The organism is Thermococcus marinus (assembly GCF_055389025.1).
This window is the reverse complement of sequence record NZ_AP042417.1, coordinates 1,852,060-1,960,408: the sequence shown is the minus strand read 5'-3', so window position 1 is coordinate 1,960,408 and position 108,349 is coordinate 1,852,060. Positions and strand designations below refer to the sequence as shown.

At 53.7% G+C, this 108,349-nt stretch carries 128 protein-coding genes and 2 pseudogenes (2 of these 130 running past the window's edge); 72 read left to right on the top strand and 58 right to left on the bottom strand.

Features of this window, described 5'->3' with window-relative positions; translation table 11 throughout:
• A protein-coding gene (locus ACZ5ER_RS10930; protein ID WP_050001834.1) for a coiled-coil domain-containing protein crosses the window boundary here: on the top strand, positions 1-631 show its 3' portion. The gene continues 416 nt to the left of window position 1, outside the view; 631 of the gene's 1,047 nt are visible here — the last part of the coding sequence; the start codon falls outside the window, past its left edge; its stop codon occupies positions 629-631.
• On the opposite strand, the gene ACZ5ER_RS10925 is transcribed toward ACZ5ER_RS10930, so the two are convergent.
• Entirely contained in the window at positions 599-1,348 is a 750-nt protein-coding gene (locus ACZ5ER_RS10925) for a PH0542 domain-containing protein (RefSeq protein WP_050001833.1), read from the bottom strand. The two genes, ACZ5ER_RS10930 and ACZ5ER_RS10925, sit on opposite strands and share 33 nt — an antisense overlap.
• Before the next feature lie 71 nt (positions 1,349-1,419).
• Here ACZ5ER_RS10925 and ACZ5ER_RS10920 point away from each other — a divergent pair, with 71 nt between their 5' ends.
• A complete protein-coding gene (locus ACZ5ER_RS10920; RefSeq protein WP_464934459.1) occupies positions 1,420-2,691 on the top strand; it encodes an outer membrane protein assembly factor BamB family protein in 1,272 nt (423 codons plus the stop codon).
• Here the strand turns inward: ACZ5ER_RS10920 and ACZ5ER_RS10915 are convergent.
• From ACZ5ER_RS10915 to ACZ5ER_RS10870, 10 genes are read right to left on the bottom strand one after another with little or no spacing between them, the layout of a single operon-like run.
• Positions 2,684-3,709, bottom strand: coding sequence for a CheF family chemotaxis protein (locus ACZ5ER_RS10915; protein ID WP_050001831.1), 1,026 nt, complete (start codon positions 3,707-3,709; stop codon positions 2,684-2,686). The two genes, ACZ5ER_RS10920 and ACZ5ER_RS10915, sit on opposite strands and share 8 nt — an antisense overlap.
• An 18-nt stretch (positions 3,710-3,727) precedes the next feature.
• Positions 3,728-4,468 (bottom strand): hypothetical protein, encoded by a 741-nt coding sequence (locus ACZ5ER_RS10910; RefSeq protein WP_050001830.1) that lies wholly within the window; start codon positions 4,466-4,468, stop codon positions 3,728-3,730.
• Positions 4,469-4,527: 59 nt separating this feature from the next.
• The gene (locus tag ACZ5ER_RS10905) at positions 4,528-6,771 is read right to left on the bottom strand and encodes a methyl-accepting chemotaxis protein (protein ID WP_464934458.1); all 2,244 of its coding nucleotides are present in this window, start codon (positions 6,769-6,771) and stop codon (positions 4,528-4,530) included.
• A 46-nt stretch (positions 6,772-6,817) separates the two neighbouring features.
• Positions 6,818-7,309, bottom strand: coding sequence for a chemotaxis protein CheD (locus ACZ5ER_RS10900; RefSeq protein WP_464934457.1), 492 nt, complete (start codon positions 7,307-7,309; stop codon positions 6,818-6,820).
• 3 nt (positions 7,310-7,312) lie between these two features.
• The gene (locus tag ACZ5ER_RS10895; protein ID WP_081947253.1) at positions 7,313-8,083 is read right to left on the bottom strand and encodes a chemotaxis protein CheC; all 771 of its coding nucleotides are present in this window, start codon (positions 8,081-8,083) and stop codon (positions 7,313-7,315) included.
• Positions 8,080-8,712 (bottom strand): chemotaxis protein CheC, encoded by a 633-nt coding sequence (locus tag ACZ5ER_RS10890; RefSeq protein ID WP_050003894.1) that lies wholly within the window; start codon positions 8,710-8,712, stop codon positions 8,080-8,082. The genes ACZ5ER_RS10895 and ACZ5ER_RS10890 overlap by 4 nt, the downstream gene beginning before the upstream one ends.
• The gene (locus ACZ5ER_RS10885) at positions 8,702-11,059 is read right to left on the bottom strand and encodes a chemotaxis protein CheW (protein ID WP_464935216.1); all 2,358 of its coding nucleotides are present in this window, start codon (positions 11,057-11,059) and stop codon (positions 8,702-8,704) included. The genes ACZ5ER_RS10890 and ACZ5ER_RS10885 overlap by 11 nt, the downstream gene beginning before the upstream one ends.
• Positions 11,034-12,143 (bottom strand): protein-glutamate methylesterase/protein-glutamine glutaminase, encoded by a 1,110-nt coding sequence (locus ACZ5ER_RS10880; RefSeq protein ID WP_050003892.1) that lies wholly within the window; start codon positions 12,141-12,143, stop codon positions 11,034-11,036. Before ACZ5ER_RS10880 ends, ACZ5ER_RS10885 begins: the two co-directional genes overlap by 26 nt.
• Before the next feature lie 11 nt (positions 12,144-12,154).
• On the bottom strand, positions 12,155-12,517 hold the full coding sequence (locus tag ACZ5ER_RS10875) for a response regulator (RefSeq protein WP_050003891.1): 363 nt from the start codon (positions 12,515-12,517) through the stop codon (positions 12,155-12,157).
• Positions 12,492-13,355 (bottom strand): CheR family methyltransferase, encoded by an 864-nt coding sequence (locus tag ACZ5ER_RS10870; protein ID WP_050003890.1) that lies wholly within the window; start codon positions 13,353-13,355, stop codon positions 12,492-12,494. Before ACZ5ER_RS10870 ends, ACZ5ER_RS10875 begins: the two co-directional genes overlap by 26 nt.
• Positions 13,356-13,601: 246 nt before the next feature.
• Between ACZ5ER_RS10870 and ACZ5ER_RS10865 the strand changes: the two genes are divergently transcribed.
• Positions 13,602-14,810, top strand: coding sequence for a methyl-accepting chemotaxis protein (locus ACZ5ER_RS10865; protein ID WP_464934456.1), 1,209 nt, complete (start codon positions 13,602-13,604; stop codon positions 14,808-14,810).
• Positions 14,811-14,814: 4 nt separating this feature from the next.
• Positions 14,815-15,255 carry a chemotaxis protein CheW gene (locus ACZ5ER_RS10860; protein ID WP_050003889.1) on the top strand — a complete coding sequence of 147 codons (441 nt, stop codon included), beginning with the start codon at positions 14,815-14,817 and terminating at the stop codon, positions 15,253-15,255.
• Here the strand turns inward: ACZ5ER_RS10860 and ACZ5ER_RS10855 are convergent.
• Entirely contained in the window at positions 15,252-16,301 is a 1,050-nt protein-coding gene (locus ACZ5ER_RS10855) for a hypothetical protein (protein ID WP_050003888.1), read from the bottom strand. The genes ACZ5ER_RS10860 and ACZ5ER_RS10855 overlap by 4 nt on opposite strands.
• 289 nt (positions 16,302-16,590) lie before the next feature.
• Here ACZ5ER_RS10855 and ACZ5ER_RS10850 point away from each other — a divergent pair, with 289 nt between their 5' ends.
• The 15 genes from ACZ5ER_RS10850 to ACZ5ER_RS10780 all read left to right on the top strand — a co-directional run bounded on the left by ACZ5ER_RS10850 (position 16,591) and on the right by ACZ5ER_RS10780 (position 29,547).
• Positions 16,591-16,920, top strand: coding sequence for a helix-turn-helix domain-containing protein (locus ACZ5ER_RS10850; protein WP_050003887.1), 330 nt, complete (start codon positions 16,591-16,593; stop codon positions 16,918-16,920).
• A gap of 9 nt (positions 16,921-16,929) precedes the next feature.
• Complete coding sequence (locus ACZ5ER_RS10845) at positions 16,930-17,892, top strand: class I SAM-dependent methyltransferase (RefSeq protein WP_464934455.1); 963 nt, start codon at positions 16,930-16,932, stop codon at positions 17,890-17,892.
• A gap of 139 nt (positions 17,893-18,031) precedes the next feature.
• On the top strand, positions 18,032-18,691 hold the full coding sequence (locus tag ACZ5ER_RS10840) for a flagellin (protein WP_464934454.1): 660 nt from the start codon (positions 18,032-18,034) through the stop codon (positions 18,689-18,691).
• Between the two features lie 14 nt (positions 18,692-18,705).
• Positions 18,706-19,407: a flagellin gene (locus ACZ5ER_RS10835; RefSeq protein ID WP_050003885.1), complete on the top strand. Its 702-nt coding sequence runs from the start codon at positions 18,706-18,708 to the stop codon at positions 19,405-19,407.
• Positions 19,408-19,464: 57 nt separating this feature from the next.
• Complete coding sequence (locus tag ACZ5ER_RS10830) at positions 19,465-20,130, top strand: flagellin (RefSeq protein ID WP_050003884.1); 666 nt, start codon at positions 19,465-19,467, stop codon at positions 20,128-20,130.
• 10 nt (positions 20,131-20,140) lie between these two features.
• Positions 20,141-20,929, top strand: a complete 789-nt coding sequence (locus tag ACZ5ER_RS10825) for a flagellin (protein WP_464934453.1) — start codon at positions 20,141-20,143, stop codon at positions 20,927-20,929.
• A 12-nt stretch (positions 20,930-20,941) separates the two neighbouring features.
• A complete protein-coding gene (locus tag ACZ5ER_RS10820) occupies positions 20,942-21,418 on the top strand; it encodes a flagella accessory protein C (RefSeq protein WP_464934452.1) in 477 nt (158 codons plus the stop codon).
• Between the two features lie 3 nt (positions 21,419-21,421).
• Positions 21,422-22,807, top strand: coding sequence for a FlaD/FlaE family flagellar protein (locus ACZ5ER_RS10815; protein ID WP_464934451.1), 1,386 nt, complete (start codon positions 21,422-21,424; stop codon positions 22,805-22,807).
• A 30-nt stretch (positions 22,808-22,837) separates the two neighbouring features.
• Positions 22,838-23,374, top strand: coding sequence for a flagella (locus ACZ5ER_RS10810; protein WP_464934450.1), 537 nt, complete (start codon positions 22,838-22,840; stop codon positions 23,372-23,374).
• A complete protein-coding gene (arlG, locus tag ACZ5ER_RS10805) occupies positions 23,374-23,847 on the top strand; it encodes an archaellum stator protein ArlG (RefSeq protein ID WP_050003879.1) in 474 nt (157 codons plus the stop codon). Before ACZ5ER_RS10810 ends, arlG begins: the two co-directional genes overlap by 1 nt.
• 33 nt (positions 23,848-23,880) lie before the next feature.
• Positions 23,881-24,579: an archaellum protein ArlH gene (arlH, locus tag ACZ5ER_RS10800; protein WP_050003878.1), complete on the top strand. Its 699-nt coding sequence runs from the start codon at positions 23,881-23,883 to the stop codon at positions 24,577-24,579.
• Position 24,580: 1 nt separating this feature from the next.
• Entirely contained in the window at positions 24,581-26,221 is a 1,641-nt protein-coding gene (locus ACZ5ER_RS10795) for a type II/IV secretion system ATPase subunit (protein WP_050003877.1), read from the top strand.
• 10 nt (positions 26,222-26,231) lie between these two features.
• Positions 26,232-27,971, top strand: a complete 1,740-nt coding sequence (gene flaJ, locus ACZ5ER_RS10790; RefSeq protein ID WP_464935215.1) for an archaellar assembly protein FlaJ — start codon at positions 26,232-26,234, stop codon at positions 27,969-27,971.
• A 262-nt stretch (positions 27,972-28,233) separates the two neighbouring features.
• Entirely contained in the window at positions 28,234-28,884 is a 651-nt protein-coding gene (locus ACZ5ER_RS10785) for a protein-L-isoaspartate(D-aspartate) O-methyltransferase (RefSeq protein ID WP_050003874.1), read from the top strand.
• Positions 28,885-28,923: 39 nt separating this feature from the next.
• Positions 28,924-29,547 (top strand): HAD-IB family phosphatase, encoded by a 624-nt coding sequence (locus ACZ5ER_RS10780; protein ID WP_050003873.1) that lies wholly within the window; start codon positions 28,924-28,926, stop codon positions 29,545-29,547.
• Positions 29,548-29,682: 135 nt separating this feature from the next.
• On the opposite strand, the gene ACZ5ER_RS10775 is transcribed toward ACZ5ER_RS10780, so the two are convergent.
• Complete coding sequence (locus tag ACZ5ER_RS10775) at positions 29,683-30,900, bottom strand: A24 family peptidase C-terminal domain-containing protein (RefSeq protein WP_464934449.1); 1,218 nt, start codon at positions 30,898-30,900, stop codon at positions 29,683-29,685.
• 9 nt (positions 30,901-30,909) lie between these two features.
• Positions 30,910-31,074: a class III signal peptide-containing protein gene (locus tag ACZ5ER_RS10770; protein WP_081947251.1), complete on the bottom strand. Its 165-nt coding sequence runs from the start codon at positions 31,072-31,074 to the stop codon at positions 30,910-30,912.
• A gap of 69 nt (positions 31,075-31,143) precedes the next feature.
• Here ACZ5ER_RS10770 and ACZ5ER_RS10765 point away from each other — a divergent pair, with 69 nt between their 5' ends.
• The gene (locus tag ACZ5ER_RS10765) at positions 31,144-31,482 is read left to right on the top strand and encodes an ASCH domain-containing protein (RefSeq protein WP_050003871.1); all 339 of its coding nucleotides are present in this window, start codon (positions 31,144-31,146) and stop codon (positions 31,480-31,482) included.
• Positions 31,479-32,048 (top strand): ASCH domain-containing protein, encoded by a 570-nt coding sequence (locus tag ACZ5ER_RS10760; protein ID WP_050003870.1) that lies wholly within the window; start codon positions 31,479-31,481, stop codon positions 32,046-32,048. The genes ACZ5ER_RS10765 and ACZ5ER_RS10760 overlap by 4 nt, the downstream gene beginning before the upstream one ends.
• On the opposite strand, the gene ACZ5ER_RS10755 is transcribed toward ACZ5ER_RS10760, so the two are convergent.
• Positions 32,029-32,310, bottom strand: coding sequence for a hypothetical protein (locus ACZ5ER_RS10755; protein WP_144244863.1), 282 nt, complete (start codon positions 32,308-32,310; stop codon positions 32,029-32,031). The two genes, ACZ5ER_RS10760 and ACZ5ER_RS10755, sit on opposite strands and share 20 nt — an antisense overlap.
• A gap of 150 nt (positions 32,311-32,460) precedes the next feature.
• Here ACZ5ER_RS10755 and ACZ5ER_RS10750 point away from each other — a divergent pair, with 150 nt between their 5' ends.
• A complete protein-coding gene (locus ACZ5ER_RS10750; RefSeq protein ID WP_464935214.1) occupies positions 32,461-33,162 on the top strand; it encodes a TIGR02253 family HAD-type hydrolase in 702 nt (233 codons plus the stop codon).
• Between the two features lie 494 nt (positions 33,163-33,656).
• Here ACZ5ER_RS10750 and pgsA read toward each other — a convergent pair whose 3' ends face one another.
• The 3 genes from pgsA to ACZ5ER_RS10735 are packed head-to-tail and all read right to left on the bottom strand — an operon-like array spanning position 33,657 to position 36,374.
• Positions 33,657-34,226 carry an archaetidylinositol phosphate synthase gene (pgsA, locus tag ACZ5ER_RS10745; protein WP_050003868.1) on the bottom strand — a complete coding sequence of 190 codons (570 nt, stop codon included), beginning with the start codon at positions 34,224-34,226 and terminating at the stop codon, positions 33,657-33,659.
• A 13-nt stretch (positions 34,227-34,239) separates the two neighbouring features.
• On the bottom strand, positions 34,240-34,773 hold the full coding sequence (locus tag ACZ5ER_RS10740) for a tRNA (cytidine(56)-2'-O)-methyltransferase (RefSeq protein ID WP_464934448.1): 534 nt from the start codon (positions 34,771-34,773) through the stop codon (positions 34,240-34,242).
• The gene (locus tag ACZ5ER_RS10735; RefSeq protein WP_464934447.1) at positions 34,770-36,374 is read right to left on the bottom strand and encodes a transglutaminase domain-containing protein; all 1,605 of its coding nucleotides are present in this window, start codon (positions 36,372-36,374) and stop codon (positions 34,770-34,772) included. Before ACZ5ER_RS10735 ends, ACZ5ER_RS10740 begins: the two co-directional genes overlap by 4 nt.
• Before the next feature lie 49 nt (positions 36,375-36,423).
• Here ACZ5ER_RS10735 and ACZ5ER_RS10730 point away from each other — a divergent pair, with 49 nt between their 5' ends.
• The 11 genes from ACZ5ER_RS10730 (at position 36,424) to ACZ5ER_RS10680 (ending at position 43,806) form a co-directional block, all read left to right on the top strand.
• On the top strand, positions 36,424-37,194 hold the full coding sequence (locus ACZ5ER_RS10730; protein WP_464935213.1) for an SAM hydrolase/SAM-dependent halogenase family protein: 771 nt from the start codon (positions 36,424-36,426) through the stop codon (positions 37,192-37,194).
• Positions 37,195-37,238: 44 nt separating this feature from the next.
• Positions 37,239-37,439: a hypothetical protein gene (locus ACZ5ER_RS10725; protein WP_050003864.1), complete on the top strand. Its 201-nt coding sequence runs from the start codon at positions 37,239-37,241 to the stop codon at positions 37,437-37,439.
• A 49-nt stretch (positions 37,440-37,488) separates the two neighbouring features.
• Positions 37,489-37,896 (top strand): type II toxin-antitoxin system VapC family toxin, encoded by a 408-nt coding sequence (locus ACZ5ER_RS10720; RefSeq protein ID WP_265100828.1) that lies wholly within the window; start codon positions 37,489-37,491, stop codon positions 37,894-37,896.
• 15 nt (positions 37,897-37,911) lie between these two features.
• Positions 37,912-38,478 carry a nicotinamide-nucleotide adenylyltransferase gene (locus ACZ5ER_RS10715; protein WP_464934446.1) on the top strand — a complete coding sequence of 189 codons (567 nt, stop codon included), beginning with the start codon at positions 37,912-37,914 and terminating at the stop codon, positions 38,476-38,478.
• 135 nt (positions 38,479-38,613) lie between these two features.
• Complete coding sequence (locus ACZ5ER_RS10710; RefSeq protein WP_158506650.1) at positions 38,614-38,751, top strand: hypothetical protein; 138 nt, start codon at positions 38,614-38,616, stop codon at positions 38,749-38,751.
• Entirely contained in the window at positions 38,696-40,096 is a 1,401-nt protein-coding gene (locus ACZ5ER_RS10705; RefSeq protein ID WP_158506649.1) for a radical SAM/SPASM domain-containing protein, read from the top strand. Before ACZ5ER_RS10710 ends, ACZ5ER_RS10705 begins: the two co-directional genes overlap by 56 nt.
• A gap of 63 nt (positions 40,097-40,159) precedes the next feature.
• On the top strand, positions 40,160-41,320 hold the full coding sequence (locus ACZ5ER_RS10700) for an MFS transporter (RefSeq protein WP_158506648.1): 1,161 nt from the start codon (positions 40,160-40,162) through the stop codon (positions 41,318-41,320).
• 22 nt (positions 41,321-41,342) lie between these two features.
• The gene (locus ACZ5ER_RS10695; RefSeq protein ID WP_464934445.1) at positions 41,343-42,011 is read left to right on the top strand and encodes a hypothetical protein; all 669 of its coding nucleotides are present in this window, start codon (positions 41,343-41,345) and stop codon (positions 42,009-42,011) included.
• Between the two features lie 94 nt (positions 42,012-42,105).
• Entirely contained in the window at positions 42,106-42,774 is a 669-nt protein-coding gene (locus ACZ5ER_RS10690; protein WP_050003858.1) for a hypothetical protein, read from the top strand.
• Positions 42,775-42,783: 9 nt separating this feature from the next.
• Positions 42,784-43,671 carry an ABC transporter ATP-binding protein gene (locus ACZ5ER_RS10685; RefSeq protein ID WP_227738728.1) on the top strand — a complete coding sequence of 296 codons (888 nt, stop codon included), beginning with the start codon at positions 42,784-42,786 and terminating at the stop codon, positions 43,669-43,671.
• Between the two features lie 3 nt (positions 43,672-43,674).
• Complete coding sequence (locus ACZ5ER_RS10680; RefSeq protein ID WP_265100827.1) at positions 43,675-43,806, top strand: hypothetical protein; 132 nt, start codon at positions 43,675-43,677, stop codon at positions 43,804-43,806.
• 14 nt (positions 43,807-43,820) lie between these two features.
• Here ACZ5ER_RS10680 and ACZ5ER_RS10675 read toward each other — a convergent pair whose 3' ends face one another.
• The 3 genes from ACZ5ER_RS10675 to ACZ5ER_RS10665 are packed head-to-tail and all read right to left on the bottom strand — an operon-like array spanning position 43,821 to position 45,637.
• Positions 43,821-44,195, bottom strand: coding sequence for a toxin-antitoxin system TumE family protein (locus ACZ5ER_RS10675; protein WP_464935212.1), 375 nt, complete (start codon positions 44,193-44,195; stop codon positions 43,821-43,823).
• Positions 44,170-44,448, bottom strand: coding sequence for a hypothetical protein (locus ACZ5ER_RS10670; RefSeq protein WP_227738727.1), 279 nt, complete (start codon positions 44,446-44,448; stop codon positions 44,170-44,172). The genes ACZ5ER_RS10675 and ACZ5ER_RS10670 overlap by 26 nt, the downstream gene beginning before the upstream one ends.
• Before the next feature lie 7 nt (positions 44,449-44,455).
• The gene (locus tag ACZ5ER_RS10665; RefSeq protein ID WP_464934444.1) at positions 44,456-45,637 is read right to left on the bottom strand and encodes an MFS transporter; all 1,182 of its coding nucleotides are present in this window, start codon (positions 45,635-45,637) and stop codon (positions 44,456-44,458) included.
• 160 nt (positions 45,638-45,797) lie between these two features.
• Here ACZ5ER_RS10665 and ACZ5ER_RS10660 point away from each other — a divergent pair, with 160 nt between their 5' ends.
• The gene (locus ACZ5ER_RS10660) at positions 45,798-46,916 is read left to right on the top strand and encodes a beta-galactosidase (protein WP_464934443.1); all 1,119 of its coding nucleotides are present in this window, start codon (positions 45,798-45,800) and stop codon (positions 46,914-46,916) included.
• Positions 46,917-46,946: 30 nt separating this feature from the next.
• On the opposite strand, the gene ACZ5ER_RS10655 is transcribed toward ACZ5ER_RS10660, so the two are convergent.
• The 4 genes from ACZ5ER_RS10655 to ACZ5ER_RS10640 form a co-directional block, all read right to left on the bottom strand.
• A complete protein-coding gene (locus tag ACZ5ER_RS10655) occupies positions 46,947-47,759 on the bottom strand; it encodes a GNAT family N-acetyltransferase (protein ID WP_464934442.1) in 813 nt (270 codons plus the stop codon).
• A gap of 73 nt (positions 47,760-47,832) precedes the next feature.
• A complete protein-coding gene (locus tag ACZ5ER_RS10650; protein WP_464934441.1) occupies positions 47,833-48,366 on the bottom strand; it encodes a hypothetical protein in 534 nt (177 codons plus the stop codon).
• Positions 48,367-48,378: 12 nt separating this feature from the next.
• Entirely contained in the window at positions 48,379-49,470 is a 1,092-nt protein-coding gene (locus tag ACZ5ER_RS10645) for a hypothetical protein (protein WP_464934440.1), read from the bottom strand.
• 154 nt (positions 49,471-49,624) lie between these two features.
• Positions 49,625-50,797 (bottom strand): MFS transporter, encoded by a 1,173-nt coding sequence (locus ACZ5ER_RS10640; protein WP_464934439.1) that lies wholly within the window; start codon positions 50,795-50,797, stop codon positions 49,625-49,627.
• A gap of 61 nt (positions 50,798-50,858) precedes the next feature.
• On the opposite strand from ACZ5ER_RS10640, the gene ACZ5ER_RS10635 reads away from it, so the two are divergent.
• From ACZ5ER_RS10635 to ACZ5ER_RS10600, 8 genes and pseudogenes are all read left to right on the top strand, one after another.
• On the top strand, positions 50,859-51,452 hold the full coding sequence (locus tag ACZ5ER_RS10635; RefSeq protein ID WP_464934438.1) for a class I SAM-dependent methyltransferase: 594 nt from the start codon (positions 50,859-50,861) through the stop codon (positions 51,450-51,452).
• A 301-nt stretch (positions 51,453-51,753) separates the two neighbouring features.
• Entirely contained in the window at positions 51,754-52,254 is a 501-nt protein-coding gene (locus tag ACZ5ER_RS10630) for a hypothetical protein (RefSeq protein ID WP_464935211.1), read from the top strand.
• Positions 52,255-52,567: 313 nt separating this feature from the next.
• Positions 52,568-53,009 (top strand): annotated as a pseudogene (locus ACZ5ER_RS10625) (hypothetical protein).
• A 66-nt stretch (positions 53,010-53,075) separates the two neighbouring features.
• Entirely contained in the window at positions 53,076-54,065 is a 990-nt protein-coding gene (locus tag ACZ5ER_RS10620) for a hypothetical protein (protein WP_464934437.1), read from the top strand.
• Positions 54,062-55,774: a hypothetical protein gene (locus ACZ5ER_RS10615; protein ID WP_464934436.1), complete on the top strand. Its 1,713-nt coding sequence runs from the start codon at positions 54,062-54,064 to the stop codon at positions 55,772-55,774. The genes ACZ5ER_RS10620 and ACZ5ER_RS10615 overlap by 4 nt, the downstream gene beginning before the upstream one ends.
• 101 nt (positions 55,775-55,875) lie before the next feature.
• Positions 55,876-56,319: an ArsR family transcriptional regulator gene (locus ACZ5ER_RS10610; RefSeq protein ID WP_464934435.1), complete on the top strand. Its 444-nt coding sequence runs from the start codon at positions 55,876-55,878 to the stop codon at positions 56,317-56,319.
• Between the two features lie 10 nt (positions 56,320-56,329).
• Entirely contained in the window at positions 56,330-56,827 is a 498-nt protein-coding gene (locus ACZ5ER_RS10605; protein ID WP_464934434.1) for a hypothetical protein, read from the top strand.
• Positions 56,824-57,036 (top strand): hypothetical protein, encoded by a 213-nt coding sequence (locus ACZ5ER_RS10600; protein WP_464934433.1) that lies wholly within the window; start codon positions 56,824-56,826, stop codon positions 57,034-57,036. Before ACZ5ER_RS10605 ends, ACZ5ER_RS10600 begins: the two co-directional genes overlap by 4 nt.
• 344 nt (positions 57,037-57,380) lie before the next feature.
• Here ACZ5ER_RS10600 and ACZ5ER_RS10595 read toward each other — a convergent pair whose 3' ends face one another.
• The 9 genes from ACZ5ER_RS10595 to ACZ5ER_RS10555 all read right to left on the bottom strand — a co-directional run bounded on the left by ACZ5ER_RS10595 (position 57,381) and on the right by ACZ5ER_RS10555 (position 63,970).
• Positions 57,381-57,653, bottom strand: coding sequence for a class I SAM-dependent methyltransferase (locus ACZ5ER_RS10595; protein WP_050003847.1), 273 nt, complete (start codon positions 57,651-57,653; stop codon positions 57,381-57,383).
• A 122-nt stretch (positions 57,654-57,775) separates the two neighbouring features.
• Positions 57,776-58,423, bottom strand: coding sequence for a tetratricopeptide repeat protein (locus tag ACZ5ER_RS10590; protein ID WP_464934432.1), 648 nt, complete (start codon positions 58,421-58,423; stop codon positions 57,776-57,778).
• A gap of 392 nt (positions 58,424-58,815) precedes the next feature.
• A complete protein-coding gene (locus tag ACZ5ER_RS10585; RefSeq protein ID WP_464934431.1) occupies positions 58,816-59,067 on the bottom strand; it encodes a hypothetical protein in 252 nt (83 codons plus the stop codon).
• 126 nt (positions 59,068-59,193) lie between these two features.
• Positions 59,194-59,961, bottom strand: a complete 768-nt coding sequence (locus ACZ5ER_RS10580; protein WP_464934430.1) for a M1 aminopeptidase family protein — start codon at positions 59,959-59,961, stop codon at positions 59,194-59,196.
• A complete protein-coding gene (locus ACZ5ER_RS10575; RefSeq protein ID WP_464934429.1) occupies positions 59,954-60,490 on the bottom strand; it encodes a GNAT family N-acetyltransferase in 537 nt (178 codons plus the stop codon). The genes ACZ5ER_RS10580 and ACZ5ER_RS10575 overlap by 8 nt, the downstream gene beginning before the upstream one ends.
• A gap of 9 nt (positions 60,491-60,499) precedes the next feature.
• Positions 60,500-61,171: a hypothetical protein gene (locus ACZ5ER_RS10570; RefSeq protein ID WP_464934428.1), complete on the bottom strand. Its 672-nt coding sequence runs from the start codon at positions 61,169-61,171 to the stop codon at positions 60,500-60,502.
• 21 nt (positions 61,172-61,192) lie between these two features.
• Positions 61,193-62,119, bottom strand: a complete 927-nt coding sequence (locus tag ACZ5ER_RS10565) for a hypothetical protein (RefSeq protein ID WP_464934427.1) — start codon at positions 62,117-62,119, stop codon at positions 61,193-61,195.
• Positions 62,116-63,129, bottom strand: coding sequence for an AAA family ATPase (locus ACZ5ER_RS10560; RefSeq protein ID WP_464934426.1), 1,014 nt, complete (start codon positions 63,127-63,129; stop codon positions 62,116-62,118). The genes ACZ5ER_RS10565 and ACZ5ER_RS10560 overlap by 4 nt, the downstream gene beginning before the upstream one ends.
• Positions 63,130-63,247: 118 nt before the next feature.
• Positions 63,248-63,970: a class I SAM-dependent methyltransferase gene (locus tag ACZ5ER_RS10555; RefSeq protein WP_464934425.1), complete on the bottom strand. Its 723-nt coding sequence runs from the start codon at positions 63,968-63,970 to the stop codon at positions 63,248-63,250.
• Between the two features lie 70 nt (positions 63,971-64,040).
• Between ACZ5ER_RS10555 and ACZ5ER_RS10550 the strand changes: the two genes are divergently transcribed.
• The 13 genes from ACZ5ER_RS10550 to trpA all read left to right on the top strand — a co-directional run bounded on the left by ACZ5ER_RS10550 (position 64,041) and on the right by trpA (position 74,862).
• Complete coding sequence (locus tag ACZ5ER_RS10550; protein WP_464934424.1) at positions 64,041-65,369, top strand: metallopeptidase TldD-related protein; 1,329 nt, start codon at positions 64,041-64,043, stop codon at positions 65,367-65,369.
• Entirely contained in the window at positions 65,370-66,575 is a 1,206-nt protein-coding gene (locus tag ACZ5ER_RS10545) for a TldD/PmbA family protein (RefSeq protein WP_464934423.1), read from the top strand.
• Positions 66,572-66,904 (top strand): hypothetical protein, encoded by a 333-nt coding sequence (locus ACZ5ER_RS10540; RefSeq protein ID WP_464934422.1) that lies wholly within the window; start codon positions 66,572-66,574, stop codon positions 66,902-66,904. The genes ACZ5ER_RS10545 and ACZ5ER_RS10540 overlap by 4 nt, the downstream gene beginning before the upstream one ends.
• Entirely contained in the window at positions 66,901-67,509 is a 609-nt protein-coding gene (locus tag ACZ5ER_RS10535; RefSeq protein WP_464934421.1) for a class I SAM-dependent methyltransferase, read from the top strand. The genes ACZ5ER_RS10540 and ACZ5ER_RS10535 overlap by 4 nt, the downstream gene beginning before the upstream one ends.
• A complete protein-coding gene (locus ACZ5ER_RS10530) occupies positions 67,506-68,171 on the top strand; it encodes a carbon-nitrogen hydrolase family protein (RefSeq protein ID WP_464934420.1) in 666 nt (221 codons plus the stop codon). Before ACZ5ER_RS10535 ends, ACZ5ER_RS10530 begins: the two co-directional genes overlap by 4 nt.
• A gap of 52 nt (positions 68,172-68,223) precedes the next feature.
• Positions 68,224-68,673, top strand: a complete 450-nt coding sequence (locus ACZ5ER_RS10525) for a protein-tyrosine phosphatase family protein (protein WP_464934419.1) — start codon at positions 68,224-68,226, stop codon at positions 68,671-68,673.
• Between the two features lie 158 nt (positions 68,674-68,831).
• Positions 68,832-69,518 carry an indole-3-glycerol phosphate synthase TrpC gene (gene trpC, locus ACZ5ER_RS10520; RefSeq protein WP_464934418.1) on the top strand — a complete coding sequence of 229 codons (687 nt, stop codon included), beginning with the start codon at positions 68,832-68,834 and terminating at the stop codon, positions 69,516-69,518.
• Complete coding sequence (trpD, locus tag ACZ5ER_RS10515) at positions 69,515-70,495, top strand: anthranilate phosphoribosyltransferase (protein WP_464934417.1); 981 nt, start codon at positions 69,515-69,517, stop codon at positions 70,493-70,495. Before trpC ends, trpD begins: the two co-directional genes overlap by 4 nt.
• The gene (locus ACZ5ER_RS10510) at positions 70,477-71,778 is read left to right on the top strand and encodes an anthranilate synthase component I (protein WP_464934416.1); all 1,302 of its coding nucleotides are present in this window, start codon (positions 70,477-70,479) and stop codon (positions 71,776-71,778) included. Before trpD ends, ACZ5ER_RS10510 begins: the two co-directional genes overlap by 19 nt.
• Complete coding sequence (locus ACZ5ER_RS10505) at positions 71,775-72,347, top strand: aminodeoxychorismate/anthranilate synthase component II (protein ID WP_464934415.1); 573 nt, start codon at positions 71,775-71,777, stop codon at positions 72,345-72,347. Before ACZ5ER_RS10510 ends, ACZ5ER_RS10505 begins: the two co-directional genes overlap by 4 nt.
• On the top strand, positions 72,347-72,973 hold the full coding sequence (locus ACZ5ER_RS10500; protein WP_464935210.1) for a phosphoribosylanthranilate isomerase: 627 nt from the start codon (positions 72,347-72,349) through the stop codon (positions 72,971-72,973). The genes ACZ5ER_RS10505 and ACZ5ER_RS10500 overlap by 1 nt, the downstream gene beginning before the upstream one ends.
• Positions 72,960-74,123: a tryptophan synthase subunit beta gene (trpB, locus tag ACZ5ER_RS10495; protein WP_464934414.1), complete on the top strand. Its 1,164-nt coding sequence runs from the start codon at positions 72,960-72,962 to the stop codon at positions 74,121-74,123. Before ACZ5ER_RS10500 ends, trpB begins: the two co-directional genes overlap by 14 nt.
• Positions 74,116-74,862 carry a tryptophan synthase subunit alpha gene (trpA, locus tag ACZ5ER_RS10490; RefSeq protein ID WP_464935209.1) on the top strand — a complete coding sequence of 249 codons (747 nt, stop codon included), beginning with the start codon at positions 74,116-74,118 and terminating at the stop codon, positions 74,860-74,862. The genes trpB and trpA overlap by 8 nt, the downstream gene beginning before the upstream one ends.
• On the opposite strand, the gene ACZ5ER_RS10485 is transcribed toward trpA, so the two are convergent.
• The 14 genes from ACZ5ER_RS10485 to ACZ5ER_RS10420 are packed head-to-tail and all read right to left on the bottom strand — an operon-like array spanning position 74,851 to position 85,205.
• Positions 74,851-75,288, bottom strand: coding sequence for a hypothetical protein (locus ACZ5ER_RS10485; protein ID WP_464934413.1), 438 nt, complete (start codon positions 75,286-75,288; stop codon positions 74,851-74,853). The two genes, trpA and ACZ5ER_RS10485, sit on opposite strands and share 12 nt — an antisense overlap.
• On the bottom strand, positions 75,285-75,614 hold the full coding sequence (locus tag ACZ5ER_RS10480; protein WP_464934412.1) for a hypothetical protein: 330 nt from the start codon (positions 75,612-75,614) through the stop codon (positions 75,285-75,287). The genes ACZ5ER_RS10485 and ACZ5ER_RS10480 overlap by 4 nt, the downstream gene beginning before the upstream one ends.
• Entirely contained in the window at positions 75,557-76,633 is a 1,077-nt protein-coding gene (locus tag ACZ5ER_RS10475) for a pyridoxal phosphate-dependent aminotransferase (protein WP_464934411.1), read from the bottom strand. Before ACZ5ER_RS10475 ends, ACZ5ER_RS10480 begins: the two co-directional genes overlap by 58 nt.
• The gene (locus tag ACZ5ER_RS10470; RefSeq protein WP_464934410.1) at positions 76,590-76,898 is read right to left on the bottom strand and encodes a chorismate mutase; all 309 of its coding nucleotides are present in this window, start codon (positions 76,896-76,898) and stop codon (positions 76,590-76,592) included. The genes ACZ5ER_RS10475 and ACZ5ER_RS10470 overlap by 44 nt, the downstream gene beginning before the upstream one ends.
• A 36-nt stretch (positions 76,899-76,934) precedes the next feature.
• Positions 76,935-78,005: a chorismate synthase gene (gene aroC / locus ACZ5ER_RS10465; RefSeq protein ID WP_464934409.1), complete on the bottom strand. Its 1,071-nt coding sequence runs from the start codon at positions 78,003-78,005 to the stop codon at positions 76,935-76,937.
• Entirely contained in the window at positions 78,002-79,198 is a 1,197-nt protein-coding gene (gene aroA, locus ACZ5ER_RS10460) for a 3-phosphoshikimate 1-carboxyvinyltransferase (RefSeq protein WP_464934408.1), read from the bottom strand. The genes aroC and aroA overlap by 4 nt, the downstream gene beginning before the upstream one ends.
• A gap of 4 nt (positions 79,199-79,202) precedes the next feature.
• Complete coding sequence (locus ACZ5ER_RS10455; RefSeq protein ID WP_464934407.1) at positions 79,203-80,024, bottom strand: shikimate kinase; 822 nt, start codon at positions 80,022-80,024, stop codon at positions 79,203-79,205.
• Positions 79,999-80,817, bottom strand: coding sequence for a shikimate dehydrogenase (locus tag ACZ5ER_RS10450; protein ID WP_464934406.1), 819 nt, complete (start codon positions 80,815-80,817; stop codon positions 79,999-80,001). Before ACZ5ER_RS10450 ends, ACZ5ER_RS10455 begins: the two co-directional genes overlap by 26 nt.
• A complete protein-coding gene (locus tag ACZ5ER_RS10445; RefSeq protein ID WP_464934405.1) occupies positions 80,807-81,448 on the bottom strand; it encodes a 3-dehydroquinate dehydratase in 642 nt (213 codons plus the stop codon). The genes ACZ5ER_RS10450 and ACZ5ER_RS10445 overlap by 11 nt, the downstream gene beginning before the upstream one ends.
• Positions 81,445-82,428: a 3-dehydroquinate synthase gene (aroB, locus tag ACZ5ER_RS10440; protein WP_464934404.1), complete on the bottom strand. Its 984-nt coding sequence runs from the start codon at positions 82,426-82,428 to the stop codon at positions 81,445-81,447. Before aroB ends, ACZ5ER_RS10445 begins: the two co-directional genes overlap by 4 nt.
• Complete coding sequence (aroF, locus tag ACZ5ER_RS10435) at positions 82,416-83,324, bottom strand: 3-deoxy-7-phosphoheptulonate synthase (RefSeq protein ID WP_464934403.1); 909 nt, start codon at positions 83,322-83,324, stop codon at positions 82,416-82,418. The genes aroB and aroF overlap by 13 nt, the downstream gene beginning before the upstream one ends.
• The gene (locus tag ACZ5ER_RS10430; protein WP_464934402.1) at positions 83,325-84,242 is read right to left on the bottom strand and encodes a transketolase family protein; all 918 of its coding nucleotides are present in this window, start codon (positions 84,240-84,242) and stop codon (positions 83,325-83,327) included.
• Entirely contained in the window at positions 84,239-84,898 is a 660-nt protein-coding gene (locus tag ACZ5ER_RS10425; RefSeq protein ID WP_464934401.1) for a thiamine pyrophosphate-dependent enzyme, read from the bottom strand. Before ACZ5ER_RS10425 ends, ACZ5ER_RS10430 begins: the two co-directional genes overlap by 4 nt.
• The gene (locus tag ACZ5ER_RS10420; protein ID WP_464935208.1) at positions 84,891-85,205 is read right to left on the bottom strand and encodes a hypothetical protein; all 315 of its coding nucleotides are present in this window, start codon (positions 85,203-85,205) and stop codon (positions 84,891-84,893) included. Before ACZ5ER_RS10420 ends, ACZ5ER_RS10425 begins: the two co-directional genes overlap by 8 nt.
• A gap of 245 nt (positions 85,206-85,450) precedes the next feature.
• Between ACZ5ER_RS10420 and proC the strand changes: the two are divergent.
• A pseudogene (gene proC / locus ACZ5ER_RS10415) lies at positions 85,451-86,227 on the top strand (pyrroline-5-carboxylate reductase).
• Here the strand turns inward: proC and ACZ5ER_RS10410 are convergent.
• Positions 86,224-86,787, bottom strand: coding sequence for a nitroreductase family protein (locus ACZ5ER_RS10410; protein ID WP_464934400.1), 564 nt, complete (start codon positions 86,785-86,787; stop codon positions 86,224-86,226). The pseudogene proC and the gene ACZ5ER_RS10410 overlap by 4 nt on opposite strands.
• Positions 86,788-86,969: 182 nt before the next feature.
• On the opposite strand from ACZ5ER_RS10410, the gene ACZ5ER_RS10405 reads away from it, so the two are divergent.
• The 5 genes from ACZ5ER_RS10405 to ACZ5ER_RS10385 all read left to right on the top strand — a co-directional run bounded on the left by ACZ5ER_RS10405 (position 86,970) and on the right by ACZ5ER_RS10385 (position 89,903).
• Positions 86,970-87,593, top strand: a complete 624-nt coding sequence (locus tag ACZ5ER_RS10405) for a hypothetical protein (protein WP_050003832.1) — start codon at positions 86,970-86,972, stop codon at positions 87,591-87,593.
• A gap of 148 nt (positions 87,594-87,741) precedes the next feature.
• Positions 87,742-88,086 carry a PDDEXK family nuclease gene (locus ACZ5ER_RS10400; protein WP_050003831.1) on the top strand — a complete coding sequence of 115 codons (345 nt, stop codon included), beginning with the start codon at positions 87,742-87,744 and terminating at the stop codon, positions 88,084-88,086.
• A gap of 39 nt (positions 88,087-88,125) precedes the next feature.
• A complete protein-coding gene (locus tag ACZ5ER_RS10395) occupies positions 88,126-88,920 on the top strand; it encodes a hypothetical protein (protein WP_050003830.1) in 795 nt (264 codons plus the stop codon).
• Positions 88,910-89,767, top strand: a complete 858-nt coding sequence (locus tag ACZ5ER_RS10390) for a hypothetical protein (RefSeq protein WP_174412701.1) — start codon at positions 88,910-88,912, stop codon at positions 89,765-89,767. The genes ACZ5ER_RS10395 and ACZ5ER_RS10390 overlap by 11 nt, the downstream gene beginning before the upstream one ends.
• Positions 89,742-89,903 (top strand): hypothetical protein, encoded by a 162-nt coding sequence (locus ACZ5ER_RS10385; protein WP_464934399.1) that lies wholly within the window; start codon positions 89,742-89,744, stop codon positions 89,901-89,903. The genes ACZ5ER_RS10390 and ACZ5ER_RS10385 overlap by 26 nt, the downstream gene beginning before the upstream one ends.
• Here ACZ5ER_RS10385 and ACZ5ER_RS10380 read toward each other — a convergent pair.
• Complete coding sequence (locus ACZ5ER_RS10380; RefSeq protein WP_464935206.1) at positions 89,900-90,649, bottom strand: MBL fold metallo-hydrolase; 750 nt, start codon at positions 90,647-90,649, stop codon at positions 89,900-89,902. The genes ACZ5ER_RS10385 and ACZ5ER_RS10380 overlap by 4 nt on opposite strands.
• 64 nt (positions 90,650-90,713) lie before the next feature.
• Between ACZ5ER_RS10380 and ACZ5ER_RS10375 the strand changes: the two genes are divergently transcribed.
• Together ACZ5ER_RS10375 and ACZ5ER_RS10370 are read left to right on the top strand one after the other, a co-directional pair.
• The gene (locus tag ACZ5ER_RS10375) at positions 90,714-91,175 is read left to right on the top strand and encodes a DUF5615 family PIN-like protein (protein WP_464934398.1); all 462 of its coding nucleotides are present in this window, start codon (positions 90,714-90,716) and stop codon (positions 91,173-91,175) included.
• A 32-nt stretch (positions 91,176-91,207) separates the two neighbouring features.
• On the top strand, positions 91,208-91,924 hold the full coding sequence (locus ACZ5ER_RS10370; RefSeq protein ID WP_464934397.1) for a 6-hydroxymethylpterin diphosphokinase MptE-like protein: 717 nt from the start codon (positions 91,208-91,210) through the stop codon (positions 91,922-91,924).
• Between the two features lies 1 nt (position 91,925).
• On the opposite strand, the gene ACZ5ER_RS10365 is transcribed toward ACZ5ER_RS10370, so the two are convergent.
• Positions 91,926-92,753 (bottom strand): hypothetical protein, encoded by an 828-nt coding sequence (locus ACZ5ER_RS10365; RefSeq protein ID WP_464934396.1) that lies wholly within the window; start codon positions 92,751-92,753, stop codon positions 91,926-91,928.
• 218 nt (positions 92,754-92,971) lie between these two features.
• On the opposite strand from ACZ5ER_RS10365, the gene ACZ5ER_RS10360 reads away from it, so the two are divergent.
• Together ACZ5ER_RS10360 and mobB are read left to right on the top strand one after the other, a co-directional pair.
• The gene (locus tag ACZ5ER_RS10360) at positions 92,972-93,193 is read left to right on the top strand and encodes an LSm family protein (RefSeq protein WP_081947248.1); all 222 of its coding nucleotides are present in this window, start codon (positions 92,972-92,974) and stop codon (positions 93,191-93,193) included.
• Positions 93,194-93,202: 9 nt separating this feature from the next.
• A complete protein-coding gene (mobB, locus tag ACZ5ER_RS10355) occupies positions 93,203-93,937 on the top strand; it encodes a molybdopterin-guanine dinucleotide biosynthesis protein B (RefSeq protein WP_050003824.1) in 735 nt (244 codons plus the stop codon).
• Here mobB and ACZ5ER_RS10350 read toward each other — a convergent pair.
• Positions 93,924-94,460, bottom strand: a complete 537-nt coding sequence (locus ACZ5ER_RS10350; RefSeq protein ID WP_081947247.1) for a M67 family metallopeptidase — start codon at positions 94,458-94,460, stop codon at positions 93,924-93,926. The genes mobB and ACZ5ER_RS10350 overlap by 14 nt on opposite strands.
• A 64-nt stretch (positions 94,461-94,524) precedes the next feature.
• Between ACZ5ER_RS10350 and ACZ5ER_RS10345 the strand changes: the two genes are divergently transcribed.
• Both ACZ5ER_RS10345 and ACZ5ER_RS10340 read left to right on the top strand, forming a co-directional pair.
• A complete protein-coding gene (locus ACZ5ER_RS10345; RefSeq protein ID WP_169741395.1) occupies positions 94,525-94,674 on the top strand; it encodes a hypothetical protein in 150 nt (49 codons plus the stop codon).
• Positions 94,675-94,857: 183 nt separating this feature from the next.
• Positions 94,858-95,007, top strand: coding sequence for a hypothetical protein (locus ACZ5ER_RS10340; protein ID WP_169741394.1), 150 nt, complete (start codon positions 94,858-94,860; stop codon positions 95,005-95,007).
• Positions 95,008-95,016: 9 nt separating this feature from the next.
• On the opposite strand, the gene ACZ5ER_RS10335 is transcribed toward ACZ5ER_RS10340, so the two are convergent.
• The 5 genes from ACZ5ER_RS10335 to ACZ5ER_RS10315 all read right to left on the bottom strand — a co-directional run bounded on the left by ACZ5ER_RS10335 (position 95,017) and on the right by ACZ5ER_RS10315 (position 99,661).
• Entirely contained in the window at positions 95,017-95,262 is a 246-nt protein-coding gene (locus ACZ5ER_RS10335) for a hypothetical protein (RefSeq protein ID WP_464934395.1), read from the bottom strand.
• Positions 95,263-95,322: 60 nt separating this feature from the next.
• Positions 95,323-97,713 carry a CDC48 family AAA ATPase gene (locus ACZ5ER_RS10330; RefSeq protein ID WP_464934394.1) on the bottom strand — a complete coding sequence of 797 codons (2,391 nt, stop codon included), beginning with the start codon at positions 97,711-97,713 and terminating at the stop codon, positions 95,323-95,325.
• A 193-nt stretch (positions 97,714-97,906) separates the two neighbouring features.
• On the bottom strand, positions 97,907-98,392 hold the full coding sequence (locus ACZ5ER_RS10325) for an Hsp20/alpha crystallin family protein (RefSeq protein WP_050003821.1): 486 nt from the start codon (positions 98,390-98,392) through the stop codon (positions 97,907-97,909).
• A 93-nt stretch (positions 98,393-98,485) separates the two neighbouring features.
• A complete protein-coding gene (locus ACZ5ER_RS10320; protein WP_464934393.1) occupies positions 98,486-99,343 on the bottom strand; it encodes an MBL fold metallo-hydrolase in 858 nt (285 codons plus the stop codon).
• A gap of 30 nt (positions 99,344-99,373) precedes the next feature.
• Positions 99,374-99,661 (bottom strand): hypothetical protein, encoded by a 288-nt coding sequence (locus tag ACZ5ER_RS10315; RefSeq protein WP_050003819.1) that lies wholly within the window; start codon positions 99,659-99,661, stop codon positions 99,374-99,376.
• Between the two features lie 225 nt (positions 99,662-99,886).
• Here ACZ5ER_RS10315 and ACZ5ER_RS10310 point away from each other — a divergent pair, with 225 nt between their 5' ends.
• The 5 genes from ACZ5ER_RS10310 (at position 99,887) to ACZ5ER_RS10290 (ending at position 106,461) form a co-directional block, all read left to right on the top strand.
• A complete protein-coding gene (locus ACZ5ER_RS10310; protein ID WP_050003818.1) occupies positions 99,887-101,575 on the top strand; it encodes an acyl-CoA mutase large subunit family protein in 1,689 nt (562 codons plus the stop codon).
• A gap of 110 nt (positions 101,576-101,685) precedes the next feature.
• A complete protein-coding gene (locus ACZ5ER_RS10305; RefSeq protein WP_464934392.1) occupies positions 101,686-102,618 on the top strand; it encodes an ABC transporter ATP-binding protein in 933 nt (310 codons plus the stop codon).
• Complete coding sequence (locus ACZ5ER_RS10300) at positions 102,615-103,403, top strand: ABC transporter permease (protein WP_464934391.1); 789 nt, start codon at positions 102,615-102,617, stop codon at positions 103,401-103,403. Before ACZ5ER_RS10305 ends, ACZ5ER_RS10300 begins: the two co-directional genes overlap by 4 nt.
• 4 nt (positions 103,404-103,407) lie before the next feature.
• Entirely contained in the window at positions 103,408-105,561 is a 2,154-nt protein-coding gene (locus tag ACZ5ER_RS10295; protein WP_464934390.1) for a hypothetical protein, read from the top strand.
• Between the two features lie 288 nt (positions 105,562-105,849).
• Complete coding sequence (locus tag ACZ5ER_RS10290; protein ID WP_050003814.1) at positions 105,850-106,461, top strand: hypothetical protein; 612 nt, start codon at positions 105,850-105,852, stop codon at positions 106,459-106,461.
• Here the strand turns inward: ACZ5ER_RS10290 and ACZ5ER_RS10285 are convergent, their stop codons facing one another.
• A protein-coding gene (locus ACZ5ER_RS10285; RefSeq protein ID WP_464934389.1) for a restriction endonuclease crosses the window boundary here: on the bottom strand, positions 106,462-108,349 show its 3' portion. 236 nt of this gene lie beyond the right edge of the window; only the last 1,888 of its 2,124 coding nucleotides appear in the window; the start codon falls outside the window, past its right edge; it ends in the stop codon at positions 106,462-106,464.

Here is a 108,349-nt window from a genome sequence, read left to right as displayed (position 1 = left end):
GCTCTTTAAACGTGTTGAGGAGACCTATGGGAAGAAGGCCGATGAGCACCTCAGAAAGCTCGTGGAGGAGCGGGTTGAGGAGCTGAGGGAAGAGCTTAAACGTGAGGTTCTCGGTGTAAGTGTTGACCTTGCTAAGGCCCTTAGGGAGCTTCAGGAGCACTACGAGAAGCTCGTTGAGGAGAACGTCCGGCTGAAAGGCCTGGCGCGGGAAAATGAGGAACTGAAGAAGGAGCTCGTTGGGAAGGGGCGTGAGCTTGAGGAGTTGAAGAAACGCCTGGCAATGTACCAGGAGATGGCCAAGAGGGTAGATGTTCTGAGCGAAAAGATTGGGAAGTACGAAGAGAAGCTTAAGGAGATTCGCGTTGTTGAGAAGGAACTCGTTTCATTGACTGGTGCCAAGGACGCCATCTCTGCGATTGAAATTATAAAGAACCAGTTTGTTCCCAAGTCCAGGGTTGAGAAAACCCTCAAGGAAATCAAGACTGCCCTCGAAGAGGCCGAGGCCCTTAAGGACGAGAACGAGCGTCTGAGGAAGGAGAATGAAAAGCTCAGGCAGGCCCTCAAGACCCTCCTCCAGGAGAAGCTCGATGAGGAGGAGTTAGGTCTCTCTTTCGAGGAGAATGAGTCTTGAAATCCCTTCCTTGACTTTTCTCTGTACCAGCCCGCTTCTATCGTCCTTTATCTCCTCGAGTTTTGACAGCACTATCTTCCTCAGCTTCTCGTTGGCTTCGCCGAGCGCTACCAGAGTCTCAACGGCACTCGCCCTCACGAGTTCGTTCTTGTCTTTGAGCAGCATGAACAGCTTGGGCAGGAACGGTGTTACGTACTTTATCCCCTTATTGCTCAGCGCGAGGATGAAGTTTAGCGCCGCGAGTTTATCCGAGGTCTCCTTTGACGTCAGCATGAAGCTTATGTCCCTGAGCACGTTGCCCAAAAGGCTCGGTCTGACCCTGAGTATCTCTTCGAGGACGTAGGTGGCGTTTACTTTTATCTTTGGGTCTCCGACGCGGTAGTTGGCAAAGATAACGGGGGTCACCTTCGCGACCTTTTCTGGGGCTATCTCCGCGAGCACTCCAAAAGCCCTCGCTATCTCCTGCGTAAGGGGCACCGCCTCACTTCTCCTGAGCATCACCATGAGCTTGGTTATCAGCGAGTCATGGAGCTCCGGCATGTCCCTCATGGCCTCTATGACGACGCGAAGGGCGTTCTTCTGGACTGTCCACAGGTCGTCGTCGAGGAGTTCAACGACTTTTTTGAGGAACTCTTTGTCGACGGTCGCTCGCACTATGACGTCCTGGATGCCCTCCCCAGTCGCCAGTGCCTCTCTCAGGTTGAACTCTTCGTCCATTGTTTCTCCACCGTAAAAAATACTGCAAAGGTTTATATAAGCTTTTCACCACTTCTTTAAGGGGATTAGCAATGAAACGGGGAGTTCCAGCGATTTTAGTAACTTTGGTGGCGTTTCTCCTGCTTGGAAATGTCTCAGCGGCTCCAAGACCGGTGCTGTGGGAGGGGACGGCCTGTGAGGACATAGCCTACCAGAAGAGCATAGAAGCCGCCGCGATGACGGAGGACAGGGTCTACGCGGCCTGCTCTTACAGGCAGGTGGTCAATTCCACCGGTCTTATCCAGGTATACTACCTCGGTATCCTTTCCGCGTTCTCGGCCAACGGGACTGAGCTTTGGCAGAACTCTTCCGGATATACGGTCAAGCTTGCTCCTCTCGATGACGGTGTGCTGGCAGGGAGCTTTGGTGCCCTCCTCAAGTTCGACAGGGACGGGCGCATTGTGGGGTCTTACAACGTCCTAAACAAGCTTTATGACTTCGTGGTCTCTGATGGTATGGTGTACATAGCTGACGGGGACTTTTTCCTGTCCGGGGGCTCCACCTCGTACCGGGGCCACGTTTATGCCGTAAAACTTGGTGGGAACCTTACCGGCATCTGGAACGTCACGTTCAACGATATGATTACTCGTGTCAGAGTTGCTGATGGCATCATATACGCCAGTTCCGGTTTTCCCTCGGGTTATGCTGGAGGCTACCAGTTCGGTTCGCTCTACGGGGTTTCCCCGGAAGGAAAGTCCCTCTGGAACCTCAGCATCGGGCACTGGGTAAGGGACCTGGAAGTCTGGAAGGGCAACGCCGTCCTTGGGACTGGGTGGGACGGCTCGAAAGGCAACTTTTACGTTGTCTCTCCCGCCGGGAAAGTGCTCCTCAACGAGAGCCTCTTTTACACCGAGGACATAGTTGTGGTCGGCGACACCGCATACGTTGGCGGCTACGACGGCAGGAACGGGACGCTGGTCGCCCTGGAGCTTCCCTCGGGGGAGGTTCGGTGGGAAGTAAAGTTCCCGTACCGCGTCAAGGCTCTGGCCTATGCCGATGGAGTTCTGCTCGCGGGTACCGGTAAGTTTGAGAGCAGGGCAGAGAACGGGACAACTTACGTTTACAGCATCGGCGAGCTGTACGCTCTCAGTCCTGAGGGGAAGGTTCTCAGAAAGCTCCCCAATACAGGATACGTCAGGAGCATAGCGGTAAAGGACGGCAGAGCGGTAATCGGAACCGCGAGCTCAAGGTTCTATGTGGTCGATGTAAACGCTTTGAAAGGAGGCCAGAAGAGCTCAATATGCGGGCCGGGTTTCGTGGTTCTACTCGCCATTGCGGTGCTGTTTGTAAGGAGGCTCACATAGAAACGAGGCCGTATTCGATTAGCTTGTTCACTATTTTTCTTCCCTCTCTTGTTAGGTCAACAACCTTTCTTATCATGACTATCTTGAGGAGGCCTTTGTCTATCATTCTGTCGTAGATTTCCTCGATTTCCCTCTCGCTGAGGCCGAGGAACTGGTGGACCTCAAGCGGGTTGAGGCCTGAGTAGAGCGCCATGAGGATTTGCTTCTCGATTTCGTCGAGGCTCTCAAGCTCCTTCAGCTCCTTCTCCATGACCTCCTGGAACTCTGCCTGGAGCGTCGGGAACTCCTTAGAGACCTTCATGATGAACTCAAAGTAGCCGGGTATGTACTTGAGCAGGTAGCGCAGGACGAAGAGCCTCGTCTTCTTTTCGGGGATGTACAGGTACGATGTCACGGTCTCGTCTATGTAGAAGTGCTTTATCTTCCAGGCCTGGATTTTCTTGCCGTCCATCTCGACCTCTTCTATATCCATGTCCTCCACGTCGGAGAATATCGGTATGGGCCTCATATCGGGGTCTAGCACCACTATGTTCCTTTCGGTTCTGCCCTTTTTGGCGGACTTGACGGAAACTATGCGGAGCGTGCCGTCCTGCCACTTTGACTCCATGTTGAGCGCGCCACCCTTAACTCTGGCCAGCTGTATTTTTACCGGCTTTCCGTTTATTAGAACTTCGAAAATCGTGTGGACGAACTCCTTAAACTTGTCCTCATCGTATATCAACAGGTTGTCCCCGATAGTTAGAATAACCATAAGGTCTCCCCTGCCGGGGACATAAAATTTCAATCCAAAGTGCTCCCTCTCGGGGTTTAGCTTGTATCCATCGGGGACGTTGGTTGCAAGGTCGCTCAGGGTTGATAGAGGGAAGTTATCTTCACCCACCACCTCCCCCATACGAAGATACCTAAGAATAAGCCTATCGTGCTGAATAACCCCAATAGCATCGCGCCAGTTGATACGGTTTGAGCCCTTCCACGATGAGACGATGGCCACCTTTACCCTGGTCTCAGTTACTGCCATGGTTCACCCCTTCCGTCCTCAGGTAATTGCCCGGTACTCCTCGAGTTGCTTTTCGAGCTTTTCAACCTTTGCGCGGAGCTTCTCACACTCCTGTGAGAGCTTAACTTCCAGCGGAGTTACGGCGGGGTTTTCACCCCTGCTCTGTATGAGCTCATCGAGTATCCCTACGGCATTGTTGATACTGCTGGTAATCCTTATAAGGGCTTCTTCAGGCGGGAGCTCAACCGCAGTCTTTCCGTCCTTGCTCTTGACCTTAACAGGGAGCTTTGTCCTTGCGACGTACGATATCACCTGGTTGAGCTTCTCCCTGTCCTTCTGGCTCGGGAAGCGTGCCAACCAGAGCCTCTTGAACTCTTCGAGCTCGGCGAGCACCTTCATCAGGAAAGCGTTGTACTCGTCCTCGCTTATGTAGCCGAGGGCGTATCCCCTCGCGACGTCGAGGAGCATCAGCAGCCTCTCCTTCTTGTGCCTGGCCTCGTCAATGACGCGCTGGACTTTCTCGTCAATGACCTGGCGGAGCTTCCTGATGAGCTCATCCTCGTTGACGCCTGAGACGCTCATCTGCTTCTTTTCTTCTCTGGGGGAGACTACTGGCTCCTCTCTCTTGGGGGCAGGGCTTTCGCTCTTGAGCTCCCTCTCAATCAGCGCCGCGTACAGCTCTCCCATCTGGTTGTTTATGGCGTTTGTGATGATGTACGCTGTAACCACCATGCCGAGCAACATCACGATTGCTATGACGGCAATTGTCATCACGTCCATGTTTTCACCTCCTTACGGGAACCTCACGGGGAAATGGAAAGATAGAACGAAAACGAAAGTCACAGTTTGAATTTGCTGATGATTTCTCTGAGTTGTTTGACGATGTTTTTGAGGTCGTCTGCAGCCCTCTGGAGTTCTTCGGTAGCGGCAGTCTGCTCCTCCACAGCGGAACTAACCTCCTCGGCACTGGCAGTTGTTTCTTCAGCACTGGCAGCCAAGTTCTCCAAAGCCCTAAGAGCCTTCTCAACCTCCTCCTGAGTCCTAACAATCTGCTCCTTCACCTCACCCATCCTACCACTAGCATCCTGCAACAAATCAGCAATATTCGCCAAGTAAGTTATAGTCTCCTTCAACGTGTCCGCACTTTCACTCACCACCGAAACACCCTTCTGAGTACTCTCCACAGCATCATGAATCTCACTGGTTATCTGGTCAATGATACTCTTGATGTTGTCTGCGGCCTGCTTGCTCTCCTCGGCAAGCTTCCTAATCTCCTGGGCAACCACTGCAAAACCCCTGCCAGCCTCACCAGCACGAGCAGCCTCAATAGCAGCGTTCAAAGCAAGCAGATTCGTCTGCTCGGCAATGTTGGTAATCACATTCGTAATCTCCTCAATACTCCTGCTCATCTCAGCAACCTTGCTAACGGCGTTCTCAATCCTGCCCATCATCTCCTGAATGCTTTCAATTTGTTTGGCTGAGACTTCGCTTTTCTCCCTGCCCTCATTGGCGATGTTGACGACTTCATTTACAGCACCTTCAAACTCGTCCATTGCCCTGACGCTCTCAGCGCTCGTCTCTGCCACGAAGCGCATTCCCTCGGTAATCTCGTTAATGTGCTCCTGCTGGCGCTGGGCTTCAATGCTGACCTGCTGGACGGCTTCATTAACCTGGTTGATTGCCTCCGTAACGTCTGAGGCAATTCTTGCAAGAACGTTGGCGCGCTCTTCGAGAGTGTCGGTGATGCTGACGACCTGCCCAATGAGTTCTTTGAGTTTGTGAGTGGTGTTCTTCAGGTCTTCGAGGATTTCTTTGAGTTCGCCCTTGGCTTCCATGGTGAGGCCGTTGCTCAAGTCGCCCTCGGCGAGACGCTCAAGCTTGCCAGCTATAGCGTCGAGGGTTCCGACGAGGTCTTTGCCTACCGCTTCAAAGGCCTTTATGAGGGCTCCAATCTCATCATCCTCAATGTAGTGAATCTGCTGGAGCTTCCTGCGCACCTCACTCAACCTACCCTCGGCCAAAGCCTGAGCAACCTCCCTAAGACCCTCAAGCGGCCTGAGAGAGTCGGAGAGAACTTTGTAAACTCCCACGGCAACACCGACGGCTATCAGCACTATAATGCCCGTGAACTTGGCGGCTTCACGCTTTGTGGCTTCTTGGAAGCTTACCACGAAGTCTATGATCGCCCCTGCCATCTCCCGCTCCGGAACCTTGGCGAAGACGTACCAGCCAGTGCTGGGTATCTTCACCCCCGCTGCGACCGCTGTAGCGCCATTCCACGTGTACACAACGACGTCCTCTTCCTTGCCGCTGCGCACTATGTCCGCTATGGGTTTAAGGGATTCCTCTTTAAACACATTGAGCTTCATTATGTAGTCGTGGTTCGGGTGCATGTAGGTCATTCCGTCAGGGCCCACGACGTAGGCGTATCCTGTCTCACCTATTTTGACTGTGTCAACCTTCTCTGTGAGCGTGTCTATGAAGACGTCAAGCCCAACGACTCCGACGAGCTTGCCGTTGTAGTAAACAGGTATGGTATACGTTACCACCCACTTTCCGGTGGAAGCGTCCTGGTAGGGCTCGCTCCACGTCGGCCCGTTCTTTGCTACGGCCTCTTGGTACCACGGTCTCACGCGCGGGTCGTAGCCCTCCGGAAGCTCCTGTTCTGGGTAGATGAACATGTTGCCGTTGACGTCGCCGAAGTAGACGGCGCTTATCTTTGGTTCCGCCTTGGCGATTACTGTAAAGTGTTCCTGTATGATTTCGTTGAGGGTATCTTCGTACCCCGGGCTTCCGAACTCATAGCCCTCGCTTTTCAGGTCTTCCAGGGAGATTACTGTCAGCTCCTGCGTGGCTCTCCCCAATGCTTCCACCTCGTTAAAGAACGCCTCGAACTCGCCCGCGAGTGCTTCGGCTTTTGCCTGGACTGCATCTTTTGCCTGGTCTTCAATTATGGGTGCCATGCCGTCTTGTATGGACACGACTACTTGGTTGCCAGCGTACAGTATCATTCCTCCCCCCATTGCCGTCAAGAGGGCCAGTCCGAGTACAACAACTACAAGGATTTTCTTCTTAAACTCCATGGTGCATCATCCCCCGTTCTGGGTTTTCTGTGACGCGTCTTTCTGATTAGTAAATAGCCTCAATGACCTTTCCATTTGAGACCTTTCTCATTCTAACCTTGCCCGTTGAAAGGTCGAGGTAAATCGTCCTTCCGCCCTTTCCGCCCGTGTCTTCTGCGACCAGCCGTATGCCGTACTTTTTGAGCTCTCTCTTTGCAACCTCAACGTTCCTCTTCCCTATCATTAGCTTCTCCGTTGTCACGTTGCTGAACATGTGAGCGCCCCCGAAGAGCTTTGCCTCGGCCCGCCTTATGCTTCCACCGAGCTTCTGAATGTCCCTGATGAGTAACTGGAGGCCGGTATCAACGTACTTTGCGGGGTTGCCCTTGTTGCCGTAGTAACTTGACTCGGGCAGGAGGGCGTGGAGCAGGCCGCCGACCTTTGTCAGGCGGTCGTAGATTGTTATGCCCACACAGCTACCTAACCCGTAGGTGCTGATTATCCCCTCCTTCTTGCCGACGGCGTAGTCGCCGATACCGACTTTTATCTCGGCGGGCAAGTCTCAACCCTCGGTCTCTTCGTTGATTTGAGGTGTTTCAGCTGTCTCTTCTGCAGTTTCGTTCGTTGTGTCCTGTGGGGGTGTGTCCATGATTGCCTCCGTCTCACCTTTCCTTTCTGTCCCAGCGCTCTCGCTGGGTTCCTCTTCGAGTTTGGCGTCCTTTACCTGCGCTTCAAGCTTGCTCACGAGCTTGTCAAACGCTTCCTTGGTGGGCACGAGGTAGAACAGGCTCTCTATTCCGGTGTCTCTCTGGTAGAAGCGGGCCTTGAACATTATGACCTCGTTGACGTCTCTTAGCTCTGGCCTAGCCAGCTCTTTCTCGACGTCGTAGAGGCTTTCGGCCGGCTTTGGCGGGCTCAGCGATACAGGCTCCTCGATAAGCTTCGCGAGTATGTCGGTGTAAACTGAAATCAGTATGTTTCCTACCTCCATTATCGCTGAGCGTCCCATCTCATCAATGCCCTCGTCCCCGGGATCCATTCCAAGGAGGGACATGACGAGGGCCCTGGCGCTCTCCTTTGGGAACTGGAGTATGGTCAGGCCGCTCATCCCCTCGGTTATGTCAAACATAACGACGAAGCTGTTGCCTATCCCCCTGCTCGCGAGCATTGCCAGAAACTTTGCCCTTGGAAGAACTTGCACGGTGGGTGGTTCCATATCTATCTCGCCTATCATGTTAGAAAGTGCGGTGAGGGCGTTGCTTATCGCTATGTTGGACGCTTCCTTAAATATGTCTTGATACCACTCCGAAAACCAGTCCTTGTGTTCGGTCATGCGAATCCCCCCAACAGGGTCTCAACGACCTTTTTCATCGAGGCGGGGTGCGGGATAATCGTGAAGTGCTCCTTGAACTCGACTCCTTCTATCGTTATATCCGTGCCGAGGAGTATCGTGTAGTCGCAGTACTGGCCGACATCTGCGAGGGCAAAGTCAAGTATCGCGGGAGTGAAGTCAATCGCTATATCCGGCGGGGTCTGGTTGATTTCCGTCCCAAGAAACTCGCTGAGCGCGTTGGCGAAAGCGGAAATTAAAATGTTTCCCATCTCCATAACGGCCGATGCAACCATGTCGTCGAACTCCGTCGTTGTTCCAAGCTCCTGTCCCATCATGAGGTCGAATATTCTCAGCGCGTCCTCGAAGTCAAGGAAAAAGAAGGCGTGACCCTCAAAGCCACCGCTGAGCTGGATGTAAACTGCCACCTTGACGTCTTCTCCCACCTTCTCCGGAACCGACTTGATGGACGTCACTTCAATCCCCGGGACGGTGATGTCTACTGTCAGTCCCGTCATCTCGCTGAGTGCATCCGCTGCCCTTGAGGCCCCTATGTTGAACGTCTCGACCAGCGCGCTCTTGGCGAACTCGTCGAGGTTCTTTATGTATTCCTCGTAGTTCTCAGATTCCACCGCTTTCACCTCCAAGGAGACCGTTAATCTCGATAATCAGCACGACGCTGCCGTCACCGAGTATGGTAGCGCCCGCAAATCCGCTGATGTGTGAGAGAAGCTTGCCGAGGCTCTTGATAACGATGTCCTTCTTGTGGAGGAGCTCATCAACTCCTATCGCGACCTTCTGGGCACCGAGGTCAACAACCAGAGCCGGGAACTCGTTGAGCTCAGGCACCGGCAGGCCGAAGAGCTCGTGGAGCATAATGACCGGTATAATCTCTCCACGGAGAACAATGACTTCCTTTCCGCCGATGCTCTTGAGGTTCTCGCGCTTTATCTCGATGCTCTCGAGGATGTTGTTTATCGGAACCGCGTAGATCTCGTCCTGCACCTTGATGAGGAGGGCCTGGATGATGGCCATGCTCACCGGCAGTTTGAGTATGAAGGTCGTTCCCTTTCCGACCTCGCTTTTGACAGAGATTGTGCCGTTGAGGCTCTTGACGACCTCCTTAACAACGTCCATGCCGACTCCTCTTCCAGAAACGTCGGTAACCTGCTCCTTGGTGCTGAAGCCCGGCAGGAAGATCAGATTTATGGCCTCTTCATCGCTCATTTCGGCTGCCCTCTCTGGAGTGATAAGTCCCTTCTCAATTGCCTTCTTCTTGACCTTCTCCGGGTCTATTCCCCTTCCATCGTCCCTGACGATTATCTCGACGTGGCTCCTCTCGCGCTTGGCTATTAACTCAACCCGTCCTGCCCTTGGCTTGCCGAGCTTTACACGCTCCTCCGGGGGCTCAATACCGTGGTCTATGGCGTTCCTGAGAAGGTGGACGAGAACGTCGCCGAGCTTGTCGAGTATCGTCCTGTCAACCTCAATGTCGGCGCCCTCAACGATGAACTCGACTTCCTTGCCCATCTTCCTCGCGAGCTCGCGGACCATCCTCGGGAACTTGTTGAAGACCTCTGCAACCGGTGTGAGGCGCATCTCCATTATCTCGTCCTGTAGCTCGGTGAGCAGCCTTGAGAGCGTTGAAAGGGTCTCCAGGAGCTCTCTGTCACCGAGCCTCTCAGCTATCTGCTCAAGCCGTCCCTTGGTGATGACGAGCTCACCGACGAGGTTCATCAGCCTGTCGAGGTGGCTGACGTCCACTTTGATTATCTTGGAAATCTTCACCTTCGGAGTCTTTATCGGGCCCTTTGCTGTCTTTTTCTCCTTCTTTTCGGCTTTTGTCTCCTTCTTTTCCTCCTTCTTTTCGGGCTTGGGCTGGGCCTGGGCCGGGGCCTCTTCCCCAATCTCCCTAACGTCGGCGCTCTCGACGTCCGGGTGCTTGGTGACTATCTTGGCTATGTCTTCCTTCTTGAGGTTCGTCCTCAGAATGACCCTGAAATAGTAACCATCAATCAGCTCGCCGTTTTGAATTTCAATCTCGTTGGGCTCGGTCTTCTCTATGATGCCTACTTTCTGAAGGTCCTGGAGGACGAGGTAAGAGCGAACTCCCTTGAGCGGTGCGTCTTTCTGGAGGTAAACCGTGACCTCGTATCTCTTTTCTCCTCCCTCACCCTTTTCGCCCTCTCCACTCGCAACGGTCTTGCCGCCGAGCGTCTGGATCTCAACCTTCTCAACCTCGGGATGCCGAGAAACGACTGTTTTAATCTTCTCCGGGTCCTCTTCGGTCTCAATCACGAACTCAAGCACATCAACGTCGGCCTTTCCGTCCTCAATTATTTTCCTCTCGGGGTTAGTTTCTAGGACAATCCCGAGCTCTTCAAGGTCTGAAAGAATTAAAAAAGCCCTGACCCCGCGCAGGGGGGCGCCCTTCTCGAAGTAAACCTTCACGAGGTAGCGGTTGCCGGCGGGGGGAGTTTCTGGTGCCTCAGCTCCCTCCGCTTCTCCCTCTTCGGGGGCTTTCTCCTCTTTCTCCGCTTTTTCCTCTTCCTTCTTCCCGCCGCCTGCTCCCGCCTGGTCGAAGAACTTCTGGGCCTTCTCGAAGAGCGAATCAACGTCGAAGTCGCCCTCCTCCCCGGTCTCCTCGATGTTGTCAACCATGGCCTCGATGATGTCGAGGAATTCGAGGAGGACGTCTATAAGTTCGGGAGTTGGCTCAATCTTACCGCTCCTGACGAGGTCGAAGAGGTTCTCCATCTTGTGGGCCACTTCGCTGAGCTTCATGAAGCCCATAGTCGCGGCCGTACCCTTTAGAGTATGAGCATCACGGAAAATCTGGTCTATCATTGCCTTCTTCTCTTCCTCGCTGCCGCCTTCCTTGACTATCTTCTCCAGCGTGAGTATGGCGTTGCTGAGGCTGTCTATCCTGTCCCTCGCATCGGCGAGGAACTCATCAAGGTACTGGGAGATGTCCTCCACCGCCACCACCCCTCTTTATCTTGTTCACTGCCATCACAACGGTGTCTGCGATTTTATCGAGCGGGACGATGTAGTCAACCATGCCGGTCTCGGCGGCCGCCTTTGGCATTCCGTAGATTATCGAGGTCTCCTTGTCCTGCGCGATGGTGATTCCTCCCTTCTTCTTGATGGCTACTATTCCCTGGGCCCCATCGCGTCCCATCCCGGTCATGACAACGCCGACGGTTCTCCGACCAAAGACCTCTGCGGCGGTAATCATCATCGGGTCGGCCGCGGGCCTTACGCCGTGTATCTTCGGCTTCTTGTTGAGGGTTATCACGGGCTTTCCGCGCCTCAGCTCGACCTCCATGTGGTAGTCGCCGGGCGCTACGTAGCCCCAGTCCTCCTCGATGGGTTCGCCGTCCTCAGCCTCCTTCACGTTGAGCTTGCTGACGCTGTCGAGCCTCTTGGCGAAGGACTTTGTGAAGCCTGGTGGCATGTGCTGGACGAGCAGGATTGCCGCGCCGAGGTGCTCTGGGAACTTGGGGAAAACCTTGAGGAGGGACTGCGGCCCGCCGGTCGAGGCGGCCATTGCAACCGCAATCCTCGCGGGGACACCTTTCCGTTTGACCTTGCTCTTCTGGGCCCTCAGCAGTCTCGTTCTCCTGAGCTCCAGGAACCTCCTCGGGACCTTTGCCGCCTCCTTGATTTTCGCGATTATCTCGTCCTTCATCTCCTTCATGCTGAGGGAAATGGAAGAGCTGGGCTTGGGAATGAAGTCAATCGCCCCGTACTCGAGGGCCTTTATCGTCGCCTCGGCTCCCTCCTGCGTGAGTGCGCTCACCATGATTACCGGCGTCGGGCTCTGCTTCATTATAACCCTGAGGGCGTCGAGGCCGTTCATTCGGGGCATCTCAATGTCGAGCGTTACCACGTCCGGCTTGTGGAGCTTGACCATGTTTATGGCTTCGATTCCATCACGGGCTTCGCAGCAAACTTCAAGCTCGGGGTCGGAGTTGATTATATCCCTGAGTATCTTGCGCATGAATGCCGAGTCATCAACGACGAGTACCCTAATCTTTTTCTTGGGTGAGCTCAGGGGCATCATCACTCACCCTAACTTGAGAGTACGCGGTTGATTTCTTCAAGCACCTTCGGGGCCTGGAAGGGCTTGACGATGTATCCAGAGGCGCCGGCCTTGAGGGCTTCCATGACCTTGCTCTCCTGTCCGACGGCGGTAATCATGATTATCTTGGCGTTGGGGTCGATTTTTTTAATCTCCCTGACGGCAGTTATTCCGTCCATCTCCGGCATGACTATGTCCATCGTTACCACGTCGGGCTTGAGCTCCTGGTATTTCTGAACGGCCTCCTTTCCGTTGCCCGCTTCCCCAACAACCTGGTGGCCGCCCTGGGTCAGTATCTTCTTCAGGAGCATGCGCATAAACGCCGCATCATCTACCACCAAAACTCTGGCCATGCTTCTTCACCTCCAGGTTCTTGCGATAGATCCTCGCGACGAGGTCATACAATTTGAACAGTTTTGCCGCGTTTCCGAGTATGGTCTCGGTTTTACCAAGAATCAGGAAACCGTGGTCTTCGAGCGAATTATACAGCCTGGCGAATATCTCTTCTTGGGCCTCCCTCTTGACGTAAATCAGCACGTTGCGGATGAATATGACGTCGAACCCGGTCGGGTACCTTGAACTGAAGAGGTTGAACTGCTGGAACTTTACCAGCCTTCTAATCTTCGGTGAGACGCGGTAGCGTTCATCACTTACCCTCGTGAAGTACTTCGGTATCATGTGCCTCGGAACCTGCTTCTCGACGACGTCAACTGGATATTCACCGCGCATCGCGACTGCGAGGGCTTCCCTGTCTATGTCCGTCGCCAGTATCTGCACCCTGAAGCCTCCAAGGTCTTCGCCGAGGGCCTCGTAGAGGGTCATCGCTATCGAATACGGCTCCTGGCCGGTGGAGCAGGCCGCGCTCCATATCCTGAGCGACGAGCTGTGCTGCTCCTTTTTTATCTTCACGAGCTCGGGTATGACTTTCTTCTCAAAGGTCTTCCAGACTACAGGATCGCGGAAAAATTCGGTGACGTTTATAGCCACAGTCAGGAGCAGTTCGTCGAGCTCCTTCTTGTTCGTCTTTATCAGGCGGTAATACTCCATGAAGTTCGTAATCCCCAGCTTTCTCATCCTCGCGCGGATTCTCCTCATTAGGTATGAGTCCTTGTAGGCGTCACTGCTAACCCTGAGGTGTCGAAAGAGTTCCTCCTTAATCTTCAGATAGCCGGGGTCCCGGTAGTCCATCATACGACCCACTCACCTTGTTGAATTTCCGGGTGGGGCGTAAGCCCATTGTGGACTCGCCGAAGTCTCATACAGTTCTATGGGCGTTCTCTCATAAAAAGCCTTTAGTGTAGATGGTTGTGTAGGTGCATACGCAGGTTGTTACGAACCAACTTATTATTATGATAACTCGTAGCCTTGGTTATCACATACATACGAAAGTCTTTTATCTCTGAAGTGACAATAACTACCAGTCAAGGGGGTGTGCTCATGGGCAGGTCAGTGACGATTGCATCAGTGGTGCTGGTTCCAGTGGCTACACTAGCAGGTTCTGCGGTTTCTCCAGCGGTGGGTGCAGTGGTGGGCATCGGTACGGCATTGGGTGTGGGTCTCTATCTGAGTTCCGCCTCCAAAAAAGAGGATTTTTTAGGAATCCTTGAAAAGCTCCTGGAAGGAGATAATACTCCCCTTCAGAACCTCGACCAGGAGACCGCTTCTCGCCTTCTCCGTATAGTTGAAAAGGCCAGGTCGAAGAAGGAAGTCCGGATTGAGAAAGTCAGTGTCCCCGGTGAGGTTCAGGGGGCACTCGAAGAACTTAAAAAAGCCGACGAGAGAGTTTCTTCTCTTCTAAGGAGCTCTGACTTTGAAGTGTCTCTTGATTCCGCTGAACTCCTCAACCTAATCCAGGAGGAGCGCTCCCGCGTTGCGGAGCTGGGTGACTACATTCAGACCCTCACGGCCGGCATCGAGGAGATGAACACTCAGGCCCAGGCTTTGACGGACTACGCCCTTGAGACTGCCAACATGGCCGAGAAGGGCAAGCAGATTTCCGACAACGTGGCTTTGAACGTGGCGAGCATCAACGAGGTCAACCAGGACATGGAGAGGGCCCTCTCGCTCCTTGTCGAGCACTCAAAGAGAATCGGTGAGATAGTTGAAGTAATAGGGAACATCGCGGAGCAGACCAACCTTCTGGCCCTCAACGCGGCAATAGAGGCCGCTAGGAGCGGTGAGCATGGGAGGGGCTTTGCCGTTGTTGCCGAGAACATCCGCGAACTGGCCGACCAGTCCAAAAAGTCAACGGACCAGATTGCCGAACTGATTAGAAACATGCAGGAAAGCATTGACAAGGTCGTCGGCTCGATAAAGAAGGAATTTACCGTTACCGAGGAGATAAAGGACGCCGTCCAGGAGCTCATCGCGGCCTTCGATGACATAGCGAGGCGTGCCAACGAGACCGCCAACATGATAAAGGAGCTCTCCGACAGCATAGAGGGACAGGCTCAGTCCGTTCAGATGTTGATGGACACCCTGGACAATGTTTACAAGGTTCAGGAAGACCTCTCGACGGAGATTGGCGGCTTCACGAATTTTGTCGCCGACGTCCAGACCCGGCTGGAGGAAATTAGAAAGGGTCTTAAGGAGCTTGCCGAATCAGTTTCGCGTTCACGTGAACTCCTTGAACGGGTTAGGGGGTGATACTTTGGGGGAGGTTCAGGTAGTTGCCTTCATGGTCGGCAACGAGGAGTTCTGCCTCGATATATCCAAGGTCAGGGAAATTAAGGAAATGATGCCCATAACACGCGTTCCAAACGCTCCCGACTTCGTGGAGGGCGTCATAAACCTGCGTGGCCAGATTACCACCGTTGTGAACCTCAAGAAGCTCCTCGGCTACTATGACATAGATGAGGACCTGTCCAAGAAGAAGATTATCATCGCCGAGGTGAAGGACGAGGTAGTTGGCATAATCGTTGACGCGGTCTCGGACGTAATAACGCTCACGGACGAGCAGATAGAACAGCCTCCCAAAACGCTCGCCAGCAGGGTGGACATACGCTACATAAAGGGCATTGCCAAGATAAACGACGGAGAAAGGCTTCTCATAATGATTGACCTAGACAAGCTCCTTGGTGACGAGTTTTAAAGCAGGTTGAGATCCTTTAGAATCTTCTCAATATCGTCTTTCTTCTCTTCTTCGGGTTCTCTCTCAACGGTCCCAAGTTTGAGCATCAGCTTTTGCACTTGTTCTTCCAGTCTCCTGAGCTCCTCGAACTGGTAGCGCAGCTTCTCATAGAACTCCTTTTCAACGGGTGTTACTGGAACGGGCTCTCCCAGCATTTCTGCAATCCTGTCGATTTCCCCTGCCAACTCGTATGTTATTCTGTGTATCTCAATGAAGCTCTTTTCAGGCGAGAGTTCTTTGTCCCCTCGTTTCATGGGGAGTTCCAGCCTCTTGGTCTTTATTATGACCTCGTTGAACCTTGAGTAGACGTTTTCATCTGGAACGGAGACGATAGCCAGCTTCCTAAGGTTTTTGAGGAGTTCGACGAGGTTCTCTCTAAGTTCATTGAACTCACCCTGCCCCTTCCCCGTTAGGACGTAGACCTTCGCTATGTCCCTGAGGGAAAGAAGCGCACGCTTGGCCTCAAGGAGGCCCTCCCGGAGCTTCTCGGGCTGGAGGGTTATTGCGGCCTTGATGACCTCAAGGAACTCCTCAACTTCTTCGTTTTTCCGCCTCTCAATGACATCTTCCAGGTGCTCTATTTCTTCTTCGAGTTCCCTGATTATCTCTTCCTTGAGTTCTTCCTTTATCAGCTCTCTGCTCTCTTCAACTTCTTTTTCGAGCTCTTCAACTTTTCTTTCGAGCTTTTCGAGGCCGTTCTTAACGCTTCCAATCTCGAAGTCAAGCTTGGTCTCAAACTTTTTGAGCTCCTTTAGGGATTTTTCAAGAAGAGCAAGTTTTTCCTTTATCCCGTTCAGCTCGGGGATTTGGGAGGGACCATGCCCAGAACCCTTAAGCTCAGAAATTTTCTTCTCAAAGGTGGAGCGGAATCCTGTGAGGTTCTCTTCGAGCTCCGAGAGGTTCTCCTTGAGCTCAAAGTACCTCGCGAGAACCTTGTTCGTGATATCTCTGACGTAAAGAACAAGAGCCACTGCAACTACTGCAGTAACTGCGATTGCTTCCCACATGATTACCACCCGGAGCCCATGGATTAATTTGAATAGTTCATGTTTTAAACCTTTTTTGGGGGGCCGCTTTAGATTTTTTCCAGAATACTGATGGTTGTCCTACTGTTCCATTTTTATCGAAGCGTTGTGATATCGTCCAATTCAACGAGACTTCCCTTGTATGTGGGGCATTCTCCATACGAAAACGTTATATATTCTCTAACCACTAACACCAATACGGGACCTACATAGCCAGCTACATCAAGTTCAGAGGGTACAATCAGTCCAGAAGGCCTTGGAGGTGGAGAAAATGAACTCGGTGGTGATGGACCCTCAGGTGCTCAGGTCGTTGCACCGCAGTGACCTCAGGAAGAAGATACTGATGTACCTGAACGAGATATACCCGTCCGCGACTTACCTGTCTGAGATTGCAAGGGTCGTCGGTTCTGATCCCTCAAACGTCAGGGGGGCCCTCGTTGGACTCGGCAACCGTTACAACGGTGAAAGCTCCCTCGTGCATCTCGGACTCGTTGAGGAGATAGCCAGCAACGGTTTCAAGTACTACCGCCTCACAGAGTACGGCAAGAAGGTCGTTGAATACCTTAAGGAGTACTATGCTTATTACAGGCGGTTCCTGTGAGGTGGGGTAATGGAAATAGGGCGTGCCGTTGAGGCCATCGACGCCAACATAGATCACATGGTCAGGACTGCGGTACTCCAGATTGTTGCCCTCGGCATGAAGCACGGCATATTTTCCCTCCTTACAGAGGAACCTACCCTCCAGGAGCTACTAGACAACATCGGCCTGCCAAACAGGGCCCTGCTTGTGAAGTTCGTCCACACACTTCGGGACCTCGGTATTGTTGAGGTTCATGGAGGCAGGCTTGTCCTTAGTGATTTTTCGTACATCCTCAACTTATCCCCGGACACCTGTTCCACTCTACTTCCTGACTGGATGTCCATCCACGAGGAGATTTACAGGATGGTAGACTACGCCTTCATAACTCCCAAACATCCTCACATTCTCATGGACTTCGATAAGGACGCTGACTTCTGGGACATGAGGATGAGGACTTCCTTTGCTCAGACTTATCGAGAGGTTATGGCCAGTGTGGCGGGCATAGGTCCTGGCTCTGCGGTACTAGACATTGGCTGTGGCTCTGTCTCCCCTGAGTTCTTTGGTAGCATCGTTGGCTACGACGGCTTTTACCTTGGCATCGACTACTCCTCTGCACTCCTTGAAATAGCCCGCTCAAGGGTGGAGAGCAAGGGTCTTCCCGTATATCTCAAGGAGCTTGATGCAAGGCTCATACGCCCCGTCAATAAATACGATGCAGTTTTAATAAGCTTCGTCCTTGAGTACATACCGGACAGGGAGAAAGTTCTCAAAAACGCCTTTGAGACTCTGGAAGTGGAGGGAAAACTGGTTATAGTCGAGCCTTTCAGGGACGCCTTTAAGGACATCTCTGCCCTGGAGTTTTTTGAAGCATTAAACAGGGATTTCGTGGGCTTTCCAACTGCGGAGGAAATAATAAATGCCCTCAGAAAGCTTGAGTTTCAATTCAAGGCAGAACACCCCGGGAGAAGCGTTCTTGTAATTGAAAAGCTCTGATGAGATATTGTGGTCTATTTTTGTTCCTCGCACCTACATATGCACCTACACAACCACCTACACTACTAAAAACAAAAAAGGGATTTATATTCTCCCGGCGTAACCTTCACTGCAGATAACCCCAGGGGGTGCATGGAGAATGAAGGCCAGGACCAGGAGAGGTGCGGTTGGTATTGGGACCTTGATTGTGTTCATTGCTATGGTGCTGGTGGCTGCAGTGGCTGCTGCAGTGCTCATCAACACGAGCGGCTTCCTCCAGCAGAAGGCTTCCAGCACCGGCAGGGAAACCACCAACGAAGTTGCCAGCGGCATACAGGTCGAGAAGGTCGTCGGTAAGACCGACACTGACAAGAAGTACGTCCAGTACCTTGCCATTTACGTTAGCCCGAACGCCGGATCAGCCGGCATAGACCTCAAGAACACCAAGGTTATCCTCAGCAACGGAACCGTCCAGGCTGTTCTTAGCTACGACACCGATGCGTATACTAAGGGGGTTGTTTCCAACATCTTCGACACAAGCCTTGGCGCGTGGACAAACCTGACCAGCAAGACCACCAACTTTGGTCTCATCGTCCTCCAGGACGCTGACGATTCTGTTAAGGCCAACTACCCGACCCTCAACAAGGGCGACCTCGTCGTCCTCACCGTCCAGGTTGGCAACAATGGTGTCTTTGGCGCCAACGGTATCGAGCCCAGGACCAAGATAATCGGCAAGGTCGTTCCCGAGTTTGGTGCTCCGGGTGTCATCGAGTTCACAACCCCAAGCACCTATACGGATGAAGTTATGACCCTGCAGTGAAGGGGTGAGGGGTGATGTTCGTTAGGAAGCTGAAGAAGAGGGGTGCGGTTGGTATTGGGACCTTGATTGTGTTCATTGCTATGGTGCTGGTGGCTGCAGTGGCTGCTGCAGTGCTCATCAACACGAGCGGCTTCCTCCAGCAGAAGGCTTCCAGCACCGGCAGGGAAACCACCAACGAAGTTGCCAGCGGCATACAGGTAACTGCCGTCTACGGCTTCGCACCATACGATGACAGTTCTGGAACCTACAAGAACATAACTAGGCTTGCCATTTACGTTAGCCCGAACGCCGGATCAGCCGGCATAGACCTCAAGAACACCAAGATACTGCTCTCAAATGGTGAAGTCGAGGCTGCCCTCGCCTATGACCCGGACACAATATCCAACGCTTACACAAACGCCTCAGTCAGCGACATCTTCAATGAGACTATCGGAAGCGGAAATGAGCTCTTCAACTGGAGCGAGCTCAACGCTACTCACTTCGGTATCATCGTCCTCCAGGACGCCGATGACTCCGTTAAGGAGAGCTACCCGACCCTCAACAAGGGCGACCTCGTCGTCCTCGCCGTTAACGTCGAGAAGGTCTTCAGCACTACAAGCGGTATCCCGCCGAGGACCAAGATAACCGGCGAAGTCGTCCCCGAGTTTGGTGCTCCGGGTGTCATCGAGTTCACAACCCCAAGCACCTACACTTCCAGCACTATGGAGCTCCAGTGAAGCTTAGAGCTTCTTTGGTTTTTCTTTCGTTTTTGATCACTTTCAGGAGGTGGTACTATGCGTAGGGGAGCAATAGGCATTGGCACGCTCATCGTCTTCATTGCAATGGTTCTCGTTGCGGCAGTGGCGGCAGGCGTTATCATAGGCACCGCCGGCTACCTTGAGCAGAAGGCTCAGGCGGCCGGGAGGCAGACCACCCAGGAGGTAGCGAGCGGAATCAAAGTCATCAACATCTACGGCTACGTTAATACCACCCCCCCGAGCAAGGGGGCGATAAGCAAGATGGCCGTGCTCGTGGCGCCCAACTCGGGTAGCGAGGGCATTGACATGAGCAACGTGAAGGTCGTCCTCAGCGACGGTGTCAAGCTCGTGGTCTACAACTACAGCGGGATCCTCTACACCGGGGTCATAGACGACCTATTCAATGGTACCAACATCACAAAACAGGTTTGGAACAACACCAACCTCACTAACACGACGTTTGCAATAGCGGTAATCCACGACGGGGGCAGCAAGATGGACACTAGGCACCCGAACCTTGAGTGGGGTGACATGGTGGCGTTGCTCATGAAGACGACTATCTTCGAGACCGAGGACGGCACAAAAGGCATCGGCCCAGCCACCAAGATGGTCGGCAAGGTCATTCCCGAGGTCGGGGCGGCCGGTGTTATAGACTTCACGACCCCGGCAACGTTTAACTACAACGTGATGGTGCTCCAGTGAGGTGGTTACCGTGAGGAGGGGTGCGATTGGTATTGGCACGCTCATCGTCTTCATCGCGATGGTGCTGGTGGCGGCGGTGGCCGCTGGGGTGCTCATAAGCACCAGCGGCTACCTCCAGCAGAAGGCCATGGCCACAGGGAGGCAGACCACCCAGGAGGTAGCGAGCGGAATCAAAGTCATCAACATCTACGGCTACACTCCGGCAGACCCGCCTGGGAGCGGCAACATAACCAGGATGGTCATCTACGTTTCGCCAAACGCTGGCTCTGGAGGAATAGACCTCGCCCACGTTAAGGTTGTCCTCAGCAACGGCAAGCAGATGGCGGTTTACAGGTACGAGATTAACGAGACCAACTACTTCCTCTACTCCGGTGACGTCAGCAACGTGTTCCCGGACGTTGGGGAGAGCAACAATGGTGTCCTTACCTCTGCTCCAACTGACTACACAGAACTTACGGGTACAAACAACACCGTCGAGAACCTCTGGAAGAACCTCTACTACGCTATGACCAATGACGATAAGATGCTCTTTGGCATCATCGTCGTTGCTGATGCCGACCAGAGCCTCAGCGGGAGCTGGCAGCACCCCAGCCTCAGCTGGGGCGACATCGCAGGCATAGCAATCTGGACGATACCCTTTGATGATAATGCCAACGAAGACAACGGTTACCAGGACGGCTACGGCATCGGCCCCGGCACCAAGGTTACCGGCAAGGTGATACCAGAGAATGGGGCCGGTGGCGTCATAGACTTCACGACTCCCAGCACGTACACTACCAACCTGATGGAGCTCCAGTGAGGGGGTGGGACGATGGCACTAGACTTCCTTTCATCTTTGTTCAAGAAGAAAAAAGAAGAGGAGCCCACCCCCCAATCCGAGCCCATTGGGCTTGAGGAGCTGGAAGAAGAAGTCGAAAGCAGGCAGGAAAACGAGCAGATTATGCAGATAATGGAGAGACTGAACGAGATTGAGAACGAGGTTCCAAGGATAAAGATAAGCGTTGACACGCTGAAGAAGCAGATACAGGAACTCCGCGACGACATCGATAGGCTCGACAAGACCATCAAGGACGTCATGATGCTCTACGAGGTCATCAGCCAGGAGATAAATCCATTCAAGGAGCAGATGGGGCAGGAGAACCCGCTCAGCAGCGAGATTCAGGAAATCAAGAGAGAACTGGAAGACTTAAAGCTCGAAATTGCACAGATAAAGAATGACCTTAAGGTGATAGCCGGCTACGGCGTTGACCTTGATTCGATAATCTATGAGGTGCTCGCGGAGGTGTGATGCATGGAGATGACAAGGCTCGTCACAGAGGCAGACATCAACGCCAAGCTCGCTGAGCTCAAGGGTAAGGTTCCCAGCGTCGTCATTAACGAGCTCCGGGAGAAGCTGATAGCGAGAAAGGAGAACCTCACCTATGAGCAGCTTGAGAAGATAGTCCAGAAGGTCCTTGAGACCTACGGCAACCAAGTGACCAAGTATGAACAGCTCAGTAAGCGCGTTGACGAGCTTGGTAAAAGGCTGACCGACCTCAGCATGCAGCTCAGCAGGCTCGTCGAGACCCTTGAAACCGCCAAGTTTGACGTCCATGAGAAGAAGGCCGAGAAGGTCTCCCAGAAGGTTGAGGAAGTCCACGAGAAGATTGAGAAGCTTGAGGACATCCTTGAAGGGGAAGAAGAGAAAGAAGAAGTTTCCCCAGAGCTCATTGAAAAGCTTGAGGAGCTCCACAAGAAAGTTGACGAGCTCACCGAGAAAGTTGAGGAGAAGACCGCAAGTGAAAAGCTCGAAGAGGCCCAGCAGAAGCTTGAAGAGCTCCGCGCGAAGATTGAAGCAGGTGAAGCGGTCAGCGAAGAGGAGCTCGCGGCTGCTGAGCAGGCGGTTGCCGAGGCTCAGGCAGAGCTCGCAGAAGAGAAAGCCAGGGAAGCAGAGGAGGCGAAGATTCCTGAGGTCGAGGCTGAGACCATAGAGATGCCAGCGGAAGAAGTGGAGGAAATTCCTGCGGAAGTCTCTGAGGGGGTTGAAGCTCCCGGCGAGGAACTTGAGGTCGTTGAGGGGGCTCCTGAGGCCCCTGAAGTGGAAGAGGCTGAAGAAGCCGGGGGAATTGAAGAAATTGGGGTGGAAGCCCCTGCGAAGGGGACTGAGGAAGTCGTGGGGCTTCCCTCTGAAGAAGCCGGTGAAGTTTTAGTTGAAGAAGTTCCTGCTCATGAAGAAGTTATTGAAGAAAAGGAGGAAGGTGGTGTTGGTATGGCTGAAAAGCTCCAGATTCCCGAGGACATCGCAAGCCTTCTCTTTGAAGAGGAGCCCAAGAAGGCCAGGCTTGAAAAGCTTCCTGAGGACATCGTTTCCACCATGATAGCGCTCAAGTGGCTCGGGTTCCTTATTGACAGGGTCGGCATTCAGAACCTTGAGAGGGTGCTTGAGTTCTACTACGAGATCGGCTGGATAAGCGAGGAAGTCCTCAACCAGCTGCTCCGCTACGCCAAGGGCACCAGGCCTCACCACAGGGATCCCGAGTGGAAGCCCGCCGAGAAGCTCACCGTCCAGGACCACCTCATAAGCCTGCTCTTCATCGAGAGGCTGAGGGGCCTCAAGATAAACAGGAACGTCCTTGACAAGCTGGAAAGGGAAATCAAGATGCTAGAAAAGACGCTGGACGAGTTTTACGGCATTTGAGGGCATCAACAACAGGGTGGGGGGATTGCAATGGGCTTCAGCGTTTCAGCGAGTGCAGCGATAATCTTTATTTCATTTTTAATGGTTGCAGTGACCCTTTACAACGCATGGGACAATGTCTACGCTGAAGTTCAGGCTGCCCAGGAGGATTGGTATAATCTCAAGCTTTCCCAGCTCAACACCCTGTCCTCCTTGGATATACAGAAAAGTAGTGTGAGTACTGGAACTGGTAGTAGTGGGGACTACTATAATCTCACACTTGCAATTCAGAGCAACGGAGTTACCCTCTATGTTCCCCACTGGAGCGGGACGTATGATGGAAAGCTGGTCACACTTTACAACGTTGATGATGATAACGTTGGTTTCCTTTCCAACGATTATACCTATCTCCTCCCTGGAGATTCCGTCCAGTTGAACGTTACCTACATACCCCTCAATGAGACTCGGCACACGCTCAACGTGGTCTTTGGCAATGGGTGTTGGGTTCGCTTCAGCTGGTATTATAACACCACGGACAATGCGGTGTATGTGAATACCTCAAGAGGTTGCCCAACGGAGGTGAGCTAATGGGAGCAGGGGGGCCAGCGAGCGAACTAATAATGTTCATTGTGGCAGTGCTCGTCGCGGGAAGCGTGGCGGGGGGATTGGCCTATGTTACCAACGACATAGCCGGGGGCATCACCGACAGGGGGGCAATGCTGGCCGACAGCCTCAGGACGGACTTTGCGATAATAAACGACCCGCAGAACATTCCCGTGAGTGGGACCGGGCCCTACACGTATACGTTTTACATTAAAAACATCGGAAAGATGAAGATTCCCTTCACGAGCGACGCGGTTCAGGTGTTCATAGATGGAACGTTAATCCCACCTGCAAACCTGACCTTTACAGATGTCGATGGAAACCCGATAACGAGCCTTAATCCCTACGAGGTCGGCCAAATACAGGTTACCCTTGGCACCGCGCTCTCTGCTGAAACGCACAGGATAGTAGTAGTGCTTGAAAACGGCAAGAAGAGAAGCCTGATATTTGAGATTTAATCTCCTGAAATAATGGCCCAGCGGGTGATTACGTTGGTCGAGGAACTGCTCAAGATAGATCTCAAGGGCGATGAGCTCCACCGGCGCCTTGGCGGGGGAATCCCCGCAGGGACTATAATGCTAGTCGAGGGGGATAGGGGTAGTGGTAAGTCTATCTTTGTCCAGAGGCTTCTCTACGGGTTTCTCATGAACGGCTACACCGCCAGCTACATCTCCAGCCAGTACACGACGGTTGAGTACATAAAGCAGATGGAGTCCCTGGGCTATAGTGTAATCCCTTTTCTAATCAGGAAGAAGCTCATATTCGTGTCCCTTTATCCCCTGCTTACGGGAGTGAGTGAAAAGAGAAAGTTCCTCAGCAGGCTTTTTGGCGAACCCCGTCTCTGGGAGCCCGACGTTATGATAATCGACTCATTCTCATCGCTCCTTTCGAGGGAGCAGGATCCCTCTGCAGTTAGGGACTTCCTCCTCTACGTGAAGAAGATGGCCTCCCTTGATAAAGTGATTATACTCACCGCAAACACCGAGGAGATTGATAGGGACTCCCTGTTTATCCTCGAAGAGGCCGCCACCATGCTCATAAGGCTGAGCGTCAAGGTCTTCGGTGGGGACTTGAAAAACTCGGCGACGATAGTCAAGTACAACAACGCTAAGGGAATTTTCCAGAAGATTATACCCTTCCGTGTGGAGCCGAAGGTTGGCCTGATAGTAGAAATAGCGGCGGTGGTGTGACATGGCCCAGGTCTTCAGTGATACCCTTGAAGAGGCAATGGCGAGGAACCCCCACCTGCGCAAGTACATCGACCAGTTTAGGAAGAAGTACGGTAAGGTGCCTGAGTTCCACGCCCAGCTCAGCAGGGACATGAAGGACATACCCTATCCCAATATAATCTATCCCGTAGGAGACCCTATATTTATCCACATCTATGGCGACCCCGCCACCGCCGAGAAGCGCTACATCGTAATTGAGCCCAGAATTGAGAGCAAAGAGGAAGAGGAGAAGTACAATAAGATCAGGGACAAAATCCTTGAGCTGGCCCCGACGAGGGACATCCCTGAAGACCAGGAAGAATTCGAAAGGTTCCTCGATGCCCTCTTTGATGAGGCCGTTCTCAGCTTAGTCAAGTCCGGCAAAGGCGGTTTGATGGGGAGGGGTCAGAGGTTTTTAGTGACCAAAGATGAGATGGAGAAGTTCCGCTACCTCATAAAGAGGGACATCATCGGTATCGGGCCGCTGGAGCCCATAGCCAGGGATCCGTACATTGAGGATATCCACATCATCGGTGCGAACAACGTGTCCCTCGTCCACAAGATATTCGAGATGATGCAGACCAACATAACGTTCGGTGACGACGTCAAGCTCGCCGACTACTTCAAGAACATTGCGGAGCGTATTGGAAGGCCCGTCAGCGACAGGAACCCGATAGTTGACGGTGCACTTCCGGACGGCTCCCGTATAAACATCATCTACTCACCGGACATCTCCATCAAGGGACCGAGTGCCACAATCCGTAAGTTCTCGGCTACTCCGATAAGCATTACCCAGCTGATAGCTTGGGGCACGCTGAGTGCAGAGGTCGCCGCTTACCTCTGGATAGCCCTTGAGTACGGTATGAGTGTCTTCGTCTGTGGTGAGACTGCGTCCGGTAAAACCACCCTCCTTAACGCAATCATCCCGTTCATCAAGCCGAACTCAAAGATATACACTGCCGAGGACACCCCTGAGGTTCAGGTTCCGCACCCAGTGTGGCAGCGCCTTATAACCCGTGAGCGCGGCCCGGAGGAGAGCAGGGTCACGCTGTTTGACCTGCTGAAGGCGGCCCTCCGTTCGAGGCCGAACTACATCATCGTCGGTGAGATTCGTGGTGCCGAGGGTGCCATCGCGTTCCAAGCAATGCAGACTGGCCACCCCGTCATGAGCACCTTCCACGCGGGTGACATTAAGAAGATGATACAGCGTTTCACCGGCCACCCCATAAACGTCCCCATAACCTTCATTGACAACCTCAACATAGCGGTCTTCCAGCAGGCGGTTTACATCAAGGGTAAGTTCCTGAGGAGGACCGTCAGCGTCGTCGAGATTGAGGGATACTACGAGGAGCTTGGCGGTGTCGCGACGAGGAACGTCTTCGAGTGGGATCCGGTGGCGGACAAGCACATCTTTAGAGGTTTCAACAACTCGTACATCCTCGAAAGGAAGATAGCCGAGATTGCCGGTTACGAAGACCCGAAGGATATCTACAACGAGCTCTTCCTGCGCGCGAGGATTCTGCAGAGGATGGTCGAGCTGGGCATAACGAACTACTGGGACGTCTACAAGGAGATTAAGGCCTTCTACCTCAAGGGTCTCGAAGGCTTAAGCTTCAGGGTCTGAGGTGGTGCCGATGGCCAGCGACAACATCAACATTTTCACCAAGGCCGACCTAAACATGGAGACTTACATCAGGAAAATACTCCTGCCTTACCTGGGACTTTCAGCGGTTCTCTTCATTGCGATAGGTGTCCTGTCAAGACTTTTGCCTATTCCAGATGCCTTGAGAGTGTTGATGTTCCTAATCCCTGTTATACTACTTATCTACGCTGCTGTTTACCCATACGTGGTGGCTGATTCGAAGAAGATTTCAATAAACTCCAGAATGCCCTTTTTTATTACATACTTTGCCGTTCTCTCTACGAGCGAGATGGGTCGTTCGGACTTAATCAAGGTGCTTTCCCAGGACCCCAAGCTCGGTGCGATAGCGAGCGAGCTGAAGAAAGTCCACACGATTGTCAATAGGCTCCACCTTTCGATGCCCGAAGCGTTCCGCTTCCTCGCGAGGAGGACTCCAAGTCAGATGTTCTCCGATTTTCTCGACAGGCTGGCGTACTCCCTTGACAGTGGTGTTGACTTAAAGGAGTACCTCTTCCAGGAGCAGCAGACCGTTATGGATGACTATCAGACCTTCTACGAGGGTGCCCTTTACGACCTTGATATCTTCAAAGAAATTTACGAGTCAATTATCATATCGGTCGTGTTCATAGCGTCTTTCGTCATTATAGGCCCTATAATCACGGGCATGGACATAGGCAAGATGGGCCTTTATGCCGTTGCCTTAATCCTTGCCGCTGAGGTTGGAATACTACTTGTCATCAAGTTCAGGATGCCCGAAGACCCGATATGGGCCGAAAGCAGGGGGGTATATGACCCGCGCAGGGAGAAGATAAAGAGGGCGGCGATATACTCTGCCATGGGTGTTGTTATCACTGCTCTCGTTTACTTGGTTCTGATACGTCCGCGTTTTGCCCTCCCGGCACCCTTCGCTCTGGCCCTAACACTGACTCCCCTATACTACCTCGGCCACGTGGTAGATAAAGAGGAGAAGTCCATATTCCGAAAAGACGAAAACTTCCCCGCCTTCATTAGAAGCCTGAGCTCTTCCCTCGCGGCCAGCGGTGCTTCTCTTGTACTGGTTCTAAAGTACCTGAGCGCCCATGACTTCGGTTCGCTCACGGAGGACATCCAGGCACTCTACAGGAGGCTTGCGGTTCGCGTTGACAGGGACAGGGCGTGGGACTTCTTTATCACTGGAACCGGGAGCTGGCTTATTGGCATATTCTCGGAGATATTCAGGGAGAGCCTCAGAATGGGTGCGGAGCCTGATTATGTTGGCATTGTCATCAGCAGAAACTTTGAGAGGCTCGTCCGCCTCAGGAGGAAGAGGCAGCAGAGCGTAGCGAGCTTTATAGGAATAATCTACGGTCTGACTGGGGCATTTGCATTCGCCCTCGCGGCGTCTTTCCAAGTGGCCGTCTCGATAAGCCAGCTCTTTTCCCAGATGAACATGGAACTCGCCAACCAGTACATCGGTGACATTATCCATGTAATCCCTCCTTCGGGCATAACGTTCCTTATGTACATGATGCTCACCATGATGGTTCTCCACTCCCTCCTGTCAAGTGTCGTAATCAAGCTCGCCGACGGCGGGCACATCCTTGGCTCTGCGAGGTACTTTGTCATACTCGCTTGGATATTCGCGGTTGGAATGTACCTCGGCCAGACCCTCATGGAAAAGATGATGGGTCTCGGTGGGGGGAGTGCTGAGATAGTTGCATATCTCCTGACTCTCGCGGGGGCAATTCTATGAAATAAACTTGTTATTGCTTTGTTTGTTCTGTTGTTCTGTTTTATTTGTTGAGGCTCATTGCTTACGGGGCGTATCCGGCTTTTTCTCGCTCCATGCATCGTTTACAGTAAAAACTCCCTGACGTTTCCTATACTGCAAAGGCGCTCTGGTTTGGTGTTGGGTTTGCGCTCGGTGCTGGTGTAATCATAGCGATAGCCTGGTATCTGGCCAGAAAGTCGTGAGCCTTTTATTCCCTTTTTCCAAAGACTAAACGGGGGTTCCTATGAACCTCGATGAGCTGTGGGGGAGAACTGTTGAGAACCTTGTCCGCGAGGGCATTATAAAGAGCGAGGCCGTTAAGCGGGCCTTTCTCAAGTACCCGCGCTACCTCTTCGTTGAGGGGAAATACCGGAAATACGCCCACTTAGACGAGCCCCTACCGATACCTGCCGGGCAGACCATAAGTGCCCCCCACATGGTCGCGATAATGCTCGAACTCGCCGACTTAAAGCCTGGAATGAACGTCCTCGAAGTTGGCACGGGTAGCGGCTGGAACGCCGCCCTTATATCTGAGCTCGTGAAGACCGACGTCTACACCATCGAGAGGATTCCCGAGCTGGTCGAGTTCGCGAGGAGAAACCTTGAGTGCGCCGGGGTTAAGAACGTCCACGTGATTCCCGGCGACGGGAGCATGGGCTTCTCCCCGAAGGCCCCATACGACAGGATAATCGTGACCGCTGGAGCCCCTGACATACCGAGGCCCCTTGTGGAACAGCTCAAGCCCGGTGGAAAGCTCATAATTCCCGTTGGGAGCTACCACCTGTGGCAGGACCTTCTTGAGGTTATCAAGCTCGAAGACGGTTCGATTAAGGTAAAGAACCACGGGGGCGTTGCCTTCGTGCCCCTCATCGGGGAACACGGCTGGAGGGAGTAGGCTTTTAAGCTTCCTTTCTGCCTCTTTTCAGGTGGTAAGATGGTCAGGCTCATAGCTTTTGACGTCGAGGGGACACTTGTAAAGGCGCGCTCAAGCTGGGTCGAGCTCCACAAGAAGTTCGGCACGTGGGAGAAGGGAAAGGAGTACGCGGAGCTCTTCTTTGCAGGAAAGATTGACTACGCCGAGTGGGCTGAGCTCGATGCTTCACTCTGGATTGGGCGAAAAAAGGGAGAAATCCTTGAGTGGGCCGATTCGGTGGAGTACAACGACTACGCCTTCGAGCTCGTGGAGTTCCTGCGCGAAAACGGCTTTAAGGTAGTCCTCCTTTCGAGCGGGCTGATGTGCCTCGCCGGCAGAGTGGCGAGAGAACTTAAGGCAGACTACGTCTACGCAAACGAGCTAATATTCGAGAACGGCAGGGTCGCCGGCGTCATCCCAAGGGTAGACTTTGAGGGGAAGGGCGCGATACTCAGAAGGCTCAAGGAGGAGCTCAAACCTGAACTGACGATAGCGGTCGGCGACGGCTTCAACGACCTCAGCATGTTCCGCGAGGCGGACGTGGCGATAGCGATAAACCCGCACGAGGGCGTTGAGGGCGACCACGTCGTTGAGAGCCTGAGGGAAGTGCGGGAAATAATTGAAGGACTGATAGGGGGTCGGTGAAGGGCGTGCTCCTCACCGCTCGGCAAAGCAAAAGCTCGTCATCCCCCTGTCGGCCCGGCCGGAACCCCCGGTTCACGATTCCCCAGGGAGGGCGGGCGCCGGGCCGGTGGAAAATTGGAAAAAGGCCTTAAAACTTTAGAGGCCCATGAGCTTGAGCTCAAGCCACCAGAACAGGTCGCCGATGAAGTAGCTTATCAGGAAGCCGAGGAATATCGCCGGCGCGAAGGGCATCGCTTTCTTCCTCAGGAACTTGTTCTCCAGCTTTCCTTCCTCCACGAGCCTCTTAAGCTCTTCAATTTGCTCCCTCGTCAGTCCCTCGGCGCTCGGTGAGGCGATGACCTTTTCATAGCTCGGATTGAGGATTGAAATGTCCGCCCTCAGGAGCGCGACCTTGAGCCTCTCGAAGGGGTCTGTCCTGTCGCGTCCGATTTCCCCGTCCTTCTCGAAGATGGTTTCTCCCAGTATGTCCCACTCCCTGAGCTCCTCGACCGGAACCTCCTCGATGAGGACGTTCCTCCTTATGAACTTGACGAGGGCAATGAACACCTTGAAGGCGTAGAGGAACGCGAGGAGCCTCAGGAATGCCACGAGGGCGCTTTCGGGCGAGAGGTAAATGAGGTACACCAAAACGAGGGCGCCAGCAATGTCTCCCGCTCTTCCAAGCTTTCCGAAGATGGTTATGAGTGCTATCGTGAGGAGCCAGCTGAGGACTGGGTTAATCTGAAGGCCGAGCCCGACCATTAGTATTGTCCTGATTCCCAGGGCCCCCATAATCCAGAGGGAGGCCCTCAGAGTGGTGCCCGCGCCTGAGACGAATATCTCTCTGAGCTCTGAGAAGCTCCTTTTCACGAGTATAACGCCCAGTGCGTAGATGAAAATGAAGGGGAACACGGCGATGAGCCCGTTGAGGAGGATTGCCACAGCGTAGAGGGGGTAGCTGGTGTAGTATGGTGCAGTGACTTTGGCAGTGTCAGGAGGGTACGGCAGGAGCGCCGAGAAACCGGCCAGAATGAGCGCGTCACCGCTCGCCCAGGCCCCTATGTAGAACAGGAGCAGACCCAGGGCCAGGCCCACGAACAGGGATATTATGCCTGAGAGCGCGACCGGAATGTTGCCCTCGCTGAGCCCCCTGTAGAGGTAGTAGATGATTCCAATCTCAACGGCGGGAATTGGTAGCTTGACGACCCAGTCCGGCAAGGGCACTTCTTCGTCGTCTTCTTCCCACCCAAGGAGCTTTCCGATGAGCATCAATATGACTGAGACGTGGTTGTCAAAGATAAAGCCCGTCTTCAGGTCTGTATAAGAGGTCACCAAACCCATAGCTAGCCCTGCTAGAAGCGGAATCAGCTCCATGCTTTCACCTCACAGGTTTTCAAGGATTTCCTTTCTGACGTCCTTGATGTATGTGGTAATGTCCCTGTTGAGGTTCTTAACCGAGTCCAGGACTACCTTTGCCGCTATCGAAACGAGCACGAGAACCGCCGCGAGCATGAACAGGTATTCCAGTGCAGTCTGGGCCCTTCTCATGGTTCACTCCCGATAAGGTTACGTCCCAAAGCCTTTAAAAGTTTCCCCGAATTTTCTCCGGGAGCGAAAATGAAGGTTTACAGACTGTTCGTTCGAGACGAGTACCTCGACTTCATAAAGTCGGGGGAAAAGCGGATAGAGGTTCGTGTGGCATACCCTCAGCTCAGGAAAATTCAGCCCGGGGACAAGATAATCTTCAACGATTCAATTCCCGCGGTGGTTACTGGAGTCAAGCGCTACGAGACTTTTAGGCAGGTGCTCCGCGAGGAGCCGATAAAGAAAATCTTCCCTGACGAGCCGAGCTTTGAGAGGGCCGTTAAGAGGTTCCACAACCTCTACCCCAAGTGGAAGGAGAACCGCTACGGGGTCATAGCCATAAAGTTCAAGCTCGTCGGTGAGGGGAGATGAAGCACCTCGAATTCGACGGGCGTTACGCGGACGCTATACTGAAGGGTAAGAAGAGGGCCACCGTAAGGCTGGGCAGAAGGCCGAGCCTGAAGGAAGGGGACGTCGTGCTGATACACGCCGGCGGCTACGCCCTGGGGAAGGCGGTAGTAGAGAAGGTCGAGACCAAGACCGTGAAGGAGCTCACCGATGAAGACGCCTTCCTCGACGGCTTTTCGAGCAGGGAGGAGCTTATAAGGGCGTTGAGGGAGCACTACAAGTACGTCAACGACGACTCAAAGGCCCACGTCGTGGTCTTCCGTCTCGTGGAGAAGTTCGACAAACCGGTGATGAGCTCGGACTACGCCTACGAGGGCAACCTGCCGGTGGAGATAGCGGAGAAGGCCCTGAAGTACCTCGATTTGCCTAAGGAGGACAGAAAGCTCATAGAACTGTTCCTCAAGACTGGTAGTCTCAGGAAGGCCGCCTATCGGCTCGGCGGACTGAACAAGCGCTACCTGATAAGGGACGCACTGAGAAGGGCCTACGAGGAACTGAAAAAGAAGGGAATCATGGGGCCGAAGCTTTAACGCTCTCTAAGAGTGTTATCGTTTCCTTTCCCTCGACATCTCTTTTGATGGCTGAGAGTTTAATGGGCATGAGCTTGAAGGTGTTTCTCCTAATAAGGTGCCTGAGAGCCCTTTCAAACTCCTCAAGCTCCTTCTCGCTGGTAAAGTCCACCTTGGCTATGAAGTCATACTCCCCGTAGAGCCACTGCCCGCTGACGGGGAGCTTTTCAAGAACCTCGTCCCTGACGCCCCAGACAAGGAGTATTGCCTCGATACTTCCCACCCCATCAAGAAGAGTGCAATCCTGCGATAAAAGCCTTTCTCAACTTCTTCCGTCAAATTTCCAACTATTCGAAAAATTTTCGCAGACGGTTCGTCTCTCCGGCGGGAACCGTTTTAACGGCTGGCTTCAAAGGAATTAACGGTGGTGACCGTGAAGGCCGTCTTCTTCGACTTTGTCGGGACGCTGATAACGAAAAAGGGTGAAAACGTCACTCACCAGAACATTGTGAAGGAAGTCCTCAGGAGGGCAGGCCGGGAAGACCTCGACTACCTGAAGGTCTGGGAGGAGTACGAGAAAGAGAGCTCCGCCCTCTTCAAAGAGCTCGCCGGCAAGCCCTACGTCAAAATCAGGGACGTTGATACCGATGCCATGCGCAGGGTTGCCGGGCGCTACGGCTTTGAAGTTCCCGAGGACTTCTGGGAGATAAGCATCGCGATGCATGAGAAGTACGGGGAGCTCTTTCCCGATGCCGTTGAGACCCTAAAGGCCCTCAAAGACCTCGGCCTCCACGTGGGAATCATAACCGACTCCGACAACGACTACATAGAGGCCCACCTGAAGGCTCTCGGCATCTATGACCTCTTTGACTCGATAACCACGAGTGAGGAGGCCGGCTACTACAAGCCCCACCCCAGGCCGTTCCAGCTGGCCCTTGAAAAGGCCGGGGTCGAGGCGGGCGAGGCTTTGTACGTTGGAGACAACCCTGCCAAGGACTGCGTCGGGGCAAAAAACGTTGGTATGGTGAGCGTCCTTCTTGACCCGAAGGCCGAGAAGATGGAGCTCTGGAGCAACTGCGACTTCGTCGTTTCAAAGCTGGGTGACGTCATTGAAATCGTGAAGGGCCTAATCTGACCTCCTCCCTGCCGTTCACGGCGAGGGTTCCAACGGTTTAACCTCTCGCCATTGATGGGGAGGTTTGCGGGCTCATAATCTACTCCCGTTGCCGGTTTCGGTTCAGCCCGCGGGCCGGGTCTTCGGCCCGTTACCCCTACCGCGCAGAGCGGTTTGGGGTTATGGTTTAGAGGCCACCGTTCAGAGTTTTCAACCGCTCGAAGGCGGTTTTTGAAGAGACGCCTAACGGCGTCTTCCTCCCACCGTAGGGAGGACACAGTGAAACCCCTCATCTCATCGGGTTGTTCTTTGATGGCCTTTTCAGGGTCTTATTACATTGCAAGAGTTCAAAAAGGTTTCTATTCGAATGCCGAATTTTAGAATCTCTGCATCCCCACCCTAAAGGGCGAGGCTTTCACGAGGTAAAAATGATGGAGAAACGGGGTCGGTAACGGCAGGGCTCTTCATCGGAACCTCAGATAGCGAAATTCTCGTCATTCCCCTTTTCCACTTCTTCACTTAAGCCTCTGGTATGCGGCGTAAAACCTCTGGAAGACCGTTATCCAGGCGAGTATTCCCACGAGGTAGACGCCGTACTTTGCGTATTCAACCCCAATGAACGAGAAGGCCATCAGTATTATCAGCCTCTCTGCCCTCTCGGCTATGCCGACGGCGAGCTTTCCTGAGCCAGCTAACTCGGCCCTGCAGCGCTCGTAGCTCACGAGATAGCTCCCAATGAGGGTCAAAAACGCCACGCGCCAGTCCACGAGGCTTCCCAGGGCTATCCCGAACAGCACAGCCCCGTCGCTTATCCTGTCGAACGTCGAGTCAAGGAAGGCACCGAAGCGGCTCGTCTTTCCAGTGAGCCTCGCAAGAGTGCCGTCAAGGGCGTCAACGAGGGAGCCTATGAGGAGAACCAAAGCGGCCAGTCTCGGCTCGCGGAGGGAATAGAGATAGGCCGAGAGCAGGCTGAGAATGAGGCCGAGAACCGTCACGGTGTTCGGCGTGAGCCCGGCCTTTGCGAGGGGTTTAACTATTGCCTCAAGATAGCCCCTGACGTTCTCGCGGTACTTGTTGAGAACCATCTCCACCGCCTCTTTACTCAAGCTGGACGACCTTCTTCCCCCTCTCCTGCGGAATGATTTTGAGCTTCGCCCCCTCGAACTCCTTCCTGAGGCCCTCACCGTCGAGGAGCCTGTCGAGGAAAACCGCCAGCGCCGCCACCTCGCTGTGGGGCTGGTTGCCAACTGCCACGTTGTAGTGGGCCAGCTCATAAACGTCTCTCGGAACCTTCTCGGCGCCGACCACGACGAGGATGTTCTTTCCGGCCTTCAGCTCTTCCTTCAGCTTCGGCATCGCGTCGTCAACGTGGATTCCGTACATCGTGAGGTGGACGATTACACCCTTCTCGCGCCACTCCTTCAGGATTTTCTTCCAGCCCGGGTCGAACTCTATCTCGAAGGGGCCTCCCCACCTCTTAACGACGTCCTCAACGCTCTCCCTTACGTGCTCGTCCTCTTCCGCCGCTATGATTATTTTGTCAGCCCCAAAGGCCCTCGCCGTCAGGGCCACGTGAGTGGTAATCCTCTTATCCCTCTCTGGCCTGTGGCCGAGTCTTAGCACTACTATCATGGCACCTCACCGATGAAGATTTTCCAGTAGTACGTGAAGTCCTCGCGCCAGGGCAGGTCATGGTAGAACTCGTAGAGGGCTTTTATGTTTTTCTGGATTTTGTCTACCTCCCATTCCGTTAGTACGTAGTTCAGGCTGGCATCGTTCGGTGCCGCTGCGAAGAGGAAGAGCGCGTAAATCCTCTCCTGCCCATTGAGGCCGTTCAGGATGCGGTCAAACTTGGAGCGGAGGGAGGGCCGAACTCGGTCTGTTATTACCTTCGTGAGCCTCTCCTCAAGGTCAGCCGTGAACTGGCTGGTAATGTCAACGTGTCCGTGGGAACCCTCCTCGTACTTAAGCGCCACGAGGCGTTGACCTTCCCTAGTCGCGAGCTGGTAAACCCTTGGGAAGTAGGGGCTGGCAAGGTATTCGTCCAGGGTTCCGATAAATCCGTGGCGGAAGTCGACCACGTACCAGCCGTCGCTGGTGTAGAACTCCGTGATTGGGCGGGAGGTGCAGTCGGTGCCGTCGTACATGCTCACGACTCTCGCTGGGACGTTTATTGACCTGAGCATCGCGGTTATCAGAACCTGAGCTTCGTGCGGGCTTATTGAATCCTGCCTGAGGAGCTCCTTCGGGTTGAGCGTTCTCGTTGTCCCCGTGAAGTTGTAGGTGGTTCTAATCCATTTATAGAGCTCAAGGGCCGCATGGTATTCCGAGCTCGCGTCTCCCACTATCGAGAGGGTAGCGGGTCTAAACGCCGTCGCGTTGAATATGGAAGTCGAGTTGTACTTCTCTTCCCAGTACCTGTCAACGATGTGTCCGCTGGAAGTCCATGAGTACTCCTCCCCGTAGGCCTCCATTAGCTGGTCGAGCGTCGCTTCCCACGGCTTCCAGATGACGTGAACCCTGAAGCTCTTTGCCATGCTCTTTTCCGCAGTCCCGATGCGGTACTGAATGAGAACCGAGACGAAGCCCTCGCGGTAGGCATAGGGTGCCTTGAAGGTGTAGCTGAGGGTTACGCTTTCCCTCGGCGGAATGAGTGCCGGGGGAGTTGGGGCGCTGAGCATCTTCATGCCCGGCAGGGGCGCGAAGCTTACCTTGAGAAGCTCGATGCTCTGGTCGTGTTCGTTGGTCACCGTGATGTTCACGGGTATGTTCTCTCCGCCCCTGACGAATTCGGGTGCACTGACGTCTATCTTGAGCTTGACAGGGACGTTTTCTTCTTTGGAAACGGCGATCTTGAACTGGCCGTAAAAGCCAGTCCAGGTTCTTTTGAGTTCGTCTTTCAGCTCAAGGGATACCTGAAGGGGGTACACCCCAGGCTTAGGGGGTGCGCGGACTATCCACACGAGCTGGACGGCTTCCCTGACCTTCAGGACGGGTGGGAACCTAGGCTCCTGGACGATGTAGAAGTTGTCGTTGCCGAGTATCAGCGTTGCCCCGACAAGGCCGACCTTTCCGGTGTTGTTGATGGTCACGATTATGTGGAACGTCCCTCCCGGTGGCACGTTGGTCTTATCAATGGAGAATGTGACCTTGGCGGGCGGCTTCACGAGACAGCCAGATGCGAGCACGATGAGTGCAATTGCCAGAAAGACCCCCACTCTCCTCACGTTCATCTCCAAACCCTTTAAAGCCTGGACCGTTAATAAGCTTTAGGTGGTGGCGATGATAACGCTGACGACGGACTTCGGCCTGAGGGGCCCCTACGTCGGCGAGATGAAGGTGGCGATGCTAAGGATTAACCCGGACGCGAGGCTCGTTGACGTGACCCACGCGGTTACGAGGCACTCGGTAATCGAGGGCTCCTTCGTTATGGAGCAGGTGGTTAAGTACTCCCCCCAGGGGACGGTTCACGTCGGAGTCATAGACCCCGGCGTCGGCACCGAGAGGAGGGCGGTTGTGATCGAGGGCGACCAGTGGCTCGTCGTTCCGGACAACGGTCTGGCAACGCTCCCGCTTAAGCACCTAAACGCAAAGCGTGCCTGGGAGATAGACCTTGAGCGGATAAAGCGCTTCACTGGCTGGAGAATAAGCTCTACCTTCCACGGCAGGGACGTTTTTGGGCCGGCCGGAGCGCTCATTGACAAAGGGGTTCACCCCGAAGAGTTTGCCAATGAAGTCCCGCTCGACTCCCTCGTTAAGCTTGACATCGAGCCGAGGAGAGAAGGCGACCTCTGGTCGCTCAAAGTAATCTACATAGACGACTTCGGCAACGTCATACTCAACCTTGAGGACTACGAAAGGCCGAAAGCCGTTGAACTGCCTGATTTCGGGCTTAAAATCCCTTACCTCAACACCTACGGCCAGGTGGGGTCCGGCGAGCTTTTGGCCCTGCCCGGAAGCCACGACTACCTTGAGATTGCCGTGAACCAGGGGAACGCGGGCGAGAAACTCGGCCTGAAGGTCGGGGATGTTGTCAGGGTGAAGCTGGTTTAGAAAGTGTTTTGAAGAGACGGAACGAACTTTTAGCGGGTGGGAAAATGGGAGAAATAACCCTCCGTGTTCGAGTTCCCGACGGTATGGAAAAGCTGTTTGAGAGGGAGGTCATGGCAATAATTAAGACACTGAAGGGGAGGAGAGAGAAGCCAAGGGTTACCCTGGACGATGTTTTTGGCATCGTCAAGAGTGAGAAGAGCGCTAAGGAGCTGAGGTTGGAGGCCTATGAGGAGCTCTTTGGTTGATTCCTCCGTTATTATTGAGGCTTTAAAGGGCAACCCAACGGCAAAGCGATTGATCCAGTCGCTCGAAAGCGATCCGAAGTTTATAAACCCCATAATCTTCAGTGAAGTCCTGTTCGTTTTTCTGAAGCTCGTTACTGGAAAGAGTTACCTAACACTTAGGGGCAATCCCAAGGAAATTGAAAAACACAGGGATAAGCTTGAGAAAGTTTATCTCTATCTCAAGGACAATTTTTCCGAGCTTCCCCTCACGGAAGAGATAGAGGAGAGGGCGTTTGAATTTATTCTGAACTACGGCATGCTTCCCAACGATGCCCTAATCCTTTCAACGGCGAAGTTTTATGGAGTGACACTCGTAACCCTTGACGAGGACTTTTTGTATCCTGCCCGTTCTGAGAAAGTGGAGGCCATAACTGGTGATTCGTTCGCTGAAACTGAACGAACCATTCAAAAGGATTGAACGAGGTGATTAACAATGGTCAAACGCGGTCTCTTCGTTGGCCGTTTCCAGCCTGTCCATAACGGGCATCTGAAGGCGCTTGAATTCGTCTTTTTGCAGGTTGATGAGGTCATCATAGGAATCGGAAGCGCCCAGGCAAGCCACACGCTCAAGAACCCCTTCACGACGAGCGAGAGAATGGAGATGCTCATAAGGGCCCTTGACGAGGCGGAGTTCCCCAAGAAGCGCTACTATTTGATTCCCCTCCCGGACATAAACTTCAACGCCATCTGGGCCACCTACGTGGTGAGCATGGTTCCGCGCTTCGACGTCGTCTTTACCGGGAACTCTCTGGTCGCTCAGCTTTTCCGCGAGAAGGGCTACGAGGTCATCGTCCAGCCGATGTTCAGGAAGGACATCCTCTCGGCGACCGAGATAAGGAAGCGCATGGTCGAGGGGCAGCCCTGGGAGGAGCTCGTGCCCAAGAGCGTGGCCGAGTTCATCCGGGAGATAAAGGGCTGCGAAAGGATAAAGATGCTCGCAACCAACCTTGAGAAGAACGAGAAGGAGCTCCAGGCGCCGATAAGGATTCCGGAGTTTTAGACGCTTCTAGTAACTTTCTTTTTCATACCTTTTTCTCTTTGGTTTTAAACCTTTAGTTGATAATTGTTGCTTTTAAAAAATTTTTAAGTTTACCTGCAGTTTTATATTGTTGAACATAACTTTGGAGGTGATGTTATGGAGCCCGAAGTAAATGAATCTACATATGTGGTGGGAGTCCTGGAAAAAGTTGCAAAAGTTGGGGCATGTGGACACTACAATGAGGATGCTGGAACATTTCTCCAGCTCCCACAGATTCATATTGAAAAAAGTTGAGAGGGGGATTTATATGAAACTTTCTTCCATTTTTTCTATGCCAAATGAAGAATTTATCAAATATCTTGATGGGTTATTATTAAGAAAAGAAAATAATGGGGGTTTACTGTTCCTGCCCAAACTAAAAGCTCCCGTTGTTGTTACAGACAAGGGGTTAGAAATAGCTGGCTATATAAAGGAGCATCTCATTACGTATGGTAACTTAGATTATAGTGCTCTTGTGAACACATTGGAGTATAAAGGGATTTCTAACTGGGAACTGGATTCCTTTCTTAATGCAATTAAATTGGCACTTGGAGAGTATGGAAAGTACGTGGTTAGTATAAATCCAAACAAAACCTTTTCCTCCAAGAACTATCCAAAAATAGGGGATCCAAAAATCAGCTCTATTATACCTCGCCCTAAATCTCCAATACGTTTGGTGTGGGAGATAACTAAAAATTGTAACTTCTCTTGCAATTTCTGCTATGTATATGGTGACAAAAATGTGGGAAAGGACCTCTCATTTGACGAGATGTGCAATATAATAAAGCAGGCTAGCGACATGGAGGTATTTTACTTTGTTTTGCTTGGTGGTGAGCCCCTTCTTAGAAAGGAGTTTTATAGTATAATTAGAGAAATCCGAGAATATGATATGTACTCTACTGTAATAACTAACGGTTACTTGATAAAGCAACAGTTAGCTGCATTGAAACTAATGCCTCCGATGCCCGTGGTAGTAAGTTTACATGGTAATCCAATGGATTATGCGAAATACATGAACTTAGACGATTTGAGTATTGCTAAAAGAATATTTAATCAAATTGTTGAGAACATCAGGCTATTGAGGAGTGAGAATATTGAAGTGCATATCAAATCTGTTGTTAGTACAATCAATATTCAAAATCTATGGGATCATTTAGTTCTTCTGGATTCATTGGGTGTTTCGCACGTAACCCTACTTCATTACCTTCCAATTGGGAAAGGGGCCATTAATAATAAACCTGCACTTTTGACCCCAAAAATGTTAGTTCAGTTTTTTGAAATCGTGGATAAAGCAAATAGAGAGTTGGATGTATCCGTGGACTATCGTCCGTTTATCTCCATATATGCTCCTGCTCTAACACCAGAATTTAATTATGATAACTGCCCTACTGGAACTATGGACTTGAGAATTAGATATGATGGAAAGGTAATCCAGTGTAGTGGTGTTAGGGATATTTTCCTCGGAGATCTTAGACAAGAGCCTCTAAAACGTATCTGGGAAGACGCCTTAAATAGGAGGGATTTAACTAAATGTCCCTTTGTATCGGGCAGGTTTCCACTAGAGCTTCCAGAATACTCATACCACTTGCTTGAAGAGTGAGGGGGTGTTTCTATTCCCTTTCCTCCCCATCTTTCCAAATCGCTGAACTCAATCTCTATGAAAATGATTCTGGTTAGCGTTGTTATCTTTTACAGCAGAAACATCATAACGCCTGTTCTCACAGTTTACTTCAAGGATGCCCTTGGTCTGAGCTATTCACAGGTTGGCTACCTGTATTCGCTCTATCTTCTCGTCATGTTTGCAACCGACGTTTTTACAGGCGGAATTGCCGACAGGTACGGAAGAAGGAAAACCCTCGCCATCGGTCTGCTCCTTTACGGCCTCAGCATGGCACTCATAGGTGCTTTCCGTAACTTCTTCGTATGTGCTCCAGCCTATGCCCTTGCCGCTCTTGGTTCTTCCTTCATCTCGGGGACCCTTCAGGCTTGGTACTTCACAGAGGTCAAAACCCGGGGTTTGGAAAGGAATGAGGCCAAGAAGGCCTACGGTTTGTTGAGGTCGATAAACAGTGCGAATTCACTCCTGATAGGTATTATCACTGCCACAATCGTTGCTCTCACAGGGATGAGGAGTGTTTTCTACGCCGCGGCCGTCCTGAACTTTCTCGGGGCCCTTCTTGCGGTTCTCCTTCTTAACGAAAACTACGGAGATAAGGGGAAGAGTATCCTGTCAATAGTTGGGGAGGGTATTTCCTTCATTATCCACACTCACATTCTGCGCTACCTTTTTATCGCGGATATGCTCTTTACATTCCCTCACTTACACTTCATATACGTGTGGCAACTATACTTTACCAACGTTCTTAACCTCAAAGTGGAAACTCTTGGCTTGCTCTACTCCCTGAAATCCGTGATGGGCATATTGGCAGGATTTCTGATTTTGTGGGTTGGAAAGGGTAAGAAGGAATCCCACGCTCCGCTGTTTAGGGTTTCTCTTTCATTGATGTTCCTCTCCTATCTGCTGTTCGCTGGAATGCACGCCAAAATTATAGGTGTCTTGGCACTGGCTCTATACTCCCTCGGAGAGGCGATTTACTTCACCGGTTACACTCTCTTAATCAATGATGTCATTCCAAACGAGTACCGCAGTACAATAATCTCGACGAGGATGAGCGCCTCCGCTTTGGTTGGCGCCTTGTTCTACGCTCTAATTGGCAGATTGGTGAATTTTTCTGGACTCGTCGGAAGTTTTGCCCTTATGATACCTGTGTTTGCTCTCCTTGGCCTCATTTACATATGGGTTTTTAGAATGGTGAGCACTTAACTTAATATTCGGAGGCAAAGAAATGAAGCTAACCTTCACCCAGCTCCGCGAAGAAGTAAAGTACACCGCGAAGCACATTGGGCTTAACCTGATTTCCATCCCCTGGGTAACGGCGACAATCTACTGGTTGTCCGGCTGGTTTCCCGTTTCGAGCGGGACAATCGTCGGCCTATTCAGCATTTCACTCGCCATAATGTTCCCGCTCTTCTTCAGCGGGGCAGTTTTCCGGGAGAAGCTCCTGGGCATTCACGAACTCCTCCTCTCGCTTCCGTTCCCTCCCACGCGCCTCTTTATTCTCAAAACGCTTGCCGGATTCGTCATTGAAGTTATTGGAGTTCTCTTGGGAAGCTTCGTCGGACTGCTCCTTGCTTGGCACAGCGGAGTCCACGTTCCGTTGACCATCATGCTCTCCGGACTGCTGATTTCGAGGCCCCTGCTCTTCACCTTCACTTTCTTCGTGATTCTAACAACGCTTCTCTTCCAGTCCGCGTGGTTCAACGCCGTGAAGGTTGCAGTGGGTTTTGTGGCGTTCATCGTTCCCCTATACGTCCCGCGATACTTCGGAAACGTTCTGTCTTTGAAGCTCGCTCTGGTCATGTCTCTAATCCTTTCGGCGGGGATTTCTATTATTTCTATCTTAATCGTGAGGTCTCTGGGTGACGGCCTCGTAGAGAGAATGGTGCTGATGTGAGGTGGTTCCATGATAGTCTTTGAGAAAAGGCGGGGATGGAAAGAACCCCATTTGGGCTCCTGTCCAATACGGGAAAACCCCTGGGGGTGGAAAAATGGGATTAACATGGACTCAACTTCCTGAGGAGATTAAATACACAGCGAAGCAGTTCGGATTCTACCTCATCGGGATTCCCTCTGTGGTAGCGGTTGTTTACATGTTCGCGAGCTGGACCCCCCTTCCGAGCGATGCAATCGTCGGAACGTCGAGCTTCTCCATTGCCGTCCTGATTTCCCTTTTCCTAGGTGGTTCGGTTGCCAAAGAGAAGCTCCTTGGAATCCACGAGGTGCTCCTCAGCCTTCCATTCGATCCGGTTAAGTTTATCTCCATGAGAGCCCTCGCGAGCTTCATTATTGGAATCGCGGGAATTGCAGTTGGAAGTGTCGCGGGATGGTTCATAGCCCTCCACGTGGGCACTCCAATATCATTAACAACGGTGTCCATCGGGATTCTAATCTCAGTCCCGGCGCTCTTCAGCTTCACGTTCCTCATAATCCTGATAACACTCCTCTTTCAGTCAAAGTACCTCGACGTGGCAAAGCTCATAATTTTCTTCACGGCATACTTTGGGCCCGCGTGCATTCCCAAATACTTTGGAGTTGGCTTCTCATTGGAGATTGCACTTGTGTTATCGCTCCTGATGTCCATGGGCGCACTTGCAGTCTCCTACTTGATTATTCACCCCCTCGGAGAAAGACTCGCCGAGAAAATGGTGCTCGTCTGAGGTGATTGCATGATTGTCCTCGAAAACGTAAGGAAGAGCATAGCCGGGAAGGAAGTCCTCCGCGGGATAAGCTTAACCGTAAAGCCGGGTGAGATCCACGCATACCTGGGCCACAACGGGGCAGGCAAGACAACGACCTTTCGGCTGATTCTCGGTCTTCTCGTCCCGGACTCCGGTAGGGTGGAAGTCCTCGGCGTTGATCCTCTCAAGAACCCTGAAATAAGGGGGAGAATTGGTTACCTGCCCGAGTACGACCTCCTCTACCCCAATCTCTCAGTGCGAGACAACCTCAGGCGCTACGCCCTGCTGAAGGGAGTTTATGACGAGAGGGGGCTGAGGGAGCTCCTTGAGTTTTTTGAGCTCGAAGAATACACAGACAAAAAGGTTTCCTCGCTCTCCAGTGGGACGCAGAGGAGGGTAGCAATGGCGAGGGCCTTTCTCGGAAGCCCAGAAGTCTTAATCCTCGACGAGCCCACGAGGGGCCTCGACCCGGAGTGGAGGCTTAAGTTCAAGCGGTTCCTGAAAGAGTATGCGAGGAAGAATGACGCCTCCATCGTTTTCTCGACGCACATCCTCAGCGACGTCGATGAGGTCTGCGACACCGTGACGGTAATCCACGAGGGACGGGCTCTCTTCTCCGGAAACCTTGAGGAATTCCGGAGGAGCGCACCAACGGAAGAGGCCGTCCTCGTGAATGTGGCCGATGTTGAGAGGGCCATCGCGGTTCTCCGGGAGAAGGGCTATTCCCCGGAGGTCGTGAGGGGTTACATAGCCCTGAAGAACGCCGAGCCATCGGAGATAAACGCCCTCCTTGTGAGGGCGGGCCTGAAGGTTGAGGAGGTCAAGAGAAAGGAGCCGAGCCTTGAGGAGGTCTACGCGATGCTCTACGAGGGGTGATTTGTGGTGCGTCCCTGGGAAGTCGCCCTCGGAAAGTTCCTCAAGCCCTGGGAAGAAAACGAGGTCGTTGAGGCGGCTTTGCTCACGGGAACTCGGAACCGAGAACGCCGAGGCTTTGATAACTCATGTCCTTGAGAAGATGGGCGGTTTCAACATAGATGGCTGGAGGCTGAGGACGAGGGTTTAATTTTCTCCTCAATAATTCCCAGGATGTCTTCAAGAGAGATTTCTTTTGAAGGCTGTACGTTGTCCTTGGAGCCAACGTGCTTGTGATGTGGAAACGTTTCGATGCCCCTGTGATGCGGTGCGTTGTCCCATCTGATTATCAGGTTCCCGTTTCTCTGCCATTGGAATGAGTAGTTGTACTCCTCCTCTGACACGAATTCCCTGATATGAAGAGCGCTCCCATCTACCAGAACCGCCTTGATTTTCAGAAAATAAAAACTCTCCCCCTCCTTGTAGTCAAGGATTTCGTAGCTTTTGACCACCGGGCTACCATCAAGCAATTCTAACTCTCTCAGCATGTTCAATCTCCTTGAGCCTCTTTTTAAGCTCCTCAAATTTTCTGACGTAAGCCTTCCACTCGATGTAGTCGTCCCAGGCTACAAAGGACTCTTCTGAATCCTTGAGTTTCTCCTCAAACTCTCTCAGTGTCATCCCGTACTTTCTCTCAAATGCCCTGATTCTCTCTCGTATGGGGGCAAGCTCCGAAATTATCCTCAGCTTCTCATAGATTAGGAGATCCCTCTTTGACACAATGATTTCACTCATCTTCATCACACTCTTACTTCATCCTTTTCTGATAAATATCTTTCCTCGCCAGCACCCAGAACATCGCCCCGGCAATCAAAAACAGCACCAGACTTGCACCATAAGGCAACGTCGCGTGAATGCTTGCTAAAGCTCCGGCTATGGCTGGCGTAAATACGCCGAGGAGCTTCCGGTAGCTCGATATCACCGCGTGGAACTCGCTGGCCTTCTCTTTCGGGATTAACTTGAACATCCAGGAGCGGTAGAAGGGGAACCAGAGCGTGCTCCCGAAGTCACCGAGAGCATAAACAGCCAGCGCCACCCAGAAAGGCGGGGAGAGCGCCATGACCAGAGCATAGAAGGCGTTGATGAACATGCCGAGGCCGATGGCCTGGAATCCTTTCTCTTTTGGAACCCTCTCGCTGGCGTAGGTTCCTATTATCGAGGCAATGCTGGTGGCGCAGGCTATCAGCGTCACCTCGAAGACTGTCTTATGAAGCACGAAGATGACGTAGTTAATCAGCACGATTTCAGGAGCTAAGGACCAGGCGAGCGTCAGCAACGCCTCAAAGGCAAGGAGGAGCTTGAACTCACCGGCCTTGAACGTGAAGCCCTTCTGACTGATGCGCTCCTCCCTGCCGACCGAGGGCAGGAAGAACCATATGTAGGCCACCGTGACGGCCGAGAAGAGGCCGAAGAATATGAACGCCCAGCGGTAGCTCTCCGGCCCTGGATAGACGTAGCCGAGGAGGTAGCCCATAATCGGAAAAGTAATCAGTCTCGATATCTCGGGCAGACGGAGGTGCCAGGCGAAGATTTCCTCGTATTTGTCCTCTGGGTAGATTACCTGCTCGTAGGCGCGGTAGAGGGGATAGAGAACGGCGGAGAGCTTCTCGATTGCTCTCCCTGCAAAGAGCATGAGTGGGGCAACCGCACCCTTTGCGAGGCCGTACAAAACGTAGGCGATGCCGTCGAGTATGTCTATCGCGATGAGGCCCTTCTTGATGTCCCAGCGGTTGAACAGCCTGCCGAAGAGGTAAGTTAGCGGAATTGCGGCGATGTTGACTGCTGTAAAGAACGCCCCAACTTCCAAAATTGAATAGCCGGTTTCCATGAGGTAGAGCGGGAAGAGTGTCCAGACTATCAGGCCGGGAGCGATGAGCGTGTGGTAGAGCATGTATGCCCTGGCTTCCCTCGGAATCTCACTCCAGCGCATCTGAAGCCCCGTTCATATTACAACTGGAGTCTTTAAACGTTTCTCAGACACTTGGCGTAAACCAGCACCGCTCGCCCTCTCATGAAGACTGCGGGCTTGCTAAACGCACTCACCGGCTTAATTTCTCAAGAAGCTTTAAATGGAGTTCCCCCAAGTTCGGATGGCGGTCAACGTGCTGAGAAAACTGCTCCCACTCACGACATTTTTCATCGTCCTTTTGGTTATCTTCGCGCTGCTGTTCGTCAATCAAACCCCTAACCTTCCGCCCTGCGAGGGCAACGCCACCTATACCCTCGCTCCAGGTGCCAACGGCTCCCTCGGTGTCCTGATAGTCTACATGGATCCGGGCATAAGCCACGAGAGGGCGGAAGCCGTTTTTGACGCGGCAAAGAAGGTGGGTACGAAGTGGGTGAGGATAGGCTTTATCTGGGCGCTGGCCGAGCCCTTACCAGGGGAGTACAACTTCACCGAGTTCGACTGGATAATCAACGCTGCACTCCAGAGAAACCTCTCCGTGCTTCCCGTCGTGATGTTCACGCCTAAATGGGCCTCGGGAAAACCGGACGCGAAGGACTACTACCTCTACCCGCCGGCGAAGGACGAATACCTCCACGATTTTGCAAAGGCCCTGGCCATGCACTATCGCGGGAGGGTAACCCACTGGGAGCTCTGGAACGAGCCTGACATGAGGGGTTTCCTCAAAGATCCTGACGGGGACGGCTCGACCGCCGATGACTACGCGGAGATGCTGGCCCACTTCTACGGTGGTATAAAGGCCGGAGACCCGGATGCAAAGGTCGTCCTCGGGGGGCTTGCCAATTCGAAGGTCGAGCCCTCCTGCGAGAAGGACTATCTCCGGAAGCTCCTGAGCGACCCGGACTTTCCAGCGTGGCAGAACTTCGACGTGGTGAACATCCACACGAACTTCCTGAGCCCCGAGGATATAATTCAGGAAATCCGGGAGACCCGGGCGATTCTACATGAATTCGGCCTCGAAAAGCCCCTCTGGATAACGGAGACGAGCTACACTCCCGTCAAAAGGTTCCAGATTCTGCCGTGCTATCGGGGAGAGGAGGGGTTTGACCGCTACGTGCACGACGCGCTCGTGGTCGAGCTGAACGAAGGCGCCGAGGTGGTTTTCTGGGCGGCCCTCCATGACTACGGGCCCGACAGGCCGGAGAGCGACCCATACAAGTACTCAGGGCTCTACACCTACGACCTTGAGCCGAAAAAGGCGGTGGAAGTGTTTAGAGAGTTGAGCGAGGAGCTGGGCAGATAGGGTGTTTCAATAGCCTTTCCTAACCACCTCTCAAATCAACTTCTTCCTAAACACCAGAACGTTCGGCTCCTCCGTTTCGTCCCACAGAAACAGCCCGAGCCTTTTAATGCCGGGTAGGAGAGGTTTAACACCGCTCGGGAGCATTACCTTGAACTCCTCGCTCCCCCTCTCGCGGGCCACCCACGCCATAGCAGGAAGCATCGCCTTGAGAGTTGCCAGGCCGACGTCGAGGGGCGTGAAGGTCGTCCCCTTCTTTGAGACGAGGAAGCGGAGACCGTTGAGGTCGTAGAAGTCCGCGTTTTTCCTAATCCACTCCAGCGCCTCCTCGCTTCTCTTCACGAAGCGCCAGCCGACTGGGATTGTGCCGAGCGTCAGGTCTTCCATTCCCGGCTCAATTTTTTCTGGCTCTTCCGGTTCAAAGTCCCCCACTTTGGCCCCGAAGTTGAAGAACTTGGCCTTGATGTGGAAGCCCGTTTTCTGCGCCATCGAGATGGTGTGTTTGTTAAGGAAGTCAGTCGTGAACTCAAGGGCTTCAATTTTCCTTTCCCTCGCGAGCCTCTCACCGAGTTCGAGCAGAAAGCCGTGGAGCATCTTTCCATAGCCCCTGCCCCTGTAGCCGGGGTGAACCCTGAGGCCTTCCATCCAGCCGACCTTCCCGGGGAGAAAAGTCAGCTTCGCCGTGCCGATGACCTTTCCGTCCAGCTCAAGCACGTAGAAGTTTCCATCTTCAAGCCACTCGTCGAAGACCCTCGCGAGGTAGTCCTCGCCGTCCCAGGTGAGCCTCGCTATCTCCTCGATGAACGGCCTGTCCTCAGGTCTTGCCTCGCGGATGAGCATGAACATCACCATGAGAGGGTTGGAGAAACCTTTTAAGGTTCTTTCGTCATTACGAGTGGTGATGTTAATATTGCCAATTTTAACTTACCTCAACTTCAATCACATCCCAGCTCTTCCAGCCTTTCTCTCCAAAGGCAACTATGTAGAGATAATAGGTCCCTGCTTTTTGAGGTGCTATCCCAACCTGAAACTCCAAAGTTTCGTTGGGCTTTAACCAGAACTTCTGTGGGGTAATTTTGACGGTCAACCCTTCAACCTTCGAGAGTTTTCCAGCCATGTAGCTCCACGAGTCCTTTGGAGTCTTCGGACCGAGGTACACCTTCAGCGTCAAGTTCCCGTCGTAGTAGCATGTGGCCTCTCCTACTTGGTACTCCTTTCCGGTGATGTTCCCTTTTACCTCGGCTTGCTCTCCCGCGTGAACGACAATCTTCCTTTTGCTCAGTTTAATTAACTTGGTATTGAACTCTCCATACGCCGGGTGCATGCATTTTTGCATTGATGTGTTATCATTTGAAGTCTTTTCGGGCATAGACAAGTTTCTGCCTACTATTGCCACCCCAATAACCGCTAAAAATAACAAAAGTAAAAGTACGAGAGCATTAGACTTCTTCATGGGTATCCCCCCTTAATTCGGAGTCAAAAGCCGTATACCCGTTTCGCCGTAGTAGTAATGTATCTCCACATCAAGACCACCACCCACAACTTGTTGAGCTGTTTGATCTACTACGGGTTTCCAATCTGGGTAAAACTCTCCATTGGAGTTATAAGTCTGTATTCTGTAAAAATATGTATCCCCGGGGAGGTCTTTTTTATCTGTAATATAATATCCTTCCAAGGCTACGAACACAGCATCTCCAAATGGACCAAATATGTCTGTGTAGAGGGTTGTACATTTGCTTGTTGTTTCATCACATGTCTCAATCGACCACATTGTCTCAATCGACCACATCGCAAGGTTTTCATGCCAGTCCATTATTCCATGAATTGTATCGCCAACAGTCACATCTATTGGGGTGCTATAGAAGTAATCCCCATTGCTACCATACCAAGAAGCAATTGTCCATTTTGGTGCTCCCCTTCTGTTCCACTCCAGCACTGGCTGTATAATGGCACTCCCATCGCTAGGCTCTATTGCGGGGAACAGGAAGATAACGCTTGATGTAGTAGACGGTGAGCTAGGGACGTCCCAATATGCAGAGAAGTATGTGATCTCGGATACCGACCAGTCATTAGCTTGCTCTATCCATCCATTGAAGTCGGGTACTAATACCTGATTCCCATTTTTTAGTGTTTTTTGTTTGTTTTTATTTATAATAGTCAAAATGGTCTCTCCGTTATAGATCACTTCTATCGTCCCTGTTTTGTGGCGTATATGCGCTCCTGAAGGCACTTGGTATACATGAGTTACCGGAACTTCTCCTCTCGTAGGAATATGTATTCTTTGGACATTATAATCGTCTACACTCACGATCAATTTATGTGCCTTATTGTATATTAATGTTCTTCCGTTTTCATGGATTATATATGTCCCATATGGGATTGAGTATCTATTCCCTTTGTACTCCAGAATTTTCAAAACTTTGTATTGTTGTCCTTTCTTTTCATTTGCTGCCGCACTTCCAAAAGAACTCAAAATCAGCAAACTAAGTAACAAAACACTTAACAACTTCCATCGCATTGGCATCACCATAGAGGTTTTTCGTAATATTGTGTACATTCAAGCTATTTAAATATTTCTACTTTATATACGTAAAATCACTCAAAAAAAAAGAGTAACTAGCAATACCCTGCGTTTCTAAAAATAGCTGAGATTAAAGTAGTGTAACTTTGAAGAGTAAGCTAAAGACTGGTGATTATTCAACAATTCGGAGTTATCTCATTCGGATCATGTAGACAACTACATAAAACAGAGCTATCCCCACACATGCCACTCCGGCCGCGAGGAGTGAGGCCATTAAAATCGCTATTCCATTCTCGACCAGCCACGCAAAGGTCAGCTGGGACAGCGGAATCACCAGCGTCGCGAGGGCGTCAAAGATGCCCCTGACGGTTCCGAGGCTCTCAAGGGGGATGAACTTCTGCATCAGGCTGTCGAACGAGACGTTGAGGAGCTCCCAGCCGAAACCAATGATGAAACCCGCCGGAAAGAGCGCTACCACCGCAGGAACGCCGACGATGAGGAGCGCGGTGCTCTGGAGGAGCATTCCAATTATCAGGGGCCTCCTGAGGCCGATTTCCCTCCTCTCTGCAAAAAGGGCCAAGAGCGCGACGGCAGCGAGGCTTCCAACGGTTGTGAGCGACTGCAGGAGACCGTAGATGAACTCTCCGTTACCCAGCTCCCTCAGGGAAGCAAAAACGAAGACCCTGAAGGAACTCACCGCAAAGTTGAAGATGAGCACGGAGGCAATGACTCCGAGAACGAGCCGTTTGTCAGTGATTGTCCTATTGTCCGGTTTCTCTAGCTGAATTCCCTCGCTCTTTTCTCTTCTCACCTCGACGTTCAGGTAGGGGAGGAGCGTGAGTGCCCCTATGAAAAGGAGAACCGCGTCGAGGAACATTGCCCTTATTCCGAAGCGATACGCTAAAAATCCGGCCAGCGGAAACGCCACGAGTGAGACACCGTTCCCTACAGTTGCCAGCGTCGCGTTCAGTCCCTGAAGCTCACTCTCGTCAAGGGTCATCGACGCTACCAGCGAAAACCCGCAGTAGCGGTGCAGTATGTCGAGGGCAGAGATTCCCGAGACGATGAGGTAGAACGCCCAGATGTTGGAGGACAGCGGCACGATAAGAACCGCCAGTAGGGCCTGAAGGATGAGCGCGAGAAAGGCGAGCCTCACTTTTTTGGTCGTCCTGTCGAGAGTCCTGCCGAGGAGTGGGGGGAGGAGGACCCACGGTAGGTGGGTGAAGAGCGCAAAGCCGCCGATGCTCAGTAGCGAGCCGGTGGTATCCAGCAGGCTCCAGGGTAGGGCGACGCTCTCGATGGCGTCCCCAACGATTCTAAGGGATGATGTGAGGACGTGCAAGCGGTAGAGGGCTTGTTTCATGAGAGCAAATTCTGAGAAGAGTTTAAAAGAATTATGAAGCAAATTTCATGCGGCGTTCAGGATGGAGAAGTGGGACTTCGACGGCTGGGCCGAGAGCTACGACGAGGACGTGAAAGCAGACGACTGGATACACAGGGGTTATGAGGAGGTTCTCAGGCTCGTTGCGGAGAAGGCGAAGGGCGTTGTGGTTGATATAGGCTGCGGTACCGGGAATATTCTGGAGTTTGCTAAGTGCGAAGAGTACATCGGCGTTGAGCCTTCAGCCGGCATGAGGGCGAAGTTTTTGGGGAAGCACGGCTTTGAGCCTCTGAACGGCCACTTCCTAGCAATCCCTCTGCCCGATGGGAGGGTCGACACCGTGATAACGACCTACGCGTTCCACCACGTGCCCGATGAAGAGAAGGAAGACGCGATAAAGGAGATGCTTCGGGTTCTGAAACCTGGCGGGAGAATCATAATAGCGGATGTGATGTTCGAGTCGGAGGAGGAAAAAAGGCGCATCGGCGAGATGGACGGCATAACCGAGGAGATAGAGGACGAGTACTTTGCCACGGTTGATGCGCTGAGAAAAATCTGCACGAAGCTGGGGCTGGAGTGCCGGTTCCAAAGGGTCAACCGCTACGTGTGGGTTGGGGAGATGAAAAGGGCCACCTGATGGCCCATGCATTTTTCAATTAAAAGGCGTTCAAATGGCTCTGTTTCTGAAATCCACGGCATCCTTGAGCGTCCACTCCCTCACAATCCCCGGGCTGTCACGGCTCACTTTCTTCCAGAACTTCAAACACTCGCAGTCAAACATTGGCATCACCAGTTAATAGTAGTGTGCTCAAAGTAGAACTAACAACCGGTCAAAAGGGAACAGATATTGTTTTGAATTGGTGGAGCCCCGTATCGTGGGTGTCTCTGTAACTGAGAAACCTTTTAAAGAGTCTTCGCAATTACACCCGGTGGTGTTAATGAAACATGTCACATCCCTGATACTTGTCCTGCTCTTAATCGTTTCGGGCTCCTTTGGCTACGCATACCACCAGAAGAGCACCGAGGCAGAAGACGCCAAAAGCGGCCTTCTTTCTGTTTCGAACGTTGCCCTCTTCTGCCTCACGGATATGGACGCCCTCGTGACTATGGTCGAGAACAACGTGAGCGACTCTGTAATTAGAGAGAGGGTGAGCCGTTACACCTTCTGCGCCCTCATGCTCAGTGAAGCCTCAGCGTCCCTCTATGATGCTACCGGAGAGAAGATCTACTGGGACGTTCACGTCGCTTCTACAAACCTCGCCGACTTCTTCAACCATGTGAGAAACCAGTACTCCTGGGAGGACATCGAGAGGAATGCAGACCTCTTTGAAGAACTTGGCGAGGCAATTTTTCAGGTGTACGATGCACTGGGAAAGGGTAACTTAACTGAAACTCAGACCGAGCGGCTGCTCAACCTGACGGAAAGCCTCTCATGGTAGATTCCCTAATTCTCTTTTCTTCAAAAAGTGCTCACCCCTGACTGGAGCTTCGTCCTGGTTTCCAGCTGGCTTAGACTTACCACGGCATTCAATCTCATGCCCAGTAGATGCAAATGCAACTTAGTAATCCACGATTAGTGCAATGCCCTCAATACACTAAGGACATTTAAGATGCTCCTCATATTTCGGAAAGATCTATATTCTTAACTTTAATATTTATCAATAACTAAGAGTTAGCTGATACTGTCAGGATAAGCAGTGAAGCGTTAGGTTTAAGTTACTGACAATACTTCAGAAAAAGAAGGGGTAAACGATGAGGGCTGAAACCGTTATTTCCTGGGTGGTCTCAGCCTTAAAACCTTTTCTCAGTTACAGGCAAGTAGGGGGAATCCTCGGAATCAGTCACACGAGACTCTGGGAGACAGTCCAAAAACTCGCAAAAACAATTTACAAGCCAAACTCCTCGCAGTCAAAAAACAGAGGAAGTTCATCGCAGTTGATGAGACGGTAATAAAAATCAACGGGGAAGAGGTTCCCCTGGGCGGCAATTGACGTTGAAAGCAGGAAGTTTAGGACCGTTAAGGAGCGGACGAAGCGATTCTGGAATAATTTCAGGAGTAAGGATTGGAGAAAAACTCACAGGCTTGTTTTCCCCTTTGCCTCCTGGTATAATTTTGCCGGCATCATTCTCGGTTCGGTGGCCGCCGGGTGATGTTACTGAATGGCTTCAGGAGGTGATGCCCAGCTTATCCTGACAGTATCAGTTAGCTTAACAAAAAAATTAAAAGAAATAGAATATAACTAATCAGTAGGTGACGTAAATGGGACTAAGGATACCTGACGACAAGCCAGTTTATGTTGTCATAACATTGGGTGTACATGAGAAAGATTCTCCAGAAAAGAAACCCAATGAAGTAAGAAGGGATCTTGAAGAATGGGGGGTTGACGGAGCTTTTGTTTTGTATAACAGGGGTTTTTCTGGCACCTATGGGTTTTTCAGACTTAAAGATGGCTCTCCAGGATACTTCAAGGAGATACAGGATTCCACTCTAAAACACGGAATCGTGTTTAATTGCTTCGGAAAAGAGTTTTTTAATGAAAAATCCCCCGTATGCATTCCCCGGAGGTATTCTCCCACTCCCGAATTTTTAGATGGGTGGATTAATCCCTATAAACTCAAGAAATATGGACTATCATTTAACTTCACGTACAAATCAATAATTGACAATCTTCGGAACTATGTAGACAAAAACACCATGGTTTTGTTTGATTTCGTGAGATACCCTAACAGAAAAAGTGGAGAAAACAGCTACACAGAATTTTGTCCAAACTGTGCCCCTGTAACATGGGAAAATCACATAACAAATGTCACTGAAGCTACCGGGATTTTAGTCTCGTATATGTCACGTACTATACCAATAAACAATGAGAATTTCTTGGGAGTAGTTCACACTCCTAGAGATCATAAAAATTACAATTGTATAAAGGCGTGGAACATTGGACAGGCTTATGACGACTCCAAGGGATTAACAAAATATCTAAAAGGCGGAGTCGCAATGTTAATGTACTACGCCCCCACGGTCGAGTATGTCAGAGACATGGTCAGTATGGCAAGGAATGGGTCTTCATATAATGGATATTCGACATCAGGCACAGACAAAAGTCTGTATTTTTTAATGAGTGTAGAAAAACCAAACTATTGGACATCAGACTTGCAGACCGTTATTGACGAAACACTTTACATGTTTGATGGAATAATACTCTACAACTATAGAAGTTTAGCAGAGAAGGACGGAGTTGAAAGAATATGAACTGCAGAAAATTCTCGTTTTTCATTATCCCCATGCTCTTGATTGCCGTTCTTACGCCCATTAACGCACAGTTTGGCAGTTACCCTGAGATGGTTATTAAAGCAGGGAAAAGCGTTAACGGTACTTTTCCAAACCATAGTATGTTCCCAAACTTTGTGTATACCTGTGATGGTCACTCTCTAGAGATTTACTACCTATACATTCAGACGATAGCCCTTGCAAGGAGTGGCTATAGCGAAGAAGAGCTCGAAAAGCTCAAGGAGAGAATAAAAAGTCTGCAAAGAGAAGACGGATCCTTTCCCCCTATCCCTCTGCAGGAAACCATATATTACCCCTGGAGCGTTGATGGCATGACATCCTATTATTGTGAAATGTCCAGAGCTGGTTCAACTGCGTTGGCACTCTTAGCGCTCCTCGATGCTGGTGAGAACACAGATTCTGAGGTCATTCAAAAGGGTGTAAACTATCTGCTTCGGACAGTAAAAGAGGGACCGTTTTATCCAAACGTCACAGAATTTATCCCAACGTGTTATACCGAAAACTGGATAGAGTTCCCCTGTGACATCGCACTTCCAAAAAATGTTACGAGAGGGAGATATTGGCTGACAGAAGTGTGTAGAGGTGGTAGGGATGGAGGAAGTGTCTGTGTTGAACTTCCAGGGATAGTCACAACGGCTTACGCAACAGCACTTCTTCACAGGCTGGGTTACAACGTTCAGGAAGAAATTGAATTCCTCAAGGATTATTTAACTATGGACACACTTTTCATCCATCCGCTTCACCTTTGCTGTCTCGAGGTTTCCAATTTCTCGACAGAGAAGGTAAAACCCGGAAAAATCACTGTTTACTGCCCCAACTTACCATTAAAATGGTTTGGAAGAGAGGACTTGGGTTTCCCCGCGAATGAGTTCGACTATCGGGATCCCTATGAGAGCCTAGCATTGCCCCTACTATACTTAAAGGAAGAAGGGTTATTGTTCAGAAACAATGCAACTGAAAAGATCATCGAAGCAATAAAAGAGAGTCAGCTGACTCCCGGGAGAATTGTGTATGTCGATGTTGAAGGTTATAAAAACAGGGGACCATCATTTGTAGTGGTTAATCTCACCCCGGTCAGTGTTTTAAATGTTACATTGAACGCTAGCTATGAAGGAAGGTTTCACATTTACTATGGATTCAACTTTCCCAGTAATGACAATTTGACGATAAAAGTGCACGCAAAAAATGCCAGAGCCGGCCCGACCTTATTAATTAAAGTGAGCGCAATAGATTCCATGTTCATTATATATCCTGATCCTAAATGTAATAAAGTACCGGAACTGAGAGTGAGTGAGAAGTGTTATTCAAATAATTTCTCTCAGAGCCTTTTTGATTCCTCGTGGAATAACGATGTTTACTCAACTGCCATAGCCCTAATATGGCTTTACGCATTCAATGAGACAGAGTACGAGGGCTTTCAGAAGGGGATAGGGTACCTAAAAAATAAGGGACTCAGCGACGGTTCGGGAAGCTTTGACGGCTATGCATATGGACTAATAGCTCTGAGCCTCCAAAACGGGACTTGGGAAAAGAATAGGCCCTCAATTCCAAATAAATATGACAAGTTAGAGAGCACCAGCTCTACAAAGCAGAGTAAAAGCATCTGTGGACCTGGAAGTTTGCTGATAATTGCCTTAGCCCTGACTTTGAGGAAAAGGCTCTTCAGATAGCACAACTCTGCAGGTTTACTTCACTGCAGAGTTGATCCGAGAGTTTTTTCTGCTCACCCCTGACCGGAAAGACTAAAGGATTGAGCACCCAACTATTAACCATGCCTGAAGAAGACCTAGCCAGGGAAGTCCAGGAGCTCAGAAAGGCCCTCGATGCGATGAAGGCCAGCTTTGAGCTGGTCTCTCAGATGGCCCAGTCCTATCTTCGGCTTCTCAACATCTATGCCGAGTACGGGGGCCTTAGTGTGGACGTTGTTATCCCCGAGATAAAGCACGACCCGATAGCGAGGGAGATAGTCAAGGTGCTTTTCGACCTCAAGAGGGCTAACGTGAGCCAGATAACCCGGGAGCTCAAGGGGAGGCGCGGAAAGGCCTCGCGGAACACGGTGCGGGCCAAGCTGGAAGAGCTGAAGGAGCTTGGCGTTGTCAGGGAAATCCCAAGTGATGACAGGGGAAAGGTCTATGCGCTCTCCCGCGACGTGGTCAAGAAGTGGTTAGATTTGATCGGAATGCCGATTAGGTTTGAGCAGGCTAAAGATTATTGAGGTGGTTGATATGGTTGACACTGAGAAGATTGAGAAAATGATGGAGGAACTCCTTGAGGAGATGAAGAACGCCAAGACTCCGGAGGAGCTTGAAGCCCTTCAGAAGAAGGTAGAGGTACTGGAAGACCTCATAGAGGCCGTCGAGGGCGACAGGGACATCGACAAGGCCGCCCAGCTGATGGACAAGATAGGCCCGATGATGGAGGACATCATCGGCCCGATAAAGGACCTCCTGGCCGAGCTCTACAACCCTGAGAAGATGGCTGCCATGGGCAAGAGCGTGGCCGACTTCTACAAGAACCTCGTGGAGGCTGGGATGGACAAGGAGGCGGCCCTTGAGCTCACCAAGGAGTACATGGCCAGCATAAACGTCGCCAAGACCATCGCGGAGACATTCGCGGGCCTCATAAAGGGCGGCGGGTCTAAACACATGGTAATAAACATGGCAGGGGGGCCGAAGGGAAAGCCAGTTGTTGAGGAAGAGGAGGAGCTGGAGGAAGAAGAGTGAGGGTTCTGCCCTTTCTCCGATTTTTCTTCTATTATCTGCCCAGGATTATGTTCCACATCGCCGGGCTATTTCGGATTTTAAACCGCGGGAAGAGGGCCTTCAGGAAGGCTCTGGAAAAGGAAGGTCTCCCTGATGATGTCGTTGAAGTCCTGATCGAGGAGTTCTCGCCGGATGTAGACTGGAGGGAGCTTCTGCGGAGAAAGACATGAGCCATACTCCCCATCTAAATTACGATTTTATCCCTGCTGTTACAACCATCCTCTCATTTATGTAATTATGTAATGACTCTCCACTTTAAAGCCAGCTTTTCTTAAAGTAAACTCCACAATCCACGGAGACCAGGTGTAAAACTTGACACTAAAAGTTGTCCCGTTGTCCAAATCTACGAAAAACCTTTCTTCCAAACTTTCAATAAACTTAAAGCTCTTGTGAATAGAGATCAGCGAACCTTCTACAAAAACATCTCTGTGCCAGTTATAAAGTCCTTTTACCATATCTGCGTATTCAACTACAAGCACTCCTCCTGGCTTTAAGACTCGGTAGGCTTCCTTAATTATTTCGTCAAACTCATAAACACTAAAATGTGGCAGGGGAGAACCAATAAAGCTACAAGATCAAAACTTTCATGCTCAAATTCCAATCTTTTGGCATCCATAAAGTAAAACTTCGCCTTTGATCTTCTTCTCTTTGCAATTTCCTTGGCTTTTTGAATTGCCTCTTCTCTAATATCTATTCCAACAATATCAAAGCCGAGTTCCTCTAATGCAAACGTCGAAATTCCTGTGCCACAGCCAACATCCGGAGCTTTTTCTCCTTTTATAGGCAAATATCCCTTAAGACTTCTTTTGGCTTTATAATCCTCTTCTCTCCAATTTCAGTAGTTGCATCCTATGTATTAGGAAGGGCTTTGTAGTACATATCAGTGCCTTCCCCAAGATATCTAAACATTTAGCCCCCATCCAGATTTTCTTTCAGCCTCTTGATTTCTTCTTCAGTTCTTCGTTTTTCTTCTAGCTTACCTACCTTATCATATACCCTAGCGAGAACTTCATATGCATTAATAATCCCGGGGATATTGTTAATGCCTTCTAGAACTTTCAAAGCTTCTTTTGCCGCGCCTTCAGCTTTTTGGATTTTCCCCATATTCAAAAGAATACTCCCTTCCAGAAGAAGCGCCCATCCGTAACCTTGTATAGCATCGAATTCCGGCACCTCCTTATATGATTCTTTGAATAGAAGTTTGGCTTTTTGGACATAAGTTAGGGCTTCTTCAAATTTCTGCTTTGTATTGAGGATTGAACTAAGAACAAGTAATACTCGTCCCTGACTTACTTTTTCTCCGGACCTAGCAGCATATTTAAGTGCCTCTTTTGCAAACTCTTCTGCATCCTCAATGTTTCCCAATGCATTTTCCACATTCGCAATTCGCATCAGACAAAATGACATAAGCTTAAATTTCTCTTCACTTTCTGGGAGCTCTTTTATTTCCCCAAGCACTTCCATGTATTTTTCTCTTGCTTTCAAAAGGTCTCCCTTGACTTCAATAGACCACAAGATGTTTTCAATACGTTTTAAAATATCATTAGCCTTGTTCATTATCCATCATCTCCTCTTACTATCACGTCTTGTTTTTCCTTTTTTGGATACTCCCTCCTTTCAGGACAGGGAGGACGTTGGTTCAAAGGTGTGGTCGGAGATTTGAAGATAGCTCATCTTAACAGCTTGTGCATAGAAATTTTAAATATTTTATCCTCTTAAACTTTAATTTTTTGTCTTTTAAAAAATAGTGTTCCAAACAAGACGGAGTCACTCTTACCAAGCTCCTCTAAAACCTACGGAATTATTATATCTTCCTTTAACTCCCTTTAAAATAATAAATAAGGGTACATATTAAACCAAATAAATAAAAGCCAAATAGACTACACTTACCCCCGTGCCTTACACGTCTTTTTCATTTGGGACCAGCACTCGTGGAAGCTTTGGGGGAGTTACACACTGATTTCAATCCCCGCCACGTCTCTGACTATCTCTCTGAACCTTTCGAAGTCCACGCTCTCGGCCTCAACGAGCCTTTTCAGAATCTCATAGAAGTCATCTCCAGTCCTCTTGTGGAGTTCGTGAAGAATCAGGGCGCCCTTTGTGTATGAAAGCTCCCAGAGGCCGAGCCCTCCCCACTCAGAGGGCTTAAGCCTCTCCGCGTAGGGGAACCTTCTGATGAGAGTCTCGTAGTTCCTTCTCAAGCCTTCGATGAAGTGGTTGAACGCTTCCTCGCCGTGTATCCCCCTAATCGCCAGCGCCGCCAGGTAGTTGGCGAAGGCCTCATCGAAGAACCTGCTTAGATGCGCCTCGGGCGTCGCCCTCGGGTTTCAGAGGTGGGCGAGCTCGTGGTAGATGTTAGCGGGGATTTCGGCCCTGAGCGAGCTTCCGGAGACGAGCGCGTAGCCCTTCCCGGCCTGCCCGCCGTAGTTCTCCGGTGTCTCGATGACGGTGAACTTTCCCGCTCTGTGCCCTAAGATGGCCGAGTAGAACCCATAGGCCTTTTCAAGCAGTTTGAGCGTCCTTTCAATTCCTTCCTCGCCCAGAACGAAGAGCCTGAAGGGCTCCTTTTCAATCACTGTGAAGGGCGCTATGGCGATGTCGAGCCTTTTTGTGCCCTCGATTCTCAGCCGGTTTCCCCTGATTTCTCCGCCAAACGCCACCACTAACCCTTCCGGAACGCCCTCGACCGTTATTTCCGCGTTAAATTCGGAGCCGACGACGGACTTGATGAGGCTTTCAAAGTCTGGCTCCGACGGGATTGGATAAAAGAGCGAGTCCGTTCTGAGTAGGGTGTATTCCCGGCTTATGGAGTCCTTGAGGTAGGGGAGGGCGCTTTCATAGCTCTCAAGCCTTCCCGAATAGCTAAGCTCGACTTCCTTGAGAGGATTCTCAAGCCAAACGACGCTGGTCTTAAAGGCATCAAAGCCCCTCAGACCCTCCAAGCGCCATGAAAACGGGACGCTCGCGGAGCCCACTTTCAGGCCTCTGTTGAGGAGGAGGGTTTCCGCTTTTCCGGCCAGCTTTAACTTTGCCTTCCCTTCCAGCGCTCCCCTCTCGAAGTCGAGGTTTAGATGGAGTTCCAAGTGCTCAATCATTTTCATCCCTTCTGAACTTCTCGTAAATCAGCTCGTCTAAGTACCTCCCGTCGCTCCAGACGTGCTCCCTGAACCGACCGCTCAGTGAGAAGCCGTTCTTTTCGAGGACGCGGATTGACGGTAGATTGTCCTCATGAACCTTTGCCCAGACCTTGCGCAGGTTGAGATGGGTGAAGGCGTATTGGCAGAGGAGCTCCACAGTCTCGGTTCCATAGCCCTTGCCCCTCTCGTCCGGTGCGATGTAATAGAATACCTCTCCCCACCTCGCGATCCAGTTAATCCAGTTGAAGCCCGCGACGCCTACGGACGTTCCATCGTTTCTAATAACTGCGAAGACAGGCGCCCGCTCTTTGTTCTTTTTCAGTTCCCCGTAGAACTCCTCCTCTTCCTCGGGCGGGGTAAAGTAAGCTGAGTTGAAGAAGTTTCTAATCGTGCTCCTGTCGTTGTACCACTCCCAGCTTTTGCTGAGGTCTTCCTTGAGAAAAATCGCGAGCGAAACCTTTTCACCCTTCAGGACTACAGGGCGCATGGTACCACCTCACAGAGCCATTGTAAGTAACCATACGAAAATCGGGACTTTGAGGCTTCTCGTTTTCAACACTAAACTGTATGTTAGGAGGGCAAATGTCATCATGTAAACTCCATTGAGGAATGCTGTGATTAGTGGGTTGAAGAGAACGTTAATCACGTGGGCCAAGCCCCAAACGAAGGCTGGTAAGAGAAGGGCAGGCCTTTCACCCCCCAGCTTCAGCCCCCCAGCGAACAGAAGGTTGACGCCAAGGATTTCAAGGAAGTAATACACATACTCGGAGACCAGTGAGAGGAGAGCCAGCGATTCGTTTGGAGATATGCGGAGGTAGTGATTATACTCCCGGAGGATTTGGGGAGAATAGTTTTCACCCAAATACACCACTTCAACAGCAAAAAACAGTAAAACCACGGCAATTGAGTAAGCCAGCTCTCTTCTCCCAAATTTTCCGCTCGCCAAGTCATTGAGGCTGAGTCCGAGCCATCTGAGTGTTAGGAGAATTGCTGTGATTTTGAAAAAGTTTATCACCCACACCCTGGCAAGGTAAACCTCTGCTGTTTTCGAAAACCACGAACAGGTAGTTATCATGATGGCCGTTCCGACCATCAGCTCAACGCCCCAGTTAACAAAAAGGAACCACACGAGAGCAAAGAGGAGGAGTTTTCGGGTGTTCTCGCTCATCTTCAGTCCCCCTCGAGGAGTTTAGTCTTCAAAGGAAAACCGAGAGATAACCATCTCTCTCCCCTTAACCCCAAACGCCATATTCTCGGCCAGCACTTCGACCCAGCCGTCCTCCCAGAGCTCCCGGACCTTTGGCTCCTTTCCGCCGGCGATTTCAACGACGACCGCGTTCCCTTCGAGCTCGCCGCCAACGAGGAGCCTATCACCGGAGAGCAGCAGTGAGGTCGCGCTTCCCTTTCCGAGCTCAACATCGCGCTCGCCAATCCTGAGCCAGAAGTCCTCCCCCCTGTAGCCGGCCAGGACGAGTTCTCCGTTCCAGAGGCAGGCCGTCAGCGCTATCCCCTCCGCAAGGGCTTCTTCCCCACGAAGCTCGCCGTTCTCGTCGAAGTCAAAGGCTCTGACCTCCCAGCGTCCATCTTTGACGCTCCCGATGAGCTTTAGACCGCTCCCCGATGGAAGAAGAGCCGTGAAAAGGACGTCGTCCCAGCTTCCAAAATCCTTCAGCCAGAGGAGCTCGCCTTCCGGGGAGACCTTCCCCATGAAGAAGCCCCTGTTTCCTGGCCTCCCTGTTTCGTCCGCTATGATGATTCCATCCCCTGCGGGCAGTATTGAGTGAACCGCCCCGTTGCTTCTAACGTCGAGCTTCAGCTCCCAGAGAACGTTTAAGTTCCCATCAAGTCTCGCGAGGTATGCCTTCCAGCCCTCGCCGCCGTCTGGCGTTGCGGTTCCCTCGACAGACCCGCCGATGAGGTAGCCGTCACCGAGATCGAGCGCGCTGTGGCCTTCCCAGTCGTTCTCCCCTGCAAGAAAGCGGGTCTCTGATATCTCTCCATTTTTCAACCTGGCGAGCATTATCCTGTAGTTCTTCCCGTCGTGGACGATTCCAACGAGCAGGTCGCCGGCTAAGGCCGTGGGGATGGTTTCAGTGCCGAAGGAGTATGTTCTCATAACCTCAGCCTCCTGAGGGCTTCTCTGAGCGGGGGCTCGGGAATTAAATACCTCCCCGTTTCGGTCTCTTCAATGAAGCCAGCATCCTTCAGGCGCCTCAGGGCTCTCTTAAAGCTCGATTCACTGAAAGAGCCCCCCATTTTTTGGGCAACTTCAAACGTGCTTTCCATAAGCTCGGAGTACCTCAGCCCTATGGGAGATCCAACTGCCAGTGCCAGGAGGAGGTAATAGTAAGTGTGGGAGCTGTAGACCGTCAGGAACTTTCTAACGTCGCTCTTCCAGAGGCTCACCGCCTTTTCATACACCCTTGAAAGGGCCTCTGAGTGGCTGAGTCCCCTCCATCTGAGGTGGCCGTACATGGCAACGAAACCAGGAACGTTCGATAGACTCAGGGAGACTTCCCTAACCTCGCCCTCCTCAATGTCTATGTGCTTCCTGAGGTATTCCTCGGTTGTCTTAGAATCCCACCTGCTGATGGATATTTCGTTGAAAAACCTCGAAAATCCAGCCTCTTCCGCCTCCGGGTTGAGATAGTTCGAGAGGATTCCGGGCATTGAACCTGTCAAAACGAGGCTTATATTATCGTAGGAGTTCATGATGAGCTGGAAGACCCCTCTGAAGTCAAGGCCCCTGAGAAAAGCCAGGGTCTGGGCTTCATCGAAGATTATCGCCCCGTGGTCACACCGCCCGTGGAGTTCCCTGAGAAGGTTGAGAAGCTCCCTTGAATACTCCGATGTCGTTACCCTTTCCCTCCATCCTTCGATTATTTTGAGATTTATGCGAAAACCGGCTTTCTCACTGAAAGCCAGCAGGTTCGACTTCGTAACGACGAGCTGGGAAACGTTTATCGCTCTTTGCCCCATGAACGGGCTGAGGTCGTAGTACAGGTAGCAGATTTTGTTTTTGTTTTCGTTCAGGGCTATGTTCAGGAGGCTGGTCTTTCCTACCCTTCTCGGCCCGAGTAAGACTATGGGTTCACCTTCAAGGATGAGGGACTCTAGTTCCTCCAACGCTTTTTTATGGCTTTCTCCAAAGAGTTCTGTCCTCCTACTCAGCGTTCTGAGCCTGAACGGATTTCGACCCCGAACCATGGTTCACCCCTGAGCCTAACTTTACTCTTGGAAGTACTTAAATGTTCTCCCGCTTAGTCCCGACAGTCACGACGCTGAACGTGCCCCTGTAATGCGTTTTCACGTCGAAACCGGCCTTTCTCAGAACGAACTCGACTATCCACGGAGCCCAGACGTTGATTCTGGTCCTGAAGAGGTAGCCCTTCTCGAAGTTCACGAAGAGCCTATCCACCGTTCCTGTGAGAGTGTCAAGTCCAACGTGAAACGATGTGAATGGCTCCTCTACGAGCACCTCGCGGTAGTTCTCGTGGAGCAGCCTGACCCAGTCGGCGTACTCGATGACCAGAACTCCTCCCCGCTTCAAAACGCGGAAGGCCTCTCCCACGGCGGAGTCAAAGTCGTAGACGCTCATGTGGGGCAGAGGGTTACCGAGAAAAGCCACGAGGTCGAAGCTCTCATCCGGAAAATCGAGGTTCCTAGCGTCCATTACATTGAACTCGGCTTTATGCCCGAGCTCCCGGGCGATTTCCTTGGCTTTCTTTACGAGCTCCTCCTGCGTGTCTATTCCTACAACCTCAAAGCCCAGCCCCTCGAGGGCGAGGGTTGAGATTCCCATGCCGCACCCGACGTCGAGGGCCTTCCCGCCAAGTCGAGGAAGAACGTCCCTGAGGAGTTCCTTCATCCGTTCGAGTCTCTTCCGCCCGGTTTCACTCCTCGGGTCGTAGAGCCAGAGTTTTTCCTCGTAGGTCGGCTCGAAGGTCACCCCGAGGTTCCGGAACATGCCATCACCGTATTTACAACTCCGAATTGTTTTTAAGGATTATCCCTGATTTAGAATTCAGGTGTTGGAAGTGGACGCTTCAAGGGTAGTTGAGCTCGCGCTGTCCCTCGGCGCGGAGTACGCCGAAGTGAGAGAGGAGCGGTTGATTAGAACTGAAATCACGGGCTCGGACGGGATAAGCGTCTCCGCTCGCTCTACGGGCGGGTTCGGGGTTAGGGTTCTCGCCGGCGGTTCATGGGGCTTTGTATCGGTGAACTCTCCCAAGGATCTGGAATGGGCCGTTGAAAAGGCGGTGAAGCTCGCGCAGGTCAGCAAAGGAAACATAAAGCTCGCCGATGTAAAGCCTGCCCGAGACCGCGTGAGGAGTGGTATGAGGGTAAAACCCCCGGAAGTGCCGCCCGATGAGAAGGTCGAAGCCGTCAAAGAACTCCTAAACGCCCTCCCGGAGGCCTCAAGGAAGGCCGTAAAATACTCGGACTTCTCGGGCATTAAGCGGCTCATCACGAGCGAAGGCACCGAAATCGAGTGGGAGTTATCCGGGATTTCGCTTGAGGCCAATCTGGCGGTTTCTTCCAGCGGCCGGAGTTCGTGGCTCTTTGGCCTCACGGGTTCGGTCGAGAGGGGATTCGAAGCCTTTGACGACATGAGGGAAAGGGTTCTCACCGAAATCCAGGGTCAGATGAAGTGCTTCCTCTACGGAAAGAGGCCCAGGCTCCGGGACGTCCCGGTTCTCCTCTCTCCATACTTTGCCGGCATGATTGCCCACGAGGCTTTGGGTCACCTCGCCGAGGCGGACGAACTGCCGAACACGCCCTTAGCGGAAAAGCTCGGCGAGAGGATTGCGCCGGAGTTCGTGGGCCTGAGCGACGGAAACGTTGAAGATGGCCACGGAAACGACCTCTACGACGATGAGGGGGTTCCAGTTAAGAAGGTCGAAATCCTGAAGGACGGGGTTTTCAACGAGCTCCTCGTGGACAGGGAGCAGGCTTACCTGCTCGGCGTCGAGCCGAACGGGCGCGCGAGGGCCGAGAGCTACGCCTTCGAGCCAATGGTGAGAATGAGGAACACCTACTTCGAGCCGGGCGACTGGACGTTCGAAGAACTGCTTGAGGAAGTTAAACTCGGTTACTACCTTGTGAGCGCCGGGCCGGGTCAGACAGGCCTTGACTCGTCCTTTACTGCCGGTGTCATGGAGGGCTACGTCATCAGGAACGGTGAGATTGCCGAGCCGATATTGGGAGCGACCGCCAGCGGAAGGGCCCTCGATGCCCTCTCCGGAATCCGGGGGATGGGGAAGGAACTCGACTTCGAGAACTCCTACTGCGGGAAGGGGCAGATCGTCAGGGTGAGTATGGGAGGGCCGCACGTTCTCTTTGAGAGGGGAATAAGGGTGGTGTGAATGGAGCGTGAAGTCTACCGGCTAAGGGAGAAACGCATCGGGGTTTCCCTTGAGAGGAACCTTAGGCCCTTCGCAAGGGTTAGGGAGTTCACAGCCGTTAGGCTCGTCGAGAACGGGAAGGTGGGTTCTGCACTTGCAGAAGGCAGAGATGAGGGGGAGGCTTTACGGCTCGCCCGCGAGACGCTCCGCTTTTCGAAGGAGGAGGACTACGAGCTTCCATCTGGATGCAGGGCCCGCTGGAACAGGACGTTTGAGGCCGATGTAGAGGACATCGCCGGCGAGCTCTCGGCGCTAGCTGACGAACTTGGGGAGAAGGACATTTCCCTATCCGGGACTGTGGAGTTAATAACCCGGCGCTTCTCGGTTGAAAGCACAGCGGGAGCAGACGTTGATGGTGCATACTCCCTGATGAAGGTCGAGCTTGAAATCGGGGGGAGAGTGCCCTTCCAGATTTCGGCGGGTTCGGCTTCCTGGGCCGGGCTAAAATCACTCGTAGAGCAGTATCTTGGCCTCGTTGGTGCCCCTAGAGAGGTAAAACCTCCCAAAGGGAGCGTTGAGGCGGTGATGGCTCCGGTCTCGCTCTATCCGCTCTTACTAGGGTCGGTTCTCTGGAAGTTCAGGGGGAGCACGGCGGTGAAGGCGCCGGGAATGGAGGCGATGGAAGGAGAGGCTCTTGCCTCACCACTCGTAACAATCGTGGATGACCCCCGCGATGAAGGCTCGCTCCGCTACGTGAAGGCAGACGACGAAGGAGTCAAAGCGGGGAGGAACGTTCTAATTGATGCGGGCGTTGCAAGGGGTCTGCTCTGGGACAGCTACACCGCTTGGAAGGCGGGGAGGGAGAGCACCGGGAACGGAATACGAATCGGTGAGCGAATCTTCGACGGTCCCCATAACCTAACTCTTGCGCCTGGGAACGAGACACTGGAAGAGCTGATTTCCGGGGTCGAAAGGGGATTTCTGGTACTTGGCATCAGGGGGGCAAACACCCTCGACCCCACCACCGGCGACTTCTCGGTCGTTGTAACGCCGGCCCTCGTCATCGAGCGGGGCGAGGTCAAGGGTTTTTCACGTTTTGAGCTCAGAGGAAACGTATGGGGGCTTCTTAAAAACACCACCGGCGTTGGAAGGGAACTAACGAGGGTATGCTTCGACGAGGGATTTTCCATCTCCCTTCCCTTCCTTAGGACAGAGGTGGTGGTATGAGGGACTCCCTGGCGGTTCTCGCGGTTCTTTTCCTCATCGCCCTTTTCTTCCTGCCAGCTTACTACATCGGGCCGCTTTACCTCCTCCTCGTTGTCATCTACCTCCTCGCGCTCTACGCCGTGGAAAGGAGGGGCCCCAAAAGGGTTGAATCGGTCATCGATGTGGCGTTCTTCCTCACGTTGATGTGTCTCCTCATGAAGAAGTTTGGGGAACCCCTGTGGCAGGGGCTCGCGCTCGGGCTGCTTCTCCTCGGGCTCGAAGCTGCAAAGGGTTTGTGGAGGAGACGCTACCGGGATAAAAGTCTGGACAAGCTGGGGGTGAGACCGTGAAAGTCATAGAGACCTTTTATTCCAGGGCCCTTGATGCCTTCAGGGAATTTGGCGGAACCGATGAAGAGCTGATGTGGCTGGTCGGTTCGAGACTGGCCCTGTTTCCGTCACACGAGGAAGAAATACGGCTGAGGCTTAGGGTTATGGAAGAAATCGTAAAACGAGCGAAGGGAAAAATCCTCGACGTTGGCTCCGGTTCAGGGTTGCTCGCCCTAGCGCTCTCCGAGAAGGGAACCGTCATCGGAGTCGAAAAGAGGGCTGACTTCTTTCCCTTCCTTCGGGAGCTTGAGAACGAGCGGCTGAAGTTCATGCAGGGCGACTTCCTCAGGGACGATGTTGGCGGGGACTTTGACGTTGTCGTTTTCTCCTACATCCTCCACGACCTCAAACCGGAACCGTTTCTCAGAAGGGCCGTGGAAGTTTTATCGCCGGGCGGTAGGATAATAGTCGGTGACTTTGACCTCAACGGTCTGAAGGAGAGGCTCAAAGAGTCAGCCAAGCTCCATAGGTTGGCTGTTGAGGAGGAGCTGGTACTTGGGCGTGCTTCAAGCCACGGAAAGGTGTGTGAGGCTTTCCTGCTTGTCTTTGGGAGGGTAGAAAAATGAAGGTCGCCCTAATCCCTATGCACGTTGAGGCTGGAAACTTCGAGGCCAACTGGAGGGAGTTCGAGAAGCGCTTTAACGAGGCCTTGAAGCACGAACCGGACTTCCTCGTCTTCCCGGAGTACTGTCTGACGGGCTTTGAGGAGTGGGACTTCAGCGGGGCGGGGCTCTACGGTGAAATTGTGAAGAGGGTTAGCGCACTCGCCCGAGAGGCGGGCGTTTACGTCGTCTTCGGCCTCCTTGAGCCCTACAAGAACTGTGTCTACAACTCCGCCCTGCTCATCGGCCGGAACGGTGGGGTTCTCCTCAAGCACCGCAAGTTCCAGGAGCCGATGAAGTTCTGCACCGGCAACACGGTGAGAACGGCCAGAACGGAGTTCGGGAAGGCCGCGATAATCATCTGCGGCGACCTCTACAACAAGCGCATAGCCAAGTGGGTGCGCAGGAAGAGGCCGGACTTCCTCTTCGTGCCCATGGAATACTCCCCGGATTACGGCGAGCCGAACGAAGAAGACATCGCGGCGATGGCAGAGCGAGTACGGCTCCTCGGCGCTAAAACCTTCGTCGTAAACAGCCACCCGCCCGGGGGTGCGTGGGCCTTCGACTCCGATGGAAAGCTTCTGGCGTCATCAAGGGGTGATGAGATTCTGGTTGTGGATGTCTGACGAAACCCTATAAACCTCAAACGTTAAACTTCTGATGGGACGAGGTGGTAGAATGTGGCGCTCGGCGAAGTTCATAGATAATAACGTCGCCTTTTCGAGGATGCCGACGGTGGGTGAAATAGGTGAGGTGGCTAAGAGCTTCGATGCGGTTGTTGTCCTCGTGGAGGAGTTTGAGCTGCCCTACAGCCTGGACGAGTGGAAAAAGCGGGGCGTTGAGGTCCTCCACAGCCCTGTCAGGGACTTCTCTGCCCCGTCTGTAGAACAGCTCCTTGAAATCCTCCGCTGGATAGAGGGGAAAGTGACGGAAGGCAAGAAGGTTCTAATCCACTGCATGGGCGGGCTCGGAAGGAGCGGGACGGTTGCCGTTGCCTGGGTGATGTACTCCAAGAGGCTCCCGCTAAGGGAGGCGCTGAGGAGAGTCCGCATGGTGCGACCCGGTGCGGTTGAAGTCGAAGAGCAGGTTGAAGTTTTGAAAGAGTTGGAAAAGTCTCTTGGCAGGTAGTGGACGGTTCTGGCTCTCTTTTTCCTAATGAAGGCATTCTTTCACGTCTGTTTTGTAGAACTTCTTCAAAATTCGGCCAGGCAGCCAATGGACGACTGTACCTGTCCAAAGAATTAAAAGCACACCTGCCCACGCAATCTGGGGTGTTCACATGACGGGTGATGGTTTTTGGCCTGAGCAGAGCTATTAGGAGTTCGAAGAAAAACGCCATAATAGCCGAGCTGAAGCTCTATTCTCCCAAGTACGGCGACCTTCTCAAGGGCCGGGATCCCTTTGAGATTCTAAGGGCCTACGAGCGGGCCGGTGCCGTTGGAATCTCCTACATAACAGAGCCAAAGTACTTCAGGGGAAGCTTTGAGTTCCTCAGAAAGCTCTGCCAGGAAACGGAGCTGCCGGTTCTCAGGAAGGACTTCATAACCGAGAGGGAGGACATCGAAAGGACCGCTGAGGCGGGAGCGTCGGCCGTTCTCCTGATAGCAAGGCTTCTCGGGGAGGGGCTGGCCGAGCTCGTGGACGTTGCCAGGGAGCACGGACTTGACACCCTCGTGGAGGTGCACAGCGAAGGGGAGCTGAACATTGCCCTCCAGACCAACACGACGATGATAGGGATAAACAACCGGGACATAGGGAAGCTGGAGCTCGACGACGGGGACGTCTCCCTGACCGAAAGGCTCGCCCCTCTGATACCAAAGCGCTATGTTAGGGTTAGCGAGAGCGGCATTTCAACGATGGACGACCTCAGGAGGGCCCTTCGGCTGACGGACGCGGCTTTGATCGGCACCGCGCTGATGAAGGCAGAGGATCCGGAGAGACTCCTCAGGGAGTTCGTGGAGGTGAAGGTATGACCCTTCTGGAAAAGATAATTTCGGGAAGGAACCTCAGCTTCGAGGAGGCCTATGAACTCTTTCAGACGCTCGGGAAGGAGAGTGAGATCCGCATAGCCGCCTATCTCGCGGCGCTCCAGACAAAGGGCTACACTGGAGAGGAGATAGCGGGCCTTGCGAAGGCGATGCGCGACCAGGCGGTAAAGACAGACCTCGGAGAGGTGGCAGACACTGCCGGCACCGGCGGGGACGGGAGCTCGACCATAAACGTCAGCACTGCCTCGGCCCTTATCCTGTCCGCATTCAGGAGGGTCGCCAAGCACGGAAACACGTCGATAACTTCCAGGAGCGGCTCCGCGGACCTGCTGCGGGCCCTGGGAATAAACCCGGATATCGGCCCTGAGAAGGCCAGGGAAATGGTGGAGAAGGTCAACTTCACCTTCCTCTTCGCACCAAGGTACCATCCAGCGCTGAAGGGCATAATGCCCGTCAGAAAAGCCCTCAAGATAAAGACGGTCTTCAACGTCCTCGGCCCCCTTGCGAACCCTGCTGAGCCAGCCTATCAGCTGGTGGGGGTTAACTCTCCCGGGCTGGTTGACGTGATGGCAGAGGCGCTCTCCTTCCTCGGCGTTAAGAGGGCCCTCGTCGTTCACGGCGGAGGACTGGACGAAGTCAGCCCCTTCTCGGAAACGGCCATCGCCGAGGTGCGGAAGGAGGAAGTTGATAGGTACACCCTTTCGCCGGGGGATTTCGGGGTGGAGCCCGTAAAGCCGGCCCCCTGTTCGTCCCCCGAGGAAAGCGCCCTGAGGGTGAAAGAGGTTCTGGCGGGGAGAGGAAGGAAAGAGGACAGGAGCTTTGTGCTCGTTAACGCTTCGGCCGCCCTGTACGCCGCAGGAGTTGCCAGCGACTTCAGGGAAAGTGTGGAGATCGCCGAAAACGCCCTCGGAAGCGAAATGATCAAAAGGCTGGAGGCGATAGCGTGCCTTTCAAGAGGCTGAGGTACGTTGACCCCGTTGACCTGTACTCGGCCCTCAGAGACTTTGAAATGCCCTTCATCCTTCGTTCCGCGGAGAAAGGGAGCGAGAAAGCAAGGTTCACCTACGTCTCGGCGGTGCCCGAGTTCGTGGTCGAGGTGTCGGGAAAAGGAACCCTCGTGGACGGGGAAACGGTGTCCCATGAGAGCAACCCCTTCCGCGCCCTGAAAGGCCTCATGCGGGAGAAGGTTAAGGGAAACCGGTTCCTTGGCGGCTTCGTGGGCTACGTTGCCTACGATGCGGTCCACAACTACATTGGAGGAGAGATTGAAGAGCCCTCCGTCTTCGGCTACTACCCCTGGACCTTCGTTTACGACCACGCCTCAGGCACCTTCGGTTTCTTTTACCTCCAGGAACCGCCTTTCGACCCGGAGCTCGTGGTAACGCGGGCCAGGAGAACTGGGCGGGAGAGCACGGGGGGAGGCTCTTCGGTAATCTCCACCGACGCGGGGTTCGATGACTTCATCGAGATGGTGGAGAAGGGGAAAGAGTACATCCGGTCGGGTGACGTCTTTCAGGTCGTTCTGTCCAGGGAGTACCGGATAAAGACCGACCTCGACCCGCTGGAGATCTATGAGCGCCTCGTCGCCATAAACCCCAGCCCGTACACGTTCCTACTTGAGTTCGGCAAGACGGTTGTCGGGGCGTCGCCGGAAACAATGGGCTCTGTGGAGGGTCGGCTTTTTAAAATAAACCCAATAGCGGGCACCGCACCCAGGGGCAGGAGTCGCGAGGAAGACGATGCCCTGAGAAAGTGCCTCCTCAGCGATGAAAAGGAGAGGGCCGAGCACGTGATGCTCGTCGACCTTGCAAGGAACGACGTGAGGCGGGTTTCCAAGGCCGGGAGTGTGAGACTCGTCCGCTTCTTCGACGTCCTCCGCTACAGCCACGTCCAGCACATAGAGAGCGAGGTGGTTGGGGAGCTCAGGGACGACGTTACGGCCTTTGATGCGATGGAGGCGGCCTTTCCAGCTGGAACCCTGACGGGAGCCCCAAAGATAAGGGCGATGGAGATTATAGACGAGCTGGAGAAGAGCAGGAGGCGGGTCTACGGGGGAGCCGTTGGCTACTTTTCGACGACGGGCGATGCTGACCTGGCGATAGCCATCAGGATGGCGGAGATAGACCGGGTCGTCAGGGTGCGGGCCGGAGCAGGCATAGTTGCTGATTCAGTGCCGGAAAAGGAGTATCTGGAAACAGAGAACAAGATGAAAGCCGTCCTGAAGGCCCTGGGGGTGGTGGAATGATAGTCCTCGTGGACAACAGGGACTCCTTCGTTTGGAACCTCGCGGAGTACGCCTCGCTCTTTGACGATGTCATGGTCGTCCCCAACACCGTTTCGCCGGAGGACATCAAAAGGCTCGACCCCGACGGAATAATAATCTCTCCTGGCCCGGGGGCACCTTCGGACAGAAGGGAGGTCGGCAACTCGCCGGAGATCGTCCTTGAAGCCGAAGTCCCGGTGCTCGGCGTCTGTCTCGGCCACCAGATAATAGCGGAGGTCTTCGGGGGCACCGTCGGGAGGGTGACCCCGAGGCACGGCAAGGCAAGCCCCGTGAAGCACGACAGAAGGGGCATCTTCAGGGGCGTTAAAAACCCGCTTATGGGGGGCAGGTACCATTCGCTCGCGGTCCTCGACGTCCCAAAGGGCTTCAAGGTCACCGCCGTTTCTCTTGACGACGGCGTTGTCATGGGGATACGGCACAAGAAGCTCCCCATTGAGGGGGTGCAGTTCCACCCCGAGAGCGTTCTAACCGAGTGGGAGACCCGTGAAGGGCTTCGGATAATCAAAAACTTCGTGGAGATGACCAGATGATGTTCGTGAAAATATGCGGTGTCCGGAATTCGGACGAGCTGAGGCTTGTGGAGAGGTACGCCGACGCCACCGGAGTCGTGGTAAACTCGAACTCCAAAAGGAGAGTCCCGCTTGGAGTGGCGAGGGAGCTAATTGAGGGCTCAAGGATTCCCATCTACCTCGTGTCAACGATGGCTAGCTTCTCGGAGTGGGCCAACGCGATCGAAAGGACCGGCGCGGAGTACGTGCAGATACACTCGGACGCACACCCGAAAACGGTTGAGAGGCTCGTCTCCGAGTACGGCGTTTCCGTGATGAAGGCCTTCACCGTCCCGAGAAAGAGCACATCGCCCGGCGAGGATGCAGAGAGGCTTATGGAACTCATATCTCAGTACGAGGTGGACAGGGTTCTCCTCGACACCGGGGCGGGGAGCGGTAGGAGGCACGACTACCGGGTGAGCGCAATAGTGGCCAAAAAAATCCCGATAGTCCTTGCAGGGGGGCTGAGGCCCGAGAACGTTGAAGAGGCGGTAAAGTGGGTCAGGCCTGCCGGGGTGGACGTCTCAAGCGGAGTTGAGAGGAACGGCGTAAAGGACAGGACGCTTATAGAGGAGTTCATCGGGAGGGTTAGAAATGTGGTTCGGTAGCTTTGGGGGACAGTTCGTCCCCGAGACGCTCATGGAGCCCCTGAGGGAGCTCGAAAAGGCATACAACGAGCTTAAAAATGACGATGAGTTTAGGAATGCCCTCGATTACTACCTCCGCCACTGGGCCGGCAGGCCGACACCGCTCTACTACGCAAGGAGGCTGAGCGAGAAAATCGGTGGGGCCAGGATATACCTGAAGCGGGAAGATCTGCTCCACGGCGGCGCCCACAAGACCAACAACGCGATAGGACAGGCTCTCCTGGCCAAGTTTATGGGCAAAAGCCGGCTTATAGCCGAAACTGGGGCCGGTCAGCACGGTGTTGCGACGGCGATGGCAGGGGCCCTGCTGGAAATGAGCGTCGACGTGTACATGGGGGCAGAGGACGTGGAAAGGCAGTCCATGAACGTCTTCAGGATGAAGCTTCTGGGCGCGAGGGTTATTCCCGTTGAAAGCGGTTCAAGAACCCTAAAAGATGCAATAAACGAGGCCCTGAGAGACTGGGTGGCAAGCTTCGAGCACTCACACTACCTCATAGGCTCCGTCGTCGGGCCGCACCCCTACCCGATAATCGTCAGGGACTTCCAGTCGGTTATCGGGAGGGAGGCCAGGGACCAGATTCTGGAGGCCGAAGGAACGCTGCCAGATGCCATAGTGGCCTGCGTGGGGGGCGGAAGCAACGCCATGGGCATATTCTACCCCTTCGTCAATGACGACGTCAGGCTTATCGGCGTCGAGGCAGGAGGAAAGGGCCTTCACACCGGCCTTCACGCGGCATCCCTCAACGCTGGGGAGAGGGGAGTCTTCCATGGCATGCTGAGCTACTTCCTCCAGAACGAGGAGGGACAAATAGTCCCTGCCCACAGCGTATCCGCGGGCCTGGACTACCCAGGAGTTGGCCCGGAGCACGCCCACCTGAAGGAGGAGGGCAGGGCCGAGTACGTTACCGTGACTGATGATGAGGCACTGAAGGCCTTCCACGAGCTCTCCCGTACGGAAGGAATACTGCCGGCCCTTGAATCGGCCCATGCAGTTGCCTACGCCATGAAACTTGCCAGGGAGATGGAGAGGGACGAAATAATCATCGTTAACCTCTCGGGCAGGGGCGATAAAGACCTTGGAATAGTCATGAAGGTGAGTGGCGATGTTTGAGAGCGGTTCAATCATTCCCTACATCACCGCGGGAGACCCAAGCGTCAGGGCCACTCTTGGCTTCCTCGAAGCGGTTGCGGAATACTCGGGAGCCATAGAGCTTGGCGTTCCCTTCAGCGACCCCATGGCGGACGGAAAGACGATACAGGCCTCTCACGAGAGGGCGCTGAGGGGCGGCTTTAAGCTGGAGGAGCTGTTCCCGCTCGTAAAAGCCTTCCGGAGAAACTACGACACTCCCATTGTCCTCATGACGTACTACAACCCCGTCTACAGAACAGGCGTGAAGGAGTTCCTGGGCTCGGCAAAAGCCAGCGGTGTTGACGGGATTCTTGTCGTTGACCTTCCTGTTAGCCACGCGGGAGAGCTCCTGGAGACCGCCAGGGAGGAGGGAATAAAGACGGTGTTCCTGGCGGCACCCAACACCCCCGATGAGAGGCTTAAGGAAATCTGCCGGGCCTCAACGGGCTTCGTTTACCTCATATCCCTGTACGGCACCACCGGGGCCAGGGAGGAAATCTCCGAAACTGCTTTTCAGCTCCTGAGAAGGGCCAGGCGGCTGTGCACCAGAAAGCTCGCGGTCGGCTTCGGGGTTTCACGCAGAGAGCACGTGGAAAGGCTCCTTCAGAGTGGCGCAGACGGCGTGGTCGTGGGAAGTGCCCTAATAAGGCTGATAGAGGAACACGGGGAAAGAGCTGCTCCCCTCCTCAGGGAAAAGGTAAGGGAGCTCTCAGGGCTCTAAAACCCTGTAGAGCCTGTGGTACGCATCTTTTATTTCATTTTCACTGATCTTGTTCAAAAGACCTTCAAAGTTCGGCATCTTCCCAAGTGCTCTGATGAACTCTTCTATTTCCTCACGCGAGCGCTCCAGGACCTCCGCTATGAATTCCGGCGAGTCGTTGAGAACCGCCTTTCCGTACGTGGTTAAAAAACGATGTGAAGTCCCTCCAAAACGGTCAAGACCTATCTCAGCAGAAATTTCAAGGTATTTGAGGCCTATGAGGTAGGGGACGCCAACGACGAGTCCGACAATCCTGTCGTGTTCTTCAGCATCCATGACCTCCACCCTTCCACCCAAGGAGCGAAGAAAGCCCACAACCCACTCCGCATCTCCTTCCCTGCCCTCCACAGGCACGACAATGAAGAGCTGGCCTTCAAAGCTTTTCACACCCTCTCCGAACATCGGATGGACGCTGGCGACCTCACATCCTGGGGGAATTCCCTGTAAAGACCCACAATTTCCCTCTTGAAGGCGGCTATGTCAAAGATTACAACGTCCCTGGGCCGCTTTGAGGCTATTGTTGAGAGTTCTTTCAGAGTCTCCGGGATGACATCGAGCAAAGTGGCAATTACAATGACGTCGGCCCATTCGTAAAGCTCCCCGAGGCTCCCAAAGTCCATTTCCCTGTGGCGTGAGTAGAACTTCACCTCTCCCTTCAGACAACGCCCGAAGAGCCTGCCCATCCTCCCGTAGCCGACGATTCCAAAGCGCATTCAATCTCCTCCCTTATTATCCTGAGCCCCTCTTCCAGACGGCCTCCGCTGAGGGAAATCCTTATGAAGTCCTCGTAGGGGCCAAAAGCCGCTCCCGGAAAAACCGAGACCCCCTTCTGAAGGAGCCTCTCGGCGAACTCCACGCCATCCCCCGGCACCCGGAGGAAGATGTAGAACGCGCCCTCCGGCTCCCTGAATTCAAGACCGCGCAGAATCCTGGAGGCGATACTCACCCTCCGCTGGTACTCCCCCTTAACCGCCTCGACGATCTCTTCCCTGAGCTCAAGGGCCTTCAGGCCCGCCCTCTGAACGAATGGAGGGACACAGGTTGCCGTGGACTCTATAAACCTCCTTATCCTCGCCGCTTCCTTCTTCTCAGCCAGGGCGTAGCCGAGGCGGAAGCCCGTCATGGAGTAGAGCTTTGAGAACCCCTTGACCGTTACCGTGTTCTCATACAGCTCCCTGACCGGAGTGAAGTCCACGAAAGACAAATCGGCATACACCTCGTCTGAGAGCACCTTTATTCTTGATTCCTCCGCAACCTCAACGATTCCTTTCAGCTCGGAGCGCGATAGCACCCTTCCAGTCGGGTTGTTTGGGTAGTTGAGAATTAGCAGGTCGGCGTTGAGCTCCTCAAGGGACGGCGTCCACCCCTCCTCGAGGGTTGTCCTAATGAGCACCACCTCTTTTCCAAACTGGTTGGCTATCAGGGAGTAAGCGTTCCAGTGTGGAGATACCACTGCAACCCTCTTCGCCGCCGCAATCTCCGCCGCTATCAGAATCTTCGCACCAGGTCCCACCACGATTTCCTCAGGAGAAACACCCTCCAGATCCGCTATCGCCTCCCTGAGTTCCTGAATCCCGGAAGTCGATGTGTAGCCCGTCTCCCCTCTTCTAAGCGATTTAATTGTCTCCTCTATGATCTCTTCTCTCACGGGTATGTCCGGCTGGCCTGCATCGAGCCGTATCTTAGGATTAACCTCGCTTATCCTGTTGAAGAATTCGTACACGCTGAACATCCCTGCTCACCTCAAGGATAGCTTCAAAAACGGGTCTGAACTTCCCGGCCCGTTCAAGGACTTCCATTTCCCGGGCGGGATCGAGAATTGGAACGCTGAGCCTGGCCTTTACTTCCCCTATGCGCAGAGCTACTTCCATCCTCTCCTCAAGGAGGCGCAGTATCTCCCTATCTATTTCATCTATTCGTGCCCTAAGCGCCTTTATTTCCGATATGCTGTCAATCTGTGCCTTTAATATTGGCAGGACATCACCATCACCTGGCATTGAATTAAACGACGGATTTTAAGGCTTTGGACAGGCTCACCTGACTGCTCCCTCCCACGCCTTTCTCCTCAGCAGGTGATCCGCCAGAACAAAGGCAACCACCGCCTCAACCACAGGGAGTGCTTTCGGCACTATACAGGAGTCAAAGCGGCCCCTCAGCTTCAGCTCGGTCTCCTCCATCCTCGCGAGGTCAACAGTTCTCTGGGGCAGGTATATCGAGGGTGTGGGCTTGAATGCCGCCCTCACCACCAGAGGCATCCCAGTGGTTATCCCGCCGAGAACCCCTCCGTGGTTGTTGGTTTCCGTGAGGATTTTTCCGTTCCTTATCACAAAGGGGTCGTTGACTTCGCTCCCCCTTTTCTCGGCAAACCCGAAGCCGAGCCCGAACTCAACGCCCTTGACGGCTGGAATCCTGAAGAGTGCCGAGGCAATGTCCGCTTCAATGTCCTCGTCCCAGGGCCCGCCGAGGCCGGGAGGAACGTTAAGGGCAATCGCCTCAACCACTCCGCCAACGCTATCCCCCTCGGCCCGAGCCCGCTCCATTTCTTCTACCATCGTTTCAAAAGAGTCCGTCCGAGGGCAGTACGGGTTTTCCGACGAAAATACCTCCTCCGGGGTTACCTCGGGACACTTAACGCGGCCGATGCGCTTGATGTATGCTCTTAGATGTATTCCCTCCCTTTCAAGGAGCTTTTTGGCAAAGTACCCAGCTATCACAGCCCCCACAGTGAGCCTGCCCGAGAAGTGCCCCCCGCCGCGGTAGTCGTTGTAGCCGAAGTACTTTATTCCCGCAGGGTAGTCCGCGTGGCCAGGTCTCGGGGTGTGCAGTATCTCCTCGTAGTAGGAAGAATCGACGTCCCCATTCCAGACCATCACGGCCACCGGTGTTCCCGTCGTGAAGCCGTTGAAGACGCCGGAGAGTATTACCGGCTCGTCGTCCTCCCGCCTCTTCGTCGAAAACCTTGAGATACCCTTCCTCCGCTGGAGCTCTTTCCTCAGCTCCTCAACGTTCACTTCAATTCCCGGTGGCAATCCATCTATCAGGACCCCAACCGCCCTTCCATGACTCTCCCCGAAGAGGGTAAAGCTCAGGAGCTTTCCCTTCATTCGAGCAACCCCCTCAAATCTGCAAAGAAGCCGGGGTACGACTTCGCCACCACATTCTCATTCCGGATTACAGTCTCACCCCTTGCCCCAAGGCCCAGCACTGCCATGGCCATCGCAACCCTGTGGTCGTTGAAGTCCTCAACCACGACGCCCCTCGGCCTCCCTCCCCAGACCTCAAGACCGTCCTCCAGCTCCCTGACCCTGAGCCCCGCCCTTGAAAGGTTCAGGGCCATTGCGTGTACCCGGTCGCTTTCCTTGAACCTGAGCTGCTTCCCCCTTATGGTGCTCTTCCCGCCCCCGTAGGCCGCCAGGACCGTCAGGACCGGGAAAAGGTCCGGGAAGTCTGAGCAGTCTATTTCAAAGCTTTTCAGCTCTCCCTTCTGCACCTCCACGTAGTCTTTCCCCACGCGGACTTCGGCACCAATTTCCCTGAGGATGTCCAGAATGGCCCTGTCCGCCTGGACATCGGTAGGGTCAAGGTTCTCCACCCGGACTCTGCCGTAAAGCGCCCCCGCCACCAGTAGAAAGGCCGCGCTTGAGTAATCTCCAGGGACGCGGAAGCGGCACCCCTTCACCCCCGGAAAAACCGTAACGCCTTCCTCCCTCTTGAATTCCACGCCAAAGGCCTCCATCGTCCGGAGGGTCATCTCTATGTAGGGCCTTGAGACTGCACCTTCGAACCTCACCCGCATCCCCGTTTTAGAGGCGAGGATCAGGAGGGCGGTTACGAACTGGGAGGAGAGCGACGCATCAACGTTTACCTCACCCCCAACGCTCCCGCCGGCGACTTCAACGGGGAGAACCTCCCCTTTGACTTTAACTCCGAGTGACCTGAGTGCCCGGATGAGCGGACCCATGGGCCTCTCCCTGAGCCTTTTTCCTCCATCTATCACGCTCCTCCCTCGCGCAAGGGAAGCGACCGCAACGCTTATCCTCGCCGTCGTGCCGGACTCTTCAGCGTTCACAGCGGCGGGGCGGAGCTCCTCGGGCGGGACGATTCTTCTCCAATCCGCCTCGGCCCCAAACGCCCTAACTGCCCCCAGAGTTGCCCTGGTGTCGTCGCTCTTCAGGGGGTTCAATATCTCGCTCTCCCCTTCCGAGAGGAGCGCAAGGAAGAGCGCCCTGTGGGTGTAGCTCTTGGAAGGGGGCGCCTGAACCCTCCCCTCAACGCCTTCAACCGGCTTTATCCTCAAGCTATCACCTCAGACTCGTTATTTCAACCTTCCCGAACCTCTCCCATTCCTGGGCGAGGCGTTCGGGCTCATCCGTTAGGGCGAAGAAAGCCGGCCCCTTTCCGCTCAGTCCGGCAACCGCACCGAGCCTCAGGGCAGTTCCGATTGGCCCGGTTGAATGTCCGAGGAAAGATGCGTAGAGAAGCCCGTTGATCACGAGGGCCTTCCTCCACTCCCCCCTGAGGGCCATCTCAAACGCCTTCTCGATGTATGGGGCGATTGGAGAAAAGTCCACTCCAGAGAGATGGGACGTCATTAGCGTTTCCCCGGGTATCAAGAGCACAACTGGCTCCGGGTCGACATCGGCCCTCATCAACAGCTCGTCCCTCCTGTTGTCGGTTATGCAGAGGCCACCCAGGAGGGAAGCCGAGGCGTCATCAAAGGCCCCTGTGATGGTTACTCCGGCCTCCCTCGCGGCCTCAACCCCAAGCTTTACCGCCTGCAAGGGGCCTATTTCCACCCCGAGGGCATCGTAGAGCGCGAGTAGGAGGGCGTTGGCCGCGGCTGAGCTGCTTTTGAGACCCTTTCCAACTGGTATCTCAGAGCTTATCTCGAACTCCACCCCAAACTCCTCGCCGGTGGAGCGCCTCACGACTTCGACCACGGCATTAACGAGCCTGAAGTCCCTGTAGTCCCTTCCCCTCACGGTTATGCTCCCGGATATCCCCTCCCCTCTGAGCTTTACCCTCGCCTCTGTCCACAGGTCTATTCCGAGGGCCGCTCCCCTCCCCGTGGCAAAGGCGTTTATCACGGTCACAGCGCTACCCGCTCTCCCGTAGCCCCTCAAGGGCAGCCCCCCTCATCAGTTCTGGATCCACGGATTTTCCGGTCCAGAGACGAAAGCTCTCCACGCCCTGGTAAACGAGCATCCAGAGCCCGTCGACCGTTGTGCACCCCCTCCCCTCAGCCTCTCTGAGCAGCCTGGTTCTCAGAGGTTTGTAGACGATATCCATGACAACCAACCCCTCCCGGAGTAAATCCGGGGGAACCGGAGTCTCGCTGGAGTTCATGCCAACAGGGGTGGCGTTTATGATTATGTCGGCCCATGAAGTGTAGCGCCTGAGGTTCTCCTCAGTTAGAGCCTCCCCCACGGCGCCGAACCTCTCCAGGGCCTTCGCCCTCTCAGGGGTTCTGTTGAGGACGACGACGTTCGACGTCTTTGAGAGCTCATAAACTATGGCCCTTCCCGCGCCGCCTGCCCCGATTACGAGGACGTTCCTTCCCCTGAGGCCGGTCACGGTTTCAAGGGCCCTCCTCGCGCCCAAGCCGTCGGTGTTGTAGCCAACCAGCTCACCGTCGTTTACGACCGTGTTAACGCTCCCTATCTCCTCGGCCTCCTCCGACAGCCCATCGAGGTGGTTAATCACAGCCTCCTTGTGGGGCATGGTGACGTTCAGGCCCCCAATACCCAGCCCCCTCACGCCATCTATGGCCATTTCCAGCCGCTCAGGGGGGACTTCAAAGGCCAGGTAGACCGCGTTTATTCCCGCCTCCCTGAATGCGGCGTTGTGCATCGCGGGACTCAGGGAGTGCCTGGCGGGGAACCCTATCACGCCGTAGAGCATCGTTTCAGCGTCCATCCAGCAACACCAGGAGTTTTTTGAGTTCCTCCACACTCATCTGGCCCGGGGCCGCCTCACCATCTATGGCGGCGTAGGTAAACGGGGCAAGGAGCGCGCTGAAGAGCCGGGATATCCTCCCCAACGGCCCCATACAGAAGGCTATGACTTTCTCCGCCTCCTCGTATAGCCTCAGAACCCTCAGGTTGTCCCTGTAAGATCTGGCCGTCGGGACGATTTTTATCACATCGGGACCCCTTGCCCTCATATCCTCCAGGACTTCGAGGAGCTCACCGATGGAGGGTGTTTTTTCGAAGTTGTGGTACGACAGCACAACGCCGACGCCCTTCCTCCTGCCCTCCCTCATGACTTCATCAGATATCTCCGACTGCGCCTCGACGTCAATGTACCTTGGCCCCAGGGCCGTTGCCTTCCTGTAAAGCTCAAGCCTCTCCTCCTCTGGAATCCGCCTGTGGCCGCCCTCTTCAGCCCGCCTGACGGTCAGGATTAGCCTATCCGCGAAGGGCCCCAGCGGCGATAGGTCAAAGGAGTCAAAGTAGTCCAGTCTGACCTCGTAGAGGTCTGCCCTGCACCGCCTAATCTTTTCAGCCGCTTCTCGCGCGTTTCCGGCCAAAACCACTCCCGCTATCATCTCACCGCCTCCAGGGCCCTTCTCACGAGGCTTTCATCAACTTCCTCAACCACCACATCGCCAATTTCAACCGGTACCACAAAGGTCAGCCTTCCGTACCACGCTTTTTTGTCGAGCCTCATCTCCCTCAAGACATCGTCCGGCTCAAAGGGCAGCCTGGTCGGGAGCCCGAACCGCTCAAGAAGCTCCTCCACCTTCCCTGAGTCGAAACCGTAGAGCTCCTCCCCCACCTTGGCGGCCACCCTCAGGCCTATCGAAACGGCCTGGCCGTGCCTTATCCTGTAGTCAGAGAGCTTTTCGATGGCGTGGGCGGTGGTGTGGCCGAGGTTGAGGACGCGCCTCGCACCGCTTTCCCTGAAATCTTCTGAGACAACCCTCATTTTCACGCTGACACAGGCCTTCACGAGGGCAGCATCTAACTCTTCCACCGAGCGGAGGTCTTTGAGGAGGGAATATACGTCCCTGCTGAGGATTCCATACTTGACGACCTCCCCCATCCCGTTGAGGAGCTCCTCCCTGGGCAGAGTGGAGAGCGTCTCGTGGGCCACCAGCACGAAGTCTGGAAGGTAAAACGTCCCCACCATGTTCTTGCCGTTGAAGTTGACCCCGGTCTTTCCCCCTATCGCGGCATCCACCTGCGCTAAAAGCGTCGTCGGGACGAGACCGAGCATGGTGCCCCTCATGTACGTGGAGGCCACGAAGCCGGCTATGTCCGTGATGACCCCACCACCTAACCCTATGAGGAGGGACTTCCTAGTAAAGCCGAGCTCCTGCAGTCTTCTCCAGATTTCTTTCACAGTCTCGATGTTCTTGTATTCCTCCCCGTCCGGGATAACTATGCTCTCAGCTCCCAGCTCCCCGAGCTTTTCAAGCCACAGGCTCCCAACCGTCGTATTGGTCAGGACAACCGTCATGTGGGGAGAAAGGTTTGAAACGAGGGAAAAAATGTCCGAGAGGGCCCCAAACCTTATGTTGTCCATCCAACACCACCCAGCTCGACGAGGAGAACCTCCGTTGCCCAGTCAACCTCCTGCAATTTCCCCGTTTCCATACTCCCTTGTCCTCTCCCCGTGTCCTCTTCCCCCTGAGTGTTCTTCCATCCGAGTCTCTCAAGCTCATCAAGCAGTTTCTCGAAGTCCCTGAATGTGAGCTGCTGCGCCGCGTCCGACACCGCTTTTTCAGGCTCGGGGTGAACCTCCACCATGATGCCGTCGGCCCCGACCGCGTAGGCTGCCTTGGCCAGTGGAATGACAAGGCTCCTCTTTCCGGCCGGGTGGGACGGGTCAACGACTATGGGAAGGTGGGAAAGCTCCTTGGCAACGGGCACCGCTGAGATGTCAAGTGTGAAGCGCGTTGAGGGCTCGAACGTCCTTATTCCACGCTCGCAGAGAATTACGTTCTCGTTGCCCTCGCTCATAATGTACTCCGCGGAATATAGGAGCTCCTGCACGGTGTTGCCCATGCCCCTCTTGAGGAGGACAGGGTTGTCAAGCCTCCCGACCTCCTTGAGCAGTTCAAAGTTCTGGGCGTTCCTTGCCCCAATCTGAACGATGTCGGAGTACTTTGCAACAAGTGGGACGTGCCTGGTGTCCATTACTTCTGTCACCGTCACCAGGCCGTACTCGTCGGCTGCCTTTCTCATCCAGAGGAGGGCTTTCTCACCGTGGCCCTGGAAGGAATAGGGGCTCGTCCTGGGCTTGAAGGCGCCTCCCCTGAGCACCTTTACACCCATTTCAGCCAGAAACTCGGCTACCTTCATTATCATCTCTTCGCTCTCGATGGCACAGGGACCGGCCATTATCGTGAACCCGTCACCTATTTTGACGTTCCCAACCTTAACTACGGTCTTTGGCCTGTACTCCCTGCTGTATTTCACTCAGACCACCTCCACAATCCTTTCCAGTACGGAATCCGCAGTCAGGCCGTAGCGCCTCAACAGGGAGAAGTAGTCCCTGCTCGACCTCCCGAAGTCGACAGTCCCTATCCTCACCACCCTGCGAGGGAGCTTCTCTGATAGGGCCTCTGCAACGGCCCCTCCAAGGCCGCCGTAGATGCTATGCTCCTCCATCGTGATGACGGTGTTGACCTTCTTCGCCAGCCTCAGAAGAGTTCCTTCATCGAGGGGCTTCACCGTGTGCATATCTACAACTCCAGCCTCGACGCTCCTCTTTTCCAGCCGCTCCGCCACCTCGAGGGCCACTGAAACCATCACGCCGTTGGCGACTATCAGGACGTCGCTGCCCCTCCTCAGAACGCTTGCCTCACCGAGCTTAAGTCCCGGGTTTTCGTAGACCCTCGGCGCGTGGTCCCTGCCAAGGCGCATGTACACCGGCCCCTCGTGCGCTATCACTTCCCTAAGGAGTACAGGAACTGAGGGAGCGTCGGCCGGCACCACCACCGTCATGTTGGGCAGGGTGCGCATCAGGGCCACGTCCTCAAGGCACTGGTGTGAAGAGCCGTCCATGTGGTCGGAAAAGCCCGAGTGCGTTGGTATGAGCTTGACGTTGAGGTTGTCCCTCGCCACGGTGTTCCTTATCTGCTCCCAGGCCCTCATCAGGAACACTGCAAACGCCGAAACAACCGGAACCTTTCCGGCTATCGCCAGGCCTGCAGCCGTTGAGACCATGTCCTGCTCGCTTATCCCGACCTGAATGAACCGCTCTGGAAAGGCCCTCTCAAAGTACACCGTCTTTGTGGAGTTCTTGACATCGGCGTCAACCACGACAAGGTTTTCATGCTCTCTGCCGAGCTCTACCAGAGCCCGTCCAAAGGCCTCCCTGAAGCTCTCTATCACTCCCCCCACCTCGCTATTATGACCTTGGGCCTGCCCTCTATGCCCTCCGCGCGCTCCAGTGCCTCCCCTATCGCCTCCTCCCTGTTGGGCACCTCGATGACCTCCCATCCGAAGGCCCGCCACTTCTCAGCCAGGGGTTCCTTGTTGAGAATCTCCTCCGTCTTTCCGGTGAGCTGGAAGTAGTTCCTGTCAACGATTGCTATGACTCTGTCCAGCCCGTGGTGTGCGGCGGTCATCGCGGCCTCCCAGACCTGACCCTCGTCGAGCTCCCCGTCACCGAGTATCACGTATATCCTGCCCTCCTCGCCGTCCATGCGCTTTGCAAGGGCTATCCCGTTGGCCACCGAAAGCCCCTGACCGAGGGAACCGCTGGAGACCTCTATGAACGGCAGTCCGCGCAGGACGTGGCTCGGCAGGCCGTCGATGTCGGCGAAGCTGTAGAGCTCTTCGTCGCTTAGAAGGCCCATCTCGTGGAGCATCACGTAGAACGCTGGAGCGGAGTGCCCCTTGCTCAGTATCACTACGTCGTCGTCTTCTTTCCTCCTGAGTACTGCCGCGAGTATGTTCAGGCACGTCTCTGAAGATTCGAGATGGAAGTTGGACACAGGAGAGAGCATTGCCCTCAGTTTGACCTGCGGACGAAGGGCTTCACTCATCGCCATCCACCTCCAGGATGCTGAGAACGAGAAGGCCGTGTTCCGTCAGCCGGACGGGCCTTGGGTTGTCCTTGGTGCCGTAGTCAATCAGCCCCAGCTCCTTGAGTATTCTTGCGTTGAGTTTCAGCGTCGATATTGGCCTCTTCTCACGCCTGCTAATCTCTTCCAGAAGGGAGTTTAGGGAGCGGTGCCTGCCGTTGATGCTCCTCAGTATCAGCCGCTGGTTCTCGTTCAAAGCCCTTAGAATCAGCTTCTTTATCACTTCGTCCCCGCCAGGGCTCACCAATATTGGCGGGACATCACCCATTGGCGGGACATCACCTGGTTTGACGACTTCACAAATTGGCGAGACATCACCGATCACCGAAACTGAGGAGTTAGGAAACTTATTTAAACTCTTCGACAGGCTTACCTGTCCACTCCGCCCTTAGAAGTCCATGAAATTGCCAGTTCATCCAAAAAGCATCCTTGGATCCCAGGTTTCTTGTCAGTATGACAAAGAGATGTTCAAAAACATTATCTGATGGGGATTAAATCGACACCGGTGGTGCAATGAGGATAGCGGTTATAGGTGCGAACAATCGGGAGCGCCATAGCAAAGGTGCTGGCCGAGGCGGGCCACGAGGTAGTTGCAACGCGGAGGCACGTTGAGAAAATTGGATGGCTTGAAGAATACGGCGTTAAGGTGACCTCAGACAACGTCTTCGCCGTGGAGTGGGCGGACGTTGTTTTCCTGGCAGTCAAGCCGAGCAGGACAACGATGGTTTTGGAGGAAATATCGGAAAAGCTCGCAGACAAGCTCATAATATCTGTGGTGGCAGGCATTGGCCTCAAATACCTGAAACGGCTCGCACCCAACGCCAAAATCGTCAGGGCAATGCCCAGCATAGCGGTGCTCGTCAAGGAGTCGTTTACCGCGTACTCCACCGATGTAGAAGGTGACGACCTGCAGACCGTTGAAAGCCTCCTCTCTGCCTTCGGCGACTGCGTCAGGGTTGATGAAGAGCACATGGACGCGATAACCGGACTCAGCGGCTCAGGACCAGCCTACGTCACGGTCTTTCTCGAGGCCATGGTTTACGGTGGCCTCAGGGTTGGCCTTCCGAGGGATCTGGCGAAGAGGGCTTCCCTGCAGACCCTTATCGGCACAGCGAAGCTCCTTATGGAGGCAAAGAAACACCCCGCTGAGGTGAGGGAGTGGGTCATAACGCCCGGAGGGACGACGATAGACGGAATATTCGAGCTCGAAGAAGGCAAGATAAGGACGGCCGTGAGAAGGCCGTTGATGCCGCGACCAAGAAGTCTAAAATATTGTCCAAGAGGGGCTAAAAGCCGTTGAAGCTCACCACCTCTTCGAGCCTTCTCCTCTCGTACTTCGGCTTCGGGTCTGCGGGATAGCCAACCGGCAGTATCGTCTGGAGCTTGTACTCTTTCGGCACGTTCAGCAACTCCTCAACCGGTTTGGGGTTGGGTGGGGTGTAGGTTACCGTTCCGAGGCCGAGCTCTTCGAGTGCAAGAAGCAGGTAGCCGACCGCTATCCAGGTTGATTGGAGCCAGTACGGGGCCTTTGTGTGTCCGAAGACGAGTATCAGATACGGGGCCTCGCTGAGGAAGGGCTTCTCGGGCTTAAAGCCCTTGGCGTTCAGCCACGCCATCAGGTCGCCCTTCGTCCTTGAGTAGAACTTCTCCTCTTCGCTCTCGCAGAGCTCCCGTATCTTCCCCTTCAGCCAGTCGTCGTCGATGATTACGAACTTCCAGGGCTGGGCGTTCATGCCGCTCGGCGCTTCCTTTGCCGCTTTGAGCGCCTTCATTATCTCATCCTTTGGAGGTTTATCAGGAAGGAACTTCCGCACGGTCTTCCTCCGCTTTGCGAGCTCAAGGACGCGCATGAGACCACCGGTTTAAATAGGCGGGGGAGGTTTTAGGGGTTTTGGCCCCTCTAACGCCGCGGACAAACGTGTTTGCAGGGTTGTAATGTTTTTTTGTAGAGTGTACAATTTACTATTTACAATAGAAAAACTTTTAAGGTTCTTCATGTATCTTATGGTGACAACACTTAGGAGGTGTTAGCTTGAGGTGGAGGCCTTTAGCGGCCTTACTATTCGGCCTGTTAATCCTCGGCCTGACCGTCAGCGGTGCGAGTGCGACTGCGAACCTTGTGAACAACAGCACGGTAAACGATACAGTAAAGGTTCCGCAGAATTTCAGCGTAGAGAGAAAGCAGGGAAACAACATCAAACCGCAATTTGCGTGGATTCCAATTGGCATTATAATACTCGACCAGGCCGCTCACTGGTTCCTTGAGCACTATGTTTCGCCAAAAGTTGCGGCAGTCTACGATGCAGTCACGATGTTCATCGACCCCGAGAAGATTGCAGAGAAACTTGGAATCAAGGGAGCAGAACTCGGAATTAAAGTGATCAGCCGCAATAAAGTGCTAATCGGTCTGTTCAAGGACAACAAAGTTGTCAAGGAAATCACGTACGCCTCTAAAGAGGCGGCTGAATGGGTGGCGAACAAGCTCGGGAAGGAGTACATCTCAAAGATAGTCGAAAAATACGTGGTCAAGAGTGGGGGATTGAAGAAGGGAGAAGACTTCGACAACGTGGTAGGAGCAATGCAGGGGCTTGAGAGTCTCGGCATTAGAAGTGTAATATTGCAGAGAGATTATAATTCAAAAAGGCTGGGACGTTAAGAAGCTCGAAAGGGTCATCAGTGACATAAAGGGTGTTCCAGGTGGAGACAGACTCTTCACAAATGTCAAAAAAGGCATTCGGAAAGGTTTTCAAGACGGTGAGTTCAAGCTGGAACTGGTAGATTTAGGTCCCCTCTATGAGGCTGAGGTGGTCAGTCATCTCAAGAGGAGTGGGTGGACGATAAGGGAAGTCGAGAAGAACGTTTACAAACCCAATGGGCAACAGCTCACAGAGATTGACATAATCGCCGAAAAGAACGGGAGGACGGTTTATATCGAGTGCAAGAGGAGCTTTGGTGATATAAAGCCCAAGCAGATATTGACACAGGCGGAGTATGCTAAGAGTAAGGGTGTCAGGAAAATTTACATGTACTACTCAGAGGATGTCTTCAGTCCGGGACAGCACTACAGGGTCATGGAAGCTATACGAAATGCGAAGTCCAAGTTTGGAGTGGACGTTGAGCTGGTTCAGCTGACTTCGGAGTTTAATTAAACCTTTCCCCATATTTTTTGAACCGCAGGGGGTGGTCGTGTGGGGGATTGTAAGAGCATCGTTGCGGTGTTCGATAAACCATGGGAGGAAGTGTTGAAGAGGCTTAAGGAGGAGTTCGAGTACACTGACGAGAAGCGGTACGAGGGCGATGAGGGGAATAAGGAGTGGTTCAAGTTTTATGATACGAGGGGATTCCGGCTGGTGGAAGTTGGGGACATTGATTATGGAATGAAGACCACGCGGGAGTGGGGAGGAAGGTTAATAGCCCTGGCCAGCGTTGAAATGTACTCGAGGGGAAGCATAACACTCATCCAGATTGAGGTGTGGACGAGTGGGTTTGATTTTGTCCAGAGTTCCGAACTGATGAAGTTCCTCAAGAAACTGGCGAGGACAGGGGCAGTTCTCATTTGCGGTTACGTCTACGGGCATGAAAAGCTTAGGGACGTGTTCGGTGACTACAACCAGTTCCTCCTGTACGAGCGGTTGGCTGAGATAGTGAGGAGGAAAAGGCTCGAAGTCCTCCCCTCGGACTTAACCGTTATCAGGGAAGACATTCTTGGGCTGGAGGATGGTCTCTACGAGCTGGTCGGCGAGCCCGGCTTGTACGTTTTTGTCAGGGACCTGGGCGTGGAGGGATACAAAGTGCTCCTCACAGTTGGGGAGGGGTTATTGGACGATGACCTTTACAGGGAAGTGCTCGAGTATGGGGACTGGTTCAGCTCAAAAATCACCAGTCTCGTCTTCAAACCCATCGGCCGGAAGGTCGAGAACGAACCCCTACTCAAAAGGGCCGAAGAGTTCTTCCAGGCACAGGTGGGAGAATATGGGCGTTGACCACTACGTTTATTTCTTCTTTGACAAGATGCTGGACGAAGTTGTCAATATCCTCAATAAGCTCGGCAGGGTAACCTTTAAACCCGTTGACTGGGAGTTTGAGGAGAAGATAAGGCAGTGGCTCGTCCGGGAGTGGTACAGGTACAGGATACGAGTACCGGAGCCGGTGAGGGTCTACTCCGGGGTGCTCTTCCCAAACCATCGAATCAAAACGGTTGAAGGAAAGGAAATAGGAGACATGGACTTCTCGATTTATCGGGTCGGCTGGCTTTCGGTCCTTGAGCTTCACCCAAACCCGAGGAGCTGGTGGTGGGACGCCTACAGCCACGAGGTGATTGCATTCCTGAGGCAGTTTTTCAAATGGGACGTCCTCCTGATTGCCGGCCTGAACGACTGGACGGACCTCCGAGAGGCACTCGGGCTCGACAATATGGAACTCTTCGTTGCCCGGCTCGCAGAGTGGACTGCCCTCAGGAGCCTGCCCGTTGTTCCTTCCTCCCTCACGCTGGCAAAAGAGGGCCTTCTGGACATCGGCTACGGCCTCTACAGGCTATTCCTCCCGGAGAAGGAGCGCTACGGTTACATCCTCGTGGAGCCGTTCAACGGCTACACCGCCGCATGGGTTGCCGGAGCCGTGGACTTCCGCGACCCAGAAGAGGTCTGCGACGCCTTTGGTGAGGGGATGGAGCTCGCACTCGATTTAACAGGGGCCTCTTTACTTCCGCTGAGGGAGCTTGAGCCCGTCCATGATGATGAGTTGGTTTCCCTCGTCAGGAAAACCTTCCGCGCCCACGTTGTCGGGAACTACGACCTTCTACCCTGTGGAGAAAGATGGTGGGAAAGATGACGCGCTCCAGTCTAAGGACGGCGGGACTGTGACGGGCTACGAGGTCAATGAGGAAAGGATAATTCCCGCCGGAGACCTTATCGGGACAACTTCCATGACAGCGATAGCCTTTCTCGGATTTTCGGGGGATGGCTAAACGTAGAACACCATGCCGTCGTAGGCCACTAGTACTTTGTTTTTCCACTTATTCCTCACGTACTCGGTCAGCTGGAGGAAGGGCAGGTTTTTGTGGGAGATGTGGCTGAGAACTGTCCTCTCGGCGAGCTTGAGGCCAATTTCCGCGGCCTCGTCCACGTTGTTATGATAGGGGTCGTTAACGCCCGGGGGATAAGTCGCGTCGACTATCGCCAGCCTTAAGGGTGCCTTTTCCTCAAGGAGCTTCCACGTCTCTTCAGGGAGGCCCTTGGTGTCGTAGAGCAGGGCGGCACTCTTTCCGTCCTCCTCGATGAGGTAGCCTAGGGTCTCGACTTGGTGGTTCAGGTGGAGCGCCGTGATTTTAAGGGTGTCTATTTCAACGGTGTCGCCCGGCTTTATTGTCTTCGGGCGGAGGTTCTTGGGCTCGTTTAGAATCAGCGCGTCAGCTTGGCCCTCCGGCGCGTAGAGCGGTGTTTCCAGCGCCATCCAGCGGAGCTTGTAGAGGCCGTAGATGTGGTCGTGGTGCCAGTGGGTCAGGAAAATCGCTTCAAGCGGGACTTGGAGAGCATCCCTTATGTCCGTCCCGACGTCGAAGAGGACGGCTTTCTTGTTCTCCGTGATTACGGCCACCGTTGAAGGCAGCCTTCGGGCGAAGCCAAACTTCCTCGCCTCGTTGCAGGTCTGGCAGGTGCAGAGGTGCGCCGGGATTCCCTCGCTTCCCCCTGTGCCTATGAAGTAGACTATCAAGCCCACCACCTATTTTATGGCTGTGAAATAGTCCCCTTATAAGGGTTGTCTCCAACTTCGGAACATGAAGTTCATCGCCGACATGATGCTCGGCCGGCTCGCGAGGTGGCTCAGGCTCTACGGCTACGACACGCTCTACGGCGTTGAGGACGACGACGAGATAATCGAAATTGCCAGGCGAGAAGGCAGGGTAATCCTCACCCGCGATTCCGGACTCGCCGAGAGGGCGAGAAAGTTCGGCCTCAATGTAATCCTGCTGGGCTCGAACTCCCTTGAGGGGCAGGTGAGAGAGCTCAAGCGCTTCGGCGTTGAGTTCCAGGAGCTTTTTCCACCGAACGCCCGCTGTCCAAAGTGCAACGGGCCTATACGGCCCGTTCCGAAGGAAGAAGTTAAGAACAGAGTTCCCCAGAAGGTTTACGAGAGCTACGACGAGTTCTACGTCTGCGAGGACTGCGGCCAGGTTTACTGGCCCGGGAGACAGTGGAGGGAGATGCTGAAAATCGACGAAAGGCTGAGGAGAGTTTAAAAACCTCCGCTCCAACCCCTGTTGGTGAGCCGATGAAGTGGAAAGACTGGGAGCCTTTCTACCTCCGCATCGCCAGGGAGATGGGCTACTCCATCGAGAAAGACCGCGAGGCCGCGCGGGTGCTGAGGGCTCTCCTTCTTGAGGGAGATGAGTACATCTTAAAAGACGAGCTGGCCTCGGTTGTCGAAAAAAAGGCGTATGTATTCGGCGCCGGGCCGAGCCTTGAGCGGGCTTTGAAAGAGTTCGATTTTTCTGACGGGACGCTTATAGCGGCCGACGGGGCGACCTCGGCCCTCCTCGAAACCGGGCTCGTGCCGGACATAATAGTGACGGACCTCGACGGCCGGGTTCCGGACATAAAGATTGCTAATGACCGGGGCGCTTTTCTGGTAGTCCACGCCCACGGGGACAACATTGACAAGCTGACCGCCTACGTGCCGTTTTTCTCTCGAGTCCTGGGGACGACCCAGACGGAGCCCCTGGACATCGTTTATAACTTCGGCGGCTTTACTGATGGAGATAGGGCCGCTTTTCTGGCCGAGGAGCTGGGGGCGAGGGAGATAGTTCTGGTGGGGTTCGACTTTGGCGAAATTGTTGGCAGGTGGAGCAAGCCATCGCTGAGGGAGCACTCGCCCGTGTGGGAGACCAAGCGGAAGAAGTTCGAGTTTGCAAGGGAGCTCCTTGAATGGCTGGAGAAAAACGGGAGGGCGAGGGTTGAGTACCTGACCCCCAAAAGGGAGAAAGGGTGAGTCAGGCCAAGTCCTTGAGCTTTCTGACCTTTCCTCCCTTTATCTCCACGTAGCCGAGCCTCTTGAGGAGCTTGAGCGTCTCCTCAAACGAACTGCGCGAGTAGTTTATCACGAGAGTTCCCTTCGGGGTTGGCACGACTATGGGTGCGGCCCTGAGGAAGCCTTTTATGAGCTCTTCCTCCGGGACTTTCCTGTCACCGAGCGCCTTCAGGATTTCCTCTGCCACTATTGCCCTGCCGACGAGGGCAAAGTAGACCTTCAGCAGGTAGTCCTCGGGGAAGTACTTGCTGGCAATCTTTCCGAGGGCGTTGACCTTTGCTATGTTCAGCTCAAGGATTTCGAACTCGTGCTCCGTGACGAGATCCACAAAGGCAAACTGCTTGGCCTTCTCCTCGACCTTTCCCGGGTCGTGGACGAGGTTGAACGGGAACTTGAACTCGAAGCGGAGCTCCTCTATGTTGGTCCCCTCTTTGAGCTTGACATTGGTACCATCGTACTCTATCGCCCCGTTGCGGTAGAGCTGGTCGAGAAGCTCAGCCGCCCAAAGGCCCTCCTTGAGCAGTTCGTCCGCCTTTTCCCCCGCCTTCAGGTGCTCAAGGACGTGGTTGAGGCTCTCCCTGAATGAGAGGAAGCCTTCCTTGATGGCCTCTACGTCCGCACCCTCAAGGCTTTCAATCTTCTCTTCAATCTCCTTCAGCGTCCCCTCGATGGTGTACCCCACAAAGGCCTCGTAGCCCTCCCTGGAGCGGACTTCGAAGCGGACTCCCTCTTTTCTGAGCTCCTCAATGAGCGCACGCTTGACGGCTTCGTTTTTCGTGACGAGCCTCATGCTACCACCTGAGGGGGAAAACGGTTGGCGCTTATAGGCTTTGTGGAGAAAAGGAAAAGAGAGGCGGGTGGTGGTGTGTCCAGATGGATATCACTTATAGTGATACTGGGGGGCAAGGTTAATAGTTAATAAACTTTTCTGCACGTTTTTGTTCGTTGGTGCTCACACAGATGTGGCCGAGAAAGTATTAAAAACTTGGGGTATAGCAACGGCGGGGGATGAGTATGAGCGAGAAACAGTACCTCCTTGACAAGACGCTTGAGCGCTGGAAGGGCAAGATGGTTGCGGTGGGCATTGGAAGTGAGACCAGCTTTTCGGGAGTCCTTGAGGACTTCGACGAGGAGGTAATCCTTCTCAGGGAAGTTACTGACTACGCGGGCAACAGGGCCAAAGAGCTGATAGTCAAGATAGACGACCTCAACTGGATAACCCTGCTGTGAGGTGAGAAAATGAAGGCCGTTGCCTTCGTTGGCTTCAAGAAGAGCGGGAAGACGACGACGGTTGAAGCGGTTGCGAGGGTTCTCAAAGAGCGTGGCTACCGCGTTGCGATAGCCAAGAGCATGCACGCGGACTTTGACAGGGAAGGGAGTGACACCTGGAGGTTCTCAAAGGTCGCCGATGAGGTCGTAGTCAGGGCGCACGACACCGACGCGGTGCTCTTCAAGGCCAAGGACATAAACGCGCTCTTCTCAATGGTATCGGCGGATTTCCTCCTGCTGGAGGGCTTTAAGTCAGCCCGGCACGTCCCCAAGGTAATTTGTGCGAGGAGCGAAGCCGATGTTAGGGAGCTCAACGACGGCCTCGCCATAGCGGTGAGCGGGGTTATAGCTTCAACCGGCGTGGAGGAAGTTGATGGCCTCCCGGTTATTGATGCGACGAAGGAGCCAGAGAGGCTCGCAGACCTCGTCGAGAAAAGGGCCTTCATGCTCCCCAACATAGACTGCGGCCTCTGCGGCTTCAACTGCGCCGAGATGGCCAGACTTATCGTCAAGGGTGAAAAGACCCCCAACGACTGCGTCGTCCTGAGTTCGAAGCCAAAGGTCACCGTCAAGATAGACGGCCAGGTCCTCCCGATGAAGGACTGGGTGCAGGAGCTGGTAGAGAAGACGATAAAGGGTATGCTCTCGGCGATGAAGGGCTACCGCGAGGGCAGGAGGATAGAGATAGTTATTAGGGGAGATTAATCGAGTCCCTCTGTGTGAGTGCCTCAAGTCTTAGTTTTCTGAATTCCTCGTTCGTTCCTCCCTCGCCGAAGGTTCCCCTTCGGACTGTCTTGGCGAGTGCCTTTATACCCTCTCTGGCGTCATTAGCTTCATCTACGATTTTGACCTCCTCCACCTCTCCTTCTCTTAGAACCCATGCCCCAGCTTCCCCTTCCGGCGTGATGATGAGCCAGGGGACCCGCCAGTTCTTCATCCCCTCCACGTCCCTCTCGCTGGGCACGGGGGGATAGTGGGGGTGCGAGTGAAAAATCCCGACGACATCAAGATCCCTCCTCTCGGCCTCGTCGAGAACCTTCACCATTTCCTCAGGCTCCATCTCAAAGGCTTCCGGAGAGTTGAGCCTGTTCTTTACCGTCCTTACTTCCAGAACCCTAAAGGTATCGCCTTCCCTTCTACCTAAGAGAAACCCGCACACTTCAACGTCAGAACGCCGTGCGTTCTCAATGAGCATTTTGATAATTCCACACCTTATGATGAGCCTCATGTGACAAATCTGACCCAACAAAATTTATAAAGTTTGGCAATATGTCAAACACCGCGGTGATGGTATGAAGTGGGCCCTCACCCTCCACGGTGGAGAGGAGAGCGGAAAGACAATCGTGTTTGAGGCCGAAACAGCTGATGAGGCAAGGCTGATAGCCGTGCAGGAGCTCAGGCGGAAGGACGCCATGGTCTACGAGCTTGAGAAGCTTGAGTGACTCCCTTTCTCATTCTTCATCGCCCCCATGTGGGCACACGTCTGTTCTCGTGTCCAGTAGTGGGCTATAATACGCTATTCTGCCCACAATTTTCTGTGCTTTGGTGTACTATTCTGTCCAATAATGTTTTTAAAGCCCTCACGGCTGTCTTTTCACCACTGGTGATATACGGGGTGATGGCCCATGCTCGTGAGGATTGTCTACTACATGAACAACACCCTTCCGAAGGAAAAAATAGTCGTCACAAACGACATCAAGAAGGCGGAAAGAATAGCGCAGGAAGAAATGACAAAGCTCAGGGCAAGGGGCTATGAGCTTGAGTGGGTAGCCTGAGCAACTGGCTCAGCCCTCTCCCTCAATTTCTATGACTTTGACGTGTATCGGCAGTTCCTTCAGCTCACTTGCGACCCTCTCAGCGGCCCTGTTTGAGCGGGCGAGCATTACGAAGGCTACGTCCCCTTTGTATCTGGCCTCGGTGAATCTTATTATGTCTCCCCTCGCTATGCCGTAGCCTATCGCCTTTCTGACCTCGTCCTCGTACTTCGCCACGAACTTTTCAGGTATGCTCAGAAGCACTCCATAAATCATCTCCGTCACCTCCGAGAAAAAGAGAAATTTCAAAGGGACAAGCGCCCCCAGGCTCTGCCTTCACCCTCTGGCCTGTTTGAACTGCTCCTGTATCTTCCTGTAGTACTCCATCGTCTCCTTGCTCACCGACGGCCCGATCTTCTTGAGGGCCTCCTCGAAGTCCTTCATGGTGACCTTGACCTTCCTCCTGATTTCGTCGGCCTTCATTCCAGGACTGATGATGCCCTCCTGGAGCGCCCTCCTCATGGCGAGCATCGCGGCCTCTCTGACCACCGCCTCGATGTCGGCACCGGTGTAGCCCTCGGTTCTCTTGGCGAGCTCCTCGAGGTTGACATCCTCAGCCAGCGGAACCTTCCTGGTGTGCACCTTGAATATCTCCAGCCTGGCCTTCTCGTCGGGTGCCGGCACGAGTATGAGCCTGTCGAACCTTCCTGGCCTGAGCAGGGCCGGGTCGATGATGTCCGGCCTGTTTGTTGCGGCTATGACGACCACGCCGCTGTTCTCCTGGATTCCGTCCATTTCGGTGAGTAACTGGTTGATGAGCCTGTCGGTGACGCGGTTCACGTCGGTGCCCCTGCGCGGTGCGATGGCGTCAATCTCGTCGATGAATATCACCGTCGGAGCCGCCTGCCTGGCCTTCCTGAATATCTCCCTGATGTTCTTCTCGCTCTCACCGACCCACTTGCTGAGCACCTCTGGACCCTTGATGGCTATGAAGTTGGCCTCGCTCTCGTTCGCCACCGCCTTCGCGAGGAGCGTTTTACCAGTTCCGGGCGGGCCGTAGAGCAGGATTCCCTTTGGTGGGGTTATGCCGAGTCCCATAAAGGCCTCCGGGTACTTGAGTGGCCACTCGACGGCTTCTCTGAGCTCCTGCTTGACGTCTTCTAATCCACCTATGTCGTCCCAGCGGACGTTCGGAACCTCGAGGAGGACCTCCCTGAGTGCCGACGGCTCGACCATCTTGAGCGCCTCGTAGAAGTCCCTCCTCGTCACTTTCAGCTCTTCAAGGACCTCCCTCGGTATGTGCTCGGCCTCGAAGTCAATCTTGCCCTCCTTGATGAGCCTCCTGAGCGCCGCCATAGCGGCCTCTCTCGCAAGGGCGGCGAGGTCAGCACCGACGAAGCCGTGGGTGACCTCGGCCAGCTCCTCCAGCAGGGCATCGATGAGCCTCGCCTTGACCTCGTCGTAGAGCCTCTCGTCGAACTCCCTGAGGGCCCTCTTTATCTCCTCCTCGTCCTTCGCCTTCTCTACCTTCTCGATGGCTCCCTCTATAACGCTCCTGAAGCGCTCGTCACCGCGGAGCTTCTCCAGTATCTCAATTACCTTGTCCTTCCTGAAGTCGGGCTCAATTGGCATTCCTCTGGTGTGTATCTGGAGTATCTCCTTTCTACCCTGCTTGTCGGGAACGCCGACTTCAATCTCCCTGTCAAACCTTCCTGGCCTCCTGAGGGCAGGGTCTATGGCGTCAGGCCTGTTGGTGGCACCGATGACGATGACCTTGCCCCTGCTCTTGAGGCCGTCCATGAGCGTGAGGAGCTGTGAAACAACCCTCTTCTCGACCTCACCGTGGGTCTCTTCCCTCTTCGGGGCAATGCTGTCAATCTCATCGATGAAGATTATCGCCGGCGCGTTCTCTTCGGCCTCCTTGAAGACCTCTCTAAGTCTCTCCTCGCTCTCACCGTAGTACTTGCTCATTATCTCGGGGCCGTTGATGGCTATGAAGTGGGCGTTGGCCTCGTTAGCGACGGCCTTCGCTAAGAGAGTCTTACCGGTTCCGGGCGGACCGTAGAGGAGCACTCCCTTGGGCGGCTCGATGCCGAGCTTCTCGAATATCTCCGGGTGCTTGAGCGGGAGCTCAATCATCTCCCTGACCTTCTGGATGACGTCCTTTAGGCCACCGATGTCCTCGTAGGTGACGCCAAGGGCAGCGGTCTTGGTGACCTCCTTAACGGGTTTCTCGCTGATCTGGAAGTCAGTGAACTCGGTTATCTGGACGATTCCAGCCGGCGTCGTGGCGGTGACCACGAAGGTGAGCTCCTGACCGAGGATGCCGACCTTGATGTAGTCTCCCCTGACTACCGGCCTGCCGACGAGCCTGCTGTGGAGCCACTCGACGAAGTCGCGGCCAAAACGGATTGGTTCGGTCGGGGCTACTATGACCTTCCTTGCCTCCTTGACCTCGGCCCTCCTCACAGTGACCTCGTCACCAAGCCCGACGCCGGCGTTCTTCCTGATGGTTCCGTCCATTCTGATGATTCCGAGTCCCTCGTCCTCAGGGTAGGCGGGCCAGACGACGGCGGCGGTGTTCTTGGTTCCGATAATCTCGACTATGTCTCCTGACTGGACGCCGAGCTCGCGCATTGCCTTCCTATCAATTCTCACAATTCCCCTTCCAACGTCCCTCTGATAAGCGGACGCGACCTTAAGCTTGATTTCCTTCCTCTCGCTCATATACACCACCTCCGTTTTGTGAGCGATGATTGTTAGAGTTTTATTTTATCGGGAATTGCCGAGTCATTTATCGGGGGTTGTAGGGGGCGGAGCCCCCTCCGGTGTTAAAGTTAAAGCGGGGTGTGGGGCGAAGCCCCACTACGGGGGTTTGATGGTAGAGGAAGATAAGGGGGTGTCCCCCTTGTCTTCCCTCTCACTCAATCTTGACCTCGAAGCCCTCTCCCTCGGCCTTCTTCGGGGCCTTCTTGGGGAGCTCGATTTCGAGGACGCCGTTGTTGTACCTTGCCTTTGCCTTCTCGGGAACGACCTCCTCAGGAAGCCTGATGACCCTCCTGTAGCCGCTGTAGTAGCGCTCGATCCTCACTGCGCCCTCCTTTTCGAGCTCCTTCTCGCGCCTTATCTGGGCCTCGATGTAAACGGTGTCCTCTGTAACGCGGAGCTTGATGTCCTCCTTCCTGACTCCGGGGAGCTCGACGGTGATGATGAACCTGTCACCGCGGTCGAAGATGTCCACGAAGGGCTCGCGCCAGGTCTCGCTGATGCTGACGCTCTCCCCGGGCTCGCGGTAGCTCCAGAGCCTTGGACCGCGCATGAAGTCGCGGAATATGGCGTCAATCTCCTCCTGTATTTCCCTCATTATGTCGAAGGGGTCCCAGTAGCGGTCCCTCCTCCAGACCATCGGCACCACCCCCAATGGTCTTTGTTTTTGGTTACTAGTAGTTACTAAAAAGGAATCCTTTATAAACTTTTCGATTTTAGTCCCCATATGTTACTAAATATCCATCTGTGCATCGGGGGTCACGGGTTCAGAATCGTAGCCAAGTCCCCTCAAAATACCCGCAAACTCCCTTGCGAAGCCGTAAACGGTGAACACCCTCTCGGGTCTTACCTTCTCCACTATCCTGATCAGCTCCCAGAAGTCGGCGTGGTTGCTGAGCCTCAGCCTCCCAAAGCCCGAAACGGTCAGTTCCCAGGGGGATAGAGAGTTTTCAACCCTGGGCGAGCGGTAGGGGCGCAGGACGACCTCTCCGTCCCTCTCCACGTTGCGGAACCTGACGCCGAACTTTGAGTACACCCTGGCGACCTTGAGCATCTCCCGCGAGGGCTTAACCGTTATCCCGTGGACGTCGAGTATCTTCATGACCTCCTGGGCTTTCCCCATCTGGTTGACGTAGAGGACGGGCCTCTTCCCCCTGTCGAGCGCTTCCTCTACGAAGGCTATCAGTTTTTTCTCCGTTTCCCTCGGCGTGGGGAACGTAAAGTGTGGAACTCCAAAGGTTGCCTCGATTATCAGGAAGTCCGCCCTAGGAAAACGGCTCTTCTCGGCGGTTCTAAGCTTGAACCACTTGGTGTCCCCGGTGTAGAAGAGTGTGCCGTTTTCGAGCCAGAGCTTTATTCCGGCCGAACCGAGCATGTGGCCTGCTGGGTAGAGCTTGGCCTTGAAGTCGCCAATGTAGAAGGTCTTCCCGAACCTGACCTCGCGGTAGAACCCGCCCTTCCTGAGGTGGCTGAGGAACTTGGTCGCCCTGGTCGCGAAGATGAGCTCCCCGCTAACGAAGTGGTCGCTGTGGGCGTGGCTCTGGAAGGTAAGCCTTGCCGAGCTGTCGAGGCCGATACCTTTGACGAGCATCACAAAAACTTGGGGGTGGGGCTTAAAGCTTTAGACCCTGTTGAGCATGCCCATCAGGGGGTAGTAGACGTCGTCAAGGCTCTCCCCTTTCTCCACGGGAAACTTGAACGTCACGATTCTACCCGAGACCTCGAAGGACGGCCCCTCGGGCTTTCCTGGGACGAGCTTTATCTCAACGACCTCCAGCATATCAAGTCCCTTGAGCTCGGCCTTTCCGATAAGGGTTCCCTCGAAGGCCCCGCGCGAAAAGGCTTCCTCCAGCCTGGGCCTCAGCCCGGTTACCCATTTGGAGCTGGCCCTCCTTGTCACGGTCTGCACGCCACCACCTCCGCAAAGTTTTCGGTTTCTTATTTAGGACTTCCTGATTTATTAGGATTTTTGCTCTAATTTGGAACAATGTTCAAAACAATGCCCTTCTCTACTCGAAGTTCTGTCAGGTTTTCGAACCGCTCAAACTGGACTTTTTATCCAATGACAAAGGCGACCTTTCGCTATGTAAAAGGTTTTTATAGTTCCACCGCCCAACCCTAAGCGGTGGTTGGTATGACCTTCGATAAGGAGAAGCTCTCCAAGATTCGCGAGGAGGAAAAGCGCTGGGAAGAAACTACAGTCACGAAGTTCCTCCAGAAGGCCCCCGAGAGAAAGGAAAAGTTCATGACGGACGACGGTTTTGAAATCAAGCGCCTTTACACCCCCGCAGACCTTGGCGAGGACTGGGACTACCTTGAGAAGCTCGGCTTCCCCGGAGAGTACCCGTTCACCCGTGGCGTTTACGCGACCATGTACCGCGGCCGCTTCTGGACCATGAGGCAGTACGCCGGTTATGCAACAGCGGAGGAGAGCAACAAGCGCTACAAGTACCTCCTTGAGCAGGGCCAGACTGGTTTAAGCGTTGCCTTCGACCTTCCGACCCAGCTCGGTTACGACTCCAACCACCCGATGGCCGAGGGCGAGGTCGGAAAGGTCGGTGTGGCAATCGACTCCCTCTGGGATATGAGGATTCTCTTCGACGGAATCCCGCTCGACAGGGTCTCAACGAGCATGACCATCAACTCGACTGCGGCCAACCTCCTGGCTATGTACATACTCGTTGCCGAGGAGCAGGGAGTCCCCCAGGAGAAGCTCCGCGGTACGGTTCAGAACGATATCCTCAAGGAGTACATAGCGAGGGGAACCTACATCTTCCCGCCGCAGCCGAGCATGAGGCTCACCACTGACATCATCATGTACTGTGCCGAGAACGTTCCCAAGTGGAACCCGATAAGCATAAGCGGCTACCACATCCGTGAGGCCGGTGCCAACGCCGTCCAGGAAGTCGCTTTCACCCTTGCCGACGGTATAGAGTACGTCAAGGCAGTCATAGAGAGGGGCATGGACGTTGACAAGTTCGCTCCGAGGCTGAGCTTCTTCTTCAACGCCCACAACAACTTCCTTGAGGAGATAGCCAAGTTCAGGGCCGCGAGAAGGCTCTGGGCCTACATAATGAAGGAGTGGTTCAACGCCAAGAACCCGCGCTCCATGATGCTCCGCTTCCACACTCAAACAGCTGGTTCAACCCTCACGGCACAACAGCCCGAGAACAACATAATCCGCGTCGCCATTCAGGCGCTCGCGGCCGTCCTCGGTGGAACGCAGAGCCTCCACACAAACTCCTACGACGAAGCGCTGAGCCTTCCGACCGAGAAGAGCGTCAGGATAGCCCTCAGGACACAGCAGATTATCGCCTACGAGAGCGGTGTCGCTGACACCGTTGACCCGCTCGGCGGAGCCTACTACATCGAGTGGCTCACCGACCACATCTACGAAGAAGCTTTGAAGTACATCGAGAAAATTCAGAAGATGGGCGGCATGATGCGCGCCATCGAGCGCGGTTACATCCAGAAGGAGATTGCCGAGAGTGCCTACAAATACCAGAAGGAGATCGAGGAAGGAAAGAGGATAATCGTCGGCGTCAACAAGTTCCAGACCGACGAGCCCATCGAGGTCGAAATCCTCAAGGTCGACCCGAGCATCAGGGAGAAGCAGATTGAGAGGCTCAAGAAGCTCCGCTCGGAGAGGGACAACAAGAAGGTCGAGGAGACCCTTGACAAGCTCAGGAACGCGGCCGAGAACGAGGACGAGAACCTCATGCCCTACATCATCGAGGCGCACAGGCACCTCGCAACGCTCGGTGAGGTCACCGACGTCCTCAGAGAGGTCTGGGGTGAGTACCGCGCTCCGCTCGTCTTCTGATGCCTTCTCTCTTTTTGATTCTCCTCTGGTGGCTTATAACTCCATGGGAATGCTTTTAAATCGTTGAGATTATGGTATTAACGGACAAAACGTCATTAGGGTGTCCCCTTATGGAGCTCATCAGGACTGAAAAGTTAACAAAGTTTTTCGGAAAGCGCAACGTGGTGTACAACCTCGATTTAAGGGTTCCGGAGGGTGTTGTTTACGGCTTCCTCGGGCCGAACGGAGCGGGCAAAACGACTACTATCAAAATGCTCACGGGGGCGCTGAGGCCCACCTACGGCGAGATTGAGATTTTCGGGATGAACATGCCGAGGGAAAGAGTGGAGATAATGAAGAGGGTCGGCTACATGCCCGAGAAGCCCATCGCTTACGAGAACATGACAATCTTCGAGTTCCTGACCTACATGGGGCGCCTCTCCGGAATGAAGAAAGAAGAAGCCAGGGAGAGGGCGAAGGAACTGATGGCGTACGTCGGTGTGGGGAGGATAGCGCTCAACAAGATGAAGGAGCTTTCGAGCGGGCAGAAGCAGAGGGTCATGTTCGCAATGGCGCTCATGCCCGACCCAGAGCTTTTAATCCTGGACGAGCCGACCGCAAACCTCGACCCCCTCGGCAGGATAGAGTTCATCGGCAGGGTTGTTGAGCTCTCCAAGAAGGGCAAGACGATTTTCGTGAGCTCTCACATAGTCAGCGAGATAGAGAAGATGTGCAACTACGTGGGGATAATCAACCAGGGCCGGATGATAGCCCAGGGGAAGATAAGCGACCTGACGCAGATAGAGGAAAACGAGTACGATGTGGTGACCTCCGATAACGACAGGGCGATGGAGTTTCTGCGCGAGAAGCCCTACATCCGGGAGGCGTGGGAGGAGGACAACGTCATCAGAGTCGTCGTGGAGCCGAAGTTCCTCGACGAGTTCTTCCTGGCGTTCCCGAAGTACCTCAGCTCGAACGGGATAAGGCTCAAACTCTTCAAGCCCCACACGAGCCCCCTCGAAAGAATCCTCATGGAGAAGTTCAGCCTGGAGGTGGAAGGGTGATAGGCGTCCTCTACTCAAGCGAGGTCTCGAGGATACTCAGGGCGAGGCGGTTCAGGGTCATGCTCGCTGCCATGCTCCTGCCCGTGGTGGTCTACTTCTTCACCCACGAGGAGATAACGGAGTATGGAGCAAAGGCCCTTGAGCGCTCCTTCCAGATAGTCACCTCCGAGTTCATGGTGAACTTCTGGCTCGGCGTTATCGGCCAGCTCGTGGCCATAATCCTCATGAGCGACCTCCTCGCGAGCGAGATAGAGAAGGGTACCATCAGGCTTCTCCTGACGAAGCCCATACGGAAGAGCGAGATAGTCTTCGGCAAGTTTTTGGCCGGGATGACCGGCATAGCGGTCCTCTTTGGAGTCCCGTACCTTGTCCTCCAGATATACGGGGTTCTGCTCTACAAGGCGGGCCTTGAGGGGTTCACGGCGACCTTCGATGAGGTGCTCTACGCCCTCGGCGTCACACTCCTGCTCCTCGGGACGCTGGGTGCGCTGGCGGTGCTCCTGTCCGTGGTCGTCTCGCGTCCACTCTACGCTTCCCTCTCGGCCTTTGCCCTTGTATTCGTTGCGCAGTTCATACTGCCCCAGCTGCCCTTCTTCGACAACCCGGAGCGTTTCACGCTCAACTACCAGGTGGGGGTGCTCCTCAAGAGCCACTTCACGCTCCACGCCGGCCTCGACACCTACAAGGGCGAACCCGGAATGACGGTGCTGTTCTTCATCGGGAGCATTATCGCGGCCCTGCTCTTCACACTGCTGGGCATCTACCGCAAGGAGTACCCTGACTGAGGTGATGGCGATGAGAAAAGTCCTGATACCTCTAATCCTTCTCATCTTCGCTGGAAACGTTCTCGCTTATCCAGTCGAGCTTGGCATCGACGAGGTTCTGCTCGTTGATAACAGCGTGGTTACCTTTGACCCGTCCGCCTCTGGAGACGGGATATACCTGCGCGTTGAGAGTCCCGACGGGTTCAACTCGAGCGTGCTCGGCTTTGGAGAGAGCCTCTTTTTCGATGGGGTCAATTACACCGTCGGACGCTTCGATCCGGCTACCGGGAAGCTCGTCCTGCACCTTAGTGGAAACTACTCGAAGCTGGAGATAGTCAAGAAAAAGGACTTCTCCGTTAAGGTGGTTGAATCCTTCGACACTTACACAAGGCTCAGCCTGAGGTGGGACGGCTACTACGGCATAAACGACACGCTGAGGGTGTATTCAAACGGCCTCCTCGTGAAGGAGCTCCCTGTGAGCCTTGAGTGGGGGGACGAGGTTACATTTAAGGTCAAAACACCTCCCTCTGGCCTCCTCGTGCTGTCCTTTGGGTATCTTGGGAATCTTAGCAGAAATGTTGTGCTTGAGGAGATGGAAAAGCAGGTGGAGATAACCTCCATAGAGCGCGATGAGGAACTGCACGTCACGCTCCTCAACCGTGGAGATGCGGTTAACGCGACCGTCATGCTCACGGCAGGAGGGCTCACCCTGGAGAAGAAGGAAGTTCACCTCGAAAGAGGCGAGCAAAAGGAGGTAACCTTTGATAGAAACCCCCTCCAGGGCGCGGTTGCCGTTGATTACGGTGCCGTTGCCCAGGAGAGCTTTTACTTCCAGCCCCCCGATATCTCGCTCGTCTCGTACTCACTCGACGGGGAGACGCTGAAAATAAGGCTCAAGAACGACGGCGGCTACTTCCACGGAAAGGTCAGCGTCATGAGCAATTCGGTCGTCGTCGGCTCGCCTCTCTACCTCGACATCAGCCTCCGCGAGGGCGAGGAGAAGGAGGTGGCTTTCAACCTGACCGAAGATGTAGATTACGCCACCATCGTTATCTCCTCGGCCGATTTCACGACCAGCGTGCCCCTCATGCTCGAGAAGGGCCTGGACGTGCGGTTCGTCAACGACTACGCGAGAACGCACCTCGGCGGGTCGGCCACCTACAGCCTTGTGGTCACGGGAAAAGGAAGGGTAGAGCTCGGTGTTGCCGGACTGCCGGATTCGGTTAGGTACGCCTTCTATTACGGCCAGAACGAGGTCAGGACCCTCAACGTTGAAGGGAGCGTCCAGCTGACCCTCGTCGTCTCGCTGCCGAGCTTCCCCTCGGGCTTCCGCGTGGAGGCCCCGCTGAAGTTCAACGCCACGGTAAACGGCGAGGGCTATTCACTCACGCTGGAGGTCAGCGGGGCGGGGAGGCTCCCGGTTTACGGGGACAACTGGCTCGCCAAGAGCAACTTCACGTCTGAGGTTCACTACTTAGGACTCCCCTACCACGTGGTCTGGCGCGACGTGACGCCCCCTTACATCTTCGAAAACGTCACCGGGGAAAAGATAGCCTTTCTCTACGGGCGCTACGTCCGCCAGGGGGAGGACTTGAAGCTCCACGTCCTCAGCCCCTACGGTGATATACTCCACACTTCTTCATCTCCAGAGGGGAGGCCCGACTTCGTTATCTTCAACGAGAGCGAGTTCATGCTCATGGTTGAAGGAAAGGGCTTCTTTGACTCGGTCCTGCTCGTTGCGCGCTACATGGAGAAGCCGGAGAACGTCACGCTTGAGCTGGAGAGGAAACCCTTCGGTGAGGGGCTTGAGGTGGTAATAATCAACGCCACCCCCCTCCGCGGAAAGAAACTGACTATAAAATCCAGCGGCAAAAACCTGGAGCTAAAAGCCTACCACTTCACGCTCAACAGCGAGAGGGAGGACTTCGACCCCCTCGGAACCGGGAAGGCGGTCTTTACTGTGAAAGGCGACAACGTCTCAGGGACGATGGCCGTCAGGAGCGACGAGGACTTCGTGGCGGTAGTCGTCAGGGGCGAGGGGCGCGCTGACCTGTCGTTCGAGGTCGGTGGAGTTGGCGTAAGCGCCTCTGAAGTCACGACGCGCTGGCCCTACCTGGCCGTTCTGGGGCTCGGACTTCTCCTCGTCCTGGCCGTCTTCCTTGAAAAGAGGCTGGGGTGAGTGGTGCGGTTTGCCTATCTTAATTTTTTTTGTGGACAACTTGAGTGGCAGGAGGCGCAGGGCAGATTACCCGGGAAGAGCCTGGGACTGGGACATTGTATTGTCTCCGCTTGTCTTCTGATGTCCGTCTCGACCTCTTTATTTTTGGAAAGAATCTGTTGGAATTCGACTTTTTAATACTCATGCTTCATCAACATCTTTCGAAAAACCTTCGGGTAGGACTGTGCTCGTCCGACCTGAATGGAAGGGTTTTTAAACCGTTGCTTTGAGCGTCCCTTGGTGATGGGGGTGAAGTTCAAAGGCAAGGCGTTCGGAAACGTCGTGAGAATTGAGTTCGATATACTCACCCTTGGCGAGCTTAAGATTGATGACCTGAGAGACTTTGACGTTGATTCCCTCAAGATTGAGCTCAAGCCGACTTCATCTGGTATAAAGATTATCGCCATATGGGAGGGGCCGGTTGAGGAGGCCGGTGAAGGCATAAAGAAGGCCCTTGAGGAGAGCTACAAGCTCCGCGAGAGGATACTCAACAGGATAAGGAGCAAGACCGAGGCGATACGCTCTACGATGCTCCAGCTAGGGTTCAAGGAGAGCGTCGAGGGCTACGGTAGCGCCCTCAGGTTCGTCAAGAAGGTCGGCCCCTACGAGATTGTGGTTGTCGCATCGACTACTGACGACGTCGTCCGCGTCGAGGTCTACGGCAACGAGGGCAAAGTCCTCAGCCCGGAGCTTGAGAGCATCTTCGAGGACGTTGAGGTGGAGGAGCTTGAAATCTACGACTTCGACGACGGCAAGGAAGAGAGGCTCGTCATAAACCTCGAGATACCGCGCAACGAGGACAAGCCCGAGAGAAAGATAGTGGAAGCAATAAAAATGATAGAGAACATGCTCATGGCGTAGTCACTTGTACTTGCTCTCCAGCTGGAGCTGTTTGAGCTTCGCCGTCAGGCCCCTCATCGGGGCCCTGTCCTGGCTTATTATTTTTCCGGTTCTCGTGTCAATCCTGGCGTAGTAGAAGTAATCCCTTCCTGCCACCTTTATGTGGATGTAGTTCTGGTCTTTGTAGTGGGTAAGCTTCTCGGTTCTTAGCTCCGTTTCGCCGTAGACCTTCCTTATGTGCTCGTGGAAGCTGTTCTCAAGCGCAACCTCCGTGAAGAGGACGTCCTCCTCCTTGACCTCTCCAGTTACCCTGTCGAGCACGAGCTTCCCGACTTTAGTCCCTCCCTGGAACTCCGCAACCCAGTCATCTTCAAGCTTCAGCGACCTGAGCTCGGCGGTCTCGTCTATCTCTTTTATCCTTTTCACGGCAATCTCGCGCGCTACGTCCTCGCGCAGAACCCTCTCTGTTTCCTCAATCATCTTGCCGTCCTTGGTGACCTTGATTTTCACGGCATGCCTGTCGTTCTCCGCGGTGATGTTGTATGAGGCCTCGTTCTCCTTCACGTCCCTGACGTTGAAGTCCGGGTACTTCTCTTTTACAAGCTCCACGGCCTTTTCGGGCGTTATCTCGACCGCGTAGTCCAGGACGTCCCTCGTCGCACCGTCAATCTTCACTACCGCCTTTCCGCCTTCTCCCTCAAGGTCAAGCTCCAGGAACTTGTGCTCTATGACCCTGCTTTCCGTCACCTTCAGGCCTTTCAGCGGGAAGTTCTCCTCTATGACCCTCTTCGCGTTCTCGAGGGCTTCTTCGGGCGATGGGAGCCTCCTGACCTCCTTGAGCTCGCCGTTTTCGAGGTTTACCTCGACGACCGCTACCCCGTCCTCCAGCCTGACGTCGGCGACCGCGACCTTCTTGCCCTTTTCAAGGCTGAGGACTTCGCCATCGGGGTAAGTCCCCTGGAGGAGCTCCTTTAGGGCCTCATCTGTCATAGTTGTCTCCGCGAGCAGGATTTTTCCGGTGTATGCGTTGAACTTGAACGTGAACGTGAACCGCTTCGTTTTCCCGGTTATCTTTACCTTCCCGTCCTTCTCCGAGAACTCAATTGTCTCTGGCTCTTCTCCAATGCGCTTTTTCACGATTTCCTGCACCTTTTCCCTGAAGAACTCCTCGGGCAGGGGCTCAATCTCGAACTCGACGTCGCCGGTTATCGGGTTTACTCTCGCTTTGCCCTCGTTTTTCCCGACCTGGAGCTCGACTTCGGCTGTCTCTGGGATATACACCTTTTTTCTGTCCTGTATCCTGACCTGGCCCTCGGGGACGCCGAGCTCTCTTGCGAGCCTCTCTTTGAGTATCACAACCGCCTCGCTGGGGCTTATCTTGTTGATGATTTCCCGCTCGGTGGCCTTTATCACGGCGCTGTCGTTGAGGAGGGCCTTCTTGACCTGGGTGGAGAGCTCGCTGGATGACGCCTTTGGAACGATTTCCTCCTTCGAGAACACCACAGCCCTGTCGCGTTCGTTCTTTTCCTCAACGCTCCAGGAGAGGATGTATGCACCCGTGAGGGAAACTTTCATGGACTTTATCTTCATCTCGTCGGGTTTTATCGGGTACCGGCCGCTGGCCTTCTTGGAGATTAACCTCATTACCTCTTCCGGCGAGAAGTCGTGGAGCAGTGGTGCATCAAGCTCGAACTCGTTGAGGGGGCTTTTTTCTTCCTTTTCCTCATCTGTCTTCTCCTCTATCTCAGGGGCCTCAATGCCGTAGTTCAGGAACGTCTGGGCAAGCTTCTCGGCGTCCCACATCACTATCCTTCCGCGGTACTCCCTTGCCACCGTGGTTCTTGCGTCCTTTGTAAAGCCTATCGGGGCGATTAAAATTCCCCTGTCAGCCTTGTACTTGTCAAGAAGG

Bases quoted from the DNA above. Each gene is read 5' to 3' on its own strand.
- ACZ5ER_RS10700 (WP_158506648.1), top strand. From the start codon at position 40,160: ATGATTCTGGTTAGCGTTGTTATCTTTTACAGCAGAAACATCATAACG.
- ACZ5ER_RS10565 (WP_464934427.1), bottom strand. From the start codon at position 62,119: ATGAGAACATACTCCTTCGGCACTGAAACCATCCCCACGGCCTTAGCC.
- ACZ5ER_RS10425 (WP_464934401.1), bottom strand. From the start codon at position 84,898: ATGAGTGAAGCCCTTCGTCCGCAGGTCAAACTGAGGGCAATGCTCTCT.
- ACZ5ER_RS10590 (WP_464934432.1), bottom strand. From the start codon at position 58,423: ATGAACAAGGCTAATGATATTTTAAAACGTATTGAAAACATCTTGTGG.
- ACZ5ER_RS10555 (WP_464934425.1), bottom strand. From the start codon at position 63,970: ATGTTCCGGAACCTCGGGGTGACCTTCGAGCCGACCTACGAGGAAAAA.
- ACZ5ER_RS10360 (WP_081947248.1), top strand. From the start codon at position 92,972: ATGAGTATGAGCGAGAAACAGTACCTCCTTGACAAGACGCTTGAGCGC.
- ACZ5ER_RS10650 (WP_464934441.1), bottom strand. From the start codon at position 48,366: ATGAAGAAGTCTAATGCTCTCGTACTTTTACTTTTGTTATTTTTAGCG.
- ACZ5ER_RS10420 (WP_464935208.1), bottom strand. From the start codon at position 85,205: ATGGGTGATGTCCCGCCAATATTGGTGAGCCCTGGCGGGGACGAAGTG.
- ACZ5ER_RS10865 (WP_464934456.1), top strand. From the start codon at position 13,602: ATGGGCAGGTCAGTGACGATTGCATCAGTGGTGCTGGTTCCAGTGGCT.
- ACZ5ER_RS10620 (WP_464934437.1), top strand. From the start codon at position 53,076: ATGGGACTAAGGATACCTGACGACAAGCCAGTTTATGTTGTCATAACA.
- ACZ5ER_RS10925 (WP_050001833.1), bottom strand. From the start codon at position 1,348: ATGGACGAAGAGTTCAACCTGAGAGAGGCACTGGCGACTGGGGAGGGC.
- ACZ5ER_RS10580 (WP_464934430.1), bottom strand. From the start codon at position 59,961: ATGATTGAGCACTTGGAACTCCATCTAAACCTCGACTTCGAGAGGGGA.
- ACZ5ER_RS10815 (WP_464934451.1), top strand. From the start codon at position 21,422: ATGGAGATGACAAGGCTCGTCACAGAGGCAGACATCAACGCCAAGCTC.
- ACZ5ER_RS10775 (WP_464934449.1), bottom strand. From the start codon at position 30,900: ATGGAGCTGATTCCGCTTCTAGCAGGGCTAGCTATGGGTTTGGTGACC.
- ACZ5ER_RS10895 (WP_081947253.1), bottom strand. From the start codon at position 8,083: ATGACCGAACACAAGGACTGGTTTTCGGAGTGGTATCAAGACATATTT.
- ACZ5ER_RS10640 (WP_464934439.1), bottom strand. From the start codon at position 50,797: ATGAAACAAGCCCTCTACCGCTTGCACGTCCTCACATCATCCCTTAGA.
- trpA (WP_464935209.1), top strand. From the start codon at position 74,116: ATGTTTGAGAGCGGTTCAATCATTCCCTACATCACCGCGGGAGACCCA.
- pgsA (WP_050003868.1), bottom strand. From the start codon at position 34,226: ATGGTTCTCAACAAGTACCGCGAGAACGTCAGGGGCTATCTTGAGGCA.
- ACZ5ER_RS10470 (WP_464934410.1), bottom strand. From the start codon at position 76,898: ATGCCAGGTGATGGTGATGTCCTGCCAATATTAAAGGCACAGATTGAC.
- ACZ5ER_RS10795 (WP_050003877.1), top strand. From the start codon at position 24,581: ATGGCCCAGGTCTTCAGTGATACCCTTGAAGAGGCAATGGCGAGGAAC.
- ACZ5ER_RS10480 (WP_464934412.1), bottom strand. From the start codon at position 75,614: ATGCGCTTTGGAATCGTCGGCTACGGGAGGATGGGCAGGCTCTTCGGG.
- ACZ5ER_RS10530 (WP_464934420.1), top strand. From the start codon at position 67,506: ATGAAGGTCGCCCTAATCCCTATGCACGTTGAGGCTGGAAACTTCGAG.
- ACZ5ER_RS10785 (WP_050003874.1), top strand. From the start codon at position 28,234: ATGAACCTCGATGAGCTGTGGGGGAGAACTGTTGAGAACCTTGTCCGC.
- ACZ5ER_RS10665 (WP_464934444.1), bottom strand. From the start codon at position 45,637: ATGCGCTGGAGTGAGATTCCGAGGGAAGCCAGGGCATACATGCTCTAC.
- ACZ5ER_RS10725 (WP_050003864.1), top strand. From the start codon at position 37,239: ATGGGAGAAATAACCCTCCGTGTTCGAGTTCCCGACGGTATGGAAAAG.
- ACZ5ER_RS10605 (WP_464934434.1), top strand. From the start codon at position 56,330: ATGGTTGACACTGAGAAGATTGAGAAAATGATGGAGGAACTCCTTGAG.
- ACZ5ER_RS10780 (WP_050003873.1), top strand. From the start codon at position 28,924: ATGGTCAGGCTCATAGCTTTTGACGTCGAGGGGACACTTGTAAAGGCG.
- ACZ5ER_RS10325 (WP_050003821.1), bottom strand. From the start codon at position 98,392: ATGGTCTGGAGGAGGGACCGCTACTGGGACCCCTTCGACATAATGAGG.
- ACZ5ER_RS10705 (WP_158506649.1), top strand. From the start codon at position 38,696: ATGAGGATGCTGGAACATTTCTCCAGCTCCCACAGATTCATATTGAAA.
- ACZ5ER_RS10575 (WP_464934429.1), bottom strand. From the start codon at position 60,490: ATGCGCCCTGTAGTCCTGAAGGGTGAAAAGGTTTCGCTCGCGATTTTT.
- ACZ5ER_RS10835 (WP_050003885.1), top strand. From the start codon at position 18,706: ATGTTCGTTAGGAAGCTGAAGAAGAGGGGTGCGGTTGGTATTGGGACC.
- ACZ5ER_RS10730 (WP_464935213.1), top strand. From the start codon at position 36,424: ATGATAACGCTGACGACGGACTTCGGCCTGAGGGGCCCCTACGTCGGC.
- ACZ5ER_RS10390 (WP_174412701.1), top strand. From the start codon at position 88,910: ATGGGCGTTGACCACTACGTTTATTTCTTCTTTGACAAGATGCTGGAC.
- ACZ5ER_RS10500 (WP_464935210.1), top strand. From the start codon at position 72,347: ATGTTCGTGAAAATATGCGGTGTCCGGAATTCGGACGAGCTGAGGCTT.
- ACZ5ER_RS10310 (WP_050003818.1), top strand. From the start codon at position 99,887: ATGACCTTCGATAAGGAGAAGCTCTCCAAGATTCGCGAGGAGGAAAAG.
- ACZ5ER_RS10545 (WP_464934423.1), top strand. From the start codon at position 65,370: ATGGAGCGTGAAGTCTACCGGCTAAGGGAGAAACGCATCGGGGTTTCC.
- trpD (WP_464934417.1), top strand. From the start codon at position 69,515: ATGACCCTTCTGGAAAAGATAATTTCGGGAAGGAACCTCAGCTTCGAG.
- ACZ5ER_RS10570 (WP_464934428.1), bottom strand. From the start codon at position 61,171: ATGAGCGAGAACACCCGAAAACTCCTCCTCTTTGCTCTCGTGTGGTTC.
- ACZ5ER_RS10695 (WP_464934445.1), top strand. From the start codon at position 41,343: ATGAAGCTAACCTTCACCCAGCTCCGCGAAGAAGTAAAGTACACCGCG.
- ACZ5ER_RS10820 (WP_464934452.1), top strand. From the start codon at position 20,942: ATGGCACTAGACTTCCTTTCATCTTTGTTCAAGAAGAAAAAAGAAGAG.
- ACZ5ER_RS10660 (WP_464934443.1), top strand. From the start codon at position 45,798: ATGGCGGTCAACGTGCTGAGAAAACTGCTCCCACTCACGACATTTTTC.
- ACZ5ER_RS10740 (WP_464934448.1), bottom strand. From the start codon at position 34,773: ATGATAGTAGTGCTAAGACTCGGCCACAGGCCAGAGAGGGATAAGAGG.
- ACZ5ER_RS10340 (WP_169741394.1), top strand. From the start codon at position 94,858: ATGCTCGTGAGGATTGTCTACTACATGAACAACACCCTTCCGAAGGAA.
- ACZ5ER_RS10685 (WP_227738728.1), top strand. From the start codon at position 42,784: ATGATTGTCCTCGAAAACGTAAGGAAGAGCATAGCCGGGAAGGAAGTC.
- ACZ5ER_RS10770 (WP_081947251.1), bottom strand. From the start codon at position 31,074: ATGAGAAGGGCCCAGACTGCACTGGAATACCTGTTCATGCTCGCGGCG.
- ACZ5ER_RS10920 (WP_464934459.1), top strand. From the start codon at position 1,420: ATGAAACGGGGAGTTCCAGCGATTTTAGTAACTTTGGTGGCGTTTCTC.
- ACZ5ER_RS10855 (WP_050003888.1), bottom strand. From the start codon at position 16,301: ATGTGGGAAGCAATCGCAGTTACTGCAGTAGTTGCAGTGGCTCTTGTT.
- ACZ5ER_RS10870 (WP_050003890.1), bottom strand. From the start codon at position 13,355: ATGATGGACTACCGGGACCCCGGCTATCTGAAGATTAAGGAGGAACTC.
- ACZ5ER_RS10635 (WP_464934438.1), top strand. From the start codon at position 50,859: ATGGAGAAGTGGGACTTCGACGGCTGGGCCGAGAGCTACGACGAGGAC.
- ACZ5ER_RS10610 (WP_464934435.1), top strand. From the start codon at position 55,876: ATGCCTGAAGAAGACCTAGCCAGGGAAGTCCAGGAGCTCAGAAAGGCC.
- ACZ5ER_RS10675 (WP_464935212.1), bottom strand. From the start codon at position 44,195: ATGCTGAGAGAGTTAGAATTGCTTGATGGTAGCCCGGTGGTCAAAAGC.
- ACZ5ER_RS10810 (WP_464934450.1), top strand. From the start codon at position 22,838: ATGGGCTTCAGCGTTTCAGCGAGTGCAGCGATAATCTTTATTTCATTT.
- ACZ5ER_RS10450 (WP_464934406.1), bottom strand. From the start codon at position 80,817: ATGGACGCTGAAACGATGCTCTACGGCGTGATAGGGTTCCCCGCCAGG.
- mobB (WP_050003824.1), top strand. From the start codon at position 93,203: ATGAAGGCCGTTGCCTTCGTTGGCTTCAAGAAGAGCGGGAAGACGACG.
- ACZ5ER_RS10295 (WP_464934390.1), top strand. From the start codon at position 103,408: ATGGCGATGAGAAAAGTCCTGATACCTCTAATCCTTCTCATCTTCGCT.
- ACZ5ER_RS10880 (WP_050003892.1), bottom strand. From the start codon at position 12,143: ATGCCCCTGAGCTCACCCAAGAAAAAGATTAGGGTACTCGTCGTTGAT.
- ACZ5ER_RS10370 (WP_464934397.1), top strand. From the start codon at position 91,208: ATGAAGTGGAAAGACTGGGAGCCTTTCTACCTCCGCATCGCCAGGGAG.
- ACZ5ER_RS10615 (WP_464934436.1), top strand. From the start codon at position 54,062: ATGAACTGCAGAAAATTCTCGTTTTTCATTATCCCCATGCTCTTGATT.
- ACZ5ER_RS10320 (WP_464934393.1), bottom strand. From the start codon at position 99,343: ATGCTCGTCAAAGGTATCGGCCTCGACAGCTCGGCAAGGCTTACCTTC.
- ACZ5ER_RS10375 (WP_464934398.1), top strand. From the start codon at position 90,714: ATGAAGTTCATCGCCGACATGATGCTCGGCCGGCTCGCGAGGTGGCTC.
- ACZ5ER_RS10905 (WP_464934458.1), bottom strand. From the start codon at position 6,771: ATGGAGTTTAAGAAGAAAATCCTTGTAGTTGTTGTACTCGGACTGGCC.
- trpB (WP_464934414.1), top strand. From the start codon at position 72,960: ATGTGGTTCGGTAGCTTTGGGGGACAGTTCGTCCCCGAGACGCTCATG.
- ACZ5ER_RS10760 (WP_050003870.1), top strand. From the start codon at position 31,479: ATGAAGCACCTCGAATTCGACGGGCGTTACGCGGACGCTATACTGAAG.
- ACZ5ER_RS10845 (WP_464934455.1), top strand. From the start codon at position 16,930: ATGGAAATAGGGCGTGCCGTTGAGGCCATCGACGCCAACATAGATCAC.
- ACZ5ER_RS10690 (WP_050003858.1), top strand. From the start codon at position 42,106: ATGGGATTAACATGGACTCAACTTCCTGAGGAGATTAAATACACAGCG.
- ACZ5ER_RS10830 (WP_050003884.1), top strand. From the start codon at position 19,465: ATGCGTAGGGGAGCAATAGGCATTGGCACGCTCATCGTCTTCATTGCA.
- aroC (WP_464934409.1), bottom strand. From the start codon at position 78,005: ATGAAGGGAAAGCTCCTGAGCTTTACCCTCTTCGGGGAGAGTCATGGA.
- ACZ5ER_RS10715 (WP_464934446.1), top strand. From the start codon at position 37,912: ATGGTCAAACGCGGTCTCTTCGTTGGCCGTTTCCAGCCTGTCCATAAC.
- ACZ5ER_RS10410 (WP_464934400.1), bottom strand. From the start codon at position 86,787: ATGCGCGTCCTTGAGCTCGCAAAGCGGAGGAAGACCGTGCGGAAGTTC.
- ACZ5ER_RS10305 (WP_464934392.1), top strand. From the start codon at position 101,686: ATGGAGCTCATCAGGACTGAAAAGTTAACAAAGTTTTTCGGAAAGCGC.
- ACZ5ER_RS10655 (WP_464934442.1), bottom strand. From the start codon at position 47,759: ATGTTCATGCTCATCCGCGAGGCAAGACCTGAGGACAGGCCGTTCATC.
- ACZ5ER_RS10475 (WP_464934411.1), bottom strand. From the start codon at position 76,633: ATGTTCAGCGTGTACGAATTCTTCAACAGGATAAGCGAGGTTAATCCT.
- ACZ5ER_RS10910 (WP_050001830.1), bottom strand. From the start codon at position 4,468: ATGGACGTGATGACAATTGCCGTCATAGCAATCGTGATGTTGCTCGGC.
- ACZ5ER_RS10505 (WP_464934415.1), top strand. From the start codon at position 71,775: ATGATAGTCCTCGTGGACAACAGGGACTCCTTCGTTTGGAACCTCGCG.
- ACZ5ER_RS10645 (WP_464934440.1), bottom strand. From the start codon at position 49,470: ATGTACACAATATTACGAAAAACCTCTATGGTGATGCCAATGCGATGG.
- ACZ5ER_RS10525 (WP_464934419.1), top strand. From the start codon at position 68,224: ATGTGGCGCTCGGCGAAGTTCATAGATAATAACGTCGCCTTTTCGAGG.
- ACZ5ER_RS10735 (WP_464934447.1), bottom strand. From the start codon at position 36,374: ATGAACGTGAGGAGAGTGGGGGTCTTTCTGGCAATTGCACTCATCGTG.
- ACZ5ER_RS10540 (WP_464934422.1), top strand. From the start codon at position 66,572: ATGAGGGACTCCCTGGCGGTTCTCGCGGTTCTTTTCCTCATCGCCCTT.
- ACZ5ER_RS10875 (WP_050003891.1), bottom strand. From the start codon at position 12,517: ATGGCCAGAGTTTTGGTGGTAGATGATGCGGCGTTTATGCGCATGCTC.
- ACZ5ER_RS10670 (WP_227738727.1), bottom strand. From the start codon at position 44,448: ATGAAGATGAGTGAAATCATTGTGTCAAAGAGGGATCTCCTAATCTAT.
- ACZ5ER_RS10630 (WP_464935211.1), top strand. From the start codon at position 51,754: ATGAAACATGTCACATCCCTGATACTTGTCCTGCTCTTAATCGTTTCG.
- ACZ5ER_RS10330 (WP_464934394.1), bottom strand. From the start codon at position 97,713: ATGAGCGAGAGGAAGGAAATCAAGCTTAAGGTCGCGTCCGCTTATCAG.
- ACZ5ER_RS10765 (WP_050003871.1), top strand. From the start codon at position 31,144: ATGAAGGTTTACAGACTGTTCGTTCGAGACGAGTACCTCGACTTCATA.
- ACZ5ER_RS10445 (WP_464934405.1), bottom strand. From the start codon at position 81,448: ATGATAGCGGGAGTGGTTTTGGCCGGAAACGCGCGAGAAGCGGCTGAA.
- arlG (WP_050003879.1), top strand. From the start codon at position 23,374: ATGGGAGCAGGGGGGCCAGCGAGCGAACTAATAATGTTCATTGTGGCA.
- ACZ5ER_RS10350 (WP_081947247.1), bottom strand. From the start codon at position 94,460: ATGAGGCTCATCATAAGGTGTGGAATTATCAAAATGCTCATTGAGAAC.
- flaJ (WP_464935215.1), top strand. From the start codon at position 26,232: ATGGCCAGCGACAACATCAACATTTTCACCAAGGCCGACCTAAACATG.
- ACZ5ER_RS10335 (WP_464934395.1), bottom strand. From the start codon at position 95,262: ATGATTTATGGAGTGCTTCTGAGCATACCTGAAAAGTTCGTGGCGAAG.
- ACZ5ER_RS10345 (WP_169741395.1), top strand. From the start codon at position 94,525: ATGAAGTGGGCCCTCACCCTCCACGGTGGAGAGGAGAGCGGAAAGACA.
- aroB (WP_464934404.1), bottom strand. From the start codon at position 82,428: ATGGACAACATAAGGTTTGGGGCCCTCTCGGACATTTTTTCCCTCGTT.
- ACZ5ER_RS10915 (WP_050001831.1), bottom strand. From the start codon at position 3,709: ATGGCAGTAACTGAGACCAGGGTAAAGGTGGCCATCGTCTCATCGTGG.
- ACZ5ER_RS10365 (WP_464934396.1), bottom strand. From the start codon at position 92,753: ATGAGGCTCGTCACGAAAAACGAAGCCGTCAAGCGTGCGCTCATTGAG.
- ACZ5ER_RS10850 (WP_050003887.1), top strand. From the start codon at position 16,591: ATGAACTCGGTGGTGATGGACCCTCAGGTGCTCAGGTCGTTGCACCGC.
- ACZ5ER_RS10710 (WP_158506650.1), top strand. From the start codon at position 38,614: ATGGAGCCCGAAGTAAATGAATCTACATATGTGGTGGGAGTCCTGGAA.
- ACZ5ER_RS10840 (WP_464934454.1), top strand. From the start codon at position 18,032: ATGAAGGCCAGGACCAGGAGAGGTGCGGTTGGTATTGGGACCTTGATT.